Below are 115,343 nucleotides of genomic sequence, written 5' to 3' on the forward strand. Positions count from 1 at the left end.
TTTTAAAAACCCCCCCCCCCCCCCCCCCCCCCCCCCCCCGGGGGCCCAGGGTTTCTCTGCCGATTTGCTTGCCGCCCCGGGCCTCGGCTTTCGCCGGGGAACGGGATAGGGTGAACCAACGGGCTTTCATGCGGCAGTCTTCCCCGCGCAATGCTGCGCCACGAATGCGGCGTGATCCTGCATCTGCCCCACCTCGCGCGCATTGAGCAGCTCGATCAGCTCGAGATACTCCGCGATCTCCTCGCGCGAGGGCGCATCGGCGAGCGGGTGATATCCGGTCGCCGCGATCCCCTGCCCCGCCAGCACCTGCAGCCAGGCGACTTCGCTGAACAGGTCCGCCTCTCCGCGCACGATCTGGCCCGAGGCACGCCACAGTTCAATCTTGTGCTGCAGGCTGTCGGGCAAGGCCGCGGCGCGGCGTTCGGCCCAGAAGGGCTCGTCACGGTTGTTCGCCCAATAGTGCAGCACCAGGAAGTCGCGGATGCGGTCATACTCGACATGCGTCTGGCGATCATATTCGTCGCGCTGAACCTGGCTGACATAGCGGCCAGGCAGCAGCTTGAGCACCCGCTCGATCGCCGACTGGATCATGTGGATGCTGGTCGATTCCAGCGGTTCGAGGAAGCCGCTGGCGAGGCCGAGCGCGATGACATTGTGCTTCCAGAAGCTGGTCCGCTTGCCGGCGGTGAAGCGCAGCGGCCGGGGATCATCGAGCGGCTTCTCATCCAGCCCGGCGAGCAGCCGCGCCGCCGCCTCGTCGTCGGAGAGATGCGCGCTCGAATAGACGATGCCGTTGCCGGTGCGGTGCTGGAGCGGGATGCGCCACTGCCAGCCGGCGCCGTGCGCGGTGGCACGGGTATAGGGGGTGAAGTCGCGGGCGCGCTCGGACGGGACCGCCATGGCGCGATCGCAGGGCAGCAGTTCGCTCCACGCCTCGAATCCCGCGCCCAGCGTCTCGCCGAGCAGCAGCGCGCGGAACCCGGTGCAGTCGAGGAACAGGTCGCCAGGGATCTCGCGCTCGCCGTCGAGCTTCAAAGCTGTGACGTCACCGCTCTCGGCGTCGCGCTCGACCGAGACGATCCTGCCTTCGACGCGCTCGACGCCTCCGCTCTCGGCGAGGCCGCGCAGGAAGCGCGCGTACAGGCCGGCGTCGAAATGGAAGGCATAGGGCATTTCGGGCAGCAGCTTCGCTGTCCGCGCGGGCCCGCGCTGGAACTTGTTGGCGAGTGCCGCGGCGTTGTTGAGTGCATAAGGCGCCAGCGGCCTGGCGACGCCCTCGGCCAGCCCGCGCAGCCAGCTGTGCTGGAAGGCGAGCAGGCCATTCTCGCGGCCGACATCGCCGAATGCGTGCATGTATCGACCGCCCTTCGTCCAGCCGACGAACTCGATCGCGAGCTTGAAGCTGGCCTGGGTGGCGGCGATGAACTGGTTCTCGTCGATCCCCAGGCTGGCGTTGAACAGCCGGATCTGGGGGATCGTCGCCTCGCCCACGCCGACAGTGCCGATCGCCTCGGACTCGACCAGGGTGACGCGGAAACGCTTGTCGAGGAACCGGGCGAAGGCCGCCGCGGCCATCCAGCCCGCGGTGCCGCCACCGGCGATCACGATGCGGATCGGCTGCTCAGTCTGCACGTCAGCGCCTCGACAAAAACAGGTGGCCCGGCGGGGAAGCCGGGCCACAGCTCGGGGGGATCAGAACTTGTAGGTCAGGCCGAGATAATAGTCGCGGCCATAGCGCTGATACTCGCGGACCAGGCGCTTGTCGGTCGCCTCGGTGGTGACGAAGGGCTGGTCGGTGATGTTCTTCGCCTGGGCGAGGATCGAGAGGCCCGCAAGCGGTCCGCTCTTGAACTCATAGCCGATCTGCGCGTCGAGCACGCCTTCCGCACGGCCCAGGCGATATTCCGGGTTCGCCGAGAGGCCGGCCAGTTCGGCCAGGAAGCTGTCGCGCCAGCGATAGGTGGCACGGGCCTGGAAGCCGCCCTTCTCGTAATAGGCGGTGGCGGTGGCGACCCACTTGGACTGGCCGGGCAGCGTGATCGGCGTCGCGCTGTTGCCGTAGCGGATCTTGCTGTCGACATAGGTGCCGCTGGCGAACACGCCGAAGCCGTCAAGCGCCGAGCTGAACACGGTGAATGGCAGCGATGCGGTCGCTTCCACGCCCAGGATGTCGCCATTGCCGGTGTTGGCGGGCGAGCTGACCAGACCGAACTGCGCGTTCTGGCCGCGGACGATCGCCTGCTGCGCCGGGGTCAGCGCCGCGAGCAGCGGGGTGAAGTCGTACAGCACCGAATTGTTCGGATCGACGAAGTCGGTCAGGTGCTTGAAGAAGCCGGTCAGCGCCAGATAGCCGCCGCTGTTGCCGAGATACTTCTCGAACGAGATGTCGATGTTGGTCGACTGGTACGGACGCAGGTTCGCATTGCCGCCGTTCGAGCTGAACGGGCTGTTCTGCGGCAGGCTGCCCATGCCGATCTTCGAGATGTCGATCGACACCGCCTGGGTCACGCGCTCCTGGTCGAGGCGCGGGCGCACCATGGTCTGGGCCGCGCCCAGCTTGATGTAGAAGTTCGGCTCGAGCTCGAGGCTGAACGAGGCCGAGGGCAGGAAGTTGGTGTAGCTGGTCGAGGCGCTCACCGGCGAGATCGTCACCACGCCGTTCAGCAGGCTGGCGATCTGGCCGTCACCGCCCTGCTTGGTGTGCACCACTTGCAGGCCGAGCGAGCCCTTGAGCGCCTTGCCGCCCACTTCGCCGTCGACGGTCAGCTTGGCATAGCCGGTGATCACGTCCTCGGTCACGGTGTTGTCGCGCACCAGCGAGTCCGGGCGGTTGTCGAACACCGAGTTGAGCAGCCCGTAGATCTTCATCGGATCGACGGTCAGCATCTTGGGCACGCCCAGATAGTCGAGGCTCACGCTCTCGCTGAGCACGGCATCGGCCGGCACCGCGACGCTGGTCGGCGTGCCGCTGGCGACGGTGCAGTTGGTGCCGCCGCCCTTGGGGCAGAGGAAGTAGCTGGTGTACTTGCTCTGCTTCTCGCGGCGGCTGTAGTTGCCGCCCACTTCCCAGCCGCTCAGCACGCTGCCGGCGATCTCGCCCTTGAAGCTGGCGCGCAGCGACTTGAGGTCGTCGGTGAAGTCCGGGCGATTGAGGAAGCCGGCCTGCACCACGGCGGTGGTGCCGTTATAACCCCAGCCGCGCGGATCGGTCAGGCGGATCACGCTGGTGTTCGAATAGTCGAGCGTCGGCACGATGTCATAGGTGCCGTCGCTGTTCTGGGTGATGTGGACCGTGTCCTTCGCGCCCGTCGAATTGTAGCCGGTGCCCGAATAGGTCTCGAGCAGGAAGTCGGTGCGGGTCGCGCGGCTCCAGCTGGCGTCGACGTTGAAGTGGATCGTGTCGCTCAGCTTGAAGTCGTTGTTCCAGCCGATCGAGATGTTCTCGGCCTTGCGCTCGTTCAGGTCGTTGCGCTGGACATTGACCAGGTTGCTGATGGTCGCATCGGTGACCAGGCCGTTCTCGACCTTGTAGCCCGGCGCGATCACGCCGTTCGAGCCCCAGGTCGGCGCGGTGCCGAACTCGATGCCGCGCAGGTGCTGGGTTTCCTTGAAGTTCGAATAGAGCACGTCGAGGGTCGAGTGGAAATTGTCGCTGGGCGCCCATTCCACCGTGGCGACGCCGCCATAGCGCTTCAGCAGGTTCGACTGGACGTACGGCTTGGCGCCGCCGAGGAACAGGTTGCCGCCGGCGGCCGGCTCGCTCGGGAAGCCCCAGGCGGCGTAGCGCTCGATCTGGGTCGGCGTGCTCTGCGCCGAGACGCCCAGCGCGATGCCCAGCGTGTCGTTGGCGAACTTGCCGACATAGGTGGCCGACGCCTTGTAGCCGTAGCGGGTGCCGTCCGGATTGAGCTTGTCCTTCTCGTTCATCTGGCCGCGGGCCGAGACGACGAACGTGTCCTTCTTCTGGTCGAGCGGGCGCAGCATGCGCAGGTCGACGGTGCCGGCGATGCCAGCCGCGATCAGCGAGGCGTCGGCCGACTTGTAGACGTTGACGTTCTTGAAGAATTCCGAGGGATACTGGTCATATTCGACGCCGCGATTGTCGCCGACGGTGACCTGCTCGCGGCCGTTGAGCAGCGTGGTCGAGAAGTCGGGGCCGAGGCCGCGGATCGACAGGCGCTGGTCGCGGCCCTCGAGGCGCTGCGCGGTGACGCCCGGGATGCGGGCCAGCGAGTCGGCGATCGAGACGTCCGGCAGCTTGCCGATGTCTTCCGAGGAGACCGAGTCGACGATCGTGACGTTGTTGCGTTTGATGTTCGCCGACGAGGTCAGCGAGGCGCGGATGCCGGTAACGACCAGCGCGGCTTCGTCGCCGGTCGACTGGTCGGCGGGTGCCGGTGCGGGATTGGTGTCCTGCGCAAAGGCCGGGGTCGCGCCCAGCAGCAACAGGGCAGCACCGAGCGTGCGGGTGCTGGCGCTCAGCGAAAGCGTGCGCAGAATCGCGGCGTGATTGGACAAAGCCATCTTCATTCCTCCCCAAGATCATCGCCGCCTTCACTGGCGACGGTTTTTCTAACGTCTTCCCCAATCGTCCGAGCGGGCCGCCAAGTGAAGGCAAACGCATACGTATTCAGCGCTGCTTCCGATTCCGGCCCGAGCGCGCTACTTGGATAGGGCGCGCGACAACTTCGCGCTTCGGGAGCAGGAAACGGCATGGCCTCGCCGGACAAGCCGACATCATTCGACATCGCGGCGCTGGCGGGTGTCTCGCAGCCGACGGTGAGCCGTGCCCTGCGCGGCGATCCCACCGTCAATGAAGGCACGCGCAAGCGGATCGAGGCGATCGCCACCCAGATCGGCTACAAGGTCGACAAGAACGCCTCGTCGCTCCGTCGCGGCCAGAGCAGCACGCTCGCCCTGCTCTTCTTCGAGGATCCGCTGCCGGACGGCACCGCGATCAACCCCTTCTTCCTGGCGATGCTCGGCTCGATCCTGCGCACCTGCGCCAAGCGCGGCTATGACCTGCTGACCTCGTTCCAGCAGCTCTCCTCCGACTGGCACAAGGATTTCGAGGATACGCGCAAGGCCGACGGGCTGATCCTGCTCGGCTATGGCGACTACGAGCTCTACCGCGCCCGCCTGCAGGACCTGGTGCGCCAGCGCACCCATTTCGTCCGCTGGGGATCGGTCGAGCTCGACGGGCTTGGCACCACGATCGGCTGCGACAACATGCTGGGCGGCCGACTCGCCGCCGAGCATTTGCTGTCCCGGGGCCGGCGGCGCCTGGCGTTCATCGGCGAGGCGAGCAGCCATTATCCCGAGTTCCGCGATCGCTATCACGGCTTTTGCGACACCCAGCTCGAAGCCGGGATCGAGCCCGATCCGCGCCTGCAGATCGGCGCGCTGTCGATCGAGGAATCAGGGTTCGAGGCGGCACGCCAGCTGCTCGCCAACAAGGTGCCGTTCGACGCGATCTTCGCCGCGTCGGACCTGATCGCGATCGGCGCGCTGCGGGCGCTGCAGGAAGCCGGCAAGTCGGTGCCCGGCGACGTCTCGGTGGTCGGCTTCGACGACATCCCGGCCGCCAGCCTCACCCACCCGCCGCTCACCACCATCGCCCAGGACTATAACGCCGCCGGCGAGGCACTGGTCGACACGCTGATCGGCGAGATCGGCAACCACAGCGCCGAGATCCGCCTGCTCCCGCCCCGGCTGATCGTCCGCAAGACGAGCTGACGGTTCGGCGATCACTTCCCGGTTCCCCGGCGAACGCCGGGGAACCGATGAGCCTTGGCACCTTCCCCGCCCTAGTCCTGCTCGTCGGCCCGGCGCAGATACTCGTCCGCCATCGCGAAGCGGATGCGGCGGACGGTGGGATCGTCGCTGTCGGCGGCGCGGGCGCGCTCCTCGCGGGCGCGGCGCTCGAGATAGGCGCGCTCGGTCTCCGGTTCGTCTGGCAGATGGCGGGCCCTGCTCGAAGGCGCGACGCCCTTGGGCTTCGCCTCCGTCGCCAGCGCTTCATACATGGCGGCCAGGGTCAGATGCTGCTGGCGCGCGGCGCCGTTCAGCTGCTCCGCAATCTCGCGCTGGCCCGCTGCGCGGGCCTGATAATAGTCGTGCTGCTTGTTCATCGACCCAGATCCCGCCTCTGCAGGTTATTCTAGGTAACGTTGAGCAATTGCGAAGGTTTCGCGAAAGCAACAGTCGCACGGCCGCGCCGTTCCGTCGCATATCTGCAACGGTTCGAGGGGCCAGATGGCCCCTCCCCCCGGTTTTACCAGCTCAGCACGACCTTGCCGGACTGGCCCGATCGCATCGCGTCGAAGCCCTGCTGGAACTCCTCGGCGGCGAAGCGGTGGGTGATCAACGGCTCAAGGTCCAGACCGTTGCGGATCAGGCCGAACATCTTGCGCCAGGTGCCGAACATCTCGCGGCCATAGACGCCGCGAATGTTGAGCGCCTTGAGGATGATGTCACCCCAGGCGACGTCCATCGACTGGCCCGGGATGCCGAGCATCGCCAGGTTGCCACCCATCATCAGCACGTCCATCGCCTGGCGAATCGCCGGGATCGCGCCCGACACTTCCAGCGCGGTGGCGAAGCCGCTGGTGATGCCTTCCTGCGCCATCACGTCGCGCAAGTCCTCGCGGCTGACGTCCACCGGGCGAACATCGGCGATGCGCGCGGCGAGATCGAGCCGGTAGCGGTTGACGTCGGTGATTACGACCGAGCGGGCACCGGCACGGCGCGCGACGGCGGCGGCCATGATACCGATCGGGCCGGCACCAGTGACCAGCACGTCCTCGCCCATCAGGTCGAACTGCTGGGCGGTGTGCACCGCGTTGCCGAACGGATCGAGCAGCGAGCCGACTTCGTCGCTGACATCCTCGGGCAGCGGCACGACGTTGAACGCCGGGATCGCGAGGTACTCGGCGAAGGCGCCCTGGCGGTTGACGCCGACGCCCACCGTGTTGGGATCGAGATGGAAGCGCCCGGCGCGCGCGGCATCGCTGTTGAAGTCGATGACATGGCCCTCGCCCGACACGCGCTGGCCGATATGCAGGTCGCGCGTCACGGCCTTGCCGATCTCGACGATCTCGCCGGCGAATTCATGGCCGACGATCATCGGCACCGGAATCGTCTTCGCGGCCCATTCGTCCCAGTTGTAGATATGGATGTCGGTGCCGCAGATCGCGGTCTTGCGCACGCGGATCAGCACTTCGTCCGGGCCGATCTCCGGGATCGGCGCGGTGGTGCTCCAGATGCCTTCGCGCGGCTCGAGCTTGGCGAGTGCCTGCATCGTGCCGGTGGCGGCCTCGGCGCGGGTCTCGATCTTCACGTCCAGCATCAGATAATCCTCAGTTCACGGCCGATTTCGGCAAAGATGTCGGCAACCCGCTCGACCTGGGCGGTGCTGAGCGCAGCCGACATCTGGGTGCGGATGCGCGCCTTGCCCTGCGGCACGACGGGGAAGGAGAAGCCGGTGGCGAGCACGCCCGCCTCGAGCAGCCGCGCCGAGAAGCGCTGGGCGAGCGCCGCCTCGTAGAGCATCACCGGGATGATCGCGTGCTCGCCAGGGACCAGGTCGAAGCCTGCGGCGGCCATGCGGGTGCGGAACACGCCGGCATTGGCCTGGATCTGCGCGCGGCGGGCATCGCCGTCGGCCGAGCGGGCGATCTCGATAGCCGCCAGGCTGGCGCCGCACACCGCCGGGGTAAGGGCGTTGGAGAACAGATAGGGCCGCGCGCGCTGGCGCAGCAGGTCGACCACGGCCTGGCGCGCGGCGATGAACCCGCCCATCGCGCCGCCCAGTGCCTTGCCGAACGTGCCGGTGACGATGTCGATCTTGCCCTCGACGCCACGCAGCGCCGGGGTGCCACGGCCCTGCTCGCCGATGAAGCCGGTCGCATGGCAGTCATCGACCATGGTCAGCGCTTCGTACTTCTCGGCCAGCTGCGCGATCACGTCGAGCTGGGCGATCGTGCCATCCATCGAGAAGACGCCGTCGGTGACGACCAGGATCGTGCGCGCGCCGTCGGCGCGGGCCTGCTGCAGCACCCGCTCCAGATCGTCCATGTCGTTGGTGGCGTAGCGGTAGCGCTTGGCCTTGGAGAGGCGGACGCCGTCGATGATCGAGGCGTGGTTGAGCGTGTCGGAGACGATCGCGTCCTCCTCGCCGAGCAGCGGCTCGAACACGCCGCCATTGGCGTCGAAGGCAGCAGCGAACAGGATCGAATCCTCGAAGCCGAGATAGTCGGCGATCGAGCGTTCGAGTTCCTTGTGGATCTCCTGGGTGCCGCAGATGAACCGCACCGACGCAAGGCCGGCGCCCCAGCGGCGCGTGGCTTCGATCGCACCCTCGACGACGCGCGGATCGCTGGCGAGGCCGAGATAGTTGTTGGCGCACAGGTTGATGACCGGCTTGCCGCCGATCGTCACTTCGCCGCCCTGGGCCGAGCCCAGCACGCGCTCGGGCTTCATCAGGCCATCGCGCTCGAGCCCGGTGAGCGTCTCGGCGACGCGGGAATAGAATTGCGAGTCCATCGGTCCTCCTCGTGAGGCCGATGGGCTACATCATAGTGGAATTCTCGTCCAGTATCCCGGAAACAAGAAAATCAGCTGGTCATGACGAGCAGTGCCCGCGCCGCGCCGTCGCGTGCGCGCAGGCTGTGCGGCACGTCGGCGGGATAGCGTGCGGTGGCGCCTGCGGGGACCATCACCCGGTCGTCGCCGGCAACGACTTCCACCGCGCCCTCGAGCACGGTCAGATGTTCGCGCGTGCCCTTGGGATGGGGATCGGAGACCAGCGCCCCGCCCCGCTGGAACAGCAGTTCATACCATTCATATTGCTCGGCATGGTCGGGTGGGCTGAGGATTCGGAGCGTGCAGGATCCGTCCTCGGTCTTGATCTCGGGCGTGAACGAGGCCGACGAGATCTCGATCCGGACCTCATGCTCGGTCACCTTGCCGGCGATCAATTCCGATATATCGACGCCGAGCGCGTTGGCGAGCGACCAGACGGTGGCGAGCGACGGGTTGGCCTGGCCCCGCTCGATCTGCGACAGCATCGATCGCGACACGCCGGAGAGCCGGGCGAGGTCATCGAGCGTGAGCGAACGCGCCTTGCGATAGGTCTGGATATAGGGGCCGATCTGCGGCGCGCCGGCTTCGGACACGGGGTTCCTTCCATCAATAGATGGCCCGGCATATCAACACTGACCGCAGTTTAGCAAAGGGCATGGGGAACCGGCGCCCCCGCCGGCTCCCCGCCCCCTGAACTCAGAAAGCCGCGCTGACCGAGAACACCACCCGCCCGTCGGCGATGGACGAGCCGTCCTTCACTCGCGAGAAGTTCGGCTGGATGTAGGTCGTCTCCGACTTCTTGATGTTGGTGTCGACATAGGCGACGCCGAACACCAGCGGTCCCACCGCCGCATCGGCGCCGAGCATCCAGTCGAGATAGGAGCCGGTCGGGGTCACGCTGGTGCCGTTCGGGCCCAGGCCGGGATTGCCCTTCGAGCCGCCGAGATGCGCCTTGAGCGTGATCGGGGTGTTCGGGATGCCGCCGCTGACATCGGCCCAGAGATACAGATTGTCCTCCTTGTCGCCGGCCGCGCTCTCGGGCGTGTTGCTCCAGTTGCCGAGCGCTTCCTGCGCCGGGGCATAAGCGACGCCGGCGAGCACCGACACCGGGCCGAGCGAGCTGCTGAGCTTGACATAGGGCTCGGCGAAGTCGGTCTTGTCGGCGCCCGAGGGGTACATGTACCAGGTCACGCCGACGTCGAGCGCCAGGCCGTCGCCCAGGTCCTTCTTGTAGCCCGCGATCAGGTCGAGCTCCATGTTCGAGCCGCCGAAGGTGCCCCAGCCGGCCAGGTTCGAGCCCCAGGTGCCGACATAGAGGCCGCTTTCGTGGGAAACGGTGATGCCGCCCTGGATCGCCGCGCCCTTGTCGCTCTGCGAGACGCCGCGGAAGCGATAGTCTGAGACGAGCGCGACATTGCCGGAAACGGTGATCGGCTTGGGCGGCGCTTCTTCCTGCGCGTAAGCCGGAAAGGCCGTGCAGCTCAGCACGGCCGCGATCAGATACTTCTTCATGCGGGCATTCCCCAATAGCCTGAGAATGTTCCCGCCTGCGCCGAAAAGCGCGGCCCTCTCATCCCGGAAGGGTGTGGGACGGGGGCCGCTGCTATCCGATCTTCAAAATGCCGGGGAAATCATGTCCGCGGGTTTCCTGATTGTAATAAACTGTTGCTCTCGCCGGGTGTGGCCATTCGCACACACTGCGCCGGAACGCCGAAAGGGCAGGCAAGCGCCCCTCTCGGTCCGCTCCCCTGCCCCTCCCGTGGCGTGTCGAGGTCGCTACGGCCTCAGGCCGGCTGCACCTTGCGGAGCTGGTCCGGGTGACCGCTCAGGTCCACCCGCAGGCCCCGCGCCCGGCGGCGCTGCACCCAGTCGCGCAGCGTCTCCGCGCTGGTGTGGTCGATCGCCGGCACCTTGCCGAAGTCGAGGTGCACCGGCTGGTCGGCCGGCACCGCGTCGAGCGCATTGTTCAGCTTGGGCAGCATCACGAAGGTCGCGGCGCCGTCCAGGTTGATGCGATGCGCATCCTCGCCATGTTCCGCGTCCACCTTCAGGCGCAGGCGCCGGAAGTGCGGCAGCAGCTCCAGCACCGACAGTCCCAGACCGATCAGCACGCCGGTCAGCAGGTCGGTTGCAACGACCAGCACGAAGGTGACTGCCCAGATCGCGGCCGGGAGCAGGCCGTAGTGCTGGAACAGGTGACGGACATGGCTGACGCTCACCAGCTTCCAGCCGGTGACGACGAGGACGCCGCCCAGCGCCGCCATCGGGATCTCGCGCAGCAGCCAGGGCAGCAGCGCGGCGAAGCCGAGCAGCCAGGCGCCGTGCAGCACCGCCGACATGCGGGTGATCGCACCCGCCTGGACGTTGGCCGAGCTGCGGACGATCACGCCGGTCATCGGCAGCGCGCCCGCGAGACCGCAGAGCAGGTTGCCCACGCCCTGCGCGCGCAGTTCCTTGTTGTAGTCGGTGCGCACGCCGTCATGCATGCGATCGACCGCGGCGGCTGAAAGCAGCGTCTCGGCACTGGCGATGAACGCGACCGCAATCGCGGCGATGATGATCGTCGGGCTGAGGAACGAGTTCAGGAAGCCCTCGCCCGGCAGCGTCACCGCCGAGACCAGCGAATCCGGCACCGCGACGCGAACCACCTCAAGACCGAAGCCGAAAGCGACCAGGGTCGCGCCGACCACGCCGACCAGCGCGCCCGGGATCAGGCGCAGCGCCTTGGGCTTGAGCTTGTCCCAGCCGAGCATCAGCACGATCGTCAGCACGCCGAGCGCCAGCGCCAGTTCGGTGCCGGTGACGTTGGTGGGATCGATGCCGAGCAGCCGCCCGGGGAGCGCCGCGAGGTTCTCGACGCCGCTCGACAGCGGCTTGGCGTCGAACAACGTGTGGAACTGGCCGACCACGATCAGCGCGCCGATGCCGGCGAGCATGCCGTGCACCACCGCGGGCGAGATCGCGCGGAACCAGCCGCCGACCTTGGCGACGCCGGCCAGCACCTGGAGGACACCCGCCAGCACGAGGATCGCGCCGAGCGCGGCCAGGCCATGCTCGCGCAGCAGCTCGAACACGATGACCGCGAGGCCGGCCGCCGGGCCGCTCACCTGGAGCGGCGAACCGGCGATCAGGCCGACGACGAGACCGCCGATGATGCCGGTCAGCAGGCCCTTTTCGGGCGGCATGCCCGATGCGACCGCGATGCCCATGCAGAGGGGCATCGCGACGAGGAAGACCACGATCGAAGCCGTGAAATCACGGACGACCCAGCCCTTGGGAAGTGCGGAGGTCATTCGGCGGCTTCCACCAGGTCGAAGTCGGCGGCGCGGCGGCGGCCCGGCTTCACGGCGACGGGCAGCGGCGTGTCGTCACGCACGACGATGAAGCGGTCGGTCTCGCCGTCCAGCGCCAGGATCTGGCCGGCATGGATGTCGACGAACCAGCCGTGCAGCGCGATCTCGCCGCGCGCGATCCCCGATGCGACCGAGGGGTGGGTGCGGAGATGCGCGATCTGCGCCACGACATTCTCCAGGCTGATGGCGCGGACGCGGGCAGCGTCGTCGAGGCCCGGATAGGCATCGGCGACCACCTTCTGCGCGGCGTCCGAATGGTTCAGCCACACCGCGACGTTCGGCATCGCCGCAACCATCTCCGGATGGGCGACCGCCTTCATCGCGCCGCAGTCCGAATGGCCGCAGACGATGATGTCGCGCACGCCGAGCGCCATCACGGCATATTCGACGGTGGCGGAAACGCCGCCGATCTTCTGGGCGAACGGCGGCACGATGTTGCCGGCGTTGCGGCAGACGAACAGGTCACCGGGCTGCGCCTGCATGATGTGCTCGGGCACCACGCGCGAATCGGCGCAGGAGATCATCAGCGCCTTGGGGCTCTGGCCCTGGGTAGCGAGCTTGCCGTAGAGGTCGCTCTGGTTCGGGAAGACGGTCTTCTCGAAGCTGAAGACCCGGCCAATCAACTCGTTCACGTTGAACACTCCTATTAACTCGGAGTGCAACCTAAGCAGTCAAAATTGCCGCGGCGCAGCGGGACTGTGAAGAAGTGTTGCCGTCAGCCGGGAAGACGGATTTCAGCGATGAGTCCCGTCTTCGGGGGGCTTGCATTGCTGAGCATCAGCCGCCCCTTCTCCAGCGCCACCGCCTGCTGGACGATGGCAAGGCCAAGCCCCATGCCCTTGGTATTGCGGCCCCGTTCGACATCGAGGCGGACGAAGGGCTGCAGCGCTTCCTCGATCTTGTCGGGCGGGATACCGGGCCCGTCATCGGCCACGCACAGCACCAGCTCGCCTTCTTCCTCGCGCACCGAGACCTGCACCGATTTGCCGTAGTGCAGCGCGTTTTCGATCAGGTTGCTCAGCGCCCGGCGCAGCATCGAGGGGCGCACCATCCAGTCGAGATGCTGCGGCCCGGCATAGGTCGCGTCGCGCCCGCGATCGGTGGCGTCCTCCACCAAGGTCGCCGCCATCACCGCGATGTCCACCGCCACCGCCGGCTCGGGATCGTCCTCGCCCTTGAGGAAGGTGAGCAGCGAGGCGATCATGTCGTCCATCTCGCCGATATCGTCCTGCATCGCGCGGCGGCTATCCTCGTCGCCCACCCCTTCCAGCCGCAGCTGGAGCCGGGCGAGCGGCGTGCGCAGGTCATGCCCCACCGCGGCCAGCGCCTGGGTGCGATTCTCGATCAGCTCATGGATGCGGCGCTGCATGCCGTTGAAGGCGTGGATCAGCCCGCGGATCTCGGCGGTGCCCTCCTCTTCCACCGTCACCCGCTTGCCCGATCCGACATGGCCGATCGCGTGGATCAGCTTGCGCAGCGGTCGCAGCGTGCCGCGGATCAGCAGCGCGCCCAGCGTCAGCAGCAGCAGTGCCGGCACCAGCGCGACCAGGGTCCGCTCGATCGCGAACTGCCAGACCTGCACCGCCTCGCGCGTCTTGAACACGATCCAGCTGCCGTCGGGCATGCGCATCTCGCCGGCCACGACCTGGCCATGCGAACTCGGCGCCAGGCGGAGCTGGAGATGCGATTCCGCCAGGCCCTTTTCCCAATTGGTCACCTGCGCTTCCATCCGCTTCTGGCGCGGCGGGAAGGCGGGGCGCTGCGGGATCGTCGGCGACCAGCGGACGATATAGCGATCGGTGGTAAGCTCCTGGGCGGCCGTCGGCCGCTCGGCCACCGGCCGTTCGGACAGCAGCTTCTCGGCGATCACCAGATGCTCGGCGAGCCGGTGCGCGTCGCTTTCCTCGATCGAGTAGCGCGACGACCGCTCATAGAGGAAGGTGCTCGCCCCGAACTCGACCGCGACGGTGAGCAGCAGGATCAGCAGGATCCTGCCGAGCAGCCCCAGCGGGTGGCGCGGGAGCAGGCTCAGGACCGGGTGACCTCTGCGCGGAAGATATAGCCGATGCCGCGCACCGTGCCGATCGGCGGCTCATGGCCGGCGGCCGAGATCTTGCGGCGCAGCCGGCTGACCAGCACGTCGACGCTGCGATCCGAGCTGTCGCCCAGCCGGACGCGCGAAAGCTCCACCAGCCGCTCGCGCGCGATCACGCGCTGGGGCTGGCTGAGGAACGCGGCGAGCAGGTCGAACTCGGCACCGGTCAGCTCGACCACGGCGCCGCTCGGCGACTTCACTTCGCGGCGCGGGAAATTGACCGTCCAGCCGTCGAAATGCGCCTGGGTCTCGCGGTCGCCGCCCGCCATGCGCTCCAGCCCGCCGCGGCGAAGCACCGCGCGGATGCGGGCGATCAGCTCGCGGGTGCTGAACGGCTTGGCGAGATAGTCGTCGGCGCCCAGCTCGAGCCCGAGCACGCGATCATGCTCATTGCCCTTGGCGCTGATGAAGATGATCGGCACGTCGCTCTTGCGCCGCACTTCGCGGCACAGGTCGATGCCGCTGGTGCCCGGCAGCATGATGTCGAGCAGGACCAGGTCGACGGGACCGTTGTCGAACGCCAGCCACATCTCCGGCGCGGTCGCCGCCTGGCGCACCGAATAGCCGTTTTCCTGGAGCGCCCGTGCGGTGAGGGTTCGCAGCGCGGGATCGTCTTCAACCAGAACGATGACGGGCGCGCTCATGCCATGGTCTCGAGAAAATTCATGGACGCGATCTAGGCCTGATGCCCCTTCTCCTCAAGATGGGGGCTTTACGGCAATGCTTTGTCACGGACGGGCAGCGCTTCGTAACGTACGGGAAAACCTTCCTTACAGGCGCGCAAAACACGGTATCGGCGCCGACGCTATCTCTGCGAATATCTGAAGGAGATAGCATGAAACTCGCCCTTGCCACCGTTGCGGCTTCCGTCCTCGCCTTCGCGCCGGCCGCCCAGGCCCAGTCGCTGCACGAGACCCACCAGCTGGTCTGGGCGCCCTCGGGCAAGTCCACGGCCACCCATTGGCGGATGCGCGACAAGCCGGCCTGCCCCCAGGCCCAGACCCATCACCAGGCGGGCAAGTCCGCCCTGCCGGTGCGCACCAGGTGCGCGGTGCAGGTCGCGCAAAAGGCACGTTGAGCCGCACCGGCCAACAGCCGTCGAACAAAAAGCCCGCGCGGTGATGCCGTGCGGGTTTTTCTTGCCTTGAATACAGCATCCTGCAGTCGATCCAGTCATTACGGACCGATGAGTCAATGGACAGCCCAAATGATCGATGCGACCATTTGAAAATATCGACCTGTCGATTTTTCCAGCCAATCGTCTGATGGGAGCAACGACCATGGTTCTTGCTGATCCGAAGCTCGAAGTTTCGCAGTTCATCGATTTCGCAAAGAAGACAATGGGCAAGATCGGCGACGAAGGAAGCCTGGCCGACGCCTTCGCAAGCCAGGCCGGCCAGTTCTCGCTGGAGGCGGAATATCCCAATTTCTGGCAGGTCGGCTGCGTGTTCGACACGGTGCTCGATTATTTCCTCGCGCTGAAGGAAGCGGGCGAGCTGGATCCGGACAGCGCGAAGCTGATGGAAGCCCTGGTCGCCAAGGCGGTCCATGGCTATCAATATGGCATCGTCGGCCTGATGGCGGCCTGGTATGACGACTGGTCCTGGTGGGGGATCGCCGCGTCCAAGGCGTTCGATCCGGACTATACCGAGGTCTTCGGCGACAAGCTGGAGTTCTTTCAGACAGCGGCGATCGACCTGTGGGGCCTGGTCGATGACGGCGATTTCGCAACGATCGCGAACCGCATTCCGGACGCGATCTGGGCGAACAGCGCGCTCCAGAGCAACTGGGTCAAGTTCACCAGGGAAATCCTCAGCGCGCGCGGGCAGCTCCATATCGGCACGCGCAACAGCTGGGCGCTGATCGAACGTGGCGCCGATGGCCAGGGCACGCCGCGCCAGAATGCGGACTACAAGATCTTCACCAACCAGATGGTGGATGTCTGGGCGGTGCCGCGCTTCCCGGGCGGCTGCTGGCAATATGATTTCTCCACCCTGCCCTTCCCCGTCGATGACGGCCCGGACGCCGGCGATCCCAATCCGGCAAACAACACGCTCGGCGTGTTCCAGGTCACGCTGATGTCGGGGCTCTACCTCTCCTTCTGCTGCAGCCTGATCGCCGCCGCCAGCCGCAAGGCGACGGAGAAGCTGAGCGGCGGGGCATGGGACCGGCTGCAATCGGTCGAGACCTATCGCCAGAAGGCGGACGAGGTGGCGGCCTTCCTGGCAAGCTGGCTGAACCTGACCGGCAGCGATTCGCTGGCGACCGAGTTCGCGCACGGCAAGCTGGTACATGAGCGCACGCCCACCTACGCGCCGTTCGACACCGGCGGCTGCCCGCCGGTCGAGGGCTATTTCCCCAATGCCTATTGGGGCGGGGATCAGGGGCTCATCATGGGGGCGCTCGCCCAGTACGCCCAGCTTCCCGGCGCCAATCTGCCCGACGCCGGCAGCATTCCCGCCGACCTGCTGCAGGGCGTCTTCTACAACATGCCGGCATCCAACTGGAGCCAGCCCAACATGGTCGGGCCCTATCTGGATCCCACCAATTCCTCGCCGATCAGCGGCGACTCGAACGACTATGGCTCGGGTTCGGGCGTTTTCTGGCGCTATGTGATGCGCACCTGCCGCGCCGATCCCGCCTTCGGCAATCCGGCCCGGCAGGATCCCCATATCGTGAACATGGCCACCAATTCGGGCACGCTCGACAATGATTGGGGGAACAACCTGTTTCAGCCGTTCAACACGGTCGCCGCCGCGATCGGCGCCTGGTACCTGCTGAAATAGGGCTGCCCGCCACAGGGTGTGATCTCCCTGCGCCCTGTGGCGGCCTCGCCGCCTGGTCCGCTTGCCCCAAGGCGGCACCGCCGCCTGGTCTGCTTGCAATGTAGGGTTTCGTCTGTTTGGCTCTCGCGACCGGGCCTGGTGCCCGGCCGCTCTTTGAGTCCTTGAAACGCCTCAGCGCGCCAGCTTCACCGTCACCGTGGTCGACAGGCCCGGCCGCAGCCGCGCCAGCGCCGGCTGGCCCGGGTCGAGCGCGATGCGCACCGGCACGCGCTGGACGATCTTGGTGAAGTTGCCCGATCCCGGCTCGAACGGCAGCAGGGTGAATTCGGAGCCGGAGCCCGGCGCGAAGCTCTCGACGCGGCCGGTCAGCGCGTCGCCGCCCAGCGCGTCGACATGCACCTTGGCCGGCTGGCCGGTGAGCATGCGCGCGGTCTGGGTCTCCTTGAAATTGGCGACGACATAGAGCTGGCGGCTCGGCACCAGCGTCAGCAGCCTGGTGCCCGGCTGGACCAGGTCGCCGGCCTGGGCGCGGCGGTTGCCGATCACGCCGCCGATGGGCGCGCGGATCAGGGTATAGCCCTCGTCCTGCTCGGCCAGCCTGAGCGCGGCGCGGGCGCGCTCGGCGCCGGCACGGGCCTTTTCCAGCTCGGCGAGCAGGCTGTCCTTGCGCGCGATGGTCACGCCGGCGCTGTCCTGCGAAGCGGCCAGGCTCGCGCCGCTTTGCCGCGCCTTGGCCCGCGCATCGATCAGGACGGCCCGGATCCGCTCGGCGTCCCTCCGCGTTGCGAATCCCTCCGCTAGCAAGGCCTGATACCGAAAATCATCCGCCTCGGCCCGCTGCAACTCGGCATTGGCCGAAGCAATACCGGTCCGCACCACCGCAACATTCGCCCCAGCCAGCTGCGTCTCGACCCCATGCGACTTGATCGCCGCCAGGGCGGCGGCAACATCGGCATCCGCGTCCCGCACTGCGGCCCGCGCGGAATCGAGCCTGGCGGCGAACTCGTGATCCTCGATGCGGACGAGCGGCTCGCCGGCCTTCACTTCCTGGTTGTCGCGGACCAGCACCTGCGCGATCTGCCCGCTGATCCGGGCCGACACGATCGTGCTGTCGGCCCGGAGATAGGCATTGTCGGTCGTCTCGCTGGATGCCGGGCTGGCGATCCACAGCGCACCCGCAGCGGCGACCAGCACGGCTGCGCCTCCCGCCACCGCAACCTTGGGCAGCTTGCGCTGCGGCTTGGTTTCTACCTGCTCGCTCACTGGCTGATCACCAGCAGCGTGGAAGTTGCCGAGGCAAGCAACCGCCCCTCGGCATCGGCCAGCTTCGCCTCGGCGAAGGCGACGCGGCGACCGATCGAGATCACCGTGCCGATCGCGCGGACGAGGCCGGTCTGCTCGGTCATCGCGCGGTGATAGGCGACCTTGAGCTCCAGCGTGGTGTAGCTCTGCCCCTCCTGCAGGGCGCTATGCGTGGCGATGCCGCAGGCGGAATCGAGCAGGGTCGCGGCATACCCGCCATGGATGGTGCCGAGGGGATTATAGGCCCGCCGATCGGGCACACCCTCGAACACCGCATGGCCCTTGGCCACTTCCACCAACGAGAAGGCCAGCGTCTCGCCGATCGGCGGCTGCTTGCCGGCGGCCAGCAGCGCCTGCACCTGTTCGAGCCCGTTCATGCCCGTGCCTCCAGTAGATAGCGCGCCCGGATCGCTGCGGCGGAATCGGCGAGGATTGTGTCGGATTCGGCCGGATCGGTGGCGGTGCGCGAGAGCAGCAGGGCGCCGACCAGTTCGGCCAGCATCGAACGGCCCGCCGCCGGGGCATTGGCGGTGCCGTGCCTCGCCAGCACCTCGCCCAGCCGCTGCGCGAGGGCGGTGCTGCCCTGGCCGAAACGCTCGCGGGCTGCGGGTTCGAGCCGTGCCATGTCGCCCGACAGCGCAGCTACCGGGCACCCCCTTCCCCGCGCATCGCGGTGGAGCGGCGAGAGGTAGAAGCCGACATATTTGTCGAGCGCCGCGCGCGGATCGGCCTCGGCCAACGCCCAGTCGAAGCGATTGCGCGCCTCCTCGAACATCACCCCGATCGCCTCGGCGACCAGCGCGTCCTTGGAGGGGAAATGGGCATAGAAGCCGCCATGGGTGAGGCCGGCCTGCTTCATCAGCGCGGACACCCCGACGCCCTCCGGCCCCTTGGCCCGGATCGCGGCGGCGGCCTCCTTCAGAATCTTCAGACGCGTAAGTTGGCGATGTTGAGGCGCATAGCGCATTTCCCGGGCCGTCCTTGCTTTATATGACGTACATCATATAATCATCCTCGCACCCGTTCAAGAGGCCCCGGATGGCGCAGACGATCGACCCGCAGGCGCTGCCCGACAGCCGCAAGTTCCTGATCTTCGGGGTGATGGCGTTTGGCCAGTTCATGGCGCTGATCGACATCCAGATCGTCGCCGCCTCACTCAACGAAGTGCGGGCCGGGCTCTCGGCCAGCTCGGACGAGATCAGCTGGGTGCAGACCGCCTATCTGATGGCCGAGCTGGTGATGATCCCCTTCGCCGCGTTCCTTGCACAAGCAGTCTCCACGCGCTGGTTGTTTGCACTCTCCGCCGGACTGTTCACCCTGGCGAGCGCGCTGTGCGGCCTCGCCTGGAGCATCGAATCGATGATCGCCTTCCGCGCGCTCCAGGGTTTCGTGGGTGGCGCGATGGTCCCCACGGTGTTCGCGACCGGTTTCGCGATGTTCACCGGCAAGCAGCGCGCGATGATCCCGGCGATCCTCGGCATGGTTTCCGTGCTGGCGCCAACTTTGGGGCCTACTCTGGGTGGATGGATAACCGACGCCATGGGCTGGCGCTGGATCTTCTACGTCAACATACTCCCCGGCGCGGTGGTGGCGACGCTCTCGCTGCTGTTCATCCGGGTCGATCAGTCCAAGCTTTCGATGCTCAAACGGATTGATTGGGTACACTTGATCGCGATGGCGATCTTCCTCGGCGGGCTGGAATATGTGCTCGAGGAAGGCCCGCGCAACGACTGGTTCCAGGACCATGAAATCGCCACCGGCGCATGGCTGAGCTTCGTCGCGCTGCTGCTGTTCCTCGAGCGCTCCTTCCGCTCCGAGAATCCGATCGTGAACCTCTCCCCCTTCCGCAAGCCGACCTTCGTCTTCGCCTGCGTGTTCAACCTGGTGATCGGCTTCGGCATCTATTCGGCGACCTATCTGGTCCCGGTCTTCCTCGGCACGGTGCGCGGCTACAACGCGTCGGAGATCGGCACGACCGTGTTCATCGCCGGCATCGTCCAGATGCTCGGCGTGCCGATCGCGGCCGGCCTCTCCCAACGCCTTGATCCGCGGATCATGATAACCTTTGGCCTGAGCCTGTTCGCCGCCGGACTATGGCTGTTCAGCTTCATGACGCCCGAATGGGGCTTCCACGCCCTGCTCTGGCCGCAGGCGGTGCGCAGCTTCGCGATCATGCTGTGCATCGTGCCGAGCGTGAACCTGGCGCTGGCCGGGTTCGAAGGACCCGAGCTGCGCTATGCCTCCGGCCTGTTCAACCTGATGCGCAACCTGGGCGGAGCGATTGGCATCGCGCTGGTCAACACCTGGCTGCAGGACAATGCCCGTATCCACATGCTGCGGCTGGGCGAGGCGCTGGGCGTGGCCGGACGCGCCGGCAGCGAGCTGATCGAGAATCTCGCCGCCTATGCCGGCAGCTACACGCCCGACCGCGCCGAAGCGCTGCTGATGGCGCAGGGCGTCGCCGGGCATATCGTGCAGCGCCAGGCGATGACGCTGGCGTTCAACGATGTGTTCCGGTTGATGGCGCATCTGTTCCTGGCGGCGCTGGTGCTGGTGCCGTTCTGCCGGCGGCCGAAGCTGGGGTAGCGTGCCCTTCTTCCTCCCCTCCCTGCAAGGGAGGGGTCGGGGGTGGGTTGCGGGCCCGGTCTTCCGGGCGCGCCCAGCGAGACGGCACCCGAAAAAGAAAAGGCCGGGCATCGAGCCCGGCCTTTTCTAACCCACCCCTAACCCCTCCCTTGCAGGGAGGGGAATCTTGAATACCCTAAGCCACCGCCCGAGCGTCAAAGGCCTGGCGGGCTTCCTCGACCACGCCAAGATTTTCGAAGGTCCAGCGGTACAGCGCCTTGAACGGCGGCTGGAGCGAACGGCCGAGCGGAGTGATCTCATATTCCACCGCCACCGGCGACAGCGGCAGCACGCGGCGCACGACGATGCCGTTGCGCTCGAGCCGGCGCAGGCACTGGGTAAGCGCCTTCTGGGTCACCCCCTCCAAATGCCGCTTGATCGCGTTGAACCGCAGCGGCCCGCCATCGAGAACGGCCAATACCATCATCGACCATTTGTCGGCGATCTGGTCGATCAGCTCGCGGCTGGGGCAGCCGGCCGAGAAATGCCGGGGGTCGCAATGGTCCAAGGTTTCCTCCGATATACCTGGTCGACAGCAGGTGCGTTCTTGCACCCAAGTTTACATGATATACCTAGTCGCGTCCAACCAACACGGATTTCATTCCCTATGCCCGACAGCGATATCCTCTTCCGACCCTTCGAGCGCGGCAACCTCAGCCTCAAGAACCGCATCGTCATGGCTCCCATGACCCGCAGCTTCGCGCCCGAGGGCATTCCGGGCGAGCCGAACGCGGCCTATTATCGCCGCCGGGCCGAAGGCGGCGTCGGCCTGATCCTGTCGGAAGGCACGGTGATCAACCGGCCGGCATCGCGCAACGAAGGCGGCATCCCCTTCTTCCATGGCGAGCAGGCGCTGGCCGGCTGGAAGAGCGTGATCGACGCGGTGCACGGCGCCGGCGGCAAGATGGGCCCGCAGATCTGGCACACCGGATCGACCAAGAGCCAGGGCGGCTGGGAGCCGGAGAGCCCGGTCGAGAGTCCGTCGGGCCTGCTCGGGCCCGGCACCCCGCGCGGCGAGGTGATGACCGAGGAAGCGATCGCCGACACCGTCGCTGCCTTTGCCAGCGCATCGGCCGATGCCAAGCGGCTGGGCTTCGACCTGGTCGAACTGCACGGCGCGCATGGCTATCTGATCGACCAGTTCTTCTGGGGCGGCACCAATGAGCGCGAGGACCGCTATGGCGGCGCCTCGATCAGGGAGCGCGCCCGCTTCGCCGGCGAAGTGATCGCAGCCGTCCGCGCCGCAGTGGGCCCCGACTATCCGCTCGCGCTGCGCGTCAGCCAGTGGAAGCAGCAGGACTTCGCCGCCCGGCTGGCCGAGACGCCGCAGCTGATGGAAGACTGGCTGCAGCCGCTGGTCGATGCCGGCGTGGACATCCTCCACTGCTCGCAGCGCCGCTTCTGGGAGCCCGAATTCCCCGAGATCGACGGCGAGGAAGGGCTGAACTTCGCGGGCTGGGCCAAGAAGCTCACCGGCGCCACCACGATCAGCGTCGGCTCGGTCGGCCTGTCGGGCGAGTTCATCGCGGCGTTCGGCGGCGAGGCTTCGACCAGCACGGGCATCGAGAAGCTGGTCAAGCGGATGGAGCGTGACGAGTTCGACCTGATCGCGGTTGGCCGCGCGTTGATCAGCGACCCGCACTGGGCCGAGAAGATCCGCACCGGCGATACCGGCAGCCTGAAGGGTTTCGATCGCTCGGCATTGGGCGAGCTCGTCTGAGCGACTGAACGCGGGAGCCCTTGCGCATAGCTGTTCCCCGGCGAAGGCCGGGGCCCAGTTGCAATGTCGTTCGTGAGGCTCCCGCGCCATCGATAGTTGGCCGAACCTGGGCCCCGGCCTTCGCCGGGGAACTTGATAGACTAAGTACCCAGCGGGCAACCGGGAACCGGTCGCCCGCACCCGGTACAATTGAAACAAAACTGCCCGGTGCGGCTCCCGCCGGAATTGGGTATCGTGGCCATGTGAAGGACGGCGAACCTCAGGCGGGCGTGGCGGCGCGGATCATCGTTTGCGATGACGATCCCGACGTGCTCGACATGGTAAGCGAGTTCCTGGCCGGCTGCGGATACCAGGTGGAATCCGCCGCGAACGGCGCCGCGCTGCGCAAGCTGGTGCCGAGCTTCCGCCCCGACCTGGTCGTCTGCGACATCACCATGCCCGGCGAGGACGGGCTGTCGCTCACGCGCTGGCTGCGCGCCGAGAGCAGCGCCGCGGTGCTGATGCTCACCGCGATGGGATCGACCACCGACCGGATCGTCGGGCTGGAGATGGGCGCCGACGATTATCTCGCCAAGCCGTTCGATCCCGCCGAGCTGCGCTCGCGGGTGAAGGCGGTGCTGCGGCGGACGATGGCGCCGGTCAACCGCCACGGCCGGCCGCCGGCGCGGATGCGGATCGGCAAATGCGTGCTCGATGTCGAAACGCGGCAGATGTTCGACGATGCCGGCGAGCAGGTGCCGCTCACCGCCATGGAGTTCGACCTGCTCTATGTGTTCATCACCCATGCCCGCCGTGCGCTGAACCGCGACCAGCTGCTCGAACTGGCGCATCACCGCCGCTGGGACCCGTTCGACCGGTCGATCGACATCCGCGTTGCCCGGCTGCGCAAGAAGATCGAAGTCGACCCCGCCTTCCCCCGCATCCTGCGCACCGTGCGCGGCGAAGGCTATATGCTGGTGCCCGAAGGCGAATGAGCGAAGCTGCCCCTCGCGGCAGGCGCACCACCCAGGCGCTGGTCGCCGCGGTGGTGTCGATCGGGCTGCTGCTCGTCGCGGTGGCGACCTGGGTGGTTAAATCCGAATATGACCGCCAGCTGCGCGTCGCCGCCACCGGCGCGCGGGCGACCGAGAACCAGATCGCCGCACTGGTCACCGCCGCCAACCAGCGCGTGCTGACGCTGCGCTCCAGCGCCCAATATGCCTATCAGGCGATCGAGCGCGGCGGCGCGGTGCCGACACAGGGCGTGCGCGGCAACACGCTGGGCTATCGCGGCTCGGTCAGCGGCACGCCGGCCGATATCGTCACCGATCGCGCGGTGGTGGAGGAATTGTGGCTCACCCTGGCCGGCGTCCATGCCGCCGCGCCCGACATCGCGCTCAGCTATGTGATGTCGGCGCGGACCGGCTTCGCCGCCAACTATCCCAGGCTGCCCGATGCCGAGCATCTCGCCATGGCCCGGGCGATGGCACGGAAGGTCTTCGATCCCGCGACCCACCAGTTCATCCAGTCGGTCGCGCACCGGCCGGAAACGGCCCCGCCGCTATGGACCGCCGTCTACCGCGACAATTACACCGGCCGCACCCGCGCCGGCCGGGTGATCCGGGGCGACGGACGCCTGGTATCGCTGCTCGCCCCGGTCTGGGTCGATGGCCAGTACCGGATGATGGTGGGGATCGACGTATGGGCCAATGACCTGCGCGAGATCCTGCGCAACCAGCCGGTGCCGGGTGTCGAGCTGACCCTGGTCGACGGCAACGAGCATGTGATCGCCACGTCTCGCGCCGCCGATATCCCGCTCGCGGCCGGACCGTTCAGCAAGGCGAAGACCGCCGGGACCGAGGTCCGCGATTTCCTGGGCTTCGATCCGGATGGCGAGCCGCCGCGCGGGGTGCTCACCGGCAAGCGCGTGGTACGTGCCCAGGCGATCGGCGATACGCCGTTGCGGGTGATCGCCATCGCCGACATGGGCAATGTCACCCGCCAGGTGCTCTTCCGGCTCGGCGCGCTGCTCGCGGTGATGCTGGGGCTGTACGCGCTGCTCTGCCTCGTCGCCTGGTATGTGCTGCGCCGGGTGCTCGCCCCCGCCTTCCGCCTGGCCGGGCATATCGAGCGCTCGGGCACCGGCACTCCGCCCGAAGTCTCGCGGCTGTGGCGCCCTACCCTTGCGGCGATCGACGCCGCCTTCGCCGCCCAGCGCGGCGCGGTGGCCCGGCTGCAGGAGGCGCATGCCACCACCTCGGCGGTGCTCGACGCGGCGTTCGACGCGGTGGTGCTCGCGGACGCCGATCTGCGGGTGGTCAGCGCAAACATGGCCTTTACCCGGATGTTCGCGCCCACGGGCGTCGCCAGCATAGGCCGCCCCCTGCCCGAGCTGATCGCGCCGGCCGAGGAAGCCGAGCCGATCGGCGACGCGCTGCGCTTCGACGGCGAGAGCATGGCAGATGCGTGGCCCTTCGAGGCGCGCGGCGTGCGCGGCCGGCGCTTCCCCGCCGAGCTCCAGGCACGCCGGCTGCAGCAGGGCGGCCGCGCGCTGATCGTGGTGTTCATCCGCGACATCACCGAGCGTCGCCGGATCGAGGCGGAAGTCTCCAGCCAGCGCGAGGCGCTGCACCAGAGCGAGAAGATGACCGCGCTGGGTTCGCTGCTTGCGGGGGTGAGCCACGAACTCAACAATCCGCTGGCGGTGGTGCTCGGCCGCTCGACGGTGCTGGCCGAGCAGCTTGCCGGCACGCCGCATGAAAGCGCGCTGCAGAAGCTGCGCTCGGCGGCGGACCGGTGCGGGCGGATCGTGCGGACCTTCCTCGCCATGGCCCGGCGCAGCGCGCCCGAGCGCAGCGCGGTCGACATCAACGCGCTGGTCAACGACGCGCTGGAGATCACCGGCTATGGCCTGCGCACCGCCGGCATCGAGCTGGTGCTCGACCTGGATATCGGCCTGCCGCGTACGAGCGCCGATGGCGACCAGCTCGTCCAGGTGGTGATCAACCTGCTGATCAATGCCCAGCATGCGCTGACGGCGCTGCCGGACGGCGCCCCGCGCCAGGTACGGATCGAGACGGCGCGAGACGCCGCCGGCCGCATCCTGCTGACGGTGCGCGACACCGGCCCCGGCGTGCCCGATGCCGTCCGCCGCCGGATCTTCGAGCCCTTCTTCACCACCAAGCCGGTTGGCGAAGGCACGGGCATGGGCCTGTCGGTGTCGCGCGGCATCGTCGAGGCGCATGAGGGCGCGCTCGAGCTGGTATCCGGGGCAGGCGGCGGCGCGGCGTTCCGTATCACCCTGCCGGTGGAGCCGGTGGCGCCGGTGCGTACCCGCCAGGCGCCGCGTCCGGCGACGGGCGGCAGCCGGGGCCGCATCCTGATCGTCGACGACGAGGCCGATGTCGCCGAACTGATCGAGGAATGCCTGCGCCCGCTTGGCGCCGCGATCCGCGTGGTGCACGGCGGCGAGGCGGCGCTGGCCGAGATCGCCGCCGGCTGGTTCGATGTGGTGGTCTGCGACGTCCGCATGGCGGGGATGGACGGGTTCGAGACCTGGCGCCGCGCCACGGCGGCACGCGCCGGCCAGGGGGAACGCTTCCTGTTCCTAACCGGCGACATCCTCGCCGGCGACACCAGCCGCCGCGCCGCCGAGATCGGCCGGCCGGTGATCGAGAAGCCCTTCGACCCGGCCGAGATCCGCGCCGCGGTCGAGGCGGTGCTCGCCGAAGCATCCGCCAGCGAAACAATTGAAACCCGATAGGGCCGGAAGCGAGGTCAGGGCGAAACAGCGGTCTCCTAGTCCATGCTCATCCCAAACAGATGAGTGAAGACCATGCTGTTCCACATTTCGATCTCCTCAGACGCGCCGGCGGCCACCGCCTTTGCGCTCGCAGAAATCATGGGCGGCGTTGCCATGCCCTTCCCGCCGATCGGCAACGATAGCTGGATCGCCTTTGCCGGCGACGAGAACGGCACCGCGATCGAAGTCTATGCCCGGGGCTGGCAGCTCGAGCCGAGCTTCAGCGGCAACGGCGTGCGCGAGCGCTTCGCGATCCACTCCAACCGGTTCAGCCCGTTCCACGCCGCCGTCGCCACCCCGCTCGACGAAGCGGCGGTGCACGCCGTCGCCCGGCGCGAATCCTGGCATGTCGAGACGGTCAGCCGCGGCGGCGTGTTCGACGTGATCGAGGTCTGGGTCGACAACGCGCTGATGCTCGAGATCCTCACCGCCGAGATGCAGGACGCCTATCGCGCCTCGATGACGGTGAAGGGCTGGGCGTCGATGCTCGCCGCCGCCCGCATGGCGCATCTCGCCGCCTGATTTCCGAGAGACCCGCCATGTCCAAGCCCCTGTTCTCCGCCGGCATTGCCCTTGCCGGCATCGCCCTCGCCGCGCCCGCCGCCGCCCAGGACTATGCGCCGAGCGCGACCGACCTGAACACGATGCGCCTGATCGACAACACCATCTGGCGCTCCAACCAGGGCTTCCAGGGCCAGGCGCACCGCTCCGCGGGCAACACGCTGTCGCTCCAGACCTTTGCGCCCGATGGCAGCGCGATCACCCAGGATATTGGCGGCCCGCTCGACCGCGCCGGGCACGTGGCCGGCAGCTTCCAGGCCTATGCGGGCTCCAGCCTGATGGAAAATGGCGCGGCCGAGTTCAGCTTCGACGACGGCCGGATCAGCGGGACGATCACGCGCCCCGGCTTGGCGCCGGCGCCCTATTTCGCCTGCCGCGTCACCGGCAAGACATCGATGTCGCGCCATTCGGGCGGCTGGCTGTGGAGCAGCCGCGTGTCGCTGGCCCGTGACGGCGAAGGCGCCGTGGCGGTGATCGAGTTCCAGAACGTCTCCGACCAGGCGCAATTGCTCGACTTCTCGGCGATGACCGGCACGCTGCGCGGCGCCAACGGCCAGAAGGCGATGGCATCCCGAGCGCGCAGCACCGGCGGCGAGACCATGCTCGGCCGCCGCGCGATCAATGTCTGCGAGACCCAGACCTATTCCATTCCGTTCGGATCGGTGCCGTTCGCGGCCAGCGTGCTCGAGCTCGCTACCGGCGACAGCGTGATCGCTTCCTGGATGTCGCCGCTTTCCGCCCCCGAACCCAAGCCCCAACCCACGCCACAGCCAACGCCGGAGCCATCCCCCCCGACACCAGCTCCGGCGCCACCGCCGGCACCCGCGCCGTCGCCCGCCCCCACCCCGGTTCCCGCTCCGGGCCCGGGTGGCGCGAGCGTTCCCGCGGGTGCCGGCAACTGGCAGCTCTATGGCAGCCTCTGGTCCTTCAAGGTCGACGAGGTCCGGCAGGGACCGGACGGCAGCTGGCAGGCGATCATCTCTGTCCGCGCCGAAGCCAATCGCATCGGCATGGCCTCCGCCCAGATCGAGATGTCGCTGATCAACAATGACGGCGAAGTGATCCGCCAGGCAGGCCGCCTCTATCGCCCCTCGGTGACTGGCCCCGCCAAGTCGCTCGAGCCGATCATCGGGACGCAATGGATGCAGAAGGGCGACACGATCCGCGTCCGCCTGCTCTTCGAAGAATCAAAGGATCTCCACCCCACCAGGCTGCGCATCGCCGACACCGGCTATCGCCCGGTCTCGCGCGACTTCGCGATGCGCTGAGCCCGCAGACGAAAGGTCATTCGATGAAATATGTGATCGCCGCGGTCCTGCTGCTGACCGCAGCCGAGCCCGCGCACGCCCAGTCCTTCCTCAAGAAGCTGGCGAAGAGCACCGCTGCCACGATGGTGGGCGGCGACAGCCGCGACGGCACTGTCGAGCGCGTTGCCGAAACGCTGATCGACCTCGCCTCCAGCGCCAAGGGCCCGGACAGTTCCGGCCCCGCCGGACCGGGCGTGCCCGCCGGTGCCGGCAGCTGGCAGCGCTACGGCATCTGGTCGTTCAAGGTGGACGAGCTTGCCCAGGGGCCGGACGGCCATTGGCAGGCGATCGTCTCCGTCCGCGCCGAGACGGACCATATCGGCATGCGCGCCTCGGAAATCGACGCGTTCCTGATCGACGCCGACGGCCAGTCGATCCGCGACGACGGCAATCTCTACGATGACAAGGTCACCGGCACCGCCGCCGGCCTGGAGCGCGATCCGGGTACCAACGGCATGCAGCGCCGCGACACCGCCCGCTTCCGCCTGCTCTTCCCGGACTCGAAGGACCTTAACCCGGTGACGCTGCGCATCCGCAACAGCGGCGCCGACCAGGTCTCGAACGACTATCCGATGCGCTGACCCGCATCCCCGGCTTACCGGAACTCCGTTTCTGCGACCCGACGGAGTATCCACAACCTGCCGGCCGGCGCTCCCGGCGCCGGCCGGTCTTTCTCACCGGACCCGCTTGATCTCGGCCAGGTCGATGCCGAGCCGGGCGATCTTGTCGTAAAGCGTCTTGCGCGGCACCCCGAGCTCGATCAGCGCCTGCGAAACGCGGCCACCATTGCGGACCAGCGCGTCACGGATCAGGCTTTCCTCGAACTTTGCCAGGCGGGTGGGCAGATCGGCGCGATCCCCCTGCTCCGCAGCGGTGAAGCTCCGCCCCGCCGCGACTTCGAAGGCGAAGTTGCGCAGCTCGCGGACATTGCCCGGCCATTGATGGCGGGCGAGCTGGGCGTGCACCGCCGGGCCCAGCACCGCGTCGCTCGCGCCAAGCTGCTGCTTGGCTTCCTCGAAGAAGGCCGCGAACAGCAGGAACACGTCCCCGCCCCGCTCGCGCAGCGCCGGCACGCGGATGCGCATCGCCGCCAGCCGGTAATAGAGATCCGCCCGGAAACGACCCTCGGCGACCGCGGCGGCAACGTCCTCCTTGGCAGTGGCGATCACCCGCAGATCGACCGGATCAGGCCGCTCGGCACCGATCGGCTGGACCTCGCGCTCCTCGAGCACGCGCAGCAGCCGGGCCTGCATCTGGAGCGGCATCGAATCGATCTCGTCGAGCAACAGCATGCCGCCGCTCGACGACGCAATGCGGCCGACCCGCGAGAGCCGCGTGTGGGAGACGCTGTCCGCCGCATGGCCGAACAGCTCGATCTCCGCGATCCCCTCGGGCAGGGCGGCACAGTTGACGGCGATGAAAGGCTTGCCGCGCCGCCGCCCGCTCCGATGCAGCATGCGCGCGACCAGTTCCTTGCCGGTGCCGGTCTCGCCTTCGATCAGGATATCGACATCGGTCTCGCCGAGCTGGCCGATCATCGCGCGCAGCCGGGCCATGGCCGGGCTGTCCCCGATCAGCGGGCTCTCTTCCTGCGCCGCAACGCTGGCCGCAGCGCGCAGGCGGCGATTGTCCATCACCAGCGCCCGCCGATCGAGCGCACGGCGCACCGCCGCGAGCAGCCTTTCCTTGGCGAAGGGCTTGGGGATGAAATCGAACGCGCCGTCCTGCAGCGCCGACACCGCCATCGGCACGTCGCCATGCCCGGTGACCAGCACCACCGGAATATCGCTGTCGATCGCCCGCACCCTGGCGAGCAGTTCCAGCCCGTCCATCCCCGGCATGCGGATGTCGGAGACGACCACGCCGGGAAAGTCCGGCGTCAGCTGGGCGAGCGCAGACGCGGCACGATCGAAGGGCAGCACCTCGAGGCCAGCCAGTTCCAGCGTCTGCACCGTGGCAAGGCGCAGCGGCTCGTCATCCTCGACGAACATCATCATGGCATTGTCGGGCGCGAGCATCAGAGGACCTTGAGCAGGAGATGGAAGATCGCGCCGCCATCCGGGCCGGGCGCATAGGCGATATCGCCACCGAACTCGCGAGCGATGTCGCGGGCAATTGCGAGGCCGAGCCCAAGCCCGCCCTCCTTCGCCGAAGTGAAGGGCGAGAACAGGGTTTCGGCGATTTCCGGCGCGACCCCGGGGCCGTTGTCGATCACCGAAAGCCGCGCGACCTCACCGTCACGCGAGCCCTCGACCAGAATCCTGGCTTCCCGGCTCCCCTGCACGGCATCAAGCGCGTTCTGGAGCAGGTTGATCAGGATCTGCTCGAGCCGGATGCGGTCGCCGCGTACGGCGAGATGGCGCTGGGCCTTGGAGACCTTGACCGAAACCACGCCGCGGGCGCGCTCTCCAAGCAGCAGCAGCGTACCATCGAGCACCGATCCCAGCTCGGCACTGCCCTCGACCGGGGTCTTGCGGCGGGCAAAGGCGCGCAGTTCCGAGGTGATCGTGCCGATCCGCTCGGTGAGCGAGACGATCTGCTTGAGATTGGCGCGGGCCTTGTCCGCGGCCGAACGGTCGAGGAAGGTCTCGGCATTCTCGGCGAAGCTGCGGATCGCGGCCACCGGCTGGTTGATCTCATGCGCGACGCCGGCGGTGATCTGGCCGAGCGAGCCGAGCCGGCTGGCCTGGGCGAGCTCCTCCCGCGCGGCGCGATAGCGGCGATCGGCCTCGACGCGCTCCTCGGACTCGACGATCAGCTGCGCATTGGCCTCCCGTAGTTCGACGGTACGGCGCTCGACCTCGGCTTCGAGCCGGGCCTGGTGGTGGCGCTGGAGGCGGCGCTTCTCGGCCGAGCGCAATGCGAAGCCGGCGAGCATGCCGGCGGCAAACAGGATCGCCAGCGCGATCAGCAACGCCTGGGTGCGCGCGGCGGCGAGCGGCGGCTCCAGCGGTGCAAGATGAACGAGATGTGCGCCGGCGAGCTGGGCGGGCTCGGCGGCGGCGCGGTAGCGTTGTGCCTTGCCGCTGGCCTCGACGCGCGCATTGGCACCGTCGATCGTCAGCGGCGCGCGCCTGGGTGGTCCGGCACCGAACTGGAGCGTGCGGCGCGCATCCGCCAAGGTCGCGGCATCGAGCGCCTGGGTCGCCTTGAAGCGCCAGTCGCGGATCGAGGTGACCAAGATCACGCCATGTGCGTCGGTGACGACGGTGATACCGGGCGCGCGCGCCCAGGCCGCCTCGACATCGTCGAACTCGACCTTGACCACCACCACGCCGAGCGCCTGTCCGTTCCGGTCCACCCGGCGGGCGAGATAGAGGCCCGGGCGGCCGCTGATCGTGCCGAGTGCGAACAGCTCCGAGGCGCCGCGCTCCATCGCGTCCCGGAAATAGGGTCGGAAGCCATATTGCTGGCCGACAAAGCTGGTGGGCAGCCGCCAGTTGCTCGCCGCGACCGTGCGCCCCTTGCGATCGATCGCGTAGATCGCGGCGGCATCGGTGCGCGCGGCAAGCAGCTCGAGCGTCTCGTTCAGCCTGCGCTCGGCATCGGGATCGCCGCCGCGCAGCGCCGGGGCGATCTCGGGATTCTCGCTGAGCACCAGCGGCAGCAGGCGGAACTTCTGCAGCTCCGAATTGAGCAGCCCGACATGCGCGCGCGCCGTCTGCTGCGCGACTGCGTCGGCCGAGCCGCGCGCCTGCCCGTTCGCCCAGCGGCTGCCCGCCCAGGCGAGCAGCAGGATCGCCGTTAGCGCGATGCCGGCAAGCACCAGGTTGCGGCGGCGGAGAAGGGCTGCGGGACTCATTTGTGCGGATTATCGCACATTTCAGCGGAACTCCGCGCGGAATTCCGCACGATTTCGTGCAGGGCGACAGTGCCGCCAGCCAGCTGAATCCAGATAAACCAAATACTTATCCCGCAAATTCCGAAGTGCTGGAGGGCCACAACGGGAAGGATAAGGTGCACGACCAAGGCCCCGACACAAGAGGCTGCGCGCCATCCGGGCGCGGACAGAGGAGAGTATGATCATCCAGTCGATCCCCGACGGGCAGCCTGTGGCTGCTCGCAAGCCATTCTATCACCACCTCTATTTCCAGGTGCTGGTGGCGATCGCGCTGGGCGTGACGCTTGGCCATTTCTGGCCCTCGGTGGGCGAATCGTTCAAGCCGCTCGGCGACGGCTTCATCAAGCTGGTGAAGATGGTGATCGCCCCGGTGATCTTCCTCACCGTGGTGAGCGGCATCGCCGGCATGCGCGAGCTCGGCTCGGTCGGTCGGGTCGCGGCCAAGGCCTTTGGCTATTTCCTGTTCTTCTCGACGCTGGCGCTGATCATCGGCCTGGTTGTCGCCAATGTCGTCCAGCCCGGCGCGGGGATGAACATCGATCCGCGCACGCTCGATGGCAGCGCGGTCGCGGGCTATGCGCACCAGGCGCACGAGACGACGGTGGTCGGCTTCCTGATGTCGGTCATCCCGACCACCATCCCCTCGGCGCTGACCGAGGGCTCGATCCTGCAGACCCTGTTCGTCGCGGTGCTGTTCGGCATCGCCATGGTGCTGGTCGGCAAGCCCGCCGAGCCGGTGCTCGACCTGGTCGAGCGGATCGCGCTCATCGTCTTCCGCATCGTCGGTATGCTGATGCGCCTGGCCCCGTTCGGTGCGTTCGGCGCGATGGCCTTCACCATCGGCAAGTACGGGGTGGAGTCGCTGGGCAATCTTGCCTGGCTGGTCGGCACTTTCTACGCGACGTCGCTGTTCTTCGTGCTGGGCGTACTGGGCGTGGTCGCCCGGCTGAACGGCTTCTCGATCTTCAAGCTGCTGCGCTACCTCAAGGCCGAGCTGCTGCTGGTGCTCGGCACCTCCTCGTCGGAAGCCGCCCTGCCCAGCCTGATCGCCAAGCTGGAAGGCGCGGGCTGCGAGAAGGGCGTGGTCGGGCTGGTCGTGCCGACCGGCTATTCGTTCAACCTGGACGGCACCAACATCTACATGACGCTCGCCGCGCTGTTCATCGCGCAGGCCTGCGGGGTGCACCTGAGCTGGGGCGAGCAGATCCTGCTCGTCCTCGTCTCGATGCTCAGCTCGAAGGGCGCGGCGGGCGTGACCGGCGCCGGCTTCATCACGCTGGCGGCGACGCTGTCGATCGTGCCGAGCGTGCCGGTGGCGGGCATGACGCTGATCCTGGGCGTGGACCGCTTCATGAGCGAGTGCCGCAGCCTCACCAATTTCGTCGGCAACGCGGTGGCGGCGATCGTCGTCGCGCGCTGGGAAAACAAGCTCGATCGGGAGGCGCTCGACGCCGCCCTCTCGGGTCGCAGCATTTCAAAATCAGAAGACCTAGAACAAATGGAACAGGGAGAGAGGGCATGAAGAAGGGATATGGGCGCATCGCCTTGACCGCGGGCAGCGCGCTGGGCGTGCTTATGCTCGCGCAGGCGGCGCACGCGCAGGACGCGGCGGCACCGGCCAGCCAGGAGACGCCGGCCGCGCAGGAAGGCAATGAGAAGACCGACGAGATCGTTGTGGTCGGCACCCAGATCCGGGGCGCCAGCACCACTGCGGCGCTGCCCGTCTCGGTGCTCGACGCCAACCAGATCGACGCTACCGGCGCGCTTTCGGGGGACGAGCTGTTCCGCTCGATCCCGCAGGCCGGCGATGTGAGCTTCAACGAATCGAATAATCCGCAGACCAGCAACGCGGCGCGCGGCGACGTCAATTCGATCAACCTGCGCAACCTGGGCGTGGGCAACACGCTGGTGCTGCTCAACGGCCGCCGTCTGGTGAGCCACCCGACCAGCCAGGCCGGCGACGGCAATGTGCCGGTGCTCGGCTACAACGCCAATTCCCTGCCGGTCGCCGGCATCCAGCGGCTCGAGATCCTGCGCGACGGCGCCGCCGCCATCTATGGCTCGGACGCGGTGGCGGGCGTGGTCAACACGGTCACCAAGAACAACATCGACGGCGGCTCGCTCGACATCCGCTATGGCGGGGCCGAGGGCACGCATCGCCGCGAATTCCAGGTAACCGGCACCGTCGGCAGCAACTTCGCCGAAGGCCGGGGCAACATCTCGCTCTATGTCGACTATACCCACCGCACGGCGCAGCTGGCCGAGGACCAGCCCTATACGGCGACGGACAACCTCATGTCCTATTTCGCCAATGATCCCGCCTATGCCGGTAACCTGACCGCCGACGGCCGCGCCACCCAGTCGCCCTGGGCCAATCTCGCGGTGGTCAACGGGCCCGGCACGATCCGCCGCAACCCCGGCAACCAGGCGCTGACGTCGTCGGCCGGCGCCTTCCACACCCAGTCGACCGCCAACCCCGGCTGCCTGGTGACGATCAGCGCCGACACCTGCTTCGGCACCGGCACCCGCGCGACCGCGACCACGTTGCGCAGCGAGCGATTCGATACGCGGCCGGGAACCACGGTTTCGCCGACGATCGAGCGCTATAACAGCTTCGCCAGCGCGCATTACGACATCTCGGACAGCGTCACCGTCTATGGCGAGGCGGGTTTCTATTACGCGGAGACGCACCGCATCCAGCCGCCGACGATCAACCTCAACGCGATCGTGATCCCGGCTTCCAACTATTGGAACCCGTTCGGCCCGACCACCTTCAACGGTGTCGCCAACCCGAACCGTATCGCCGGCCTGACCAACGTGCCCGCCGCCGGCCTGGCGGTCCGCCTGTCCACCTATCGCTTCGTCGATGCCGGCCAGCAGGAAGTCGACGTCACCAACTGGCAGTCGCGCTTCCTCGGCGGCGTGAAGGGCCAGATCGGCAGCTTCGACTTCGACAGCGCGATCCTCTATTCGGAGGCCGAGGCGACCGACGTCTCGAACGCGATCAACATGACCGCGCTCCAGCGCAACCTCGCCCTCTCCACGCCCGAGGCGTACAACCCGTTCAGTGGCGGCTGCGCGGCGACGCCGAGCGTCGGCGACTGCTCGCCCGCCTCGGGTACCACGATCGACTCCTTCCAGTTCGACCTGAAGCGCCGCTCCAAGACCACGCTCGCACTGGCCGATTTCAAGGTCTCGAACGGGCGCCTGCTCGCCCTGCCGGGCGGAAACCTGGGCGTGGCCTTCGGCATCGAGGGCCGCCGTGAGACGCAGCGCGACGACCGCGACCCCAACCTCAACGGCTCGATCGGCTTCGTCGACATGGTGACCGGCGAGACCAACCTCTCCAACGTCGCCGCCGTCAGCCCGACGCCGAGCACCAGGGGCGCCCGCACCGTCTTCTCGGCCTTCGCCGAGCTCGCCGTGCCGGTGGTCTCGCCCGAAATGCACGTGCCGCTGATCCATCGTCTCGATGTACAGCTCGCCGGACGCTACGAGCATTACAGCGACTTCGGATCGGTGGCGAAGCCCAAGATCGCCGCGGCATGGGACCTGGTCGACGGCCTGCGCATCCGCGGCTCCTGGTCGCAGGGCTTCCGCGCACCGAACCTCGAGCAGACCAACACCGTCGCCTATTCACGCCTCAATTCGAATACCGACTATTATCGCTGCGAGGCCGACCTGCGCGCCGGCCGCATCGCCAGCTACGGCGCCTGCTCGCGCGGCATCAGCTACTCGATCTTCGTCAGCGGCAATCCGAACCTGAAGCCGGAGAGCAGCACCAGCTGGACCATCGGCACCGTGCTCCAGCCCAAGTTCATTCCGGAGAGCGCCGGGCGGCTGACGCTGACCGCCGATTTCTGGTCGATCAAGCAGACCGGCATCGTCGGCCAGTTCGGTGCGCAGAACGCGCTGGTGCTCGACTATCTCCTGCGCCTGCAGGGATCGAGCAACCCGAACGTGATCCGCGCCGCAGCGACCGCGGACGACACCCCGGTCTTCGCCGGCACCGGCCTGGCCCCGGCGGGCGCGGTTACCCGGATCAACGACCAGTTCGTCAACCTGCTGCCCCAGACGGTGCAGGGCATCGACGTCGCGCTGCTCTACAATGTTCGCACCGGCATCGGTAAGTTCGACCTGGCACTGAACGGCGCGCGGCTGACCAAGTTCTCGCGCGATACCCCGCCGGCGGTGCAGGCGCTGTTCGACGCGCGCGAAGCCGGGCAGATCAACGCCGCCACCCCACTCACCGATGCGAGCGACCTGATCCAGGATCGCGGCAAGCCCAAGTGGCGGGTCACCGGCTCGCTCACCTGGTCGAAGAGCGGCTGGCAGGTCGGCGCCTTCGCCAACTATATCGGCACGGTCTACGACACCAACTTCCTCGATGCGAACGGCAACCCCTACAGGCTCGAGGGCCAGGTGACGTTCAACCTCTACACCCAATATCGCTTCAAGGGCGGGCTGGGCGACGATACGCGGCTTCGCGTCGGCGTGCGCAACCTGTTCGACAAGCAGCCCCCGATCACCGCCGACGGCTATCTGGGCTCGCTCTACAGCCCCTATGGCCGCTATTGGTACGTGACGCTCGGTACGAGGTTCTGATGCGCTTTCTCCTCTCCCTCCTGGCTGCGATGTTCATCGCGGCCAGCCCTGCCTTCGCCCAGGACAAGCTGGGCAAGCCCGAAGTCTATGCCGTGTGGCCGGGCAACCCGCCTGGCCACGGCAAGCCGACGGGCCCGGAAAAGGTGGGCAACGAGGGAGGGCAGACCGGCTCCTGGTCGAACATCTCGGAGCCGCGCTACGAAGTCTACCGCCCCGCCCATCCCAATGGCGCCGCAGCACTGCTGCTGGGTGGCGGCGGTTACTTCCGCATCCAGATCGGCTCGGCCAAGGACGTGGCGGCGAAGCTCGCCGCCGCCGGCATCACGCCGATCATCCTCTATTACCGCCTGCCGGGCGACGGCTGGAATGCCGACGCCCCCTTCCAGGACGCGCAGCGTACGCTTCGCCTGCTCAAGGCCGGCGCCAAGCGCTGGGGTCTCGATCCGGCGCGGATCGGCGTGGTCGGCATGTCGGCCGGCGGGCACCTGGCCGGCATGATGGCGACACGCAGCGATCATGATTTCTATGCCCCGATCGACGATGCCGACAAGCAGAGCGCCGCGCCGGCCTTTGCCGGCATGATCTACCCGGTCGTCTCGATGCGCCCGCCGATCGACACCACCCAGACCCGGAAGAAGCTGTCGGTGCTGCCCGACTATCGCGACTTCTACTCCGTGGAGGCACAGGTGGGGCCGACGACTCCGCCAGTGTTCCTGGCGCACGCCGCCGACGATCCGATCGCCAATGTCGAGCATACGCTGCGGATGTTCGGCGCGATGAAGGCTGCCGCGCGACCGGTGGAGATGCATGTATTCGAGAAGGGCGGCCATAGCTGGGGCGCCGGCAAGCCGGGCACGCTGGTGGCGCAGTGGCCGGACCTGTTTCTTGCCTGGCTTCGTGAGCACCAGCTCATCCCCGGCCGGTGATAGCGTTACCACTTGGCAAGGAACCCGGGACAGTCCAGACATTGTGCAATGATCGATTCTTGCACCGTTCCCGATCCTTCTTGTCGGGTTTGCGCCGCTCGCTCGTCTAGCTAGCGGAAGCGACGTTGCGGGACCTTGCGAACATGCTCGCCAAGGCAAAGCGCGCGGTAGTGCGGCGCGGCGTCGCCGAACAGGATGCGGATGAGCTGGTGCAGGAGGCTTTCCTGAGGATCGAGCGCTACGAGCGCGACCGGACCGCCCGCTCGCGCGAGGCGCTGCTGGTGACGGCAGCGGTCAATCTCTCGATCGATCGCAAGCGTCGCGATGCGCGCGCGCCGTTCGCCGAAACGCCCGACCTGCACAATATCGCGGACTCGACACCCGATCCCGCGCAGATCATGGAACAGCAACGGCGGCTTGAACATGCCAAGGCGGGGCTAGAAACACTGCCGGAACGAACCCGCCGTATCCTGCTGCGGCGAAGGCTGGAAAATGCCAGCTATGCCGAAATTGCGGCCGATGAGGGGATGAGCGTGGCGGCGGTGGAGAAGCAGGTGGCGCGGGCGACGCTCCAGCTGATGCAGTGGATGGAGGGGTGGTGAGCCAGCCCTATTCCCGCGCATCGGCCGAAGCCGCCGCATGGCTTGCCCGTCTCCAGGGCGATGCCCGCACGCCCGCACGCGAGGCTGCCTTCCAGGACTGGCTGCGCGCCGATCCCGCCCATCAAAGTGCCTTTGAGCGCGCCACCGATATATGGGCCGACCTGCCCGGCGCCGCGCTGCTGCTCGACGAGCCGCCGGTCCGCGCGCCCAGGCCGACGCCCCTCCCCGTCGCCGGACCGCGGCGGCGCCTGCCGCTCCATCAGCTGGCGCTCGCGGCATCGCTGCTGATCGCGATCGGCATCGGCAGCTTCCTCTGGCTGAGCCGGCCTTCGGCCTATTCCACCGCGATCGGCGAGCAGAAGGTGGCGACGCTGGAGGATGGCAGCCGCATCGCGCTCAACACCGACAGCAGCGTCGAGGTGCGCTACGACCCGGCCCAACGGCTGGTGGAACTGGAGCATGGCGAGGCGATGTTCGAAGTCGCGCACAACACCGCCCGCCCCTTCATCGTCCGCGCCGGCGACAAGCAGGTCCGCGCGGTCGGCACCAGCTTCGTCGTGCGGCGCGAGGGCAAGGAAGTGACCGTCACCCTCCTCCAGGGCAAGGTGGTGGTGACCGACATCCGCCCCGCGGTGAGGCGGATCGCACCCACCTATCTCAATCCGGGCGAGCGGTTGCGTGCGCAGCCCGAAGGCGCCGTGCGGGTCGATGCGCAGCCGGCCGAGATCGCCACCGCCTGGCGGCGCGGCCAGGCGATGTTCTCCGATACGCCGCTCGCCGACGCGGTCACCGAGTTGAACCGCTATGGCGGACCGCGCCTCGTCGTCGATGATCCCCGGCTCGCCGCCCTGCGCGTGTCTGGCGTATTCGCCACCAACGACACCGGCGAGTTCGCCCGCGCCGTCGCCGCACTGCACGGGCTGCGTATCGAGCAGACCGGCCAGACTATGCACATCGTGCGCTGATTTCCGACCGGGTGACATTTTTGTTTCTTTGCCATGTCGGTTTCGCAACGCAGCATCGTCTAGACCTGTGAGGGAGTGAGAAAAGGTCGCACTCCCCCGGGGGAAAATCATGCCGTCCAAGCTCACGCTGTCCACGCTCGCCGCCAGTTGCTGCCTCTTCGTCATCCCGGTTGCCCAGGCGCAGACGCGCTACAGCTTCGACATGGCGGCGCAGCCGCTCGAAGCCGCGCTCCGCTCGGTGGCGACGCGCACTTCGACGAACATCATCTTCGACAGCGCGGTGATCCGGGGGCGGACCGCGCCGGCGCTGCATGGCGAGTTCACCGCGCAGGCGGCGTTCCAGGCGCTGCTCCAGGGATCGGGCCTGTCGCTCAACGCGACCCAGGGCGGCTCGTACATCGTTTCCGCGCCCGCCGGGCAGAACCGCACCAGCGGCGAGAAGGGTGCGATCACCGGGCACCTGACCCGCGAGCAGGGAGGCCGCGCGCTTGCCGGTGCGCTGGTCCGCATCGCCGAGACCGGCGACAGCACCACCGCCGACAAGAATGGCGACTTCAGCTTTCCCGACGTCGCGCCCGGCCAGTACACGCTGGAGATCTCGTTTCTCGGCTTCGGCACCCGCACCCAGCCGATCGTGGTGGGATCGGGAAACGCCTCGACCATCGACCTGGCGATGAACGAAGGGGTTGAGGAAGGCGTACCGATCGTCGTCTACGGCACCCGCAGCGCCCGCGCCAACGCGCTCAACCTGCAGCGCGCGGCCGAGAACAACACCGAAGTCGTCTCGGCCGACGACCTGGGCAATTTCACCGGCACCACCTTTTCCGACGCGCTGCGCCGCACCGCCGGCGTATCGTTTCAGCGCGACAGCGTGACCGGCGACGGCACCAACGTCATCGTCCGCGGCCTCGATCCGGACATGAACAACGTCAAGCTGAACGGCCTGCAGCTGCCCGTCGGCAACGGCACCGGCCGCTCGGCGGACCTGAGCAACCTGCTTGCGGACTCGGTCGGCAAGATCACGATCAGCAAGAGCCTGCTCCCCAGCCAGGACAGCGCCGGCACCGGCGGCCTGATCGAGATCGAGACGCTGTCGCCGCTCAACCGGCCCCACCGCTATGCCAATCTCCAGGTGGAAGGCGGCCTGAGCGGCAAGGATTTCAGCAAGGATTTCCTGGTCTCCGGCACCGTTGCCGGCCGCTTCGGCGCGCAGGACAATTTCGGCCTGAGCGCGTCGGTCCAGTATCGCCGCAACTCGGTACGCAACGTGTCGTACAACACAGTGACCAAGTTCGGCGCGTTCCTGCCTAATGCCGCCAACGGCACGCCGACGCTGACCGCGGGGGACGCGGTGAACCCGAACACGATGTTTCCCTTCGTGCCCGGGGATGACGGCGCCTACATCACCCAGCTCGAGACCAGCTTCAACCATGTGAAGCAATCGACCCTGGCGGCGACGGTCTCGGCCGAATGGAACATCGGCAACCACAGCAACTGGAAGTTCGATTTCCAGCATGCGGAGGTCAACCGCACCTATTACGCGATGACCGACATCTTCACCGCGACCAGCAAATATTCGGACGTGCCCGGCGGCCAGGCGATCTCGGCGCTGCACCTCGACCTGACGCCCGGCAATGCCGCGCTGGGGCGGGAGCAGGCGTACAGCTATGATCCCGATGCCAAGACGATCACCGATACGTACAGCTTTTCCGGCAAGAGCACCGCGGGCAAGCTGACCTTCACCTATCTCGCCGGCTATGCCCATGGCAGCGAGAAGCATGACCGCAACAGCACGCTGGACATGCGGGTGAGCGGCATCGATGCGACCGCGGCATACTTCCAGCCCGGCGCGACCGACTCCACGCTCGGCTACATCATCACCCCGTTCGCCCGGCGCAGCGGCGATGCGATCCCGATCCCGCTGCTCAGCACCGCCGGCTGGGCGCTTATCAACGATTCCTCGCGCTATACGATCACCAACGGCACCGGCGGCATCGACAAGACCACCGGCAGCAACAACCGCTATACCGGCGAGGCGAGCCTGCGCTGGGACATGGACTGGGGCTTCCTGAAATACGTCCAGGTCGGCGGGCGCTTCGAGCGGGCCGAGTTCAAGCATGACCTGACCCGCACCCAGTTCGCCGGCAACGCCTCGATCGCGTCGCTCGGCCTGCCCTTCTCGCCGACCGACCTGACCCGGGTGGGCGTGACCGGCGCCAACTTCACCGCGATGAGCGAGGGGACGGTGATCCGCTTCCTCGACAATCTCGGCAATTATCCGCAGGTGGTGCTCTCGCCGATCGCGCCGGCCATCGGCCAGGACAAGCAGAAGACACGCGAGGACAATTACGCGGCCTATGTCCAGAGCCGGCTCCAGTTCGGCAAGCTCGAGATCATCGGCGGCGTGCGCTACAACCGCACCGAGCTGTCGGCCTCGAACCTGGTGTTCCCGACCTATATCGGCCCGATCCTGCCGGCGAACGGCGGGGGATTCGGCAGCGACATCCTCTTCCAGAACCAGTTCAGCAAGCTGGTGACCGAGACCGCCGAGTCCGAGGATTTCCTGCCGCGCGTGCTGTTCAACTTCCGGCAGAGCGACAATCTGATCTTCCGCGGCGGCTATTTCCTGTCGGTCGCGCGGCCGCAGATCAACGACCTGTCGCAGCAGACCCGGATCAGCTTCATCAACATCCCGATCCCGGGCCCGGACGGCGTGAAGCCTATCCTGCAGATCAATTCGGGCAACCCGAACCTGAAGCAGGCGACCACGCATAACTTCGACCTGAGCGCCGAATATTACCACAAGATCGGCATCATCAAGCTGAGCGGCTTCTACAAGCGGATCAACAACCTGCTCCAGGCCAACCAGACCAACGGCCCGGCAAACCTGGCAAACATCACGCTACCCAACAGCCCCTATTTCCAGGGCGCGCCCTATTTCGATCCGGCGCATCCGGAGAATTATTTCATCAACGGCGGCTCGCCGATCAACAGCCAGCATCCCGCCACCATCTGGGGCGTGGAAGGCCGGTTCGAGCGGCAGTTCGACTTCCTGCCGGGCGCTCTCGCCGGGCTGGGCGTGATCGCCAACTACACCTACACCAAGAGCAGCCGCTACCAGCAGTATAGCTGGGCCTATGCCCCGGCCGGGCAGAGCAATATCTATCAATTCTCGGGTCTGCCGTTCAACCAGCAGCCCAAGCACAGCGGCACGCTCGCGCTAACCTACCAGAAATACGGCTTCGACGGCACGCTGGCCTATAGCTTCCAGTCGAAGACGCTCGACAATTTCTACCCGCGCGGCCTGTCCGTCTACAACCAGGACGTCCAGACGCTCGACCTGCGCGGCGAATACTACATCGATCGCGGCCGGAAATACCGGATCTATGTCGAGGGCTCGGACCTGCTCAAGGGCACCGAGACACCCGACGTCCAGCAGCTGATCGCCGGCTACTACACCCGCGCGACCTACCTCGGTGGGCGCAAGTTCAAGATCGGCGCCGCCGCGATCTTCTGAGGCACTGCACGCACCTGCCGGCTCCCCTGTGCGCAGGGAGCCGGCTCTTTTTTGCTTGAGGATATTCCCATGAAGGCCACCAGGTTGCTCCTAGCCGCGGCGAGCTTCGCCATCGCCGCCGCACTGCCCGCCAGTGCGCAGGAGCTTGTTCCGTACCAGCAGTTCACGCTTCCCAACGGCCTGCGCGTCGTGGTGCACGAGGACCACAAGACCCCCAAGGTGGCGGTCGCGGTCTGGTATCACGTCGGATCGATGAACGAGCCCGACGGCAAGTCCGGCTTCGCACACCTGTTCGAGCACCTGATGTTCAACGGCTCCGAACATCACGACAAGGAGTACATGCCGCCACTCCAGGAGATCGGCGTGTCGGGGGTCAACGGCGCCACCTCGCTCGACCAGACCTACTATTACGAGATCGTCCCGACCGGCGGGCTCGAGCGCGTGCTCTGGCTGGAATCGGATCGCATGGGCTATCTCGCCGGCGCGATCAGCCAGGCCAAGCTCGATGAGCAGCGCAAGGTCGTCCAGAACGAGAAGCGCACCCGCGAGAACACCCCCTATGCGCTGATGGACCAGCGCGAGGCGGCGGCGCTGTTCCCGGTCGGCCATCCCTATCACCACCCGACCATCGGCTCGATGGAGGACCTGAGCGCCGCCTCGCTCGACGATGTGAAGGGCTGGTTCGCCCAATATTATGGCGCGACCAACGCCGTGGTCACGCTGTCGGGCGACGTCACGCTCGAACAGGCCAAGGCGCTGGTCACGAAGTATTTCGGCAGCGTCCCCGCCGGCCAGCCGGTCAGCCGCACCACTGCCTGGGTGCCGACGCTCGAACGCGACAAGGGCGAAGTGATGCAGGACGCAGTGCCGCAGACCGCGATCGCCTGGAACTGGGCGGTGCCCGGCCGCGGCACGCCAGAGGCCTCGGCGCTCCAGCTCGCCGCCCAGGCGCTCGGCCGCGGCAAGACCTCGCGCCTCTACCAGGTGCTGGTCCAGGAAAAGCAGCTCGCCACCTATGCCTCGGCCCAATATGCGGGCTATGCCATCGCCGGCATCTTCTCGGTCGATCTGCGGCTGAAGCCGGGCGTCGATCGCGCGGTGGCCGAAGCGGCGGTGAAGCAGGTGCTCGACGAGTTCCTCGCCAAGGGCCCGACCCCGGCCGAACTCGCCCGGGTCAAGGCCAGCGCCTATGCCGACAATGCCCGTGCGATGGAGTCGATCTACGTCAAGGCGATGGCGCTTTCCGACGGCACGATCTTCGCGGGCAACCCCGGCAACTACGCCGTGGAAGACAAACGCTTCCAGGCGCTGACTGCGGCGCAGGTCCGCGGCGCCGCCGCCAGCTGGCTCGGCAAGCCCAACTACAAGCTCACTGTCTTGCCCTTCGGGAACCCCAAGGTCATCGCCGATGGCGCAGATCGCACCAAGCTGCCGCCGCTCGGCCCCTCCCCCGCGCTCAAGCTTCCGGAGCTGCGCGAGGCGAAGCTCAGCAACGGCATCCGCGTGGTGCTGGCCGAACGCCCGGGCACGCCGACCGTCGACATGACCATGGTGTTCGATGCCGGTCAGGCTGCCGAGCAGAAGCTCAAGCACGGTATCGGCGGCTTCACCCTGGGCATGATGGACGAAGGCACCACCACGCTCAGCGGCACCCAGTTCGCCGAGCGTCAGGCGCTGCTCGGCGCCCGCCTCTATGCCACGTCGAGTGTCGACACGACTGACTTCATGGTCTCGTCGATGACGCGCTCGCTACCCGAAACGGTAGCGCTCTGGGCCGACTATATCCGCAACCCGGGCTTCCGGGTCGCCGATCTGGAACGCGACCGCCAGCTCCACCTCTCGGGCCTGGCTCAGTCGCTCGCCTCGCCGGACGAGATCGCCCAGCGGACCTTCACCAACCTGATCTACGGCGCCAACCACGCATATGGCGTACCGCTCGCTGGCCGCGCGGACACGCTCAAGTCGATCACCCGGGAGGACCTGATCGCTTTCCATGACGCCTGGTTGCGGCCCGACAATGCAGTGATCTATGCCGCCGGCGGCACCGATCTCGCCACGCTGACCGCCGCGCTCGAAAAGGCGTTCGGCGACTGGAAGGCTCCAGCCACTTCCAAGGGCGAGAAGACCATCGCGCCCGTCGCGGATATCACCGCCCCGCGGATCGTGCTCGTCGACAAGCCGGGTGCGATCCAGTCGGTGATCCGGGTCGGCCAGATCATGCCGAAGGGCGACGATCCGCGCGGGTTCGAGATCGGCGCGATGAACGACGTGCTCGGCGGCAACTTCACCGCGCGGCTCAACATGAACCTGCGCGAGGACAAGGGCTGGACCTATGGCGCCAGCTCCTATGTCGCCGAGGCGCGCGGACCGCAGGTGTTCGGCGTGGCGACCAGCGTGCAGACCGACAAGACTTCGGAAGCGCTGGGCGAGATCGACAAGGAACTCCGCGCGATCCGCAAGGACAAGCCCGCCACCCAGGCCGAACTCGACCTGCTTACCAAGGGCGAAGTGCTTGGCCTGCCCGGCCGGTTCGAGACCAACAATGCGATGGTCGGCTATCTCCAATATGTGAACCGCTTCGGCCGGTCCTATGACTGGATCACGACCCTGCCCGCGCAATATGCGGCGCTACGCACCGACACGATCACCAATACCGCGCAGCTGCTCCATCCGGATGCGATGACCTGGGTCATCGTCGGCGATCTTTCGAAGATCGAGGAGAAGGTCCGCGCGCTCAAGCTCGGCACGGTCGAGGTGTGGGACGCGGAAGGGCACAAGCTGCGCTAAGCGCCGTTTCAGGCAATCCTCGGCGGCCGGCCCGGTTTATCCGGCCGGCCGTTTGCCGTTTACCGCCCCGGCGCAGGATCGGCACGGCTCGACCGACCCTACGCGTTTGTACGGAATGCGGTCCGCTTCACGATTGAATATTTCCGAAATGGATGAATGACGGAGCGGAAATGACCGACAGCGCCTATTTCGCACAGCGTGCCGACGAGGAACGCGACGCTGCGCTGCGTGCCAAGGGCATGGCGAGCTTCCGTGCGCATATGGGCATGGCGCAGGAATATGAGCGCCGCGCCCGCGGCTTCGAACCGCGCCACGCCGACAAGGTTGTGCTCGACTAGATCGGGCCCGGCCTGCGGCAGATCGACCGCCAGCCCTCCCCATACCAAAGTCTGAATGCGCACCCTTTCGCGCCTCTTGAGTTCATTTTATTAGATAGCTATCTATCTAAAATGACTCGAGCCAATCTTCGACGCGATGTTGCGCGCACCATGCCGCAGGTGAGTCGTGGCTGGCGCCAGCTCGCCGATGCCGCGCTCGCCGAACTCCGCGTTTCCAATTCGATGGGCTGGTGCCTGATCCATCTCCACCGGCTCGGACCGGAGGCGCGGCAGACCGACCTGGCGCAGGAGATCGGGATCACTGGCCCCTCCACCGTCTCGGTGCTCAACCAACTCGAACAGGCGGCGCTGGTCGAGCGCGTGCCCAATCCCGACGACAAGCGGTCGAACCGGTTGGTGCTGACCGAGGCGGGAGCCGCGCTGGTCGACAAGATCGAGGCCCGCTTCGCCCAGCTGCGTCGCGAGCTGTTCGACGGCGTGCCCGAGGAGGAGATCGCGACGATGCTGCATCTCCTCGAGCTGCTCAACGCCCGGATCGCGGAGCGGCGAGGCTGAACCATGGGGCAGAAGTTCGGGCTTCCGACCGCGCTGTTCGCGGTCAAATGCTACGTCGCGGCGATGCTCGCGCTGTACATATCGCTGAGCATCGGACTTGAGCGTCCTTACTGGGCCTTCCTGACATCGTTCATCGTCGCCCAGCCGCTCGCCGGCGCGGTTATCTCCAAGGCGCTGTTCCGGCTAATCGGCACCTTTGTCGGCGGCGTCGCGGCCGTCGCGATGGTCCCGCCCCTGGTCAACGCGCCGGAACTGCTCACGCTTGCGATCGCGAGCTGGCTGGCGATTTGCGTGTTCGTGTCGCTGCTCGACCGCACGCCGCGCGCCTATATGTTCGTGCTCGCCGGCTACAGCGCCTGCATCATCGCACTGCCGAGCGTGGACGCGCCCGGAGACATCTTCACCGTCGCGATCCTGCGCGTGCAGGAGATCGGCATCGGCATCCTGTGCAGCAGTCTGGTCCACGGCGTCGTGATGCCCGGATCGATCACCCGGCTGCTGCTGTCGCGCGTCGATGCGATCCTGGGCGATGCCGAGCGCTGGTCGCGCGATGCGATCGCCACCGAGCCGGTTCCCGAACTCGAAGCCGAGCGCCGCCGCCTAGCGCTCGACGTAACCGAGCTGCACCAGCTCTCGATCCATTTGCCCTTCGATCCCTCGCGCCTCGCCCCGCGCGTCCGCACCGTGCGCGCGCTGCAGGACCAGCTCTCGATGCTGCTCCCGCTCGGCGCCGCCGTGCAGGACCGGCTCGAGACGTTCCAGAGCGCGGGCGGCACCGTCTCGCCGGAAGTCACCACGCTGATCGACGATTGCCGCGTCTGGCTCGCCGCGCCTGAGGCCGATCCTGCCGAACGCCGTGCCAGCGCCGAGGCGCTGATCGCGCGCTGCTCGGCGTTGGAGCCGGCGGCAGGCCCCGAAACGAACTGGACCGAGATGCTGCGGCTGAGCCTGCTCGCCCGGCTCGGCGCGCTGGTCGCGGTGCATCGCGACTGCCGCGACCTGCGCGACCAGCTCATCACCCATCGCCGCCAGCCGGTGACGCCGCGTGTCGCCGAACTGCTCGGCGGACGTCGCAATCGCGAGCTGCACCGCGACTATGCCGGCGCAGCGCGCGGCGCGTTCGGGGCGTTCATCACGATCGTCCTGGGCTGCGCGCTGTGGATCGGCAGCGGCTGGGCGGACGGATCGACCGCGGTGATGCTCGCGGGCGTGTTCCTCGCGCTGTTCTCCGCCTTCGACAATGCGCTGGCGCCGCTCAAGGGCTTCATGATCGGCACGCTGATCGCGACCGTGCTTGGCGCGATCTACGGCTTCGCGATCCTGCCGATGCTCGACGGTTTCTGGATGCTCGCCCTGGCCCTCGCACCGGTGCTGCTGGTCGGCGGCGCACTGATGTCATCCCCGCGCTATGGCGGCATCGCGCTGCCGGCGATGATGGGCATGGGCAGCCCGGCGCTGCTCGCCGCGACCTACAGCAGCGACTTCGCCAGCTATGCCAATGGCTCGATCGCCCAGCTGGTCGGCACCTGGTTCGCAATCGTGATGACCGCGCTGATGCAGGCCGCCGGCGCGCATCACGCGATCCGACGGACGATCCGCGCCGGCTGGGCCGACATCGCCCAGCGTGCCAACCTGATGCGCGCGCCGGACGTGCGCGGCTGGATCAACCGGATGCTCGACCGGATCGGCCTGCTCGCCCCGCGCCTGGCCGCGATCGGCGAGGACAGCGGCCGCCCGCTCTACGACGCGTTGCGCGACCTGCGCACCGGCGTTGCAATCGGCGAGCTGCGCCAGCTGCGGCTGGACCTGCCGCCCGGGCAGGGCGATGCGCTGACCGAGGTGCTGTCGGGCGTGGCCGATTATTATCGCAGCCTCGATCCCGACATGCCGCTCCCATCCGATCCCGCGCTGCTCGACCGCATCGACGGCGCGATCGCGGCGACCGCGGATTATCCTCAGCCCGAATTCCGCCGCGAAGGCACGCTCGGACTGGTGAGCCTGCGCCGCAACCTTTTCCCTGAAGCAGCCAGTTATCGGAGGGCCGCATGATCGGCGAAGTCTCGCTGGACGGCGTCTATCTGCCGACGTTGTTCGTTCTCGCGCTCGGCGCATTGGCGCTGAGCTTCGTGCTCACCCGGCTGATCGGCGCCTTCGGCCTCTACCGCTTCGTCGCCTATCGCGCGGCGGTCGACCTCAGCCTGTTCGTGCTGAGCCTCGGCCTGCTCGCCTTCCTCGTCCCGTTCTTTGGATTGCGTCTATGAAACGTCTCGCCCTCCCGCTGGCGCGCAGCGCCGCCACCCTCGTCATCGTCCTTGCCGCGATCGCCGTGGCGGTGTGGATGTGGAACCATTATGAGCGCAGCCCCTGGACGCGCGACGGGCGGGTGCGCGCCGATGTGGTGCGGGTGACGCCCGATATCGGCGGCCTCGTCACCTCGGTGGCGGTGCACGACAACCAGCCGGTCAAGGCCGGCGACCTGCTCTTCGTGATCGACACGCCGCGCTATGCCCTGGCCCTGCAACAGGCCAATGCCCGGGTGGCGAGCGCTCGGGCGACTCTCGGCCAGGCACGCCGCACCGCGCAGCGCGACCTGGCACTGGGCGACCTGGTCGCGGCCGAAGCGCATGAGCAGAACCTCGCCGCCGTCGCCACCGCCGAGGCCGCGCTGGCCCAGGCGATCGGCGCGCGCGATGCCGCCGCGCTCGACCTCAAGCGTACCCGCGTCCACGCCTCGGTCAATGGCGTCGTCACCAATCTCGACCTGCATCCGGGCGACTATCTGGGCGCGGGCAAGCAGGCGATGGCGCTGATCGACCGCGACAGCTTGCGGATCGAGGGCTATTTTGAGGAGACCAAGCTGCCGCTCGTGTGCATCGGTGCGCCGGTCCATGTCCGGCTGATGGGCGAGAGCAGCGACCTGACCGGCCATGTCGACAGCATCGCCTATGGCATCAATGATTCCACCCGCAGCGACAGCGGCAACCTGCTGCCGACCGTCCAGCCGACCTTCTCCTGGGTCCGCCTCGCCCAGCGCATCCCGGTGCGCGTGCGGCTCGACAAGGTACCGGCCGACATGCGGCTGATCGCCGGGCGTACCGCCACAGTTACCGTCCAGCCGGCCGACCCCAACGCCAAGCAGCCGGTGGCCTGCCACCATGCGTAAGCCCTTCGCCATATCGCTGGTCGCGCTGGCACTGGCCGGCTGCGCCACCGCCGGGCCGGACTATCATCCGCCCGAGACTTCGGCCGCAACCGCGCCGGGTGCCACCGGTCCATTTCTCTCGGCCACCGGCCCGGGGATCGACGGCAGCACGTCGCTGCCCGATCACTGGTGGCGGCTCTACCAGGACCCGCGGCTCGATGGGCTGATCGAGCAGGCGCTGTCCGCCAATACCGACCTGCGCGTTGCCCAGGCCAATCTGGTGCGCGCCGAGGCGGTGCTGCGCGAAGCCGATGCCGGGCGCGACGTCACCACCGGGATCAGCGGCGGCACCACGCTCGCCCGCCCGTCGGGGACCGGCACCGACCTGCCGGGCAACGTCGCCTATAATTTCGGGATCAGCGCCTCCTACCCGATCGACCTCAACGGCCGGCTGCGCCGCGCGATCGAGGCGAGCCAGGCCGATGTCGAGGCGGTGACCGCCGCGCGTGACTATGTCCGCGTCAGCGTCGCCGCCGCCACCGCCCGCGCCTATGGCAAGGTCTGCGCCGCCAATTACCTGCTCGGGGTCAACCGCAAGGTTGTCGCCCTCCAGCGCGACACGCTGACCGCGACGAAGCGCCTGTTCCGCGGCGGGCGCGGTACCGCATTCGACGTCAGCCGCGCCCAGGTTGCGGTCGAGACCAGCGAAGCGGCGCTGCCCGCCTTCGAAGGCCAGCGCCAGTCCGCGCTCTATCTGCTCGCCACGCTGCTCGGGAAGCCGCCTGCGGACTATCCGCGCGAAGTCGCCGATTGCTCGGTGTTGCCGAGCCTGCGCAGCCCGCTGCCGACCGGCGACGGCGCCGCGCTGATCCGCCGCCGGCCCGATATCCGCCAGGCCGAGCGGAAGATCGCCGGCGACACCGCGCGGCTGGGCGTCGCCACCGCAGCGCTTTATCCGCAGATCAGCATCGGCGGGTCGCTCGGCCTGTCCGGTCCGCTCAAGGATATCGGCGGTGGCACGTCCTTCGGGTTCAGCCTGGGACCGCTGCTCAGCTGGTCCTTCCCCAACCGGCCGGTGGTAAAGGCACGGATCGCCCAAGCCGATGCGCAGGTGCGGGCCGATCTCGCCGGGTTCGACGGCAGCGTGCTCGAGGCGCTGCGCCAGACTGAGACCGCGCTAGAGACCTATCGCCGCGACGCGCAACGGGCCGATGCCCTTGCCCGGGCGAGCGGCAGCGCGGCGCAATCGGCGGCGCAGGCGGGCAAGCTGTTCCGCTTCGGCCGGGGCGACTTCCTGTCGCTGCTCGACGCGCAGCGCAGCTATGCCGGCGCCGAGGTGACCAGCGCAGCGGCCCGGGCGCAGCTGCTCGACGACCAGCTGGCGATCTTCCTCAGCCTCGGCGGGGGCTGGGAATAGCCTGCCTCACTTGCCGGCGACGCGCTCCCATTGCCAGGCGGCGACGGTTTCGCCGCGCGGCAGGTAGCGGATCGACAGCGTCTCGGCGCCGCGCTTCACTTCGAGCGTGAGCATCCGGGTCTGGTCGCCCTGCAGGCCGTCCTGCGAGAAGGTGTTGAGGATCTCGTCGCCATTGCGCAGGCCGGCCTTCTCGGCTTCCGAGCCCGCGATCAGACCCTTCACCAGCTTGGGGCGAACGGTCAGCGAGGCGGGATCAAAGCCGAGATCGAACCGGCGCAGCGGGCGCGAGACGCGGCGGAAGCCGGGGCCAAAGGCATCGGACGGCGGGGTGACCGTGCCGCCGGCGAGCATCGCGTCGAGATCGGCGACGCCCCTGGCGCCAAGCTGCTGCCTGAGCAGCGAACGCCACAGCGCCTCGTTCATCGGCTTGCCGGCCTGGCGCGCCGCCAGCATCGTCCGCACCATGTCATCGAGGCTGCGCTTGCCGGCCGAAGCCTTGCGCACCGCGGCGTCAAGCGCGGCGAAATAGAGCGAGCCGCGGTCATAGGGCAGCACGCGGATGCGGGTGTCCTTCCAGAAACCGCCCGGGATCTCAGAGTTCGGCACGTTGATCTTGATGTTGGTGTAATAGCGCGCGGCGGTCTCGTTGAGGTCGGCCAGGAATTCGTCGGCGGTTATCATCCCGGCGCGATAGGGCAGCATGCGCTGGTAATGCACGGCCAGCCCTTCGCCGAACCAGGACCGGTCGAGCCCACCCGCTGAGTCCATCGATTCATCTAGCGAGCGCACCCAGCTGTGCAGCATCTCGTGCGCGAGCAGCGACTTGAGGTCGTCGGGCTTCGACGTGTGGTTGAAGGTGAAGGCGAAGCTGTCGGTCAGGCCGATGCCGCTGCCCGGGTTGCGGACATTGGTGCGCCCGAACACGCCGAAGCTGGGCGGCATGTACCCGAAGAACTTGCCGTAGAAGCGATGAAGGTCGCCCGCCCAGTGCATCAGCGGGTCCATCGCGAAGGGCGGCGTGCCCTGCCAGGCGGCGAAGAAGCCGTCGCCACCGGCCTGGAACACGCCGGGCTTGCCCGCCATGTAATAGACCGAGGACAGGCGCGATGCGGGCAGCGGCTCGCTGCTGGTAACGTCGCCGACGCCGAAGCTGGATACACCGATGCCGCCCGGGCCATAAGCGGCGAAGTCCCAGTGGATCTTCGCGCGGCGGGCGGTCTCGTCGGCGGGGAGGATCACGAACGCATTGGCGGCGGCGGAGAAGCCGTCCAGCTCGGTGCGCATCTCATATTGCGGCAGCGCGAGCGGCGGCGCGGCGGCATCGATCGGCACGCGGTAGCGGATAGTCACGGCACCATCGATCGCGCGGGGCGCCTGCCAGATACGGGTGCGGTTCGAGCCGTCCTCCTCGACATCCTTGACCGTGGCGGCGATCGTGCCGGCGGCGTCGGTGATCGCCAGGCCCTGCACGTCCTTGCCGCTGGTGACCACGGTGTTGGCTACCAGCGCAAGCTTGAACAGGTCTTCCCCGGCCTTGCGGTGCACGCCCTGTGTAACCACCGTCACATCGACATAGGGGATGTTGTGCGCGGCGTCGGGCGCGGAGGGCGCGATGGTGATCGCCAGTTCGGGCACGGGCTCGGCGCCCCCCCCGCTGCTCGCCGAAACCGGCACCAGTGCAATGGCCATTGCCAGGACAGTGTTTCGGGCAATCTTGGTCATGAATTCTCCTCCGCTGCCCCGATCCTATCGGCTGGAGCCGCGAAAATTTCTGCGATCTCCCGCCGCAGAGCCGCCCCCGCACATGATTTATGCGTGGTCGGGGCCCTGCCCGACCGATTGCCGCGCGAACCGGACCGGCAGCGCCGTGCTGCTCTTGAGGTTTTCCAGCACGATGCTGGAGCGCGCCGTCGCCACTTCGGGAGCGACCAGCAGCTCGCTGACCAGGAAGCTGTTGAAGCTCGCCAGGTCTCGCGTGGCCACCTTGAGAATGATGTCCGCCTCCCCGGTCAGCGCCTGGCATTCGAGCACTTCATCCATGGCGGTAATGCGCTGGTGGAAGGTCTCCAGCCACCCGGGCTCGTGCGAACGCAGGCTCAGCAGCACATAGGCGCTCACGCCGATCCCCAGCTTTTCCGCATCCAGCACGCCCGCCACCCGCGCCAGATAACCGGCTTCGCGCAGCTGATGCATCCGGCGCGAGCATTGCGAGGCGGAGAGGTGCACACGCTCGCTCATCTCTACCGGACCAATATCGCCCTGTACCTGCCATTGCTCGAGGATACGGAGATCGAAGCTGTCGAGTTCGCGCGCCATTCCGCGATCCTGCATCAAATTTGCGCGAACTGCCACATTCATACATCGATGATGCAATATCCACGAAAAGGCCGGCCATTTCGCACGCACTTTGGCGTGCCGCCCCCGTATTTTGCAGCGCAATAAACAAAGGGGTCTCACCATGTCGTTCGATACGCTTGCGCTCCAGCCCGCCGATCCGCTGCTGAAGATCATCGGCGCCTTTCGCCGCGATACCCGCACCGAAAAGATCGACCTGGGCGTCGGGGTATTCCGCGATGAGGACGGCAACACGCCGGTGATGCGCGCGGTGAAGCTGGCCGAGGAGAAGCTGCTGCGCGAGCAGCAGAGCAAGTCCTATCTGGGCCCCGAAGGCGATATCGGCTTCGTCGAGCGGCTGGCGGACAAGGTGCTGGGCAATGCCGTGCCCGTCGAGCGGCGCCATGGGCTGCAGACGCCGGGGGGCACGGGCGCGCTGCGCCTCGCCGCCGAACTGCTCGCCAAGGCCGGGGTGCGCCGCATCTGGGTCGCCGCGCCGAGCTGGGCGAACCACGCCCCGGTATTCCTCGCAGCCGGGATCGAGCCGCGCTTCATCGAGTGCTTCAGCATCGCCGCGCAGCATCTCGACCTCGCCTATTTCCTTGAGGAGCTGGATGGCGCGACACCCGGCGACGCGGTGCTGCTGCACGGCTGCTGCCACAACCCGATGGGGATCGATCCCGGCCCGCTCGGCTGGCAGGCAATCACAGAGGTGGTGGTGCGCCGCGGCCTGTTGCCGCTGGTTGACCTCGCCTATCAGGGATTGGGCGAGGGTTTCTGCGAAGACTCGCTCGGCACCCGCATATTGCTGGCAGCAGCACCGTTCGGCCTGCTCGCTTATTCCTGCGACAAGAATTTCGGCCTCTATCGCGAGCGCGTCGGCGCGCTGTGGGTGACCGCACCCGATGCAGAGCAGGGCGCGATCGCCCATTCCAACCTCCTCGCGCTCGCCCGCGCCAACTGGTCGATGCCGCCCGATCACGGCGCTGCCGTCGTCCGCGTGATCCTGGAGGATGCCGAACTCACCCGCATCTGGCGCGAGGAGCTGGATATGGTGCGCGAGCGGCTTGCCGGGCTGCGCCGGGCGCTGGCATCCGAAGGACGGATCGGCAAGGTCGACCTGACCCAAATCGCCCGTGGCAAGGGCATGTTCGCCACGCTGCCGCTCAGCCGCACCCAGATCGACTGGCTGCGCGACGAGCATGCGATCTACCTGGCGGGTTCCGGCCGGATCAACATCGCCGGCTTCACCCTGCCCACCATCGCCCGCTTTTGCGACGCGCTTCGCGCATTGGACCGCGCGGGCGTGTCATGACCGGAGCGAACCTGACCACGCGCGCCGGGAGGCGATCGTCCAACGCACGCTGGTCGCTGTGGAACAGCCCCTATCTCCTGCTCACGCTGGCGGCATCGCTCTGGGCAAGCAACTTCGTGCTCGGCCGGGCGATACCGCACGGCATGGCACCGGTGAGCATCTCCTTCTGGCGCTGGACACTGGCGGTGCCCTTCACCCTGCCCTTCGCCTTCCCCTATCTGGCGCGCGACTGGCCGCTGATCCGCCGGGGCTGGCGGGCGCTACTGCTTCTCGCCGGGCTCGGCCTCGCCGGCAGCAACACCCTCGCCTATTACGCGGTGCGGGTGACCGGGGCGACACCGGCGCTGCTGGTGCAATCGGCGATCCCGATCGCGATCATCGGCCTGGGCTTTCTGTTCTTCGGCGAGCGCCCTGCGGCACGCCAGCTGGGTGCCATGGCCTTCGCGCTGGCCGGAGTGCTCTGCGTCATCCTCGGCAAGCCGGGCACCTCGGGCAGCCTCAACATGGGTACCCTGCTCGCCTGCGCGGCGATGCTCTTCCAGTCGCTCTACGCCACGCTGCTGCGCAAGCGCCCGCGCGTGCATCCGGCGAGCTTCCTGTGCCTGACCTTTGCGGGCGCCGCGCTGCTGATGCTGCCCTTCCAGCTTGCGATGGGGACGCCGCTACCGCTCAAGGACGCGAGCGGGTTCGCCGCGCTGCTCTACCTCGCACTCGGGCCGTCGATCCTCGCCTTCTTCCTGTTCAACCGCGGGGTGGCGCTGGTCGGATCGGCGCGGGCAGGGCTGTTCTTCTATCTGATGCCGGTGTTCGGCACGATCTTCGCCGGTATCTTCCTGCACGAGAGCATCGGCGCGGTTGAACTCGCCGGCTTCCTGCTGGTCGGTGCCGGCTTCGCCCTGTCAGCGCGACGGCAGCGGTAGACGGTGGCTGCACTTCATCTCGGATAACGTCGCCACCGATCGGATATCCTCGACGCCGGGCAGGCGCAACAGCGTGCGGAAGGTGAAATTCTGGTACCAGGCCATGTTCGGCGCCAGCACCTTCAGCATCACGTCCATCTCACCGAACAGCGTATAGGCCTCGGTGATCTCGGGGATTTCCTCCACCGCGCGCATGAAGCGCTCGCGGCCCTCGTCGCTCAGCCGGCCCATCTTGAGCTGGGCGAAGATGTACATGCTCTCGCCGAACTTCTCGCGATCGAGGATCGCGACCTGCGCCTTGATATAGCCTTCCTCGCGCAGCCGCTGGATCCGGCGCCAGCAGGGCGATTGCGACAGCCCCACCCGCTCGGCGATCTCGCTGGAGGACTCGGAGGCGTCGATCTGCAGCCGCTCCAGGATCTTGATGTCCATCCGGTCGAGATTGTCCGCCATATTTATGCGCCTCCCCGGCGAAAATTGGATCATATTTTCGCGAACGCTAAATTACAGTGCGATGACAGGCAAGCGTTTGCGGGGTCGCCGACTTATCCTGCCTGCAAGGTTCGACGGGAGGACGAGGCATGAAGCGCGAGCAGCTGGCGATTTTCGACGGCCAGTATGTGCGCGATCACCTGAGCTATCCCGACTGCATCCGCGTCGTCCGCGACGCGATGGAGGCGCTGTCCGCGGGCACCACCCGCCAGCTCCTCCGCACGATGATCCCCCTGGGCTCGGGTCGCACCTTTGCCCAAATGCCCGGAGCGCTCGGCGAGCGCGAGATGTTCGGCGCAAAGATGATAAGCGTCTTCGCCGATCCCAGTTCGCCGGGCCTCCGCCGGCATCGCGGTGTCGTGCTGCTGTTCGAGCCGGACGAAGGCGAGCCGGTCGCGATCGCCGATGCCGAGGAGATCACCCATATCCGCACCGCGGCGGCCACCGCGGTCGCCACCGATGCACTCGCTCGCGCCGATGCCCGCACGCTGCTGATCGTCGGCACTGGCGGCCAGGCGCGCACCCATCTGCGCGCGCTGCCGCTGGTCCGCGCCTTCGACCGCGTGCATATTTGGGGTCGCTCGTTCGACAAGGCGGTGAGCCTCGCCGCCGAGTTCGCCGCGATCGGCGCCGAAGCGGTCTCCGACCTCGAAGCCGCCACCAGCCGGGCCGACGTGATCTGCACGCTCACCACCTCGGCCGAGCCGGTGATCCTCGGCGCCTGGCTGCGCCCCGGCACGCACGTCAACCTGGTCGGATCGAGCGGCCCGGGTCCGGTCGAGGCCGACAATGCGCTGGTCGCCATGAGCCGCTATATCGCTGACAGCCGCGCCTCCGCGCTGGACGCCGCCGCCGAGTTCCTGGTGGCGAAGCAGGCCGGCGTGGTGACGGACGACCATATCGTCGCGGAGATAGGCGAAGTCCTGCTCGGCCGCGTCCCCGGCCGCCGAAGCGCCGATGAGATCACCCTCTACAAGTCGTTGGGCCATGCCGTGCAGGACCTGGCCGTTGCCGCCCATCTCTACCGGAGCTCGCTCAGCTGATGTCGCCCACCCTTTTGCGTGCCGCTCTTCTCGCCTCCACCCTCTTCACCGTCACACCCGCGCTTGCCCAGCATGAGCGGCTGAGCGTGATCGCCAATGGCGAGAAGGTCGGCTTCGTCGATGCGGACCAGCAGGGCAGCAACGTCACGATCAAATATGACGTGAAGAACAATGGCCGCGGCCCGACCATGTCGGAGACGATCGCGCTGGGTACCGACGGCCTGCCGGTGCGCTGGGCACTGGACGGCAAATCGACCTTTGGCGGCGATGTCCATGAGAGCTTCACCCGCGAGGGCGGCACCGCGCGCTGGACTGACTCGATGGGCGAGCGCACCGCCCCCGTCACTGGCGCCGGCCTGTATATCGGGCAGAATGCCAGCCCCTGGGCGCTCGGCCTTTATGCCCGTGCCCTGCTCAAGCGCGCGGACGGCACGCTGCCGGCAATGCCCGGAGGGCAGCTGCGCATCGAGAAGCTGGGGCCGGCGAAGATCGGCACCGCGACCTATCAGGCCTATGCGATCAGCGGCATCGACCTCTCGCCCGAGATGATCCTGCTCGACGGCCAGCAACGGCTGTTCGCGGTGCTCGACACCGGCGGCTCGGTGGTGAGCGAAGGCCATGAAGCCGAAGTGCCGGCGCTCGCCAGGCTGGCGACCGAGCTGACCGCGAAGCGCTATGCCGCGCTCCAGCAGCGCTTCGCCCACAGGATCGACGCGCCGGTGCGCATCCGCAACGTCCGCGTCTTCGATCCCGTCTCGGGCAAGCTCGGCGATCCGGTCTCGGTGCTGTTCGCCGAGGGACGGATCACCGGCATCCAGCCGTTCGACGCCCCCGCCTCGCCCGGCGAGGCGACGATCGAGGGCAATGGCGGCACGTTGCTGCCCGGCCTGCACGACATGCATGCGCATATCGGGCTGGAATCGGCGATGCTCTATATCGCCGCCGGCGTCACCTCGGTGCGCGACATGGGCAATGACAATGTCTTCCTGCCCCAGCTGATCCGCCAGATCGATGCGGGCGAAGTCGCCGGGCCGCGGATCGTGCCCAATGGCTTCCTGGAGGGCCGCAGCCCCTATTCGGCGCGGCTGGGCGTGGTTGCCGACAGCGAGAGCGCGGCGATCGACGCCGTCCGCTGGTATGCCGCGCGCGGCTATTGGCAGGTAAAGATCTACAACAGCATGAACCCGGCCTGGGTGCCCGCCATCGCCAAAGAGGCGCACCGGCTCGGCATGGGCGTGACCGGGCACATCCCGGCCTTCACCAATGCCGATGCGATGATCGCTGCGGGCTATAACGAAGTCACCCATATCAACCAGCTGATGCTCGGCTGGGTGCTCGATCCCAAGGAGGATACCCGCACCCCGCTGCGCCTGACCGCGATGCGGCGCACGGCCGGGCTCGATCTCGCTTCGGCAAAGGTGAGCAAGACGGTGGACGCGATGGTCGCCGATCATGTCGCGCATGATCCGACCGCGGTGACGCTCGAGCTGCTGATGCTCAGCCGCAATGGCGCGCCCAGCCCCTCGGTCGCCAGCTATATCGATCACCTGCCGATCGGCCTGCAGCGCCGCCGCCGCCAGGCGATCGCGCCGATCGCCGGGCCGGAGGATGCCGCCGCCTATGACGGCGCGATGGTCAAGGTGAAGCAGCTGCTCAAGCTGCTCCACGATCGCGGCATCACGCTCCTGCCCGGAACCGACGACCAGACCGGGCTGTCGGTGCACCGCGAGCTGGAAATCTATGGCGAGGCGGGCATCCCGATCCCCGAGGTGCTGCGCCTCGGCACGCTGACGCCCGAAGTCTATATGGGCCGCGACCAGGAGCTGGGCTCGATCGCGCGTGGCAAGCGCGCCGACTTACTGCTGCTGCCCGGTGATCCTACGAAGGATCTGCGCGAGCTGCACCGCATCGCGATGGTGGTGAAGGGCGGGACGATCTATTTCCCCTCGGAAATCTATCCGGCCTTCGGGGTGAAGCCGTTCGTGGACGCGCCAAAGATCACCCGTCCGGCGGCGGCGCCCAAGGCAGCGGGCAGCGGCCCGTCGCATGACGTGGCGGACGAGTTCCTGTTCTGATCGAGCTGGCTTGACGCCCCGGGCGCGGGATGATCGAACCACCGGCGTGAGTACCGATTCCCCCGAACCCGAAGCGCCCGTGGATCAGAAGAGTGAGGAACGCGCGGCCGAGGCCGCCGCGATCCGTCGCCGCTGGATAACCTTGGGCGAAGTGCTGGCGGTGGTTGCCGTCATCATCTCCGCGCTGACCCTCTGGAACAACTGGAGCGAGCGCAGCGACAGCAAGGCTGCGGAGAGTGCGAGTGCCGAGCGTGCCTCCGCCCGCGCCGGCACGCTGGTGCTGGTCGCGGCCGATTCCGGCGAGCGGGTGCTGGTGCTCAAGCCGTCTTCGGCCGACCAGACCGTCCAGAGCCAGAAGATCGCCTTCCCCTCGCCGCTGGGCATCGCCGCGGTGGAGACCACCGGCGAGCCGCGGATCGACGTGAAATGGTTCGACGAGGCGCTGAAAAAGGCGCGCAATGCGGCCAAGCTGCCCGACAACAGTCGCGGCGACGAGCGCCTGCCGGTGCTGGTCACCACCCAGTTCCTGGTGAATGGCGAGCCGCATTCGGACAGCGCGCTCTACGATGTCGGCTACACGATCTCGGGCAAGCTGCTCGGCGGCCACAGCGTCACGCTGCGCGGCATCTCCTTCATCGCCACCGCGAAGGGCAAGAGCGCGGCGGCGAAACTGGACGAACGCTGGAAGGCGAACTTCCCCGCCCGGTGACTACGGCTTGGCGGCAACGACCTGCGCGACAAAGGCGTGCAGGTCCGCACTGAGCGCCGCCAGCCCTTCCTCGTCCTCGAACACCGAATGCCCGGCGGCATAGTGATGCGCCGCGACGCGGTCCATCGACACACCCGCCTGCTCGAGCGCGAACTGCCCAGCATAGACCGGCGTAGTGATGTCGTAATAGCCACCGCCGGTGAAACCGCGCAGGCTCGGCTTGGCGTCCATCGCCGCCTTCAGATATTGCGCGAAGGACATGGCGCGGTAGCTGCCGCCATATTCCTTGTCCCAGTTCCACTTGAAGTTGATGCCCAGATTGAGGCTGCGATAGGGGCTGGGCAGCGCATAGGCGAGCTCAGTCTTGAGATAGGTCTCGATCAGCTGCGCCGAGCTGGCGCCGAGCGTCATCGAGGGATCGTCGAAGGGGGGGCGGAGCTTGGATTCGGCGATCGCCCGGGTTGCTCGGCCGTCTAGCTGGCCGGTGCGGAGGCCCTTGGCGGCCAGCAGGTTCAGCATGAAGTCGTAATTGTCGAGCCGCAGGTTCTTCTCTTCGAGGAGCGAAACCGGCAGGCCGGTGAGGGCTGCCATTCGCTCGGAAACTTGCCGGCGGGCCTCAGGGGAGAGATTCGAACCCTTGAGGAGGGCCAGTGCATAATCGCCCTGCGCGAAGGCCAGAGCCTCCGCATAAAACTGCTCGACGCTGCGCCCGCCGCGATCGATCGCCTGGTGATACCAGGCCACCGCAGCCAGGGTCGGCAGCTTGACCACGTCCGAGATCACCGGCCCGTCGCTGTCGCCGATCGCCAGCGAGAGCAACGCGACACCATCAGGCAGCGCCTTCTTCGCCTTGCTGGTCTCGTTCAACACCGCAAGCGCCCGCGAGGTTCCATAGCTTTCACCGACCAGCACCACCGGCGAACCCGTGCGCCCGTTCGCCGCCAGCCAGCGCTCGATCATCAACGCCACCCCACGCGCATCGCCGCCGACGCCCCAATAGCCCGAAGCATCCTTGTCCTTGAGCGGCATGCTCGCGCCCGTCCCCACCGGATCGATGAACACCAGGTCGGCGGCGTCGAGCAGGCTGAAGCGATTGTCCTCGAGATGCGCCGCATCGCCCTTGCCCACGATCCGGCGCGGGCCGAGCGCCTGCATGTGCAGCGGCAAGGACGAGGCGCCCGGGCCGCCGTTGAACACGAACAGCACCGGCCGCTTCGTCGCATCGCCCTTCACCTCGGCGAGATAGCCATAGCTGACCGCCACCGCGACCGGCGTGCCGTCCGCCCCCGGCATCGGCAGCTCGGTGACGACGGCGCGATAGGCGAGCTTCTTGCCGCCGATCATCGCGACATGCTGCGTCGTCACCACCCGATCGCTGGCGGCATCGCGCGGGACCATCGGCTCCATCGCGCGCATGAAGGCCGGCGGCATCGGCGCATTGCCGTCCTGCGCATGAACGGCAACGGGGCTGACGGCAGCGAGCAGCAGGGCGACAGACAAAGCACGGCGCATCAGGGGGCCTTTCAGGAAATGCGGGGAAGCGCGGCGAGCAGCCGCTCGATATCGTCCAGGTCGTTGAAGACGGACGGGCAGACGCGGAAACGGTTGCGCGACAGAGTGATCTGCACCTTCGCCGCCTTCAGCGGATCGGAGAGCTTGGCGTAGGCGCCCTCGAGTGCGCAGGTGAGCAGCGGCGTGCGGCTGCCGGTCGGGGTGACGATCGTGTAGCCGCGATCGGCCAGCCCCTTGCGCAGCCGCGCCATCAGCGGCTGGCGATGCGCGGCGATGCGATCGACGCCGAGCTTGAGGATATAGTCGAGCGACCAGTCGAGCTGCGCGACCACGGTGTGCGAATGGGTGCCGCCGGCGAACAGCCCCTCCATGTCCGGACGGGGCGCGACATCGGCGATCGTCTCGCCCGGCGGATCGAAGGGATAGACGTGCGGCGCGAACTTCGCGAGCTGGTAATAGCCATAGCGGGTGCGCTTGAGCCGGTCGTGCAGGTCGGCGCGGGCATAGAGGAAGCCCAGCCCGAAATCGCCCATCAGCCATTTGTAGCTGGCGGTCGCGGCGAAATCGACATTGGTGGCGCGCACGTCGATTGGGATCGTGCCGGCGGCATGGATGATATCGGCATAGACCAGCGCGCCGCGGGCATGGGCGATCTCGCACACACGCTTCAGGTCATGCTCGAAGCCATTGTACGTCGACACCAGCGACAGTGCGACCAGCCGCGTGCCCGGGGTGATCGCCTTTTCCATTGCCTCGACCGAGATGCGATTGTCGATGGGCTTCACCCAGGCGACATCGACGCCCTGCTTCGCCAACTCCTGATAGAGGTAGAAGGAACCGAAGAAGTGCAGCGTGTCGGTGACGATCCGCCCGCCGGCGCGCGGGAAATCAAGCGCATCGATGACGAGCTGCTCGCCCGCCGTGGTGCTCTGGACGAAGGCGATCTCCTCGGGCGCGGCGTTGATCAGTTTGGCGAAGCTCGCCTTGACCCGGGTTTCGACCGCATCGGTGGGATAATGGCCATCGGTGGTGGCGCGCTGATCGAGATAGGCGCGCACCGCGTCGCGGGCGCCGAGCGGGATCGGGTGCATCGTCCCCGAATCCAGATAGGGCCCGGGCATCGGCGCAAAGCTCGCCTTGTCGGGCAGCGGCGTGGAGGCCCCTGCAGCGGACGCAGCCTGCACGACCAGCGGCGCGGCGCCCGCCCCTGCCAGGATTTCGCGCCGTGTGACGCCCGATCGCATGCCCCGCCTTCCCCTGTTCGAATTGCCGATCAGCTTAGCGCCGGTTGCGCGAATAGTTTTTGCCGATTTTCACGGGCTATCACAGCGAAGCCGATCCCGTGCCTCCCCGCAAACTCGCCATGTTGCGCATAAAAATTCCCCACGAGCCCGGATAGGATGGATCGAACCTCTCTTCGTCATCCTCGCGAAGGCGGGGATCCATTCTGGCTGGCTGCGATGTGCCTCACTGCGTTCAGCGACTATGGATCCCCGCCTTCGCGGGGATGACGGAGGAAGAGAGGGATGCCGTGGGTTCGGCAAAGGGAGTAAAGCCGATGAAGGTTCGAGCACTGACTTGCGCGATGCTGCTGGCCGGTGGATCGCTGTTGCCGATCGCGGCGAGCGCCAGGACCTGCACCGGCGACGCGGTGGAGACGCAGCACAGCGCCCGGATCGGCGGCAAGACGCTGCGCTACATCGCCTGTGCCGGCACGCTGCCGGTGCGCAACCTGCGCGGCGAAGTGCGCGGGCGGATCTTCTACACCGCCTATCTGGTGCCCGGCGGCAAGCCGCGCCCGCTCGCCTTTGTGTGGAATGGCGGCCCCGGCGCGGATTCGCGCACGCTCCAGTTCCACGCGGTCGGCCCGCGCATCCTCAAGCAGGGCAAGCTGGTGGACAATGAAGCGAGCCCGCTCGGGGTGAGCGATCTCGTGTTCGTCGACCCGGTGGGCACCGGGTTCAGCAACGCCGACGATCCCGCCCATGCCGCCGACTTCTACGGCACCAATGCCGATATCGCCTCGGTCGCCGGCTTCGTCACCGATTTCCGTACCGCATATCGCCGCACCGGTTCGGCGCTCTACCTCGCCGGCGAGAGCTTCGGGACGTGGCGCGCCGCCGGGGTGGCCGAGCGGCTGATCGACGCCAAGGTGCCGGTGGCCGGCATCGCGCTGATCTCCGGCGGCATCCCGCTGGGCGACCTGCCCGACCGCAACCGGCTGCGCGCGCTGTCGCTGGTCAACCGCACCGCCACCGCGCATGCGCTGGGCAAGCTGGCGCCCGAGCTACAGGCCGACCAGCCGCGCGCGCTGGCCGAAGCGCGAAGCTGGGCCGAGAAGGTCTATGCCCCTGCCCTGGCGGCGCCCGATGCACTCTCCGCCGAGGACCGCGCCCGGGTGATCGCCGCGCTTGCCCGCTTCCAGGGGCTCGATCCCGCGACGATCGACGCCAAGACTCTGTGGGTCTCGCCGCGCGCCTTCCGCACCGGGCTGATCGCGGGCGACACGCTGGGCCTGTTCGACATGCGCAAGACCGGAGCGCCCGAGGACGAGAGCGCCGATGGCCGGACCGTGCTCGACTATTATCGCACCGCGCTGAACTATCGCACCGGCAGCTATGCCGGGATCGATGCGCCGGAAAGCGATGCCGGCAGCCAGTGGCAATATGACCAGGCGCCGATCACTCCGGACTCGCTCGCCCGCGCCCGTGCCGGCGAAGGGCCGCCCAGTCCTTCGCAGCCCTGGACGCTGCGCGCGATGGAGAAGGCCCCGCGCCTGCGCGCCTGGGTGGCGACCGGCCTGTATGACTCGCTGAACAGCTGCGCCGGCAACGAAGCGGTGGCGGCGGGACTGCCCCGGGCCGTCTCCGCCCGCTTCACCCTGCGCTGCTATGCCGGCGGGCACATGATGTATGAGGATCCGCGCGAGACGCTGCGTTTCGGCAAGGATCTCGCAGCCTTCCTGCGACCCTGAGCATAAATCTTGCGCTCACCCGCCCAGACATTGCGAATTTGTTTCATATTTTTCGCTCCCGGGCGTGGCTTCGGCAAAAAATTCCGCGCCGCCCGCCTATTCTGATGCGGATCCGGGAAAGAGCCGCACAGGCCACCGGAACGCATTTCAGGGAGCAAGGGGTAGCATGACAAACACACATACCCGCATCGCGCGCCGGCTGATGGCATCGACGGCGCTGTTCACCGCCATGGCCGCGATGCCGGCACTGGCACAGCAGGCCGCGCCGCAGGACACTGGCGCAAGCGAAGCCGGCGAGCCGATCATCGTCACCGGTTCGCGCATCCGCCGCCCGGAATCGGACAATGCCGCGCCGGTCTCCGTGATCGGCCAGCAGGCAGTGATCGATCGCGGCTATACCAGCGCCGCCGACGCACTGAACGACCTGCCCTCCAACGTTCCGGTGCTCAACCAGGCGGACGGATCGGGCGAGGCCAGCGGATCGGGCATCCAAGCGCCGAACCTGTTCGGCCTGGGTGCCGGGCGCACGCTGACCCTGGTCAATGGCCGCCGCATGGTCACCAGCAGCTCGGGCATCGGCGATCCCGGCGGCGTGGGTGACGCACAGGTCGATTCCAACATCATCCCGCTCGGCCTGCTCGAGCGCGTCGAAGTCTATCAGGGCGGCGGCGCCGCCGTGTACGGCTCGGACGCGATCGCGGGCGTGGTCAACTATATCCTCAAGAGCGACTTCACCGGGCTGGTGCTCGACGGGCAGACCGGCATCTCGGGCCGCGGCGATTACGCCACCTACAGCCTGCGCGGCACCGCCGGAACCAACTTCGCCGGCGGCCGCGGCAATGTCGCGATCGATGTGGGCTGGTCCAAGTCGCCGATCCTGCGCTTCTCGGATCGCCCGCTGTCCAATCTCGGCCGCCTGACCGTGAGCAACTCGGCCGATACCGGCCCGAGCGACGGCATCCCTTCGGTGAAGGAGATCTTCAACGCCGCCTTCTGGCCGTTCAACGGCAATGGCGTGATCTTCACCCGCCCGGCGCCGCCGCCCAACTTCCTGGCGCGCAACGCCAGCGGCAGCGCGCTGCAGTTCGATTCCGCGGGCAATGTCGTCGCCTACAACACCGGCACGATCCAGGGCATTCCCTTCGCCTCGGGCGGCGACGGCTTCGCCTATCAGGAACTGGCCGGCCTGCGCACCGGCGTGGAGCGCTACACCGCCAACCTGATCGGCCATTACGACCTGACCGATCGCATGAAGATCTCGACCGAGCTGCTGTTCGCACGCACCACCGGCAGCGAGATCCCGCAGGGCAACAGCCGCACCACGCTGAACGCCGGCACCTATGCCGGGCCGATCGCCTTCACCATCAACAACGGCTTCCTGACCGCCCAGGCCAAGGCGGCGCTGAGCGCGATCTCGCCGACCTTCGCCGCCGGCGCGCCGCTGTACCTGTCCAAGTATTTCTACGACCTGGTGCCGGACGCCACCCGCACCACCACCACCGACACCTATCGCGCGCTCGTCACGCTCGACGGCGACTTCGATATCGGGGCGCGCAACTTCTACTGGTCGGTCTCGGGCAGCTATGGCCGGGTCGAGGGCAAGCAGCGCACCTGGGAAGTGATCAACAGCCGCTACAACAACGCGATCAACGCGGTGCTGAGCGGCGGCAAGGTGGTCTGCGCGATCAATGCCGATGCCATCACGACCAACGACGATGCGAGCTGCGCCCCGATCAATCCGTTCGGCCGCGGCAATGTGAGCCAGGCGGCGCGCGACTATGTGAGCACCCGTGCGGGCATGGACTGGACCAACGAGCAGGTCGACCTGCTCGCGACGCTGGGCGGCTCGCTGTTCAGCCTGCCGATGGGCGATGTCGCGTTCAGCACCGCCTATGAGCATCGCGACGAGAAGGCGCGCTTCTCGCCGCTCGCCGCCAATTTGCAGGGAACCTTCGGCGACGGATCGACCCAGGTCGCCCAGTCCGGCGGCTACAATACCGACGAGCTTTCGGCCGAGCTTTCGATCCCGCTGATCGGCAAGGGCTTCACCCTGCCGCTGGTCAAGGCGCTCGAGCTGAAGGGCGCGTTCCGCTATGTCGACAACTCGCTCGCCGGCAGCGAGAATGTGTGGGACGTCGGGCTGCGCTGGGAAGTGACCGGCGGGCTGACCCTGCGCGGCTCGCGCAGCCGAAACTTCCGCGCGCCGACGCTGACCCAGCTGCTCGCGCCGACCTCGAGCGGGCTCGGCTCGGTGGGCTTCGATCCCTGCGATGCCGACCGGATCAACAGCGGGCCCAATCCGGCGGCGCGCCGGGCCAACTGCCTGGCGCTGTTCGCCGCCAACCCCGGCTATGGCGTCGATCCCGACGGCACCGGCGCGGGGCTGAGCGCCGCCCAGCGGCTCGCCCGCTTCCAGGATCCGGCCGAGAATTTCAGCATCGCGACGATCACCAGCGGCGGCAATACCGGCCTGCGCAACGAGATCTCGGACACGCTGACCTATGGCTTCGTGTTCCAGCCGCGCTTCGTGCCCGGGCTGACGATCAGCGCGGACCGCGTCCAGATCGACCTGAAGGACGGCCTGTCGCCCTTCACGACCGAGGATTTCATGGCGGCCTGCTATGACGAAGCGAGCCCGGACGCGGCGGTGTGCAGCGCCTTCTCGCGCATCGCCAATCCGAGCGCGACGGCGATCGGCGGCTCGGTGCTGACCGGCACCACCACCACCTTCAACGCCGGCGTGATCAAGTATCGCGGCGAGACCTACATGATCGACTATCGCTTCGCGCTGGCCGATGTGTTCGGCGGCGGCGATATCGGCAAGCTCGGGCTGCGCGCGGTGGCGACGCACAATGCGCTGCTGACGCGGTCGGTGACCGGCACGACCTTCACGCGGACCGACGACACCTATCTCAGCCCGAAATGGGTGGGGCAGTTCAACGCGGTCTATGAGAATGGGCCGTTCCGGCTGACCTATCAGCTCGACTATCGCGGGCGCACCCGCTCGGCGGCGAACGCGACGATCGAGACGACGCCGACGCCGATGCTGGATGCGAACGTGGTGCACAGCATCTCGACGCAGTATGATCTCGGCAATTTCGCGCTGCGGGCAGGCGTCGACAACTTCACCGACAAGGCACCGTCCTACCCGCAGATCGCCTATGGCGACATTCTCGGGCGGCGCTTCTTCGTCGGCGCTACCATCAAGCTCAAGTGATCCCTCGGCCGCCCGGCACAATGCCGGGCGGCACCCCACAGGCTTGACCCCAGGCACGGACGGAAAACGAACCAGAACATGAACCGGCCGGAATTTACCGACCTTTCCCCCGCGGCCCTGGGCGAAGCGGATATCCCTGGCGCCGGGGCGCCGGTTGGGGAATCCTATTCGCATTGGGTGCGCCGGGTGATCCGCGCCGTCCGTTCGGAGCGCAATTTGCTGGTGAGCCTGTTCGACAGTTCCGTGCCGGAACCCTTCGACCTGCTGCGCCAGATCATCCTCGAAGGATTCTCGGAACCGATCACCTCGCGCTACACCAGCGCCTTCGCCAGCGGGAATCCCTATGTGGTGGAGCAACTCGCCCACCGCTACCAGGTGCCGGCGGAGCAGGTGCTGTGCACGACCGGCGCGACCGGCGCGCTGTCGCTGATCTACCGCGCGATGCTGGCGCCGGGCGACCGGGTGCTGGTGGAAAACCCCGGCTTCGACCTGTTCCACAAGATCGCCGAGACCCACGGCTTCGGCGTCGACCGCTTCGAGCGGCGCGGGGACCGGTTCACGATCGACCCCGACGAGCTCGCCGCGCGGATCGGCCCGCGGACCAGGCTGATCGTGCTGTCCGACCTGCACAACCCCTCCGGCATGGCGCTGGACCGCGAGACCCTCATCGCGATCGGCAATATCGCCGAGGCGCGGGGGATCAGCGTGATCGTCGACGAGGTCTATGGCGACTATGTCGACGCGGCGCTGCGCCCGCTGCCCGCCGCCAGCCTGTCGCCCGCACTCATCAGCGTGAGCAGCCTCACCAAGTCGCACGGCCTCAGTACCCTGCGCTGCGGCTGGATCGTCGGCGAGCCCGGCCGGATGGCGCGGATCCGCGCGCTGGCCGAGGAGATCGACTTCGGCGTCTCCAACCTCGCCCACGCCTTCGCCGCCCTGGTGCTCGAGCAGCCCAAGATGTTCGATGGCTATCGCAGCCGGATCATGTCGCGCGCGCGGCCGATCATCGAATCCTATCACCGCCACTGGCTCGAAGAGGGGCTGTTCGAAGGCGCTCTGCCCGATTTCGGCTGCATCGCCTTCCCCCGGCTGGTCGGCATCGAGGACAGCATCGCCTTTTCCGAATGGCTGGCGGACCGCTGCGGCGTGATCGTAGCACCCGGCGAGTATTTCGGCGCGCCTGGGCATATCCGCATCGGCTTCGCCCGGGCACCGGCGGAAGTGGACTATGGCCTGCAGGCCCTGACCGAAGGCCTGATCCGCTATCGGGAACAACAGGGAGGATGAGCATGCGGGGGAATATCAGGCGGCTGCTGGCCGGAACCGCGCTTGCCGCCGCCCTGCTGAGCGGCAACGCCGCGCTGGCACAGGTCCAGGCCCGCAGCGAGCAGGCGGTGAAGGTCGCCGGGAAGACCGTGAAGGTCGAGGCCGAGGTCGGGCTGGTGCCCGTCGCCAGCAAGCCGGGCAAGCAGGACGCGACCGCCGGATACATCTCCTATACCGGCCCGGCGCGCGCCGATCGGCCGGTGATCTTCATCTTCAACGGCGGCCCGGGCGCCGCCTCGGCCTATCTCAACATGGGCGCGCTCGGCCCGATGCGCGCGCAGGTGCCGCAGGACCCGGCCGCGCCGCTGCCCGCCGACGCCAGTGTCTCGGCCAATCCTGCGACCCTGCTCGACCTTGCCGATCTCGTCTTCCTCGATCCGCCCGGCACCGGCTTCTCGAGCTTCGCCGAGGATGCCGATCGCGGCACCTACCAGTCGGTGAAGGGCGATGCCGATGCGGTGGCGCAGCTCGCTTTGGCCTGGCTGGCCGCGCACGGCCGCACCGGCGCGCCGCTCTACATATTGGGCGAGAGCTATGGAACGATCCGCGCCGCCGCGATGGTCGAGGCGCTGCGCCTGCGCGACCCCGCGCTGCAGGTGCGCGGCGTGCTGCTGCTCGGCCAGGCGCTCAACATGATCGAGACGTCGCAGCGCCCGGATAACGTCATCACCTATCCGATCTCGCTGCCGACGCTCGCCGCCATCGCCTGCTACCACCACAAGCGCCCCGCCGCCTGCGATCCCGCTGCGAGCGCCGCCGAGGCGACCGCGTTCGGACCTGTCTATCTCAACGCGCTGTTCCGCGGCGCGGCGCTCGACACCGCCACCCGCGTCGAGATCGCGACCAAGCTCGAAGACCTGACCGGCATCCCGCGCGCCTATTATCTGGCGCACGACCTGCGCATCTCGAAGGAGCAGTTCCGCACCGAGCTGCTGCGCGCCGAGGGCAAGGTGCTCGGCCGCTACGACGCGCGCTACACCGCGCCGCGCCCCGCCAATGCCGGCGAGATCGTCGGCCCCGATGCTTTCTCGGCAGTCTCCGACCTGTACGGCAAGGCGGTGCTGGGCGAGCTCAAGCGGATCGGCGTCGCCGACCCCTCGGCCTACAAGGTGATCGCGCGCTTCCCCGGTGACTGGGCCTATGGCGCCGGCGATTCCCCGTTCAACGACTGGCCGTTCATGGCGCAGCTCGAGAAGAACATGGCCGATAACCCCAGGATGCGCCTGTTCGTCGGTACCGGGCTGTTCGACCTGACCACCACCGTGGGCGCCGCCGATTATCTGTTCGCCCAGTCCGCGCTTCCCGCCGAGCACTACCGGAACGCGCGCTATCCCGCCGGCCATGTCGCCTATTCGGACGATGCGAGCTGGCAGAAGCTGGTCGCCGATATCCGCGCTTTCCTGATCGCAGGCGCCGCGCAGTGAGCGAGGGCGCGGGCGACGAGAAGCTGGCCAAGGGCATCGACCTTGGCGGCGTGATCGCGATGGGGCTGGGGACGGCGGTAGGCGTCTCGATCTTCTCGGCTATCGCCCCGGCCGCCGCGATCGCGGGACCGGCAATGCTGCTCTCGGCATTGATCGCCGCGCTGCCGATGTACCTGATCGCAGTCAGCTACGCCTTTCTCGGCTCGGCGCTGCCGGTGTCGGGCGCGTCCTTCGCCTGGCCTGCCCGCTTCCTGAGCCCGAACTGGGGCTTCTTCATCGCCTGGGCCCGGATCATCGCGAACATGGGGGCGATGGTGGTGCTGTCGCTGGTGCTGGTCCGCTACGCTTCGATGCTGGTGCCGCTGCCGGTGAAGCCGACCATGTTCCTGGCGCTGCTGCTGGCGCTGCTGCTCAACCTGTTCGGCGTCCATATCGCCACCCGCGCGCAGAAGATCCTGCTGACCGGCATGCTGATCCTGTTCGCGATCTTCGTGGCCTGGGGCGGCGCGACGGCGGTGAATTTCGACCATTTCGAGCCGATGTTCCCTGAGGGCTGGCAGGGGATGATCGCGGCAACCCCGCTGCTGATGGGGTTGTTCTTCGGCATCGAGGCAGCGACCGAAGCGGGCGCCGAAGTCGCCAACAGCCGGCGGACCATTCCGCTGGGCATCGCGCTGTCGATCGGATCGGCCACCCTGCTCTACCTCGCGGTCGGCTTCGTCGCGCTGGGCGTGCTCGGCGCACCGGCGCTGGGCGCGAGCCAGGCGCCGATCCTCGACGCCGCAAAGCAGTTCATGGGCCCGGTGGCGACGCCGCTGATCGTGCTCGCCGCGGTGCTTTCGATCGGCAAGTCGCTCAACGCGATGTTCGCGATGTTCAGCCGCAGCCTCTACGCGATGGGCACCGCCGGCATGCTCCCGGCCGCCTTTGCCCGGGTCCATCCGCGCTGGAAGACGCCCTATGTCGCGCTGATCGCCGTGTTCGCGATCGGCTGTGTCGGGCTGTTCCTGCCGATGGAGCTGACCTTCCTGTTCCTGGCGGTCAACATCCCCAACCTGCTCAAATATGCCAGCATCTGCCTGTCCGCCGCGCGCGTGACCGAGCGCCATCCCGAGCTGTACGCGGCCGCCGCGTTCAAGCTGGCCCCGGGCCCGATGCGGCTGGTTTCCTATGCGGGCACGCTCTGTGCGCTGGCGCTGATCCTGGTCGGCTTCGAAGCGGACTGGCGGCCCTATGCGCTGCTGAGCGGCTGGCTGGTGGTTGGGGTGGTGTTCCGCCTGGTCATGACGCGCGGGCGGCGCCCTGCCGCCCACCAGGACGTGGGCCCGTAAAGCGGACCGGTCGCTCACGCCCGGATATCGAGCGCTTGTGACGCCTTTCGTTCGCTGGCAGGATCGATTGGCGGGCTTGGGACCAGGGGGCAGGCAAGATGAAATTGGGGACGATGAGTGCGGTCTCGGCATCGTTTGTGGCCCTGCTTTCTGCGTCGCAGGCGCGCGCCGATGACTTCGTGGTGCTGAACTCGCCGGGGTATCGCACGGTGGTGGTTGCCGATCTCAACACGCTGAAACGCAGCGGCGATGAGCTCCGCGTCGGCATTTTCGTCTTCCCGCGGACCGGTTCCGGCGCGGACATGCTGCAGGCCGCTGCCGTGATGCGGTGCGGCAAGAACATCATGAATTCCGATCGCACCGCCTATTACGACGTGACGATCGCACAAGGGCGCCTCGACGGCCTCCGGTTGATCCGCGAAGAGGTTAGCAATTTCGACGGCAACACCGGCACGCAATATGGGCTAGACAACAGCGTCTACGCGGCGCTCCTGCCGCTTTGCAGCGGCACGCCGACAAGCGCCCGGCGCGAGAAGGGCGACGAGAACGGCATCGTCGGGAAGCTGGCACCCGAATTCGTGCCTTAACCCGGTGCGCCAGCGGCGAGATTGCCGTCATTGTGCCGTTCGGGCCGGGAGTGGACCGTTAGCTGCCAATCCGCTTTTGGACTCCACCACGCCATAGCTGCCGTCGGTGCGAGACTTCTTCGAACGGCAGCTCACGCCCCAAAGTCGATCGTTCGAGCTGGAGCTGAACAGGGTCAAAAGCAGTCGCTTATGACGTTCAGGTCTTACATCGCACGGAAGTCTTGGTGTGGCCCCCTTTTCTAGGGGGACGCGTGTGAACAACACTCCATGCCCCATCCGCTCGCACAAAGTCAGCGACACAAGCCAAGGTATCCGGAGCCGTCTCATTCATTACCCTGACCGCACCGCCGTCACGATACAGGACAAACGAGCACCGCTGACCAGAGCGACTCTTCGCGCATGCCAGCGCCTGGATGTGGAGGTTCGGAGCGGTGTCACTTCCCGCCTGATACCAAAGCGAGGCCAGGCGAGCGCCGTTACCGATCATCGCATTCCTCTGCAGATCCATCCAAATAGCCGATTGGAGTTGGCCCTTCAGCGGCTCCGGTGGCGCTTCGAAGGTCTGCAATGCAGCGATGAGAACGACAGCGAGTATTTCCAAAGGTAACATGCGATCTGTCCGCTATCCAAGTCGTGCCTATGGAGCGGACAGGCAGCTCCCACCCAGCCTCTGCCATGGAAAGATCGTCATCGCCTGCCTCCCGCCGTCGGCCCGGCCTTGTGCCGGGGTCCACGGTGCCGCACGCGCTGAACCGGAACTCTCGAATTCTGCCCTCGCCGCTGGTGGACCCCGGCACAAGGCCGGGGTGACGAGGTTTTGGACCTTCGGCCCACCCTGGAACCGCGAGAAGATCTCCTCGCCCCGCGTGCACCAGCGCACACACAAAAATGCCGCCCTTAGCAGAGCTAGGGGCGGCTAGTGTGGGATGCCAGACTTGGAGACACCGGCATCGCAAAGGGACTTGGGAAGGGTGGGCGCGGCGAGAACGCCGCCGCGCCCGGGGCACACTTACATGCGGAACGAAGCGCTCAGCGAGTAGACGCGACCGTTCTTGTAGACCGAAGTCGGGAACTTCGGATCCGAGCTGTACTGGTAATAGGTCTCGTCGAGCAGGTTCGACGCCGAGGCGCTGACCTGGAGCTTGTCGGTGAGGTTGTACGAGATCGACGCGTCGAGCTGGCTGTAGCCGTCGGTGTAGTCCTGCGACTGCTGGCGGCCGAAGCGATAGAAATACTTCGAGCGACGGTTGAAGCTGACACGCGCCTGGAACGGGCCCTTTTCGAAATAGGGCACGAGCGTGAAGGTGTCGCGCGAGAGGAACGGCAGGCCGGTGGGCGAGCCGGTATCGGCGTCGGTGAAGGTGTAGTTGGACTGGATGCCGAAGCCCCAGAACAAATTGGCGTTGGCCGTCAGCGAGAAGCCGGTGACCTTCGCCTTGCCGCCGTTCACCGGGCGCGAGATCGAGTATTCCAGCGTGCGGCCGGTCACCGTGTTGGTGAGGCTGACGCCGTCCTGCACCGCGTTGCCGATATAGTTCGACACGTCGCGGTAGAAGACTTCACCCGAGATGTAGCTCGCCGGGGCGAAATACCATTCGGCGGAGAGGCCGAAATTGGTAGCCGCATAGGGCTTCAGATCGGGATTGCCGCCGCTGCCCGAGCGGGTGGTGTCGTCGAGCGAGAGTGACCCTGCGAGATCCGAGTAGCGCGCACGCGCCATCACCTTCGCCGCCGAGGCACGCAGCACCACATTCTCGCCCGCCTGGAAGATCAGGTTCGCGGCCGGCAGGAAGCGGTTGTCGTCGGTGTTCACCTGGGTCGGTGCGAATACGCCGCCGCTCTGCACGTAGAATTGCGACTGGTCGCGGGTGAAGACATAGCGACCGCCGATGTTACCGCGGAAACGGCCGGCCTCGAAATTGGCCTGCAGATAGCCCGAGACGATCGTTTCCTTGACGTGGAAATACTGGTCCTTCGAGAGGCCGCGGCTCACACTGATATTGCCGTACTTCTCCAGCGTCGCGCGGATCGCATCGGCATCGAGCGTGGCATAGGGCGTGCCGTTGCCGCTGACACCCAGGCCATCATACAGATTGCTGTCGAGGACATAGGGGTTGAGATCGGCGAGCGTGAAGTTCTGGTTGGTGAACGTCGCGCCGCCAACGGTGGTGTTGCTGTTGGTGTGGCTGGCGAAGCGCGCACCGAACAGGATCTCGGTGATCGGGCCGAGATTGACCTTGCGGCTGACGTCCGCCTGGCCGAACAGCTCGTTGTCGCGGGTCTTTTCGGCGTAGGTGATGCCACCGATCTGGCGCCCGAAGAACGGGTTGCCGCCATTGGCCGCGCGCACCGCCGCCTCGCTCTGGTTCTCGCCGCCGAGCGCCGTGTAGTTGCTCAGCCAGCGCGAAGCGTCGCTCGCCGGATACTGCCAGTTGACATAGGTGTCCTGGCCGTTGGTGCCCGAGGTGAAGCCCTGCTTGGTGCGGAAATCGAGGAGATATTCCGGATCCTTGCCGCCCGAGGCGCGGGTGCCGCCGAAGTTGCCGGTGACGACCCAGTCGCCCGGCTTCCAGTCGAACATCAAGGTGAGCGAGTCGTTCTTGACGCGGGTGCGACGGAAGTTGGTGTCGAGCTGGCCGGTGGCGCCATTGCCGCTGGTGATGCCAGCGAAGGTCGCCGAGGTGACCATGCCGTCGGCATAGGTCGCGCTCTGGAGGAGCGAGCCCTCATAGCCATAGGTATATTCGGAGTTCGACAGGTTGTCGTAATTGCCGCGGATGACCAACGCGGTGCCGGTGAGCGTGAGGTTGTCGGCCGGCCGAACCTGGATCGCACCGGAGAAGCCGATGCGCTCGCGCTCCTGCTTGAAGAATTCGCGAGCGAGGAACGAGGCGACGCGCGCCTTGCTGAACTCGGCGATCATCGCGGCGTTGGGCAGCTGGCCGTTCAGCGTCGGACCGCTGGTGACGCGGCCGTCCGCGCCGTAGATGATGTTGCCGTTGGCGTCCTTCGGATAGCGATCGAGCAGCGCATCACCGGTACGATACCAATAGACCGCCGAGCCGGCGCGGCTGAGCTGCTCCTTGTCGTAGTTGACCGCGCCGAGGAAGCCGATCGTCTCGTCTTCATTGTGCCAGCTGTACAGCGCCGAGCCGCGGAAGCTGCCGCGCTTGGCACGGCTGTTATACTCGCCGCCGCCGGTCAGCGCGACGGTGTTGGGCTTCAGGTCGAGCGGCTTGCGGGTGACGATGTCGACGCTCGCGCCGATCGCGCCTTCCTGGAGGCGTGCCTCGGGGGTCTTGTAGACCACTGCCTGGCTGATGATCGTGGGCGAGAGCAGCGAGTAGTTGAACGAACGGCTCGAGCGATCCGAAGGGTTGCCGCCCCAGTCGGCCGAGGCGACCGAGTGGCCGTCGATGGTCAGGCGGTTCAGCGCGGGCTCGACACCGGCGATCGAGAGCTGCTCGCCCTCGCCGAACTGGTGGTCGACCGTGACGCCCGGCAGGCGCGACAGCGATTCCGCGACGTTGCTGTCAGCGAGCTTGCCGACATCCTCGGCGCTGATCACGTCGACGATCGAATTGGCGCGCTTCTTGGTCTCGATCGCGTCCTGAAGGCTCTTGCGGATGCCGGTGACGACGATCTCGCCGTCGTCGCGCGAAGGAACGGAATCCTGCGCATAGGCCGGAACCGCGGCGCAGGTAAGCGCCGTACCGACCAGGAACTTAAGCCGTAGATTCATTCGTTTAACCCCCCTCGCTTGCATCGCAGGACTGGCACCGCCAGCCCGGCATTTCCTGCGGATACAGAATTGTTCTGCAGCGCCTCTCCCGACCGGTTCTGCGAATCCGAGCTTCGGGGCGCCTAGGGACCAGTGTGTAACCACGAACGAACCAATCACGCAACGGTTTTTTGGAAACTAATTTTGCATATGAAAATGAAACGTGGCATTTGTCAGATTGATCTTGATGTTACGCCTGAAAACCAGAGCCGGATGAGGGGGCAGAATGGACGATCGAGGCTTGGGCGCGGCGCGACCGTGCGGGCAGCGGAGAGGCCATGCCGAGGATGCAATTGGTCTCGTCGACACGCGAGTCGCGGCATGAGCGCGAGCATTCCGCTGCTCGGCCCGCAACCGCGCGCGGTGCTTGCCCCGGCGGCGGCGTACGCCGGGTCCTCGCTGGGCATGCTGGTGCTGCGGGATCGCAAGCCGCTCTACGCCCAGTTCGCCCGGCTGCTGCGCACGGCGATCGCCGAGGGGCGGCTCAAACCCGGTGCGACGCTGCCGCCGGAACGCGACCTTGCCGCCGAATATGGCCTTTCACGGATCACCATCCGCAAGGCGATCGCGGAGCTGGCCGAGGACGGGCTGCTCACCCGGCGGCAGGGCGCCGGTACCACGGTCACCCGGCGGATCGAGCAGGATTTCTCGCGGATCAGCTCCTTTTCCGAGGAAGTGGCGGCGCGGCGGCAGCTGGCGCGCAGCAGCTGGATCCTGCGCGCGGAGGGGACGGTCACGCCGGCCGAGGCGATGCACCTCAACCTGTCGCCCGGCGAGCCGGTGCTGCGCTTCCACCGCATCCGCATCGCCGACGACGCCCCGATGGCGCTCGAATTCTCGACGGTGCCCCGCTTCTGCCTGGGCGGGATCCATGAGGTCTCGGGATCGCTCTACGCGGCACTGGCCCGCACCGATCACCGGCCGGTCCGCGCGCTGCAGCGCCTGCGCGCGGTGCCCTTCACCGAGTCCCAGGCCCGGCTGCTCGATGTCGATGCGGGCACGCCGGGGCTGCTGATCGAGCGGTGCGGCTTCCTCGGCGACGGGCGGCCGGTAGAATATACCCAGTCCTATTATCGCGGTGACGCCTATGACTTCGTCGCGGAACTGACGGATCTCCAGTCAGTGCCGGCATGACAAGCCGGTTTTGCTGCGCTAGCGTCGCCTGATGCCCCCAAAGCCCGCATCGCAGAACAAGCCGGCCAAGAAGCAGGCGAAGCCGGACGACAAGTCCGCCGCGCCCAACTACAGCGCGCCCGCCCTGGAGAAGGGCATCGACGTGATCGAGCTGCTCGGCAACGAGCCGTTCGGCTTGACCATCACCGAGATCGCGCAGCGGCTGGGCCGCTCGGTGAGCGAGCTCTTCCGCGTGGTGGTCGCGCTGGATCGCCGGGGATGGCTGCACAAGGATGCGACGAACGACCGCTACCGGGTGACCTACAAGCTGCTCGAGCTCGCGCACCGCGCGACGCCGGCGCAGGAGCTCACCTATGTCGCGGCGGCGCGCATGCACGCCCTGGCCGCGGAAACGATGCAATCCTGCCACCTCGCCGTCGTCAATGGCGACCGCGGCCTGATCGTCGCGCGCCAGGAGAGTTCCGGCCCCACCGGCTTCGCCGTTCGGCTGGGTACCGAGATCGTGCTGGAGACCAGCTGCTCGGGGCATGTGCTGCTGGCGTTCATGGACGAGGCCCGCCGGCTGGAAGTGCTGGGCGCGCCCCCTTCCCGCCAGCTCGCCGAGCGCCTGGCCGAGGTGCGCGCCCAGGGTTATGAATCGATCGAGAGCTCGCGGCTGGCGGGTGTGTCCGACCTGTCCTGCCCGATCTTCGGGTTCAGCGGCCAGGTGGTGGCGGCGCTCACCATCCCGTATCTGGCGGTGATCGACGACGCACCGCACCTGTCGCTCGAAGAAACGCTCGCGCTGCTGAAGGTCGCCGCCTTCGATATTTCGACCATCCTCGGCTGGTACGACCGCGAGGAAGCACCCGTGGTCCCCACCCTTTCCGTGCCCCAGCCGAAACGTCCACGCCGAAGCCGCAAGGCCAGCTAGCGGCGCCGCCGGCGACAAGCACCTCCCCGCACCGGCCCAACCCGATCGAGCGCGCTTGATCGGAACCGAAGACATGCGCGAAATGTGTCCATCGAACCGGATCAGATTTCATCTGGAAACAATATTTCCATATACAAAATACTGTCGGCGCAATATGGAAGGCCTCGTTTAGTGCCCGACACTTGCTTCCCCTGTCACAGAGAAAAAACCGCCAATGACCGTGATCACCGGCCTGCGCGTGCTGGATATCAGATTTCCCACCAGCCTCTCGCTGGACGGCTCGGATGCGATGAATCCGGATCCGGACTATTCGGCCGCCTATGTGATCCTGGAGACCGATACGCCGGGTCTCAGCGGGCATGGCCTTACCTTCACGATCGGGCGCGGCAACGAGGTCTGCGTCGCGGCGATCGAGGCGCTCCGCCCGCTGGTCGTCGGCCAGTCGCTCGACTCGATCCGCGCCGAGCCGGCTGCCTTCTGGCGCCACATCACCGGCGACAGCCAGTTGCGCTGGATCGGCCCCGACAAGGGCGCCATCCATCTCGCCACCGGCGCGATCGTGAATGCGGTGTGGGACCTCTGGGCAAAGGCCGATGGCAAGCCCGTGTGGCGCCTGGTCGCCGAGATGTCGGCGGCCGAACTCGTCCGCGCGATCGACTTCCGCTACATCACCGATTGCATCACGCCGGAAGAGGCGCTCGCCCTGCTCGAAGCACGCGCCGCCGGCAAGGAAGAGCGGATCGCCCTGCTCCGCGCCGAAGGCTATCCCTGCTACACGACCTCGGCCGGCTGGCTCGGCTATGACGACGACAAGCTGCGCCGCCTGGCCCAGGAAGCCGTCGATGCCGGCTTCCGCCACATCAAGCTCAAGGTCGGCATCGACCTGGAGGACGACAAGCGCCGCGTCGCCATCGCGCGCGAAGTGCTGGGCCCCGATCGCACGCTGATGATCGACGCCAACCAGGTGTGGGAAGTCGGCCAGGCGATCGACTGGGTCAACGCCCTCGCCTTCGCCAAACCCTTCTTCATCGAGGAGCCGACCAGCCCCGACGACGTGCTGGGCCATGCCAGCATCCGCGCCGGCATCGCGCCGGTGAAGGTCGCGACCGGCGAGATGTGCCAGAACCGCATCCTGTTCAAGCAGTTCATCATGGGCTCGGCAATCGACGTCGTGCAGATCGACGCCTGCCGCCTGGGCGGCGTCAACGAAGTGCTGGCGGTGCTGCTGATGGCCGCGAAATACGATCTGCCCGTCTGGCCGCATGCCGGCGGCGTCGGCCTGTGCGAATATGTCCAGCATCTCGCGATGATCGACTATCTCTGCTTCGCCGGCACGCGCGAGGGCCGGGTGATCGAATATGTCGACCATCTGCACGAGCATTTCCTCGATCCCTGCGTGATCCGCTCGGCGGCCTATATGCCGCCCGAACGGCCAGGCTTCTCGATCGAGATGAAGCCGGAAACGCTGACCCGCTATCAGCACCGTCCCGGCCGCGAGCAGGCAGCCTGAATGCGCGGCGGGGCCTCTGCTCCGCCCGACAGGGACATTGCGCGTGCGATCCTGCCCAGCAGGGCCGGCGGGCGGCGCGATTGGAAACGGCCCATCCGGGCGCAGCCCGGGCCCAATGGGACATTGCCGGGCTTGCGGACCGGACCCGTTGCGCTGCAACGTCTCTTCGCCCTGCCTCACTTCGACAGGATCGGGCCGACGCCGCAATCGCTTCGCGCGAGGACAGGAAATTTCAGGGAGAGGCCGCAATCACCGGGTCGACCTATTGTTTTTTCCTATGAACTTGTATTTTAAATACGCAATTATAAAAAAGTACATCCCGCACCGCCGGGGGGAGGAAATCCGAGAATGGCCAGTCGCGCCTCCGTTGCCGCACCGCCGATCGTCGAGCGCCGCTATGTGGTCGCCTTCGCGCTCGTAACGTCGCTCTTCTTCTCCTGGGCATTGGCGGCAGCGCTCAATGACGTGCTGATCCGGCAGTTCCAGAAGGCGCTGGACCTCACCCGCACCGAAGCGAGCCTGATCCAGTTCGCCTTCTATGTCGGCTATTTCTGCGCCGCGATCCCGGCCGGCCTGCTGATCCGGCGACTGGGATACAAGAACACGATCCTGATCGGCCTGGCCTGCTATGCCGGTGGCGCCTTCCTCTTCTATCCGGCAGCAGCGGCGGAACGCTACAGCCTGTTCCTGGTCGCGCTCTACGTGATCGCGATCGGCCTCGCCTTTCTGGAGACCGCATCGAACCCCTATGTGACGATCCTCGGCGCGCCCGAGACGGCCTCCTCCCGGCTGAACCTGGCGCAGTCCTTCTACGGCGTCGGCGCGATCCTGGGCCCGATCGTCGGCGGGCTGTTCATCTTCTCCTCGAACGAGCGGACCCAGGCGCAGATCCTGGCGATGACCCCGGCCGAGCGCGCCGCCTGGCGGTCCGCCGCGGCGACCGCGGTGCAGGGCCCCTATATCGCGATCGGCCTGGTGGTCTGCCTGATCGGCCTGCTCATCGCCTTCACCCGCTTCCCGGTCATCGCGCATGCCAAGGCGAGCGAGGGCCCGCGCCGCCCGATGTTCGCGGTGCTGCGCCACCGCTGGCTGCGCGCGGCCGTCATCGCGCAATTCCTCTATGTGGGGGCACAGGTCGGCGTGTGGAGCTTCTTCATCGACTTCACCAAGTCGCAGGCCCCGCAGCTTACCGAGCGCACGACGGCGTTCCTGCTTTCGGCCAGCCTGGCGATGCTGATGATCGGCCGGTTCAGCGGTGCCTTCCTGCAGCGGCGGATCGCCCCGGCGAAGCTGCTTGCCATCTATGCCGCGGCCGGCGCGCTGCTCTGCGGCTTCGCGGCGCTGGCATCGGGCATGCCGGCGGTGGGCGCGCTCTGGCTGACCAGCTTCTTCATGTCGATCATGTTCCCGACGATCTTCGCGCTTGGCGTCGAGGGGCTGGACGAGGAGACCGAGAGCGGTTCGGCCTTCCTGATCATGGCGATCATCGGCGGCGCGGTGTTCCCCCCGCTGATGGGGATCGTTTCCGAGCGGATCGGCGGCGTACACCACATGATGCTCGTGCCGATGCTTGCCTTTGCCGGCGTGCTGGCCTTTGCCGTGCTGCGGCTTCGCGAAGGACCTGCCAAGTGACACGTGCCCTGTTCGCCCTCGACCTGAAAGACGATCCCGACCTGATCGCCGCCTATGAGGCGCGCCACGCGCCCGGCGCGGTATGGCCCCAGGTGCTGCGCGACATCCGGCAGCGCGGCTTTAGCGAAATGGAGATTTGGCGCGTCGCCGATCGGCTGGTCATGCTGGCCGAGGTTCCGGCGGAGGGGCTCGCTCCGTCCGACCCCGCGCTCGAGACCGTCATCGCCGAGTGGGAATCCGCGATGGACGCCTATCAGCGCCCGATCGCGGCCGACGGCCCGAAATGGCTGCCGATGACGCGGATCTTCGCGCTCGACGAGCATCCCGACGCATGATCGCACGCCGCAAGATTCACCGTTCAGGCATCGAAGTCAGTGAAATCGGATTTGGCGCGGCGCCCCTCGGGAACCTGTACCAGCCGGTCAGCGATCTGGAGGCAAGGGCCACGCTGGAGCACGCGCTCGCAGCGGGCATGAACTATGTCGATACCGCTCCGCATTACGGCCACGGGCTGAGCGAGCGGCGCACCGGTGATGTGCTGCGCGGTCGGGAAGGCGTTGTGCTCTCGACCAAGGTGGGCAGGTTGCTCCGCGCGGACCCCACGCTCCGCGGCGATGCCGAGCGGCAGGGCTTTCGCTCGCCGCTGCCCTTCGAGCGGCATTTCGACTATAGCTATGACGGCGTCCTGCGTTCCCATGAGGACAGCCTGCAGCGGCTGGGCCTGGCCAGGATCGACCTTCTCTATGTCCATGACATCGGCGTGCGCACCCACGGCGCGGACAATGGGCGGTATTTCGATCAGCTGACCCAGGGCGGCGGCCTCAGGGCGCTGGAGCGATTGCGCGGCGAAGGCGCCATTGCCGGTTTCGGCGTAGGCGCGAACGAATGGCAGGTGGGCGTTGAGGTGCTGCGGCACGCGGACTGCGACGTCATGCTCCTCGCCGGCCGCTATACGCTGCTCGAGCAGGGTGCGCTGGAGCAGTTCCTGCCGCTCTGCCTCTCGCGGCAGGTCTCGGTCATCATCGGCGGCGCCTATAATTCGGGCATCCTCGCCACCGGCACCGCGCCGGGCCATGCGCCGCGCTACGACTATGGCGAGGCACCGGCCGATATCGTGGCGCGCGTCGCCCGGCTGGAAGCGCATTGCCGGGAATATCAGGTGCCGCTGGCTGCCGCCGCGCTCCAGTTCCCGCTTGCCCATCCCGCGGTGGCCAGCGTGCTGCTCGGCCTGGGCTCGCCCGAACAGGTCGAGGATACGATCCGGCTGCACGCCTTCGAGATCCCGGCGGAATTCTGGCACGGGCTCCGCGATGCGGGTCTGATCGCCCCGGACGCTCCCCTTCCGACGGATCGGTAGATGCGCATGACCTTTCTCGGTGCCGATGCGGCACGCGACCAACAGCCCTGACGGAGACATGAGATGACGAAAGCTGGCCGGCTGGCGGGCAAGACCGCGCTGGTGACCGCGGCGGCGCAGGGGATCGGGCGGGCGACCGCCGAGCTCTTCGCCGCGGAGGGCGCCACCGTATGGGCGACCGACATCAACCTGGACGGCCTGTCGGGCCTGGCCGGGTGCCAGGTGGCAAGGCTGGACGTGCGCGACGATGCCTCGATCGCCGAGGCGCTGGCGCTTTCCGGACCGCTGGACGTGCTGTTCAACTGCGCCGGCGCGGTGCCGGGCGGGACGATCCTCGATTGCTCGCCCGAGGACTGGTCGCTCGCCTATGACCTCAATCTCACCAGCATGTACCGGATCATCCGGGCGGCGCTGCCGGACATGATCGCGCGCGGCGGCGGGAGCATCGTCAACATGTCCTCGGTCGCCAGCTCGATCAAGGGCGTGCCCAATCGCTTCGCCTATGGGGTGACCAAGGCGGGCGTCATCGGCCTGACCAAGGCGGTGGCGGCGGATTTCGTCGGCCAGGGCATACGCTGCAACGCGATCTGCCCGGGCACGATCGAGACGCCGTCGCTGCACGAGCGCCTGCGCGCGACCGGCGACTATGAAGGCGCGCTCGCCGCCTTTGTCGCGCGCCAGCCGATGGGGCGGCTGGGCCAGGCATCGGAAGTCGCAGCCCTCGCCCTCTATCTCGCGTCCGACGACGCTGCATTCACGACCGGCCAAATCCATGTGATCGATGGCGGCTGGACCAACTGATCCCGCGATTGAAGGAGTTCCGTACATGAAATTGCTGCGCTTTGGCCCGAGCGGCGACGAGAAGCCCGGCCTGCTCGATCCCGACGGCAGGATCCGCGACCTGAGCGGGGTCGTCGCCGATATCGACGGCGGCACGATCACGCCGGAAAGCCTGGAGCGGCTTCGCGCGATCGACCCGGCAAGCCTGCCGCTGGTCGAGGGCGATCCGCGGCTCGGCGCCTGCGTCGCGCGACCGGGCAAGTTCATCTGCATCGGCCTCAACTATGCCGATCACGCCGCCGAGACCGGCGCCGCGATTCCGGACGAGCCGATCCTGTTCATGAAGGCGACGAGCGCGCTTTCCGGGCCCAATGATCCGATCGTGAAGCCGCGCGGATCGACCAAGCTCGATTGGGAAGTCGAGCTGGCCTTCGTCGTCGGCACCGAATGCCGCTATGTCGACGAGGCGCAGGCCGAAGCGGCGATCGCCGGCTATTTCGTCTGCAACGACGTCTCCGAGCGCGCCTTCCAGCTCGAGCGCGGCGGCACCTGGGACAAGGGCAAGGGCTGCGACAGCTTCGGCCCGATCGGCCCCTGGCTGGTGACCGCGGACGAGGTGGGCGACACGGGCGACCTGCACATGTGGCTCGAGGTCAACGGCAAGCGCTACCAGGACGGGTCGACTTCGACGATGATCTTCCGGCCGGCGTTCATCCTGTCCTATCTCAGCCGCTTCATGAGCCTCCAGCCGGGCGACATCGTCACCACCGGCACGCCGCCGGGCGTCGGGCTCGGGCAGAGCCCCAATGTGTGGCTCCACAAGGGCGACCGGATCGCGCTCGGGATCGCCGGCCTGGGCGAGCAGCACCAGGTGGTCATCGAAGCCTGATCGCAACAAGGCGGGGGCCGGCCGAACCGGCCCCCTGCCCGCTATTTCAGCAGCAGCCGCACTTCGCCGAGCGTCTGGGTGTAGCGCGCCTGCCCCGCCGGGTCGGCACTGACCAGCGAGCCGCGATCGAGGCCGATGTCGAAACCCTCGGAATAGGCACCGACGGCGGTCAGGAACTTGCCGATCGGCCCCGAGGCGACCTGCCTGCCGTTGAGGTAGAGCGTGGCCGTGCCCGGCACCGACGGGTTGAACAAGGTGCCCTTGGCAGTGGCCAGATCGGGCACATATTCATAGGCGACGGTAAGCGGCCCCGCAGGCAATGCCTCGCCCGCGACCACCGTCTGGTGGGACTGGCCATAGGCGTTGTTCTCGAACACCAGCCTGCCCTGCTTCACATAGAGCGCGAAGCCGCCAAGCCGGCCGCCTTCGGCGAGCAGCACGCCACTGCCGGTGGCGGCGTCCCCCTTGATATCCACCTCGAAACGATGCGCGCGACCCGAGAGGTCGGGAAGCGCGTTGCGCGGCAGCTGGCCTATGCCCGCCTGCCAAGCGAAGCGGGTAGCCGCCTTGTCGTAGAGGCCCGGCGCGCCGACCGGGGCCGGCAGCAGCGGGAAGACGCCGTTACGCAGCCCTTCCTTCTCGAACTCGGCCTTGAGCTCGGCAAGCTTCGCGGGTTCCTTGCCCGCCAGGTCGTTCGCTTCGCTGAAATCCTGATCGACATGGTACAGTTCCCAGCGATCCGTGGCGGGGTCGCTGGTGTAGACGCTGAGGCCGGACTCGATCAGCTTCCAGGGCAGATAGGGCCGGCGCGCCGCCGCCACCCAGCCGTCGCGATAGAGCGCACGGTTGCCGAATATCTCGAAATACTGCTCGCGATGCGCCTCGGGCGCCTTGGGATCCTTGAAGGTCGGGACGAGGCTGTGCCCCTCGAACGGAATCTGCTTCACGCCGTCCACGCTCTCCGGGAAGGCGATGCCGGCAGCGTCGAGGATGGTCGGCGCGATGTCGTTCACATGGCCGAACTGACCACGCACCGAGCCGGGCACATCGGTATGCCCCGGCCAGGACACGATCAGCGGGTTGCGGGTACCGCCGAAATGCGAGGCAACCTGCTTCATCCACTGGAACGGCGTGGTCGTCGCCCAGGCCCAGCCCGCGGCATAGTGATTGGCGACATCGGGGCCGCCGAACTTGTCGAGTTGCGCCAGCTGGGTCGCCGCGCTCGCCTGCCCCCCGGTGCCCGAGGCAGCCTCGTTGGCGATCGAACCGTCGAGCCCGCCTTCGGCGCTGCCGCCATTGTCGCCAACGATGTAGAAGATCAGCGTGTTCTGGCCGCCGGGGCGGCTGCGGATCTCATTGATCAGCCGGCCAACCTCGGCATCGGTATGCTCGACGAAGGCCGAATAGACTTCCATCTGGCGGGCGTAGAGCTTCTTCTGGTCCGGGCTCAGGCTATCCCAGGCGGGCAGTCCCTCGGGGCGCGGGGTGAGCTGCGCATTGGCAGGGATGACGCCGAGCCGCTTCTGCCGCGCGAAGGCCTCCTCGCGATACTTGTCCCAGCCGCCATCGAACCGCCCCTTGTTGCGGGCGATCCAGTCGGCCGGGGCATTGTGCGGCTGGTGCGCCGCGCCAGTGGCGAAATAGAGGAAATAGGGCTTGGCGGCGGCCAGCGCGTCATGCTCATCCACCCAGCGCAGCGCATGATCGACCAGGTCGCTGGTCAGGTGATAGCCGAGCCCAGCCTTTTGCGGCGATTCCACCGGTGTGGTGTTGTCATAGAGATGCGGCTCCCACTGATCGTCCTCGCCCGACATGAAGCCGTAGAAATGATCGAAGCCGAGCCCGGTCGGCCAGCGATCGAACGGCCCCGCGGACGAGATCTCCCACTGCGGCGTGTTGTGCCACTTGCCGACCGCGGCCGTGCTGTAGCCATTGTCATGCAGGATCCGCGCGATCGACGCGGTCTCCTTCTTCCAGATCGAGTTGTAGGCGGGGAAGCCGGCCGCGATGTCCTGCAGATTGCCGAAGCCGACCTGGTGCTGGTTGCGCCCGGTGAGCAACGCCGCCCGGGTGGGCGAGCAGATCGCCGTCGTGTTGAAGCGATTGTAGCGCACCCCGTCCCTGGCCAGCGCGTCGAGATTGGGCGTGCGGGCCAGGCCGCCAAAGGTCGAAGTCGCGCCGAAACCGACATCGTCGAGCAGGATCACCACGACATTGGGCGCGCCTTTCGGTGCCTCGGGACGCCGGGGAAAGGCCGGCACCGAGTCCGCCCGCTTAACCGCGATCCTGCCGGTGAATCCCTCGCTCCCGCCGGGCGCGGTCTGCGCCTCGGCCGCCAGCGGCGCGGCCAGGGAAACACTCGAAGCGGACAACAGCAACAGCGTGCGGCGGAATATGGTCATGAGCCCCTCCAGTCGGAATCGATGATACTCTACTTAATAAGTAGAGATACAGGAGATGAGCTTTAGGCCGCAAAAGCCGAACTTGCTTTTCAATTCATACTATATCGATAGGAGTTATCGCCGTGCCGATGAAGCCGGCAGCCGCTCTCGTCCGGTTTCATCGCTTCCCCGAGCGAGGTTCATTCCCCCCAAGCTCAGGTCTTGGCCGCGCCCCATCCCGCAGGGCGCGGCCACTTTTTTTCGTTCAGACCTCGGGACGGACGCTCGGCCGCGTGTTCGGGTAGATCTGCTCCACCTTCGGCTCACCGGGCCCGGACGCATGCATGCCGTATGCATTCACCGGCTGGGACCGGTTCACCCACAGCGCGTAGTGGAGATGGTCCGCGCGGGGATCCTCGGTGTTCGGATGCAGCAGGATCGTCAGGCCGAGGCTGTTGAGCTGCAACCAGGGGACGATCACCGGCAGCTGGTCGTTGGTGAAGCCGAAATAGAAGGACGGCGTGACATGCGGCCCGCGCGGCTCGAGGTTCCAGTTGCCGAGCTCGACGGAGAATCGCTCGGCCGCCCATTTGCGGATCAGCGCCGCCTTTTCGTAGCTGTCCTCGTCGAAATAGATGTGCGCGTGGTAGCTCTTGATGTCGGTATAGGCGCGCGGGCTAGATGGCAGCACGGCTTCGCCGGGGCGCACCGATTTCGGGCGGGGTGTCGCCTCCTTGTAGGTCTCATAGCCCCAGGGGCTACGCCCGGTGGCCTGCGGTGCGACGGGTATGGCCGGCGCGGGCGTGGTTTGCGCCTCCGCGCCTCGCGCAAGGCCGATTGCGGCCAGTGCCGCCGCGCCCCCTCCCAATAGCGCGCGACGCCCGGGCGACAGCAAATCGGCCCACATCTGGTCGTCGCGCTCGTTGAAGAAATCGGGATCGAGCGACATGGAAGCTTCTCCGGTCAATGGGCGCGGACGCCGGCCAGGGTGAATTCCGGCGCCGCTTCTTCCGGAAGGAAATCGGGCACCGAGAGATAGCGCTCGCCCGTGTCATAGGCGAAGCCGAGGATGTTCGCGCCGGGCAGCTCGGGCAGCTTGCGGGCAATCGCCGCAAGGGTCGCGCCGGAGCTAGGGCCGACGAGCAGCCCCTCCTCGCATGCCGCGCGGCGAGCAAAGCCGCGCGCTTCGTCGGCGCTGACCTGGATCACGCCATCGAGCATGTCGGCATGGAGATTGGCCGGGATGAACCCCGCACCGATGCCCTGGATCGGGTGCGGACCCGGCGCGCCGCCGGAAAGCACCGGCGAAAGTTCGGGCTCAACCGCGAAGACCTGAAGCGTCGGCCATTCCATCTTGAGCGTCTCCGCCAGCGCAGTGATGTGGCCGCCGGTGCCGACGCCGGTGATGATCGCGTCGATCGGATCGCTGCGGAAGTCCGCCAGTATCTCCTGGGCGGTAGTGCGGACATGCGCATCGATATTGGCCGGATTGTCGAATTGCTGCGGCATCCACGCGCCCGGCGTCGCGCGCACCAGCGCATGCGCCCGGTCGATCGCGCCAGCCATGCCCTGCGCGCGCGGGGTGAGATCGAAGCTGGCGCCATAGGCCAGCATCAGCCGGCGGCGCTCCACGCTCATGCTTTCGGGCATCACCAGGATCAGCCGGTAGCCCTTCACCGCCGCGACCAGCGCGAGCCCGATGCCCGTATTGCCGCTGGTCGGCTCGATGATCGTGCCGCCCGGACGAAGCAACCCCTTGCGCTCGGCTGTCTCGATCATCGCCAGCGCGATGCGGTCCTTGATCGACCCACCGGGATTCGATCGCTCGGCCTTGATCCAGACCTTCGCATCCGGGAACAGCCGCGACGCACGGATATGCGGCGTGTTGCCGATCGTCTCGAGAATGCTGCTCGCCCTCACGCGCGCCTCCCTCTTCTCAGGGCCGGATTTATATCCTACTAGATTGATGGATAATAAGCCAGCTCAGCGCGACGCGGTCCTGATAGTTTTAGCTCACCGCGGTGAAGCCGAACTCCGGTTGCCCCATTTAATCTCTACTAGAATGATAGAGATAAGGGAGGCACGAACATGCACAACAGGAAGATCCGGGTTCTCGCACTGGCCGCCACCGCTCTCACCCTGGTCGCTTCCGCGCCGGCCTGGGCTGCCGATGACGACAAACCAAAGCCCGTCGCGGCGACCGCCGACGATCCCGTCGCCGACGAGGAAGCGCAGCACGCCACCGGCCAGGAGATCCTGGTCACGGCGCGGCGGCGTGAGGAGAAGCTGCAGGACGTGCCCGTCGCGATCAGCGCGGTCTCGGGCAGCGAGCTGGCCGACCAGCATATCTACCGCGTCGGCGATTTCGCGGCGAAGCTGCCCAATTTCGCCGCTGTTCAGCAGAACACCCGCGTATCCGGCCTCTATGTCCGCGGGCTTGGCGGCAATGCCAGCAATGACGGCGCGGAATCGGGCGTCGGCCTGATCGTCGACAATGTGTTCTTCACCCATGTCGGCTTCAGCTGGCTCGATTTCGTCGACCTCGACCATGTCGAGCTGGTGCGCGGGCCGCAGGGCACGCTGCTCGGCAAGAACACCACGATCGGCGCGCTGATCGTCACGACCAAGCGGCCGAGCTTCACCCCCGAGCTCAATCTCGAGGCGGGCTATGGCAACCAGAACCACTTCCAGATCCGCGCCAACGCGACCGGCCCGCTGATCGGCGACACCCTGGCCTATCGCGCGACCTTCTATGTCGATCGCTCGGATGGCTGGGCGAAGAATGCCCAGGACGGCCAGAAATATCTCGATGTGAACCGCTGGGCGGCACGCGGGCAGCTGCTGTTCCAGAGCGGCCCGGTGACCAGCCGCCTGATCGGCGAGCATTACGAGACCAGCGAGTACAATAATTACTATCCCGGCTTCGCGGACGCGACGACCTTCGCCAATGGCGCGGTCCGCTCGGGCGCCTGGGAGAACAAGCTCAAATCGATCTTCGGCTACACGCCCAGCTACAGGATCGGCCAGAACGCCAATCTCAACACCCAGGAGCGGATCGACTCCCGGGTCAACGGCCTGTCGAACGAGCTGACGATCGACCTGGGCGGCCCCACCCTGACCGCAGTGAGCGCCTGGCGGCAGCTGCGCTTCCGCCCGCATAACGACAGCGACCTCTCGCCCTTCTCGATCCTGCGCGCCGGCTATGACGTAGATGTCGATCAATATTCGCAGGAGATCCGGATCGCCTCGGCCGCCGGCAATCCGATCGAATATCAGTTCGGCGGCTATTTCCTGCGCGAGGACCTGGTCAGCAACAACCGGTCGATCTTCCAGGCGGACTCGACGAAGTATTTCCTCACCGGGGCGCTGCCCGCCGCTGCTCTGCTCCCGGCCATCCTCGATGGCGTCGAGTATGACCAATATGGCAAGCTCCAGGTCACCAGCGGCGCGGCGTTCGGCCAGCTTACCTGGCATGCGAGCGACCGGCTGGCGTTGACCGGCGGCCTGCGCTTCACCCGCGAGAACAAGAAGGCGTCGAACACCGCGACCGTCTTTGGCGGTTCGGCGCTGCCGGCCACGCTCACCCCGGCGCGCACGGCGATCGTCAACGCGTTCGGCGGGATCTTCGCGGTTGCCGACGAGAAGACCACCAGCAGCTGGTCGTGGCTGGTCAATCCGTCGTTCAAGCTTTCCGACGACGTGCTGCTCTATGCCTCGGTCAGCTATGGCGAGAAGTCGGGCGCGGCCAATCTGGGCGCGACGCCGGGCAAGCCGGTGATCATCGATCCGGAGAAGTCGACCGCTTACGAAGCCGGCATCAAGACGACGCTGGCCGGCGGCAAGGCGACCTTCAACGTCAATTTCTACTGGAACGACATCAAGGACTTCCAGGCCACGCAATATGACCCGAACCGGGTCGCGCTCGGCTATTTCCTCGGCAATGCGGCGCGTGCCCGGCTGCGCGGCGTCGAGCTGGAAGCGTCGGCCAAGCTCGGCGGCGGGTTCAGCGCCTCGGCGAGCGGATCGTTCAACGACGCGACCTTCCGCTCCTACACCAACGCGCCGCCGCCGGTGGAGCTGAGCAATGTCGCGCCTTCGGTCAACCTGTCGGGCACGCGCATTCCGGGCTCGTCCAAGTGGAGCGGCCAGCTCAGCCTGAACTATGACAACAACGTCTCCGGGACGCTCGGCCTGTTCGGGTACCTCAACCAGACCTATCGCAGCGAGACCAACCTGCTGAGCGCCGTCTCCGTGTACGGCAGGCAGGAAGGCTATGGCCTCACCAATGCCGGCATCGGGATCCGTAGCGCCGACGGCCGCTATTCGCTGCAATTCTGGAGCCGCAACCTGTTCGACAAGCGCTATGCCGTCGGCATCGGCCAGGCGACCGCGATCACGCCGTTCATCAAGGTGCTCGGCGAGACGCGCACCTTCGGCACCACCGCGCGGGCGCGGTTCTGACCGTGGCGCGCGATCGGCAGATGCGGCTCGGCGCCTTCCTGATGGGGGTCGGCCATCACGCCGCGGCCTGGCTGCACCCGTCGGCCGATCCGCGCGCGCTCACCCGGCTCGGCCACTATGTGCATCAGGCACAGGTGGCCGAGGCAGCGAAGTTCGACGCGATCTTCTTCGCCGACAATGTCGCGATGCTGGGGCCGCCTTCCGAACTGGGGGCGCTGGCGGCCCTGCCCTATTATTTCGAGCCGCTGTCGCTGCTCGCCGCGCTCGCGCCGCAGACCGAGCGGATCGGCCTCGTCGCCACCGTCTCGGCGACGTATCTCCCGCCCTATCACCTCGCCCGGAAGTTCGCCTCGCTCGATCATCTGAGCGGCGGGCGAGCCGGGTGGAACTGCGTGACTTCGGGCTCGGACGCCGAGGCGCATAATTTCGGGCTCGATCACCAATATGAGCACGCCCATCGCTACGCCCGTGCCGGCGAATATGTCGATGTGGTCAAGGCGCTGTGGAACAGCTGGGACGAAGGCGCGCTGATCGCGGACCAGCAGGCGCGGCGCTTCTACGACCCCGCCCGCATCCACCGGATCGACCATGGGGGCCAGTTCTTCAAGGTCGCCGGGCCGCTCCAGCTCGACCGCACGCCGCAGGGCCATCCGGTGATCGTGCAGGCGGGCTCGTCCGACGACGGGATTGCACTCGCCGCCGCCACTGCCGAGCTGGTCTTCACCGCCCAGCAATCGCGGGAGGACGCCATCGCCTTCCGCACCCGGCTGCGCGCCGCTGCTTCGGCGAACGGCCGCGACCCGGACGAGCTGCTGGTGCTGCCGGGGATCATGCCCTTCGTCGCCGAGACACGGGAAAAAGCCCAGCAGCTGCACGACGAACTGCTCGCGCTGGTCGATCCGCGGCTCGGCATCGGCTTCGTCTCCGGGCTGATGGGCACCGACCTGTCGCAATATCCGCTCGACGGCCCGCTGCCCGAGCCTGCCTCCACCCAGGGCTGGCAGAGCCGCCAGAAGCTGCTGGTCGATACCGCGCGGGCCGAGGGTCTGAGCATCCGCCAGCTCATCGCCCGGATCATCACCGCGCGCGGGCACAAGACAGTGGTCGGCACACCCGGCGAGACCGCCGACCTGCTCGAGGACTGGTTCACCGCGGGCGCGGCGGACGGCTTCAACATCATGCCGCCGATCCTGCCACAGGGGCTGGAGGCGTTCGCGGAACTGGTCGTGCCCGAGCTGCAGCGCCGCGGACTGTTCCGCACCGAATATGCGGGCCGGACGCTGCGCGACCATCTGGGCCTGCCCCTTCCCCAAACCCCGGCGCTGGCCGCCGCTGCCGAGTAACCCAACGAAGGAGAGCTGCCATGACCGTCTCTACCCGCAGTGCCTATCTGAACACGCCCGACCCCCAGATCCCGCTCGACGTAGTGCCTGTCGGCGGGCGCATCGGCGCTGAAGTGCGCGGGGTCGCGCTCTCCGCCGATCTCCCGCCCGAAACACTGGCGGCGATCCGCGCCGCGCTGGTGCGCCATAAGGTGCTGTTCTTCCGCGGCCAGCATCATCTCGACGATGCCGGGCAGGAAGCGTTCGGCCAGACATTCGGCACGCCGTTCGAGCACCCGACCGTGCCGTCGTGCGGCAATTTCCTGTTCGAGCTGGACTCGCACCACGGCGCCCGCGCCAATCACTGGCACACCGACATCACTTTCGTGCCGGCCTATCCCTTCGCCTCGATCCTGCGCGGCGTGACGATCCCGCCGGCGGGCGGCGACACGGTCTGGGCCAATACCGTCGCCGCCTATCAGGACCTGCCCGAGCCACTGCGCGAGCTGGCTGACGGGCTGCGCGCGATCCACACCAATGCCTATGACTATGCCGCCGAGCGCCCCGACGCGACCGAGGAGCAGCGTAAGCGCTTCGCCGCCGTGTTCGCGCGGGTGGTGTACGAGACTGAGCATCCCGTGGTGCGCGTCCATCCCGAGAGCGGCGAGCGGACGCTCCTGCTCGGCGGTTTCGTCAAACAGTTCGTCGGACTGCCGCAGGCGGACTCCAAGGCGCTCTACGATCGGCTGCAAAGCTATGTGACCCGGCTCGAGAACAGCGTGCGCTGGCGCTGGCGCGAAGGCGATGTGGCGATCTGGGACAATCGCGCCACCCAGCATTATGCGATCGACGATTATGGCGACCAGCACCGCGTCGTCCGCCGTGTGACGCTGGCGGGCGATGTGCCGGTCGGCGTCGATGGCCAGTCGAGCCGCGCGATCCTGCCCGCGCCCGAGGCGCTGCTGGAGGCAGCGGAATGATCTCGCGCCGCCAGTCGCTCGTCCTGCTCGGCGGCACTGCCGCCGGGCTGGCCCTTGCCGGCTGCGGCCGCAAGGCCGGCCCCGAGCGCAAGGACGTGATCTTCGCCACCCAGAAGAACGGCGTGCCCTTCCTCGCAGAGACGCGGGGCGAGTTCGCCAAGCGGCTGGATAAGCGCGGGATAGCGCCGGTGAAGTGGGTCGAGTTCGCCTCGGGCCCGCCGCTGATCGAGGCGATCCGCGCCGGTGCCGTCGATATCGGCCTGGTCGGTGACACTCCGGTCGCCTACGCCCAGGCGGCGGGAACCGACCTCAACTTCGTTGCCGCGCAGAGCTTCCCCGGCCTGGTCGGCAGCGGGTTGCTGGTGCCGGCCAAGTCGAGCGTAACGAACCTCGCCCAGCTCAAGGGCAGGCGCGTGGCCTATACCAAGGGCTCCGCCGCCGAGTTCGCGCTGGCAGCGGGGCTCAAGCAGGTCGGGCTGGGCCTCAAGGACATCCAGACGGCCAGCCTCGCCCCCGGCGACGCGCAGACCGCGCTCGCCAATGGGTCGGTCGATGGCTGGGTGGTGTGGGATCCGTATTTCACGCTCGCCCAGATCCGCGGCGGCGCCCGTGAAGTGCCGTTGCCGGCCTCCGGGCTCAACACCACCGCCTTCTATATCGCCTCGGGCGATTTCACCCGGAACCGCACCGATGTGCTGCGCGCCACGCTCGACGAGCTGCGCGCGGAGGCCGCCTGGGGCAATGCCAACCGCAACTTCTATCGCGACCAGGTCGCCAAGGCGACGCGGCTGCCACCGCAGGTGCTCGACGGCATGCTGACACGCTACAAGGACTTCCTGTTCCGCGTCGATCCGGTGACCCCGGAGGTGATCGAGAACCAGCAAAAGGTCTCGGACTATCTGTTCGACGCCGGGGTGCTGCCCAAGCGGGTCGATGCCTCCAAGGCGGCCTGGACCGGCTGGAAGCCGGCATGACCCGGGGCGCCGGCTGGAAGGAAAGCCCGCTCGTCCCGGCGATCGTGCCGGTGGGACTACTCGTCGTCTGGCAGCTCGCCTCGACCACGGGACTGCTGCCCTCGCAGATCCTGCCGGCGCCGACGGCCGTGGTGAAGGCAGCGGCCGAGCTGACCGCCGACGGTGAGCTGATCCACCATCTTGCCGTGAGCACCGCCCGGGCATTGACCGGATTGGTGGTGGGCGGATCGATCAGCTTCGTGCTCGGGCTGGTCTGCGGGCTGTCGCCCTTCGCGCGGAGGCTGCTCGACCCGACCTTGCAGATGGTGCGGACGATCCCGCACCTCGCGCTGCTGCCGCTGGTCATCCTGTGGTTCGGCATCGGCGAGCAGGCCAAGATCCTGCTCGTCGCCTGGGGCATCTTCTTCCCCATCTACCTGAACACCTATCACGGCGTGGTCTCGGTCGATCCCCAGCTGATCGAGATGGGCCGGGTCTATGGGATGAAGCGCTGGGAGCTGTTCCGCCGGATCATCTTCCCGGGCGCCCTTCCCTCGATCCTGGTGGGCCTGCGCTTCGGCCTGGGCATCATGTGGCTGACCCTGATCGTCGCCGAGACGATCGCCGCCAATTCGGGCATCGGCTACATGGCGACGCAGGCCCGCGAGTTCAGCCAGACCGACATCATCGTGCTGGCGATCTTCGTCTATGCCGGCCTCGGCAAGCTCGCCGACAGCCTGACCCGCGCGCTGGAGCAGCGCCTGCTCCGCTGGAACCCCGCCTACGCAAGGGCCTGAGCCATGAACCTTCCCGCACTTCGTCTCGTCGAACAGGCTGACCGCCCGGTCAGCGGCGCGCCGGTGGCCGTCCGCGAGCTCTCCGTCGCCTTTGGGCAGAACCAGGTGCTCGACCGGCTGAGCCTGCATATCGAACCCGGCGAATTCGTCGCGATCGTCGGCCGATCGGGCTGCGGCAAGAGCACCCTGCTGCGCGCGGTCATGGGGCTGATCCAGCCGGGCGGCGGCGGTATCGAGGTCGATCTCGCCGCGGCACGGCTGGTTTTCCAGGAGCCACGGCTACTGCCCTGGGCGAGCGTGCGCGAGAATGTCGCGATAGGCGCGCCGACCGGGCTCGATGCCGCCGAGCGCGACCGGCTGGTCGATGCCCGGCTTGCCGAAGTCGGACTGGCCGACAAGGCCGAGCAATGGCCCGCCGCGCTCTCCGGCGGCCAGCGTCAGCGGGTTGCGCTTGCCCGCGCGCTGATCAGCCAGCCGCGCCTGCTCGCGCTCGACGAGCCGCTCGGCGCGCTCGACGCGCTTACCCGCATCGAGATGCAGGCACTGGTCGAGACCGTGTGGGCGAGCGAAGGCTTTTCGGCGCTGCTCGTCACCCATGACGTGGCCGAGGCGGTAGCGCTGGCCGACCGGGTCGTGGTGATGGAAGCGGGCAGGATCGCGCTCGACCTGCCGATCGCCGTGCCCCGCCCACGCCGCCACGGCGATGCTGAGCTGGCGGCGCTGGAAGGGCTGATCCTCGACCGGCTGCTCGGGCGCTGATTACCTACACCGTTCCGGCGGCGATCCGCGAAAGTACACGAAGTACAGGCCAAGGACGGTTTTGCGCCCCGAGCCGAGTTCTCAGTGCAGCTTGAGCCTGGGGCGAACGAACCTGTTGATATAGCTTACTAAAATCAGGATCGTACCGCGGATCCTGCCATGCACCGCCAGCAGGTGCATGCGGTAGAGCGACATATAGACGAACCTCGCCAGCCGTCCTTCAACTGCCATGCGTCCGCCGACCAGCCGGCCCATCAGCGATCCCACGGTGGAGAAGCGGCTGAGCGATACCAGCGAACCGTGATCGCGGTAGACAAAGGTCTTGAGCGGCATGCCGGCCATCAGGCGGGAAAGATTGGCGAAGGCGGTGTCCGCCATCTGGTGTGCCGCCTGCGCGCGCGGCGGGATCGGGCGATCGCTGCCGGCGGGCGTATAGGAGGCGCAGTCGCCGATCGCGAAGATGCGCTCGTCGTCCAGGCTCTGCAGCGTCGGCCGCACGATGACCTGGTCGCCGCGCGACAGCCGCAGCCCGTCCAGCCCCTCGCGGATCGGCGCCGCCTTCACCCCGGCGGCCCAGAGCTGGAGATCGGCGGGCACGAAAATGCCCCCACGAGTCTCCATGCCGAGCGGCGTCGAGGCGGTTACGGCGACGCCAGTCATCACCTTGACGCCGAGCACCTCCAGCTCCTCGCGCGCGGCATCGGCCAGACGCTCGGGCAATGCCGGCAGGATGCGTGGCCCAGCCTCGAGCAGGGTCACATCCAGCCGCTTCCGGTCGAACACCTCGAGCCCGTAATAGCTGAGGCCGTCGGCTGCGTTGTAGAGTTCGGCCGCCAGCTCGACGCCGGTGGCGCCGCCGCCGACAATCGCGATGCGCACGCGCGCATCCGATGCCGGATCCTCGGACATGGCGCGCGACACGCGCAGGCAATGATCGAGCAGCTGGTCGCGGAAGCTGTCCGCCTGGGCCTGGCTGTCGAGGAACAGGCAGTTCTCGGCGACGCCCGGCGTGCCGAAGTCATTGGTGACAGAGCCATAGGCCAGCACCAGATAGTCATAGCGCACCGTATGCGCACCGATCACTTCGCGCCCCTTGGGATCGAGCACGGGCGCGAGATGGACGCGGCGCGCGGTGCGATCGATCCGCTCCAGCGTGCCATAGTGATAGCGATAGCCCCAGCGATGGCAGTGGCTGCGATAGCCCACCTCGTCGAGGCTGGCATCGAGCGAGCCCGCCGCCACCTCGTGCAGCAGCGGCTTCCAGATATGGGTGCGGTTTCGATCGATCAGGATGATGTCGTGCCGCTTGCGGCCGTAGCGGCTGCCGAGCTTGCGCGCGAGTTCAAGGCCGGCGGCACCGCCGCCGACGATCACGATCTGGATCTTCCTGTCGCTTGTCATGCTCGCTCCGCGGTCTGGGTCGTTCGAGTCACATCCGGCGCGTTGCACGTTGCAATGCCTCGCCGCGGATCGCAAAACAGGATGTGGCCGACGACAATTTCACTGAACGCAATCGCCAGGAGATCATCGCGATCGCCACGCGGCATTTCGCCGACAAGGGCTTTGCCGGCGCGCGGGTCGACGAGATCGCCGCGGCCACGGCCACCTCGAAGCGGATGATCTACTATCATTTCGGCAGCAAGGACGGACTGTACCGCGCGGTGCTGACCGAAGCCTATCGCGGCTTCCGCTCGGCCGAGCTCGACACCGGGCTCGACGCGCTGCCGGCGATCGAGGCGCTGGCCCGACTGACCGGGCACAGCTTCGATTTCCACTTCCTCCATCCCGAGCTGGTGCGGCTGGTGATGGACGAGAACATGCGGCGCGGGCCGCATGTCGGCGGGATCTCGGAAGGGCGCAACGAAGTGGTGCTGCCGCGTACCCGGGCGCTGCTCGATCGCGGCGTGGCCGAGGGGAGCTTCCGTGCCGGCATCGACGCCGCCGACCTGCACATGACGATCAGCGCGCTCGCCTTCTACTTCGTTGCCAATCGCTACACTTTCGGCACGATCTTCGGCGCGGACATGGAGAGCAAGGCGGCCGTCGCGCAGCGGCGCGAACAGGTGATCGACACTGTCCTGCGCTATTGCCGCGCGGATCGCTGACGCCTGCATCAGAACTGGACCTTGACCTGGCTGCCGAACGCCAGCGCGTTGCGGGTGCGGCGGAAGGCGAAGGTGCCCGGATCGAGGATATACTGGACGTCCGGCCGGATGCTGAGCCAGCGGCGCAGCTGGATGCCGTAGCTCAGCTCGATCGCGGTCTCGCCGGCCGGCAGCGAGACGAAGCCGTCGGGCACGGCCTGGGACGCCTCGTGCAGGTCGCGCAGCCGCGGATTGACCCGCGCCTGGATGATGCCGAGCGCGATCGTATCGGCATCGCGGCTGGCGAAGGTGCCGGTCTTGACCAGGCCGGCAGCGAACCACCGGGTGATCGGCGCCGATGCCCGGGGATTGGCGGCGAACTGCCCGAAGACGGAGAGCCCCCTGCCCCCGCTGCCGCGCACCACCATCTGGTCGGCCAGGATATAGGCGCCGTAGCGGCCGGTAACGCTGCCCGGGCGGCCCTGCCGCGCCACCGTCGAGCTGTCATAGTAGAAGCCGAGCTTGTAGTGGCCCGGCAGCACGCGACTGTCCTTGCCGATGCCCGGATCATATTCGACTTCGATCGGCACCAGCACGCCCGTCGAGCCGCCGGCGAAGGGACGGAAGGCATTATGCTGGTCGTTGAGGCGAGGATTGACCTGGAAGAGGCCGGTGCGCAGCGTCACATCCGGGCGCAGCCGATAGCGCAGCGCGGCGCCCCAGCGGGCATTGGGGTAATTGTACCAGCCGGTGTCGCCCGAAAAGGCCAGCGGGTGCGCGCAGAAGGCGGCGTTCACCAGGTTGCAGCCGATCGCCATGCCGCCCAGGTCGTTGCCCATCGCGAAATAGCCGACGCGCAGGTTCAGCCGGCCGCTATCGAAATTCTGCTCGATGCTGAATTCGGTGAGCTTGGTGAAGTTGCCGCCCGCCGCTTCCTGGATCGGCAGCCGGTTGCCGACGATGTCCGACGAGACGCCGACGCCGCGCCGGTCGTTGAGCGTGAGATGGAAGAGCGCGCCCGACCAGCCGATCGTCCTGTCGAGATCGACATCGACGCCGGCGCGCAGCTGCTGGGTATAGCCGGTGCCGCGCTTCAGGCCGCCATCGACGGCGGCGAAGGTCTCGGAGACATAATCGGCGCGGACGCTGATCCCCGCCTCGCGCAGGTCGCTGCGCGCACCGCCCCAATCGCCGGTGAGCGTCTCCCGATCCGGGGACAACAGGCCCGGCTCGGCCGGCGCAGACGCTTCCGCTTGGGCATGCGCGCCTGAAAGGGGGGCGGCGGACAGCAAAGCCGCTGCGAATATCGGTGTGTACCGGGCCAAAGCGCCCTCCTTCCCGTGTCGTCGGACACGGGATCATCCAGTGTTGAACAAGGGCGGGAGCGCAGCGGCGGGCCGCGCTCCCGATCATCGGGTCAGGGCAGCGCGTAGGCGATCACATAGTCGCCCCGATCAGGGGACTGGCGCGCGCCGCCTGCGGTGATCACGACATATTGCTTGCCGGTGCGCGGCGAGCGGTAGCTCATCGGCCCGCCCTGGCTGCCGACCGGCAATCGCGCCTTCCATACCTCTGCGCCGTTCGCCGAGTTGAAGGCCCGCAGGTAATAATCCTGGGTGCCGGCGATGAAGACGAGGCCGCCCTGCGTGGCCAGCGTGCCACCCAGAGTCGGCAGGCCGATCGGGATCGGCAGGCCCATGCGGATGCCGAGCGGGCCGGTGTCGCGCACCGTGCCGACCGGCACCTGCCACTTGATGCTGCGCGTCTTGAGGTCGATCGCGGTCAGCGTGCCATAGGGCGGCGCCTGGCATGGCACGCCGAGCGCGGAGAGGAAGCGATCCTTCACCACCGAATAGGGCGTGCCCTTCAGCGGAACGCTGCCCATGCCAGTGTTGACCGCCTCGCCGGCCGCGCCGCTCTTGCCCGCCTGTGTGGCGGTCTGCGGCACCATCCGCACCCACAGGCCCAGCCGCATGTCGTTGACGAAGACGGTGCCGGTGGTCGGATCGGTCGAGACGCCGCCCCAGTTCATGCCGCCGAGCGAGCCGGGGAAGCTGAGCGACTTGTCAGTGCCGGGTGCGGTGTACAGCCCCTCATAGCGCATGCCCTTGAACGCGATGCGGCAGAGCAGCTGGTCGAACGGGGTGGCACCCCACATGTCCTTCTCGGCGAGCGGACCCACCCCGATCTGCGGCATGCCGACCGAGCGCGGCTGGGTGCGCGCATAGGGTTCGCCGGGGATGTCCGCCGCCTTGACCGGCGTCTCGACGACCTTGGTCAACGGCTTGCCGGTGGCGCGGTCGAGCACATAGACCTGCCCGGCCTTGGTGCCGACGATCAGCGCCGGGACGGCCGGCCGACCGGGCATGGGGAAGTCGATGAAGCTCGGCTGCATCGGCACGTCAAAGTCCCAGAGATCGTTGTGGACGGTCTGGAAATGCCACTTCTCGCGGCCGGTAGTGGCGTCGAGCGCGAGGATCGAGGCGCCGTATTTGTGGTCGAGAGCCGTGCGCGGCACGCCGTACAGGTCGACCGACGAACTGCCGACCGGCATGAACACGGTGTTCGAGGCCGCGTCATAGGACATGGAAGACCAGACGTTCGGGGTCGAACGCGTATAAGTCTGTCCCGCCGGGGGCGTGCCGGTGATCGCGGGATTGCCGGGATCGAACGCCCAGCGCAGCTTGCCGCTGATCACGTCGAAGCCGCGGACCACGCCGCCGGGCATGTCGGTTTGGACATTGTCGGCGATGCGGCCGCCGACCACGACCGTGGTGCCGGCCAGCGTCGGCGCGGCGGTGAGCTGATATTGCGGGTCGGGCGCGTTGCCGAGGCCAGCCTTGAGATCGACCCGGCCGCCCTGGCCGAAGTCCGTGCAGAACTTGCCGGTATCGGCGTCGAGCGCGATCAGCTCGGCGTTGATCGTGTTCATCAGGATGCGGCGCTGGCAGGCGGCACCCTCCGGCACGGTGGCTGCGGCGACCGGCGTCGCGCCGGGCAGGCTCGGCTGTTGCAGCGGCGCGCGCGCATCGAAATAGGCGAGGCCGCGGCAGCGCATCCACACCGAGGCATGCGCGTTGATCAGCGCCTTCCACTTCTCGCGGCCGGTATCGGCATCGAGCGCGATGACGTTGTTGTGCGGAGTGCAGATATAGACGGTGTCGCCGATCTGCAGCGGCGTATCCTGATCCTCTGCGCCATTGCCGTCGCTCACCGCGACATCGCCGGTGCGATAGGTCCAGGCGACCTTGAGGTTCTGCACATTGTCGCGGGTGATCTGGTCCAGCGCGACGAAGCGGCTGCCGCCCGGCGTGTTGCCATAGGCGGCCCAGTCCTTCTGCGCCTGTGCCGGATCGACGGGAAGCAGCGCGCCCGGCGTGCCGGCAAAGGCCACGGTCGGGTGCGGCACGAACATCGCGCCGAAGCCGGTCGCCGAGGCGATGCCGAGCACGGCGCCCGTCGCAAGCGCCGGGCGCCACATCGGGGCCAGCCCCTGTGCGCGGCGCAGCAAGGGATAGGACAGCGCAACCACTGTCGCCCCCACACCCATCGCGAGCAGGCGGGAGATCAGCGGCCAGAAGCTCAGGCCCACTTCCCATAGCGCCCAGAGGATCGTCAGCGCGAAGGTGGCGCCGAAGACCAGCGCGCCGGCCGAGCGACGGCGCGCGATCAGCACGCCGGATACCACCAGCGCGATACCCGCGAGCAGGAAGTAGAAACTGCCGCCAAGGCTCACCAGCCTGGCGCCGCCGATGGCAAAGAACAGGCCCGCCGCGAGCAGTACCAGGCCTAAAAGCACCAGCCAGCTGCGTGTAAGCAGGCTGGCCCATTGTCTAGTGCCCGACATGCGGCACCTCCTTCTTGCGTAACGATCGTCGGGGAGGCCGGAATGCGGTTGGGCGATGGGACGCGTCGAATCGCGGAACCGTCGCGGCGGCGACGTCAACTGTGTACCAGTTAGTACATTCAGAGACGAAGTTCAAGCCGGACGGCCCGGCGGAGTGGTCGCCGGCAAATCCGGCACAGCGTCTTCCACCCGACCTGGCACCCTTGCGGCAAGCCCAACGGGGAACGCGCGCGATGCTTCGCGGATCGTGACCGGGAGAAGGGATTGCGATAGACCCGCGGCGTGCCCGTGAACCGATCAACGCTTCCCCTTGGTATTTCCGTCGATGCGATCGTCGACCAGGCGCTGGATCTTATTGCGTCCGGGGGACTCGCCGAACTGACGCTGCGACCACTCGCGACCAGCCTTGGCGTAAGCGTGCCTGTCATCTCGGCGCGCATGGGCAGCAAGGAGCAGCTAGTTGAGGGCGTAACGCAGGCAGCGCATGCGCGCGACCTGGTGTTCTTCGGAAAATGGGGAGCGCTTGCGAGCGATGTGGGCGCCAGGGACAGCGCCTCGCGCGCCGCCATCGCCGAACTGGCATTGCGCGAATGGGTGACCCGGGAGCGACGCCAGGCGATCCTCCTGATCGAGCTGGTGCATGATCGTGCGTTGCGGCCCGATCGGCTGCCTGTGCTCGAGGATTGGCTCGACGATGCCGGGCGGTTCTGGGCCGAACTGATCTTCGGGGACGCGGCGCTGGCCGAGCTGGCGCTCGGCTATGTGCTGGACGAGGCCGGATTCTCGCTCGGCGCCGGCGACGATCCGAAATATGCGCTGCTCCGTTCGCTGTGCCTCCAGCGCTTTGCGAGTGGCATCTTTCCCGGCGCGGATGCCGACAAGGGCGCCGTGATCGCATCGCTGATCAGCCGGCTCGATGCCGCCGTGACGCCGGCAGCCGAGGAAGAAGATGCGAAGCGCCAACGGATCACGAGCAGCGCCGCCGACCTGATCGTCTCGCAAGGCATCGAAAGCGTCACGCACCGCTCGGTCGCGCTTGCCGCCGGCGTGCCGGCCTCCACGGTCGTCTATCATTTCGGGGCCCGCGCCACCCTGGTGGTGGCCGGCCTCCATGCGGTCATTGCCCGCTTCCATAGCCGGCGGAGTGATATCCGCATCGACCATAATGGCACGCCCCCCAACGACACCAGTATCCAGGACCTGGTCAAGGCAACCTCGATGATCGCGCTCGCCAGCGCCCGCGAACCCAGCCTGCTGCCCTATGCGATCGACATGCGGCGCAGGCGCGGTGAGAACTGGCGCGCGAGCGACATGGCGCCAATGGGGATCGGTATCGGCGCGGGCTTCGACCGCGCGGCCGGACAGGTCCTGTCGATTGCCGCCTTCGGCATGGGCATGATCGGCATGGCGCGCAAGACTGCCGATCGCGCGCACTTTGCCCATGCCCTAGCCGCGCTGGAGACCTGGCGGACCCGGTCGACCGGCTGAGCGCGCGGAGTCATCGAAACGGCACAACCCGCTGATAGGCGCCGGGCCGGAGTGCGGCGGGATGGCGGATCGGGAAATATTGTCGGGCACGCGCCTCATCGTGCTGTCGCTGCCGTCGCTGGCCTTTGCAGGCTATGACCTCGCCCGGCGGGTGTTCCTGGCACCGTATCTTTCCGGCGAACTCTCGCTGCAGGTCGGTGTTGTCGGCTGGCTGGTGCTGCTCGCCAATTTCGCGTCGATTCCGGCCGAGTTGCTCGCGGGATCGATGGGCGATCACGGATCGGATCGGCTCGGGCGGCGGCGACTATGGATGATCCTGGGTACCGCGCTGGCGCTGATCGGCACCGCCGGACTGCTGCGACAGGGCACCGCGCCATCGATCACCTCGGTGGCAGTCGCACTGGTCGCGCTGGTGGTCGGCTGGGCCTTGTGCAACGTCACGCACGGCGCCTGGGCACTCGAGGCCGCGCACGATAACCGGTCCCGGGGACGGATATTCGGCACGCGGACGCTGTTCGGGATCGCTGGCGGTATCTGCTTTTCGGCGATCGGCGCACTGCAGGTCGCCAGCTGGCCCTCCCCTTTCACCGTCATCATGATCACCGTCGCCTTTGGTGCGCTGGTACTGCACGCCACACTCGTCACCCTGTTGCCTGACCAGGCGCCCGCGCCGGGCAGGTGGCGGCTCGCCTCGCTGCTCGATCCGTTGTGGCTGCTGTTCGCCAGTCGCGGCAATCGCCGGCTGGCAGCGCTGTTCGCGCTCAACGGTGCACATGCGGCGATCACCACCACCGGCTATTTCTACATGGTCGACAATGGCCTGGGGCTGCACGGCTGGGCGCCAACCGGGATCCTCGTTCAGACCATCTGCGCCGCCATCGGCATCCTGGCGGCGATCCGGATCGGCGCCAGTCTCAGCGCGCACGCGCTGCTGCGGCTGACGCTCTGGGCGAATCTGGGCCTGGCGCTTGCCCTGCCGCTGCTGCCCGCCGGCTCGCCAGTCGCGCTGATTCTGTGGACGGTGCCGTTCGGGCTGACCTCCGCGATCGACTTCATGGCCCTGCGGATGCTGCTCGGCGCGCGGCTCGATGCCGGAAGCTCGCCGTCGGGGAAGCGTGCAGCCGCGCATTATGCCGGGTTCCACCTGCCCTTCAATCTATGTGGCGCCGTCGCTTCGGGGCTGTTGTTCGCGGGCTATCGCACCCTGGGCTTCGACCCGCGCGCGGCCCTTGGGCCTGAACAGACGTTCGCGCCGGTGCTGCTCGTCCCGGGCGCGGCAGCCGCGCTGATCACGTTGGTTTCACTCAGAATTCTGGCGGATTCCTCGCTGGACGAGCCCGCCGGAATATCTTCAGCAATGCGCACAACTCCCGAGGCACTTACTGAACAAGTGTAATTATGCCGTCATGGATACACCATAGGAGGTGCCCCGTATCCCGCCGAATCGGTGGGACTTCGAGGGGTATTTCGGATGAGAACCGACCTGTTTCGTGCGCTGATGGCCAGCGCAGCAACGCTCGGCTGCGGCTTTGGCGTTACTGAACAAGCGTTTGCACAGAACGCCAACACCGCTCCCGTACAGACGAGCGAGGCTTCCGGGGATACCGGCCTCGCCGACATCGTCGTCACTGCGCAGCGCCGCCAGGAAAAGGCACAATCGGTGCCGATCTCGATCACCTCGGTCAGCGGCCAGGCACTGGAGGACAGCGGCTTCACCTCGCTCACCGACCTGCAATATGTCGTGCCCGGCGTTCAATATGACCCCACCCAGGGCGCCGCCTTCCAGATCCGCGGCGTCGGCAGCACTTCGTTCGATTTCTCCAATGCCAAATCGGTCAATGTCGTCGTCGACGACGTCGTGATGGATGCCCAGCGCGACAACGGCCTGATCGGCCTTACCGATATCCAGCGCGTCGACGTGCTGATGGGCCCGCAGGGCACGCTGTTCGGCAAGAACTCGACCTCGGGTGTGATCGCGATCACCACCAACAAGCCGGTGATCGGCCAGTTCTCCGGCACCGCCTATGCCAGCTATGGCGAGCGCAACGACCGCAACACCAATGCGACCGTGAACGTGCCGCTCAGCGATCAGGCCGCGCTGCGCGTCTCCGCTTTCGCACTGGGGCAGGACGGCAAGGGCCGCTATGTGGTGCTCGACCGCAATCTCGGCCTGGTCAGCGAATGGGGCGTGCGCGGCAAGCTGCTGTTCCAGCCGGCGCCGTCGCTCGAACTGGTGCTCGCCGGCGAATATACCCACCATATCGACACTGCCATCCGCGTGCCCGTTGGCGGCCCGGCCGGATCGACCTTTGCGCCCGCCGCCGCGCTAACCGCGGCGCAGATCGCGCTTGGCGTCGTCCCGGGGCCGGAGAACGCCGACAGCGCCGACGGATCGCTGGGCCATAACACCACGACCAACAAGGGCGGTTCGCTCCATGTGAACTATGAGATGGGCCAGCACACGCTGACCTCGATCACCGCCTATCGCGAGACGAGTTTCGACAACGACACGCCCGCCGATCTGCTGCCCCGCAACGTCTATGCCTATATCCCGTTCAATTCAGGCCGGCTGAAGACGAACAAGTTCAGCGAGGAGATCCACTTCGCCTCGCCCACCGGCGGCACGATCGAGTATCTGTTCGGCGCCTTCTACAACAAGCTGAATGCCAAGCAGACCCAGCTGCAATGGGGCACGCTCGGCACGCCGCTGCTGTCGCCTGCCGGTGTCCCGTCGCCGACGCTCTATGCGGTGACCGGCGCCTTCGATCCGATCACCAAGGCGATGCTGGGCAACGCCGTGCTGTTCGACGCCACCAACGAGGCGGCGGCCGCGTTCGGCCAGGTCAAGATCACGCCGGCGCGCCGGTTCAGCGTGACCTTTGGCGGGCGCTACAATTACGACTGGAACAGCCAGACGATCAGCTACGTCAATATCGATCCCAGGCCGATCACCGGCTATTCGCCGATCTTCGTCGCCACCGGCGCCGGGCCGACCGAGGCGTTCCGCACGGGATCGAAGAAGGGCGGCCGCTTCACCTATCGCATCGCGCCGCAATTCACGATCAGCCGCGACCTGATGGTCTATGCAAGCTATGCCACGGGCTACAAGCCGGGCGGCGTCGCCTTTGTCGGCAACCGCTACGATCCATACAATCCGGAATCGGTGAAGAGCTGGGAAATCGGCTTGAAGAGCGAGCTGTTCGATCGCCGCGCCCGGTTCAACCTCGCAGCCTTCTCGTCAAAGTTCACCGATTTCCAGGCGACGATCCTGACGCCGGTGAGCACCGGCATCGGCGGGTTCATCCTGGCGTCGGCGATCGGCAACGCGCCGGGCCTGCGTTCGCGCGGCATCGAGGCGTCGCTCATGGTCAAGCCGGCGCGGCAGATCACGCTGGGCGGCTCGGTTACCTATACCGACGCCACCTTCACCGATTATGTCGCCAGCCCGACCGCCAACTATACCGGCACGCGCCTTACCAATGCGCCCGAATGGCAGGCTAGCGTGACGATGGACTATGCCGACGAGATCGGCGCCGGGCTGAACTTCAAGGCGCATCTCGACTATGGCTATCGCAGCGACACCCAGACGGTGACCGGCGCGATGCTCGGCGACATCCTCGCCCCGGCCGTCAGCAACGCGGATGGCACCAAGACGCCCAATTCCACCTATTCGCGGATCCCGGGCTATGGCTTGCTCAACGGGCGTGTCAGCCTGGCCAAGCTGGACGGCGTGGTGGAGTTCGGCGTCTATGCCCGCAACCTGCTGAACACCTATTATTCCACCGGCTGGCAGATCTACGGCCCGCTTGGCCTGCTGCACTATACCTCGCCGAACGCCTACCGGACGCTCGGTGCCTTCGCCAAGATCAACTTCTGACGCGCCTTCGCCGCCGCTCCCGGGCCAATCGGCAGGGGGCGGCGCGCGATCCGTCGCACCAAGGACCCACGACATGAAGAAGCTCGCCATCGGCCTCGGCCTGATCGCCACCTGCACCGCCGCCGCGATCGCCATTGCCCAGGAAGCGCCCCGCACCGAGGAGGTGCGGCTCAACGAGATCCAGGTGATCGGCACCCACAACAGCTATTCGCAGGGCATCGACCCGCAGCTGCTGGCGATGGCCGATGCCACGCTCGGCCCGAAGCTGGCCGCCTTCACCAAGGCGATGCCCGAGAAGATGAAGGCTGACTGGCAGGAATATCACCCCAATTTCACCAGCATGAGCGAAGGCTTGAGCTATCGCTACACCAGCCTGTCCGACCAGCTGGACGCCGGGATGCGCAGCCTCGAGATCGACATCAACAACGATCCCCAGGGCGGGCGCTACGCCCATCCGGCAGGTCTAGCCGCGTTGCGTGCCAAGGGCGTCAGCGACAGCCAGATGCTGCCCTATGACGCCACCGACATGGAGAAGCCCGGCCTCAAGGTGTTCCACGTCGCCGATCTCGACGTGCGATCGAGCTGCAACCTGTTCACGCGCTGCCTGAAGCAGCTTCGCGCCTGGTCCGATGCGCATCCGGATCACGCTCCCATCTTCATCCTGGTCGAAGCGAAGAGCGATGCGCTGCCGGTGTTCCCGAACTCGTCCCCGCCCCTCGCCTTTGATCGTGCCGCGTTCGACGAGATGGACCAGTCGATCTTCCGCGAGATTGGCCGCGACAAGCTGGTGACGCCGGACCAGGTCCGCGGCACCTATCCCACGCTCGAGGCCGGCGTGCTCGCGCACAACTGGCCGACGCTTGCGAAGTCGCGCGGCAAGTTCGTCTTCCTGCTGCTGACCGCGATGGATCCCCAGGCGCTGGCCGCCTATCATGCCGGGCACGAGAATCTGGAGGGCCGCGCGGCCTTCCTGCGCGCCACGCCGGGGCAGAGCTATGCCGCTTTCCTCCTGCTCGACAATGCCAATGTCCGCGCCAGGGAGATTCCCGAACGCGTGAAGCAGGGCTATCTGGTCCGCGCCCGTGCCGACATCGAAACCTATGAGGCGAAGGTGAACGACCCGACCCGCGCCAACCAGGCCTTTGCAAGCGGCGCGCAGATCGTCTCGACCGACTTCTACAAGCCGGGCAACGCGTATGGCACCAGCTATGTCGTGCGACTGCCCGGTGGGGGCGAAGCGCGCTGCAACCCGGTCAACGCCCCTAAGGCCTGCCGGCTCGGGCGCTGACGAGTTACACCACGGGAGAGAGTGATCCCGCGGCGGCCAGTGTTTCCTACCCGGTGCGTTGGAAACACTGGCATCCACAATCCCGAGTGTGGCCGATGTCTCCGCCTTCGCCTGGTCGAAGCGTTCGTGCCCTGGAGCCATCGCGCTTCAGGGCACGAACGCGTCCCCGCCCGCAACCATCACCTCGCCGCGCAGCCGGATGTCGTCGGAACCGCCACCAACCTGGAGAGCATAGGCACCCGGGCGCACCCGCCAGCGGTGCTCGGCTTCGTCCCATGTCGCGAAGGCGCGCGGATCTATCGTCAGCGAGACCCTGCGGCTCTCGCCCGGCGCGAGCGCGACTTTCGCGAAGGCACGCAATTGCCGCACCGGCTCGCCCTCGCCCCGCTCGGCGGGCGCAACATAGAGCTGGACGACTTCCTTGCCTCCGGGGCCGGCCTGATTGCGTAGCGTGAGCTGGACCTTGAGCGGCGCACCGCCCCTCAGCCGACGCGGTGCCTTGAGCGCCGAATAGCCGAAGCGCGAATAGGAAAGTCCGTGCCCGAACGCGAACAGCGGCGCGGTGCCCGCCGTGTCGAATTTGCGGTATCCGACGAGCAGGTCTTCGGAATAGTCGCTGCTGATCTTGGAGAGATCGGCGCGGTCATCGGCATCCGAAGCGGGAAAGCTCACCGGGAGCTTGCCCGAGGGATTGACCCGGCCGGCAAGGATAGCGGCCAGCGCCTGCGCGCCTTCCTGGCCGGGGAACCAGAGCTGGAGGATCGCGGGCACCTGGTCGCGCCACGGCATCGTCACGGCGGCGCCGCTGTTGACCACCACTACCGTGCGCGGGTTCGCCGCGGCGACGGCGGCGACCAGCTTGTCCTGCTCGCCCGGGAGCGCAAGCGTCGGGCGGTCATAGCCTTCGCCCTCGGTCGTCGAGGAGGAACCGACTAGCACGATCGCGGCGTCGGCGGCGCGCGCTGCGGCCACGGCTTCGTCGAGCGAAGGCGAAGGCTCGCGGAGCCCGAAGGCGAGCGCCTCATAGGGCGTCTGGCCGGTCGCATAGTCGAGGCGGATGCGATAGCCGCGCCCGGCCTCCAGATCGAGCGCAACGGTGCGGCGGAGCACCGGGAAGCCGATCACGTCGCGCGCGTCCGGCACGCCCTTCACGCTCTTGTCGAGGATAGTCTTGCCGTCGAGAATTAGCGTCGCGGAGCCCGTGCCGCGGATGCTGAGCTCGTGGCGTCCGCTGCGGCGCGGCCACAGCCAGCCCTCCCAGCGGAGCGCGGCGTAGCCGATGACGCTGGCGCTCGCGACATTGCCGCTGATCCGCTTGATGAAGCGGGTCTCGCGGGCGCTGCGCACCGGCTCTCCCGCGAAGTCGGCTGCAGCGAAATAGCTGGCCTGCAGCCCGGAATCGGCATGGCCGGCATCGGGGCTGAACAGCGCAGCATCGGCCGCGGGAGGCGTTTCCTCATTGTCGACGCCCTGAGCATAAGTAATCCGTACGCCCGGATAGGCCGCGCGCAGCGCCGCGAGCGGCGACGCGATGGCGTCGAACGGCACGACTTCGGAGCTCCCGCCACCCTGCATCCGCGCGGAAGCGGCATTGGGACCGATCACCGCAAGCGTGCGGATGTCGGAGCCGAGCGGCAACACGGCCTGGTTCTTGAGCAGGACGATCGCTTCCTCCGCAGCAGCGCGCGCGACATCGGCATGATTGCGGGCCGGAGCCGGCGCCGAGGGTGCGCGATCCAGCACGCCGCTGCGCAGGATCATCCGCAGCACGCGCCGGGCGTTGTCGTCGATCTGCGCAAGCTTCACTTCGCCCGCATCGACCGCCTTGCGCAGCTTCGCGCCGAACTGCGCGGGCGGGCCCGGCATTTCGAGATCGAGCCCGGCATTGGCGGCCGGCGCCGTCGAGTGCGTTGCGCCCCAATCGGAGACGACCGCGCCGGGGAAGCCCCAGTCCTTCTTGAGTACGTCAGTGAGCAGCAGGCGGTTCTGCGACACATAGGTGCCGTTGACCTTGTTGTATGACGCCATCACCGACCAGGGATCGGCCTGCTTCACCACCGCTTCGAAGGCCGGGAAATAGAGCTCGCGCAACGCGCGCTCCGAAACCCGGGCATCGACGAAGAAGCGATTGGTTTCCTGGTTGTTCGCGACGAAATGCTTGAGCGACACCCCGATACCTTCGCGCTGGACGCCACCGACATAGCCGAGCGCGATCTGTGCCGTGAGATAGGGGTCCTCGGAATAGGTCTCGAAATTGCGGCCCCAGCGCGGCGTGCGCACGATGTTGACCGTCGGGGCGAGCAGCACCGAAGCACCGTCGGCACGGGCCTCCTCGGCGATCGCGCCGCCGACGTGCGCGGCAAGCGCCGGATTCCAGGTCGCGGCGATCGCGGCACCGACCGGGAACACGGTCGCGGGCTTGCCCTCGGGCGACCGCACGCCGGTCGGCCCGTCGGTCATCTTGATCCCGGGCACACCGAGGCGCGGCACGCCGTTCGTCGTCATCGAGGAAGCGCCGGCCAGCAGCGCGATCTTCTCGTCGAGCGTCATCCGCGCGATCAGATCGTCGACGCGCGCGTCCAGCGGCGCGGATAGGCGGCGATACACCGGCGCTTCCGCGTCCTGCGCCGACGCGGGCGCGAGCCCGGCGGCGGAAGGAACCGACAGCGTCATCACAAACGCGATACTCAGGCCGCGCATCAGGGGATCTTCGCGAGATCGGCGGCGGTCTTTGCGAGCAGCTCGTCGGTGAGCTTGCCGCCCGAATATGGCTGGAGCTGCGTGAGGCTAAGGCCCTTGATCATCTCATATTGCGGAATCTCGAGCAGCCCGGGCAGATCGGCATTGAGAACGGCCTTCGCCGCTTCGTTGGCGGCGAGCGTCTCGATCGGCGTGTCGAGGGAATATTTCGGCGCGGCGGCCGGCACCGGGCTCGCAGCAGGCGCGGCCTGGGGCGCAGTCTGCGGCAGCGCGGCCGCGGCGAGAGCCAGCAACATAATCATCATCGTATCTCCTGGGATTCGCCGGAAGCCGGCGGCGACGTTTTCAAGACCCAGTTCGGCGACCATCGCCTCGCGGATCAGAAACTTCTGGATCTTGCCCGTGACCGTCGTCGGAAAGGCATCGACGAAGCGGATGTGGCGCGGAATCTTGTAGTGCGCGATGCGTCCCTGGCAGAAGGCGCGGACCGCCGCCTCGTCGCCCGCTGCCCCGAGGCGCAACCGGATCCAGGCGCAGAGCTCCTCGCCCATCCGCGCATCCGGCACACCGACCACCGCGACGTCCTCGATCGCGGGGTGGCTGAGCAGGAAATCCTCTATCTCGCGCGGATAGATGTTCTCGCCACCGCGGATCACGACATCCTTGATGCGGCCGACGATCCGGCCATAGCCCTCGGCGTCGATGGTCGCGAGATCGCCGCTGTGCATCCAGCCGTCTGCGTCGATCGCATCGGCGGTGCGCTCGCGATCGTTCCAGTAGCCGAGCATCACCGAATAACCGCGTGTGCACAATTCGCCGGGCCGACCCGCGGGAAGCGTCGCGCCCTCGCCATCGATCACCTTGCATTCGAGATGCGGCAGCACGCGCCCGATCGAATCCACGCGCCGATCGAGGCTGTCACCCAGCCCGGTCTGGAAGCTCACCGGGCTCGTCTCAGTCATCCCATAGCCGATCGTCACGTCGCGCATGTGCAGCCGCGCGATCACGTCGCGCATCAGCGGCTCGGGGCACACCGCGCCCGCCATGCATCCAGTCCGCAGCGAAGTGAGGTCGAAGCGGGCGAATTCGGGATGCGCCAGCACCGCGATGAACATCGTCGGCACGCCGTACAGCGCAGTGCAGCGTTCGGCTTCGACGGCTGCGAGCACCGCGCCCGGATCGAACGCCGCCGCGGGATAGATCATCGCCGCGCCGTGCGTGATGCTGGCCAGATTGCCCATAACCATGCCGAAGCAATGGTAGAGCGGCACGGGGATGCAGATGCGGTCTTCGGGGCCCAGCGCCATGCCGCGGCCGACGAAATAGCCGTTGTTCAGGATGTTGCGATGCGAGAGCGTCGCGCCCTTGGGCAGGCCGGTGGTCCCGCTGGTGAACTGGATGTTGATCGGATCGACCGGATCGAGCCTGGCGGCCAGCCGATCGAGCTCGGTCCGCGCACCGGGGCGCATCGCCGCGATCTCGTCGAACGCCAGCCAGCCGGGGCGCGGACCGCCGCCGATCCGGATCGCCGCCCGCAGCGTCGGCAGCCGCGCCGCGACCAGCCGGCCCGGCTCGCTCTCCGCGAGCTCCGGTGCCAGCGCCTCGATCATCTCGAGATAGGCGCTGGTCTTGAAGCGCTCGGCCGCCACCAGCGCCTTGAGGCCGACGAGGTTGATCGTGAATTCGGCTTCGGAAAGCTGATAGGCCGGGTTGATCGTCACGAGGATAAGCCCCGCACGCGCCGCGGCGAACTGCGTGAGCGCCCATTCGGCGCAATTGGGCGACCAGATGCCGATCCGGTCCCCCGGCTCGAGCCCCAGCGCGAGCAGCCCCGCCGCGAGCGAATCCGCGCGCGCAAGCAGCTCGGCGAAGCTCCAGCGAACGCCCTGCGCGACCGACACTAGCGCATCGCGACCGCCCCAGCGCTCCGCGGCGTGCACCAGCGCCTCGCCGATGGTGATGTCGAGCAGCGGAGGCGCATCCGCCCCCGTGACGTGGCTGAGCGCGTGCGCGGTCATGGCTTGCCCGGCGCCGTGCAGGTGAAGTTGGCCGCGTCGTCGGTGGATCCCGTGCCGCTCCAGCGCGCGACCTTGGGATAGGCGCATAGCGGGCGGGTGCGAACCGGCTTCGCCGGGAAGCCGAGATAGCCGAACAGGTCGTTGTCGAACTTGGTCGCCATGATCCGCTCGGGGGCTGCGCCGCCCTGGTGCCAGGCATCGATCGTTCCGAGCGCGTCGAACACATTGGGGCCTGGCCCGGCGAGGCAGTGCGACACGCCCGGCATCATGAAGAGCCGCGCGGAATCGCGGGCCGCCCGGTTTGTCCGCTGCACCCGCGTGAAATAGTCGATAGTGTTCTCAGGCGCGATCGCCGCGTCCTGCCAGCCGTGATACATCAGCAGCTTGCCGCCCCGGCCGAAGAAACTCCGAAGATCGGGATTATCGGCGTCGAGGTTCGCGCCCTGAAGCCGCTTCGCCAGCGCATAATCGCGCGCCAGATCGAAGCGCGCCAGGTCCCAGGACGGATCCGAATGGACCATGTAGCGCATGAAGTCGGTCGAGAAACGACCGTGCTGCGCGTTCGGCCCGGTAAGCCACAGATCCCAGGTGCCCGGCACCGCCTCGGCACCGGGCATATACCCCGGATAGAAGGGCTTGCCGTCCGCCGTCCGCACGCCGCGATAGAGCGCGCGCGCCGTCTGAACCTGCGGCGCGGTGAGGCAGCTAGGCGCGTCGCCGGCCTTGCACAGGAGCACACCCGGATCGAAGCGGCACGTGCGCGGATCGTCGATTACCCCGTCGGCCACGCCGTCCTTCGCGTCGCACTGCGCGAGCGCCGCGTCCTGGAGCAGCTTGAGCTTGGCATTGGGGATCACCGCTTCGGGCCGCGCGAAGGAGATGCGAGCGTCGGCGGCGAACGCGCTGGTCATCCGCGTCCAGGGTATCGCCGGCGCACCCGCGACGATCGCGTCATAATCCGTCGGAAAGCGCTGCGCTTCCATCAGCGCTTCCCGGCCGCCATCGGAGCAACCGTGGAAATAGCTCGCCGCCAGCGGCCGGGGATAATAGGCCGCGACCACGCGCTTCGCCGCCTCGGCGCCCAGATGGTTCGCGCGCCAGCCGAAATCGCGGATCTTCTCGGGAGCATTCAGGGCCCATTTTCCGTCGACGTCGCCGCTGCCGACATGCCCCATGTCGGTGCCGACCGCGGCATAGCCGCGTGCGACGCCGCCGCGCATCGTGAGCGAAGGGATCATCAGGCTGCCGCCAAAGCCGCCATTGCCCGCACCGAGCAGCTTGCCGTTCCACGCCGCGAGCTCGGGCAGCCACACCTCCACCTTGATCGACGAACCGGGAACCGGCGTGAGCACCGCCTGCACGCGGCAGAAGGGCGCCGCGGCGGGAAGCCCGGGCTTCCCGGGCTCGGTATCGATCGTCGTCCCCTTGCCGACGGGAGTCGCGGAAACGACACTGCCGTTGCCCAGCGCCAGCCCGGCGAGCGCCGCGCAGCCCCCGCCCGAGCGAGCGGGTGCCGGAGACAGTCTCCTGCCTTCGGCTGCACCGGTGACGACCAGCGCCAGCACGCCGGCGGAGAGCAGGTGGATCGACTTCATTTGCGCAGCATCCCCAGCGATTCGAGCCAGTCGCGCATCCGCGCGGTCCATTGATCGACAGACTTGCCCTTGTGCTCCATGCCGAAGCCATGGCCGCCATCGGGATAGGTCACGAGCTCCGACCTGGCCCCCGCCGCGCGCCAGGCGGCATCCAGCCTGGCACTGTCGTTCCGCGAGAGCTTGTCATCGTCGGCGACGAGCACGAAGAGCGGCGGCGCATGCGCCGGCACCGCGATCGGATCGGGGAGCAGTCCGGGGTAGATCGCCGCGGCAAAATCGGGACGGCTGTCGCGGTGGCCGGCAGCGAGCGTCCATACCGTCACCGCCCCGCCGGCGGAGAAGCCCATCAGCCCGATCCGATCCGGCTTGATACCATATTGCCCGGCATGCGCGCGGACGAAGCGCACTGCCTGCTCGCCATCCGCCGTCGCAAGCGGCCGCAGCGGTGCGACGGCGTCGGCAAGCTCGGGCAGATGCGTCAATCGCCGAATGAACTGCCCGGTGAAATCGTCGCCGGTCTGCAACAACCGGTAGCGCAGCACGAAGGCGGTCACGCCCATGCCATTGAGCCACTTCGCCACGGCGGTGCCTTCGTTCTCGATCGAAAGCAGGTGGAAGCCGCCGCCCGGAGCGACGATCACGGCAGTGCCGTTCGCGATTGCCGGATCGGGGCGATAGACGGTGAGCGTCGCATCGCTGACATTGCGAACGATCGTGCCGAACGGAAAAC

86 protein-coding genes (1 of these 86 running past the window's edge) are annotated in these 115,343 nt (G+C 67.4%); 53 read left to right on the top strand and 33 right to left on the bottom strand.

The features are described 5' to 3' along the window. Window positions 1-126: 126 nt before the first annotated feature. Both AAHM44_RS03485 and AAHM44_RS03490 read right to left on the bottom strand, forming a co-directional pair. Window positions 127-1,632 (bottom strand): tryptophan halogenase family protein, encoded by a 1,506-nt coding sequence (locus AAHM44_RS03485; protein ID WP_342249037.1) that lies wholly within the window; start codon window positions 1,630-1,632, stop codon window positions 127-129. Between the two features lie 60 nt (window positions 1,633-1,692). After that, entirely contained in the window at window positions 1,693-4,524 is a 2,832-nt protein-coding gene (locus AAHM44_RS03490; protein WP_342249038.1) for a TonB-dependent receptor, read from the bottom strand. A 189-nt stretch (window positions 4,525-4,713) separates the two neighbouring features. On the opposite strand from AAHM44_RS03490, the gene AAHM44_RS03495 reads away from it, so the two are divergent. Further along, window positions 4,714-5,736 carry a LacI family DNA-binding transcriptional regulator gene (locus AAHM44_RS03495; RefSeq protein WP_342249039.1) on the top strand — a complete coding sequence of 341 codons (1,023 nt, stop codon included), beginning with the start codon at window positions 4,714-4,716 and terminating at the stop codon, window positions 5,734-5,736. A 71-nt stretch (window positions 5,737-5,807) separates the two neighbouring features. Here AAHM44_RS03495 and AAHM44_RS03500 read toward each other — a convergent pair whose 3' ends face one another. The 9 genes from AAHM44_RS03500 to AAHM44_RS03540 all read right to left on the bottom strand — a co-directional run bounded on the left by AAHM44_RS03500 (window position 5,808) and on the right by AAHM44_RS03540 (window position 14,675). Beyond that, window positions 5,808-6,131, bottom strand: coding sequence for a hypothetical protein (locus tag AAHM44_RS03500; protein WP_269576260.1), 324 nt, complete (start codon window positions 6,129-6,131; stop codon window positions 5,808-5,810). Between the two features lie 143 nt (window positions 6,132-6,274). Further along, window positions 6,275-7,348 carry an L-threonine 3-dehydrogenase gene (tdh, locus tag AAHM44_RS03505; protein ID WP_342249040.1) on the bottom strand — a complete coding sequence of 358 codons (1,074 nt, stop codon included), beginning with the start codon at window positions 7,346-7,348 and terminating at the stop codon, window positions 6,275-6,277. Beyond that, window positions 7,348-8,544 (bottom strand): glycine C-acetyltransferase, encoded by a 1,197-nt coding sequence (locus tag AAHM44_RS03510; RefSeq protein ID WP_269576262.1) that lies wholly within the window; start codon window positions 8,542-8,544, stop codon window positions 7,348-7,350. The genes tdh and AAHM44_RS03510 overlap by 1 nt, the downstream gene beginning before the upstream one ends. Before the next feature lie 71 nt (window positions 8,545-8,615). Further along, the gene (locus tag AAHM44_RS03515; RefSeq protein WP_269576263.1) at window positions 8,616-9,176 is read right to left on the bottom strand and encodes a helix-turn-helix domain-containing protein; all 561 of its coding nucleotides are present in this window, start codon (window positions 9,174-9,176) and stop codon (window positions 8,616-8,618) included. Window positions 9,177-9,279: 103 nt separating this feature from the next. Then, complete coding sequence (locus tag AAHM44_RS03520) at window positions 9,280-10,095, bottom strand: TorF family putative porin (protein WP_342249041.1); 816 nt, start codon at window positions 10,093-10,095, stop codon at window positions 9,280-9,282. A gap of 272 nt (window positions 10,096-10,367) precedes the next feature. Next, window positions 10,368-11,876 (bottom strand): SulP family inorganic anion transporter, encoded by a 1,509-nt coding sequence (locus AAHM44_RS03525; protein ID WP_269576265.1) that lies wholly within the window; start codon window positions 11,874-11,876, stop codon window positions 10,368-10,370. Next, window positions 11,873-12,568: a carbonic anhydrase gene (locus tag AAHM44_RS03530; protein ID WP_269576266.1), complete on the bottom strand. Its 696-nt coding sequence runs from the start codon at window positions 12,566-12,568 to the stop codon at window positions 11,873-11,875. Before AAHM44_RS03530 ends, AAHM44_RS03525 begins: the two co-directional genes overlap by 4 nt. Window positions 12,569-12,651: 83 nt before the next feature. Next, window positions 12,652-13,806 (bottom strand): ATP-binding protein, encoded by a 1,155-nt coding sequence (locus tag AAHM44_RS03535; RefSeq protein WP_446745946.1) that lies wholly within the window; start codon window positions 13,804-13,806, stop codon window positions 12,652-12,654. A gap of 158 nt (window positions 13,807-13,964) precedes the next feature. Next, window positions 13,965-14,675 carry a response regulator transcription factor gene (locus AAHM44_RS03540; protein ID WP_184168763.1) on the bottom strand — a complete coding sequence of 237 codons (711 nt, stop codon included), beginning with the start codon at window positions 14,673-14,675 and terminating at the stop codon, window positions 13,965-13,967. 191 nt (window positions 14,676-14,866) lie between these two features. On the opposite strand from AAHM44_RS03540, the gene AAHM44_RS03545 reads away from it, so the two are divergent. Beyond that, on the top strand, window positions 14,867-15,109 hold the full coding sequence (locus AAHM44_RS03545) for a hypothetical protein (RefSeq protein WP_342249042.1): 243 nt from the start codon (window positions 14,867-14,869) through the stop codon (window positions 15,107-15,109). A gap of 202 nt (window positions 15,110-15,311) precedes the next feature. Next, a complete protein-coding gene (locus AAHM44_RS03550) occupies window positions 15,312-16,817 on the top strand; it encodes a hypothetical protein (protein WP_342249043.1) in 1,506 nt (501 codons plus the stop codon). Window positions 16,818-16,988: 171 nt separating this feature from the next. Here AAHM44_RS03550 and AAHM44_RS03555 read toward each other — a convergent pair whose 3' ends face one another. Genes AAHM44_RS03555 through AAHM44_RS03565 form a run of 3 tightly spaced genes read right to left on the bottom strand, consistent with a single transcriptional unit; the run spans window position 16,989 to window position 19,086 of the window. Beyond that, on the bottom strand, window positions 16,989-18,080 hold the full coding sequence (locus AAHM44_RS03555; RefSeq protein WP_342249044.1) for an HlyD family secretion protein: 1,092 nt from the start codon (window positions 18,078-18,080) through the stop codon (window positions 16,989-16,991). After that, on the bottom strand, window positions 18,077-18,496 hold the full coding sequence (locus AAHM44_RS03560; protein WP_342249045.1) for a PaaI family thioesterase: 420 nt from the start codon (window positions 18,494-18,496) through the stop codon (window positions 18,077-18,079). Before AAHM44_RS03560 ends, AAHM44_RS03555 begins: the two co-directional genes overlap by 4 nt. Then, the gene (locus AAHM44_RS03565; RefSeq protein ID WP_342249046.1) at window positions 18,493-19,086 is read right to left on the bottom strand and encodes a TetR/AcrR family transcriptional regulator; all 594 of its coding nucleotides are present in this window, start codon (window positions 19,084-19,086) and stop codon (window positions 18,493-18,495) included. The genes AAHM44_RS03560 and AAHM44_RS03565 overlap by 4 nt, the downstream gene beginning before the upstream one ends. A 71-nt stretch (window positions 19,087-19,157) precedes the next feature. On the opposite strand from AAHM44_RS03565, the gene AAHM44_RS03570 reads away from it, so the two are divergent. Further along, window positions 19,158-20,705 carry a DHA2 family efflux MFS transporter permease subunit gene (locus AAHM44_RS03570; RefSeq protein ID WP_342249047.1) on the top strand — a complete coding sequence of 516 codons (1,548 nt, stop codon included), beginning with the start codon at window positions 19,158-19,160 and terminating at the stop codon, window positions 20,703-20,705. Between the two features lie 175 nt (window positions 20,706-20,880). Here AAHM44_RS03570 and AAHM44_RS03575 read toward each other — a convergent pair whose 3' ends face one another. Continuing rightward, window positions 20,881-21,252 carry a winged helix-turn-helix transcriptional regulator gene (locus tag AAHM44_RS03575; RefSeq protein ID WP_342249048.1) on the bottom strand — a complete coding sequence of 124 codons (372 nt, stop codon included), beginning with the start codon at window positions 21,250-21,252 and terminating at the stop codon, window positions 20,881-20,883. A gap of 99 nt (window positions 21,253-21,351) precedes the next feature. On the opposite strand from AAHM44_RS03575, the gene AAHM44_RS03580 reads away from it, so the two are divergent. The 6 genes from AAHM44_RS03580 (at window position 21,352) to AAHM44_RS03605 (ending at window position 28,694) form a co-directional block, all read left to right on the top strand. Further along, window positions 21,352-22,464, top strand: coding sequence for an NADH:flavin oxidoreductase (locus AAHM44_RS03580; protein WP_342249049.1), 1,113 nt, complete (start codon window positions 21,352-21,354; stop codon window positions 22,462-22,464). Window positions 22,465-22,706: 242 nt separating this feature from the next. After that, a complete protein-coding gene (locus AAHM44_RS03585) occupies window positions 22,707-23,438 on the top strand; it encodes a response regulator (RefSeq protein WP_269576275.1) in 732 nt (243 codons plus the stop codon). Then, window positions 23,435-26,206, top strand: coding sequence for a hybrid sensor histidine kinase/response regulator (locus AAHM44_RS03590; protein ID WP_342249050.1), 2,772 nt, complete (start codon window positions 23,435-23,437; stop codon window positions 26,204-26,206). The genes AAHM44_RS03585 and AAHM44_RS03590 overlap by 4 nt, the downstream gene beginning before the upstream one ends. 72 nt (window positions 26,207-26,278) lie before the next feature. After that, complete coding sequence (locus AAHM44_RS03595) at window positions 26,279-26,767, top strand: hypothetical protein (protein WP_184168772.1); 489 nt, start codon at window positions 26,279-26,281, stop codon at window positions 26,765-26,767. Between the two features lie 17 nt (window positions 26,768-26,784). Then, window positions 26,785-28,074 (top strand): hypothetical protein, encoded by a 1,290-nt coding sequence (locus AAHM44_RS03600; protein WP_342249051.1) that lies wholly within the window; start codon window positions 26,785-26,787, stop codon window positions 28,072-28,074. Window positions 28,075-28,097: 23 nt separating this feature from the next. Then, the gene (locus AAHM44_RS03605; protein WP_342249052.1) at window positions 28,098-28,694 is read left to right on the top strand and encodes a hypothetical protein; all 597 of its coding nucleotides are present in this window, start codon (window positions 28,098-28,100) and stop codon (window positions 28,692-28,694) included. 93 nt (window positions 28,695-28,787) lie between these two features. Here the strand turns inward: AAHM44_RS03605 and AAHM44_RS03610 are convergent, their stop codons facing one another. Continuing rightward, window positions 28,788-30,131: a sigma-54-dependent transcriptional regulator gene (locus AAHM44_RS03610; protein ID WP_342249053.1), complete on the bottom strand. Its 1,344-nt coding sequence runs from the start codon at window positions 30,129-30,131 to the stop codon at window positions 28,788-28,790. After that, window positions 30,131-31,915: a sensor histidine kinase gene (locus tag AAHM44_RS03615; RefSeq protein WP_269576280.1), complete on the bottom strand. Its 1,785-nt coding sequence runs from the start codon at window positions 31,913-31,915 to the stop codon at window positions 30,131-30,133. Before AAHM44_RS03615 ends, AAHM44_RS03610 begins: the two co-directional genes overlap by 1 nt. A gap of 217 nt (window positions 31,916-32,132) precedes the next feature. Between AAHM44_RS03615 and AAHM44_RS03620 the strand changes: the two genes are divergently transcribed. The 13 genes from AAHM44_RS03620 (at window position 32,133) to AAHM44_RS03680 (ending at window position 50,808) form a co-directional block, all read left to right on the top strand. Further along, window positions 32,133-33,476, top strand: a complete 1,344-nt coding sequence (locus AAHM44_RS03620) for a dicarboxylate/amino acid:cation symporter (protein WP_269576281.1) — start codon at window positions 32,133-32,135, stop codon at window positions 33,474-33,476. After that, window positions 33,473-36,559: a TonB-dependent receptor domain-containing protein gene (locus tag AAHM44_RS03625; RefSeq protein ID WP_342249054.1), complete on the top strand. Its 3,087-nt coding sequence runs from the start codon at window positions 33,473-33,475 to the stop codon at window positions 36,557-36,559. The genes AAHM44_RS03620 and AAHM44_RS03625 overlap by 4 nt, the downstream gene beginning before the upstream one ends. Further along, a complete protein-coding gene (locus tag AAHM44_RS03630) occupies window positions 36,559-37,485 on the top strand; it encodes an alpha/beta hydrolase (protein ID WP_342249055.1) in 927 nt (308 codons plus the stop codon). The genes AAHM44_RS03625 and AAHM44_RS03630 overlap by 1 nt, the downstream gene beginning before the upstream one ends. A gap of 143 nt (window positions 37,486-37,628) precedes the next feature. Beyond that, window positions 37,629-38,087, top strand: a complete 459-nt coding sequence (locus tag AAHM44_RS03635; protein ID WP_184168779.1) for an RNA polymerase sigma factor — start codon at window positions 37,629-37,631, stop codon at window positions 38,085-38,087. After that, on the top strand, window positions 38,084-39,052 hold the full coding sequence (locus tag AAHM44_RS03640) for a FecR family protein (protein ID WP_342249056.1): 969 nt from the start codon (window positions 38,084-38,086) through the stop codon (window positions 39,050-39,052). The genes AAHM44_RS03635 and AAHM44_RS03640 overlap by 4 nt, the downstream gene beginning before the upstream one ends. A gap of 109 nt (window positions 39,053-39,161) precedes the next feature. Beyond that, window positions 39,162-42,569 (top strand): TonB-dependent receptor, encoded by a 3,408-nt coding sequence (locus AAHM44_RS03645; protein ID WP_342249057.1) that lies wholly within the window; start codon window positions 39,162-39,164, stop codon window positions 42,567-42,569. A 69-nt stretch (window positions 42,570-42,638) separates the two neighbouring features. Beyond that, a complete protein-coding gene (locus tag AAHM44_RS03650; RefSeq protein WP_342249058.1) occupies window positions 42,639-45,356 on the top strand; it encodes a M16 family metallopeptidase in 2,718 nt (905 codons plus the stop codon). Between the two features lie 170 nt (window positions 45,357-45,526). Continuing rightward, the gene (locus tag AAHM44_RS03655) at window positions 45,527-45,694 is read left to right on the top strand and encodes a hypothetical protein (protein ID WP_184168783.1); all 168 of its coding nucleotides are present in this window, start codon (window positions 45,527-45,529) and stop codon (window positions 45,692-45,694) included. Window positions 45,695-45,805: 111 nt separating this feature from the next. Continuing rightward, window positions 45,806-46,249: a MarR family winged helix-turn-helix transcriptional regulator gene (locus AAHM44_RS03660; RefSeq protein ID WP_269576287.1), complete on the top strand. Its 444-nt coding sequence runs from the start codon at window positions 45,806-45,808 to the stop codon at window positions 46,247-46,249. A 3-nt stretch (window positions 46,250-46,252) separates the two neighbouring features. Beyond that, the gene (locus AAHM44_RS03665; RefSeq protein WP_342249059.1) at window positions 46,253-48,298 is read left to right on the top strand and encodes an FUSC family protein; all 2,046 of its coding nucleotides are present in this window, start codon (window positions 46,253-46,255) and stop codon (window positions 48,296-48,298) included. Further along, window positions 48,295-48,510: a DUF1656 domain-containing protein gene (locus AAHM44_RS03670; protein WP_184168786.1), complete on the top strand. Its 216-nt coding sequence runs from the start codon at window positions 48,295-48,297 to the stop codon at window positions 48,508-48,510. Before AAHM44_RS03665 ends, AAHM44_RS03670 begins: the two co-directional genes overlap by 4 nt. Next, window positions 48,507-49,412: an efflux RND transporter periplasmic adaptor subunit gene (locus AAHM44_RS03675; RefSeq protein ID WP_342249060.1), complete on the top strand. Its 906-nt coding sequence runs from the start codon at window positions 48,507-48,509 to the stop codon at window positions 49,410-49,412. The genes AAHM44_RS03670 and AAHM44_RS03675 overlap by 4 nt, the downstream gene beginning before the upstream one ends. Then, complete coding sequence (locus AAHM44_RS03680; protein ID WP_269576290.1) at window positions 49,405-50,808, top strand: efflux transporter outer membrane subunit; 1,404 nt, start codon at window positions 49,405-49,407, stop codon at window positions 50,806-50,808. Before AAHM44_RS03675 ends, AAHM44_RS03680 begins: the two co-directional genes overlap by 8 nt. A gap of 6 nt (window positions 50,809-50,814) precedes the next feature. On the opposite strand, the gene AAHM44_RS03685 is transcribed toward AAHM44_RS03680, so the two are convergent. After that, complete coding sequence (locus AAHM44_RS03685) at window positions 50,815-52,530, bottom strand: M61 family metallopeptidase (RefSeq protein WP_269576291.1); 1,716 nt, start codon at window positions 52,528-52,530, stop codon at window positions 50,815-50,817. A gap of 87 nt (window positions 52,531-52,617) precedes the next feature. Then, complete coding sequence (locus tag AAHM44_RS03690; RefSeq protein WP_183998666.1) at window positions 52,618-53,124, bottom strand: Lrp/AsnC family transcriptional regulator; 507 nt, start codon at window positions 53,122-53,124, stop codon at window positions 52,618-52,620. Between the two features lie 142 nt (window positions 53,125-53,266). Between AAHM44_RS03690 and AAHM44_RS03695 the strand changes: the two genes are divergently transcribed. Then, window positions 53,267-54,457, top strand: coding sequence for an aromatic amino acid transaminase (locus AAHM44_RS03695; protein WP_342249061.1), 1,191 nt, complete (start codon window positions 53,267-53,269; stop codon window positions 54,455-54,457). Further along, complete coding sequence (locus tag AAHM44_RS03700) at window positions 54,454-55,377, top strand: DMT family transporter (protein ID WP_342249062.1); 924 nt, start codon at window positions 54,454-54,456, stop codon at window positions 55,375-55,377. The genes AAHM44_RS03695 and AAHM44_RS03700 overlap by 4 nt, the downstream gene beginning before the upstream one ends. Here AAHM44_RS03700 and AAHM44_RS03705 read toward each other — a convergent pair. Beyond that, window positions 55,357-55,830, bottom strand: coding sequence for an Lrp/AsnC family transcriptional regulator (locus AAHM44_RS03705; protein WP_342249063.1), 474 nt, complete (start codon window positions 55,828-55,830; stop codon window positions 55,357-55,359). The genes AAHM44_RS03700 and AAHM44_RS03705 overlap by 21 nt on opposite strands. Before the next feature lie 128 nt (window positions 55,831-55,958). Between AAHM44_RS03705 and AAHM44_RS03710 the strand changes: the two genes are divergently transcribed. From AAHM44_RS03710 to AAHM44_RS03720, 3 genes are read left to right on the top strand one after another with little or no spacing between them, the layout of a single operon-like run. After that, window positions 55,959-56,912, top strand: coding sequence for an ornithine cyclodeaminase family protein (locus AAHM44_RS03710; protein ID WP_269576294.1), 954 nt, complete (start codon window positions 55,959-55,961; stop codon window positions 56,910-56,912). Then, complete coding sequence (locus AAHM44_RS03715; RefSeq protein ID WP_342249064.1) at window positions 56,912-58,987, top strand: amidohydrolase family protein; 2,076 nt, start codon at window positions 56,912-56,914, stop codon at window positions 58,985-58,987. The genes AAHM44_RS03710 and AAHM44_RS03715 overlap by 1 nt, the downstream gene beginning before the upstream one ends. Before the next feature lie 46 nt (window positions 58,988-59,033). Then, window positions 59,034-59,696 (top strand): hypothetical protein, encoded by a 663-nt coding sequence (locus AAHM44_RS03720; RefSeq protein WP_342249065.1) that lies wholly within the window; start codon window positions 59,034-59,036, stop codon window positions 59,694-59,696. Here the strand turns inward: AAHM44_RS03720 and AAHM44_RS03725 are convergent, their stop codons facing one another. Together AAHM44_RS03725 and AAHM44_RS03730 are read right to left on the bottom strand one after the other, a co-directional pair. Further along, on the bottom strand, window positions 59,697-61,208 hold the full coding sequence (locus AAHM44_RS03725) for a S10 family serine carboxypeptidase-like protein (protein WP_342249066.1): 1,512 nt from the start codon (window positions 61,206-61,208) through the stop codon (window positions 59,697-59,699). 11 nt (window positions 61,209-61,219) lie between these two features. After that, on the bottom strand, window positions 61,220-62,452 hold the full coding sequence (locus AAHM44_RS03730) for an aminotransferase class V-fold PLP-dependent enzyme (RefSeq protein ID WP_342249067.1): 1,233 nt from the start codon (window positions 62,450-62,452) through the stop codon (window positions 61,220-61,222). Window positions 62,453-62,766: 314 nt separating this feature from the next. Here AAHM44_RS03730 and AAHM44_RS03735 point away from each other — a divergent pair, with 314 nt between their 5' ends. From AAHM44_RS03735 to AAHM44_RS03760, 6 genes are all read left to right on the top strand, one after another. Next, window positions 62,767-64,182 carry a S10 family serine carboxypeptidase-like protein gene (locus tag AAHM44_RS03735; RefSeq protein ID WP_342249068.1) on the top strand — a complete coding sequence of 472 codons (1,416 nt, stop codon included), beginning with the start codon at window positions 62,767-62,769 and terminating at the stop codon, window positions 64,180-64,182. A 166-nt stretch (window positions 64,183-64,348) separates the two neighbouring features. After that, window positions 64,349-67,399, top strand: a complete 3,051-nt coding sequence (locus AAHM44_RS03740) for a TonB-dependent receptor domain-containing protein (RefSeq protein ID WP_342249069.1) — start codon at window positions 64,349-64,351, stop codon at window positions 67,397-67,399. A gap of 78 nt (window positions 67,400-67,477) precedes the next feature. Continuing rightward, window positions 67,478-68,686 carry a pyridoxal phosphate-dependent aminotransferase gene (locus AAHM44_RS03745; RefSeq protein WP_184168799.1) on the top strand — a complete coding sequence of 403 codons (1,209 nt, stop codon included), beginning with the start codon at window positions 67,478-67,480 and terminating at the stop codon, window positions 68,684-68,686. A 2-nt stretch (window positions 68,687-68,688) separates the two neighbouring features. Beyond that, on the top strand, window positions 68,689-70,149 hold the full coding sequence (locus tag AAHM44_RS03750; RefSeq protein WP_342249070.1) for a S10 family serine carboxypeptidase-like protein: 1,461 nt from the start codon (window positions 68,689-68,691) through the stop codon (window positions 70,147-70,149). Beyond that, a complete protein-coding gene (locus AAHM44_RS03755; protein ID WP_342249071.1) occupies window positions 70,146-71,480 on the top strand; it encodes an APC family permease in 1,335 nt (444 codons plus the stop codon). Before AAHM44_RS03750 ends, AAHM44_RS03755 begins: the two co-directional genes overlap by 4 nt. A gap of 98 nt (window positions 71,481-71,578) precedes the next feature. Then, window positions 71,579-72,067 carry a hypothetical protein gene (locus tag AAHM44_RS03760; protein WP_342249072.1) on the top strand — a complete coding sequence of 163 codons (489 nt, stop codon included), beginning with the start codon at window positions 71,579-71,581 and terminating at the stop codon, window positions 72,065-72,067. A gap of 1,009 nt (window positions 72,068-73,076) precedes the next feature. Here AAHM44_RS03760 and AAHM44_RS03765 read toward each other — a convergent pair. Next, window positions 73,077-75,809, bottom strand: coding sequence for a TonB-dependent receptor (locus tag AAHM44_RS03765; protein WP_269576305.1), 2,733 nt, complete (start codon window positions 75,807-75,809; stop codon window positions 73,077-73,079). A 444-nt stretch (window positions 75,810-76,253) separates the two neighbouring features. Here AAHM44_RS03765 and AAHM44_RS03770 point away from each other — a divergent pair, with 444 nt between their 5' ends. The 8 genes from AAHM44_RS03770 (at window position 76,254) to AAHM44_RS03805 (ending at window position 84,063) form a co-directional block, all read left to right on the top strand. Further along, the gene (locus AAHM44_RS03770) at window positions 76,254-76,982 is read left to right on the top strand and encodes a GntR family transcriptional regulator (RefSeq protein WP_342249101.1); all 729 of its coding nucleotides are present in this window, start codon (window positions 76,254-76,256) and stop codon (window positions 76,980-76,982) included. Between the two features lie 31 nt (window positions 76,983-77,013). Continuing rightward, the gene (locus tag AAHM44_RS03775) at window positions 77,014-77,895 is read left to right on the top strand and encodes an IclR family transcriptional regulator (RefSeq protein ID WP_269576306.1); all 882 of its coding nucleotides are present in this window, start codon (window positions 77,014-77,016) and stop codon (window positions 77,893-77,895) included. Between the two features lie 214 nt (window positions 77,896-78,109). Beyond that, the gene (locus tag AAHM44_RS03780; RefSeq protein ID WP_342249073.1) at window positions 78,110-79,405 is read left to right on the top strand and encodes an L-fuconate dehydratase; all 1,296 of its coding nucleotides are present in this window, start codon (window positions 78,110-78,112) and stop codon (window positions 79,403-79,405) included. Between the two features lie 348 nt (window positions 79,406-79,753). Next, complete coding sequence (gene fucP, locus AAHM44_RS03785; RefSeq protein WP_342249074.1) at window positions 79,754-81,037, top strand: L-fucose:H+ symporter permease; 1,284 nt, start codon at window positions 79,754-79,756, stop codon at window positions 81,035-81,037. Continuing rightward, entirely contained in the window at window positions 81,034-81,372 is a 339-nt protein-coding gene (locus AAHM44_RS03790; protein ID WP_269576309.1) for an L-rhamnose mutarotase, read from the top strand. Before fucP ends, AAHM44_RS03790 begins: the two co-directional genes overlap by 4 nt. Further along, window positions 81,369-82,394 carry an aldo/keto reductase gene (locus AAHM44_RS03795; protein WP_269576310.1) on the top strand — a complete coding sequence of 342 codons (1,026 nt, stop codon included), beginning with the start codon at window positions 81,369-81,371 and terminating at the stop codon, window positions 82,392-82,394. The genes AAHM44_RS03790 and AAHM44_RS03795 overlap by 4 nt, the downstream gene beginning before the upstream one ends. A 63-nt stretch (window positions 82,395-82,457) precedes the next feature. Further along, window positions 82,458-83,195, top strand: coding sequence for an SDR family oxidoreductase (locus tag AAHM44_RS03800; RefSeq protein WP_342249075.1), 738 nt, complete (start codon window positions 82,458-82,460; stop codon window positions 83,193-83,195). Window positions 83,196-83,220: 25 nt separating this feature from the next. Continuing rightward, window positions 83,221-84,063, top strand: coding sequence for a fumarylacetoacetate hydrolase family protein (locus AAHM44_RS03805; protein ID WP_342249076.1), 843 nt, complete (start codon window positions 83,221-83,223; stop codon window positions 84,061-84,063). Between the two features lie 41 nt (window positions 84,064-84,104). On the opposite strand, the gene AAHM44_RS03810 is transcribed toward AAHM44_RS03805, so the two are convergent. The 3 genes from AAHM44_RS03810 to cysK form a co-directional block, all read right to left on the bottom strand. Next, window positions 84,105-86,465, bottom strand: a complete 2,361-nt coding sequence (locus AAHM44_RS03810) for an arylsulfatase (RefSeq protein ID WP_342249077.1) — start codon at window positions 86,463-86,465, stop codon at window positions 84,105-84,107. 244 nt (window positions 86,466-86,709) lie between these two features. Beyond that, entirely contained in the window at window positions 86,710-87,393 is a 684-nt protein-coding gene (locus AAHM44_RS03815) for a DOPA 4,5-dioxygenase family protein (RefSeq protein WP_269576314.1), read from the bottom strand. A gap of 14 nt (window positions 87,394-87,407) precedes the next feature. After that, entirely contained in the window at window positions 87,408-88,364 is a 957-nt protein-coding gene (cysK, locus tag AAHM44_RS03820; protein ID WP_269576315.1) for a cysteine synthase A, read from the bottom strand. A gap of 168 nt (window positions 88,365-88,532) precedes the next feature. Between cysK and AAHM44_RS03825 the strand changes: the two genes are divergently transcribed. The 6 genes from AAHM44_RS03825 to AAHM44_RS03850 are packed head-to-tail and all read left to right on the top strand — an operon-like array spanning window position 88,533 to window position 95,716. Next, window positions 88,533-90,905, top strand: a complete 2,373-nt coding sequence (locus AAHM44_RS03825) for a TonB-dependent receptor (RefSeq protein ID WP_342249078.1) — start codon at window positions 88,533-88,535, stop codon at window positions 90,903-90,905. Window positions 90,906-90,907: 2 nt separating this feature from the next. Next, entirely contained in the window at window positions 90,908-92,248 is a 1,341-nt protein-coding gene (locus AAHM44_RS03830; RefSeq protein ID WP_342249079.1) for an LLM class flavin-dependent oxidoreductase, read from the top strand. A gap of 20 nt (window positions 92,249-92,268) precedes the next feature. After that, window positions 92,269-93,207, top strand: coding sequence for a TauD/TfdA dioxygenase family protein (locus AAHM44_RS03835; protein WP_342249080.1), 939 nt, complete (start codon window positions 92,269-92,271; stop codon window positions 93,205-93,207). Beyond that, window positions 93,204-94,181, top strand: a complete 978-nt coding sequence (locus AAHM44_RS03840) for an aliphatic sulfonate ABC transporter substrate-binding protein (protein WP_342249081.1) — start codon at window positions 93,204-93,206, stop codon at window positions 94,179-94,181. Before AAHM44_RS03835 ends, AAHM44_RS03840 begins: the two co-directional genes overlap by 4 nt. After that, the gene (locus AAHM44_RS03845) at window positions 94,178-94,957 is read left to right on the top strand and encodes an ABC transporter permease subunit (protein WP_269576320.1); all 780 of its coding nucleotides are present in this window, start codon (window positions 94,178-94,180) and stop codon (window positions 94,955-94,957) included. Before AAHM44_RS03840 ends, AAHM44_RS03845 begins: the two co-directional genes overlap by 4 nt. A gap of 3 nt (window positions 94,958-94,960) precedes the next feature. Then, window positions 94,961-95,716 (top strand): ABC transporter ATP-binding protein, encoded by a 756-nt coding sequence (locus AAHM44_RS03850; protein WP_342249082.1) that lies wholly within the window; start codon window positions 94,961-94,963, stop codon window positions 95,714-95,716. Window positions 95,717-95,797: 81 nt separating this feature from the next. Here AAHM44_RS03850 and AAHM44_RS03855 read toward each other — a convergent pair whose 3' ends face one another. Then, on the bottom strand, window positions 95,798-97,117 hold the full coding sequence (locus AAHM44_RS03855; protein ID WP_342249083.1) for an NAD(P)/FAD-dependent oxidoreductase: 1,320 nt from the start codon (window positions 97,115-97,117) through the stop codon (window positions 95,798-95,800). A gap of 83 nt (window positions 97,118-97,200) precedes the next feature. Here AAHM44_RS03855 and AAHM44_RS03860 point away from each other — a divergent pair, with 83 nt between their 5' ends. After that, a complete protein-coding gene (locus AAHM44_RS03860) occupies window positions 97,201-97,821 on the top strand; it encodes a TetR/AcrR family transcriptional regulator (protein ID WP_269576323.1) in 621 nt (206 codons plus the stop codon). A gap of 8 nt (window positions 97,822-97,829) precedes the next feature. Here AAHM44_RS03860 and AAHM44_RS03865 read toward each other — a convergent pair whose 3' ends face one another. Further along, window positions 97,830-99,020, bottom strand: a complete 1,191-nt coding sequence (locus tag AAHM44_RS03865) for a carbohydrate porin (protein ID WP_342249084.1) — start codon at window positions 99,018-99,020, stop codon at window positions 97,830-97,832. A 197-nt stretch (window positions 99,021-99,217) separates the two neighbouring features. Next, on the bottom strand, window positions 99,218-101,647 hold the full coding sequence (locus tag AAHM44_RS03870) for a glucose/quinate/shikimate family membrane-bound PQQ-dependent dehydrogenase (RefSeq protein ID WP_342249085.1): 2,430 nt from the start codon (window positions 101,645-101,647) through the stop codon (window positions 99,218-99,220). Window positions 101,648-101,935: 288 nt separating this feature from the next. Between AAHM44_RS03870 and AAHM44_RS03875 the strand changes: the two genes are divergently transcribed. From AAHM44_RS03875 to AAHM44_RS03890, 4 genes are all read left to right on the top strand, one after another. Further along, window positions 101,936-103,135 carry a TetR family transcriptional regulator gene (locus AAHM44_RS03875; protein ID WP_342249086.1) on the top strand — a complete coding sequence of 400 codons (1,200 nt, stop codon included), beginning with the start codon at window positions 101,936-101,938 and terminating at the stop codon, window positions 103,133-103,135. Between the two features lie 61 nt (window positions 103,136-103,196). After that, on the top strand, window positions 103,197-104,531 hold the full coding sequence (locus tag AAHM44_RS03880) for an MFS transporter (protein WP_342249087.1): 1,335 nt from the start codon (window positions 103,197-103,199) through the stop codon (window positions 104,529-104,531). 75 nt (window positions 104,532-104,606) lie between these two features. After that, window positions 104,607-107,012, top strand: coding sequence for a TonB-dependent receptor (locus AAHM44_RS03885; RefSeq protein WP_342249088.1), 2,406 nt, complete (start codon window positions 104,607-104,609; stop codon window positions 107,010-107,012). A gap of 73 nt (window positions 107,013-107,085) precedes the next feature. Further along, entirely contained in the window at window positions 107,086-108,300 is a 1,215-nt protein-coding gene (locus tag AAHM44_RS03890) for a Ca2+-dependent phosphoinositide-specific phospholipase C (RefSeq protein WP_342249089.1), read from the top strand. 147 nt (window positions 108,301-108,447) lie between these two features. On the opposite strand, the gene AAHM44_RS03895 is transcribed toward AAHM44_RS03890, so the two are convergent. The 4 genes in view from AAHM44_RS03895 to AAHM44_RS03910 are tightly spaced (each overlapping or abutting the next) and all read right to left on the bottom strand, a layout consistent with a single transcriptional unit that may run on beyond the window. Then, window positions 108,448-111,000, bottom strand: a complete 2,553-nt coding sequence (locus AAHM44_RS03895) for a glycoside hydrolase family 3 C-terminal domain-containing protein (RefSeq protein ID WP_342249090.1) — start codon at window positions 110,998-111,000, stop codon at window positions 108,448-108,450. Then, a complete protein-coding gene (locus AAHM44_RS03900; RefSeq protein ID WP_446745947.1) occupies window positions 111,000-113,018 on the bottom strand; it encodes an AMP-binding protein in 2,019 nt (672 codons plus the stop codon). The genes AAHM44_RS03895 and AAHM44_RS03900 overlap by 1 nt, the downstream gene beginning before the upstream one ends. Next, complete coding sequence (locus AAHM44_RS03905) at window positions 113,015-114,613, bottom strand: tannase/feruloyl esterase family alpha/beta hydrolase (RefSeq protein WP_342249091.1); 1,599 nt, start codon at window positions 114,611-114,613, stop codon at window positions 113,015-113,017. The genes AAHM44_RS03900 and AAHM44_RS03905 overlap by 4 nt, the downstream gene beginning before the upstream one ends. Further along, window positions 114,610-115,343: the 3' portion of an alpha/beta hydrolase gene (locus tag AAHM44_RS03910; protein ID WP_342249092.1), read on the bottom strand. The gene runs 154 nt beyond the window's last position; 734 of the gene's 888 nt are visible here — the last part of the coding sequence; its start codon lies off the right edge, out of view; it ends in the stop codon at window positions 114,610-114,612. Before AAHM44_RS03910 ends, AAHM44_RS03905 begins: the two co-directional genes overlap by 4 nt.

Origin of the sequence: Sphingomonas sp. OTU376, from assembly GCF_038440415.1 — a bacterium.
Lineage (GTDB): Bacteria > Pseudomonadota > Alphaproteobacteria > Sphingomonadales > Sphingomonadaceae > Sphingomonas > Sphingomonas kyeonggiensis_A.

Coding starts and splice junctions, on each gene's coding strand:
- AAHM44_RS03900 (WP_446745947.1), bottom strand. CDS start 113,018: ATGACCGCGCACGCGCTCAGCCACGTCACGGGGGCGGATGCGCCTCCG.
- AAHM44_RS03675 (WP_342249060.1), top strand. CDS start 48,507: ATGAAACGTCTCGCCCTCCCGCTGGCGCGCAGCGCCGCCACCCTCGTC.
- AAHM44_RS03780 (WP_342249073.1), top strand. CDS start 78,110: ATGACCGTGATCACCGGCCTGCGCGTGCTGGATATCAGATTTCCCACC.
- AAHM44_RS03890 (WP_342249089.1), top strand. CDS start 107,086: ATGAAGAAGCTCGCCATCGGCCTCGGCCTGATCGCCACCTGCACCGCC.
- AAHM44_RS03680 (WP_269576290.1), top strand. CDS start 49,405: ATGCGTAAGCCCTTCGCCATATCGCTGGTCGCGCTGGCACTGGCCGGC.
- AAHM44_RS03850 (WP_342249082.1), top strand. CDS start 94,961: ATGAACCTTCCCGCACTTCGTCTCGTCGAACAGGCTGACCGCCCGGTC.
- AAHM44_RS03525 (WP_269576265.1), bottom strand. CDS start 11,876: ATGACCTCCGCACTTCCCAAGGGCTGGGTCGTCCGTGATTTCACGGCT.
- AAHM44_RS03895 (WP_342249090.1), bottom strand. CDS start 111,000: ATGCGCGGCCTGAGTATCGCGTTTGTGATGACGCTGTCGGTTCCTTCC.
- AAHM44_RS03710 (WP_269576294.1), top strand. CDS start 55,959: ATGAAGCGCGAGCAGCTGGCGATTTTCGACGGCCAGTATGTGCGCGAT.
- AAHM44_RS03635 (WP_184168779.1), top strand. CDS start 37,629: ATGCTCGCCAAGGCAAAGCGCGCGGTAGTGCGGCGCGGCGTCGCCGAA.
- AAHM44_RS03560 (WP_342249045.1), bottom strand. CDS start 18,496: ATGAACGGGCTCGAACAGGTGCAGGCGCTGCTGGCCGCCGGCAAGCAG.
- AAHM44_RS03540 (WP_184168763.1), bottom strand. CDS start 14,675: ATGAGCGCGCCCGTCATCGTTCTGGTTGAAGACGATCCCGCGCTGCGA.
- AAHM44_RS03750 (WP_342249070.1), top strand. CDS start 68,689: ATGCGGGGGAATATCAGGCGGCTGCTGGCCGGAACCGCGCTTGCCGCC.
- AAHM44_RS03800 (WP_342249075.1), top strand. CDS start 82,458: ATGACGAAAGCTGGCCGGCTGGCGGGCAAGACCGCGCTGGTGACCGCG.
- AAHM44_RS03880 (WP_342249087.1), top strand. CDS start 103,197: ATGGCGGATCGGGAAATATTGTCGGGCACGCGCCTCATCGTGCTGTCG.
- AAHM44_RS03760 (WP_342249072.1), top strand. CDS start 71,579: ATGAAATTGGGGACGATGAGTGCGGTCTCGGCATCGTTTGTGGCCCTG.
- AAHM44_RS03510 (WP_269576262.1), bottom strand. CDS start 8,544: ATGGACTCGCAATTCTATTCCCGCGTCGCCGAGACGCTCACCGGGCTC.
- AAHM44_RS03735 (WP_342249068.1), top strand. CDS start 62,767: ATGAAGGTTCGAGCACTGACTTGCGCGATGCTGCTGGCCGGTGGATCG.
- AAHM44_RS03565 (WP_342249046.1), bottom strand. CDS start 19,086: ATGCGCTATGCGCCTCAACATCGCCAACTTACGCGTCTGAAGATTCTG.
- AAHM44_RS03490 (WP_342249038.1), bottom strand. CDS start 4,524: ATGGCTTTGTCCAATCACGCCGCGATTCTGCGCACGCTTTCGCTGAGC.
- AAHM44_RS03520 (WP_342249041.1), bottom strand. CDS start 10,095: ATGAAGAAGTATCTGATCGCGGCCGTGCTGAGCTGCACGGCCTTTCCG.
- AAHM44_RS03740 (WP_342249069.1), top strand. CDS start 64,349: ATGACAAACACACATACCCGCATCGCGCGCCGGCTGATGGCATCGACG.
- AAHM44_RS03610 (WP_342249053.1), bottom strand. CDS start 30,131: ATGCTCGCGCCCGACAATGCCATGATGATGTTCGTCGAGGATGACGAG.
- AAHM44_RS03845 (WP_269576320.1), top strand. CDS start 94,178: ATGACCCGGGGCGCCGGCTGGAAGGAAAGCCCGCTCGTCCCGGCGATC.
- AAHM44_RS03815 (WP_269576314.1), bottom strand. CDS start 87,393: ATGTCGCTCGATCCCGATTTCTTCAACGAGCGCGACGACCAGATGTGG.
- fucP (WP_342249074.1), top strand. CDS start 79,754: ATGGCCAGTCGCGCCTCCGTTGCCGCACCGCCGATCGTCGAGCGCCGC.
- AAHM44_RS03570 (WP_342249047.1), top strand. CDS start 19,158: ATGGCGCAGACGATCGACCCGCAGGCGCTGCCCGACAGCCGCAAGTTC.
- AAHM44_RS03745 (WP_184168799.1), top strand. CDS start 67,478: ATGAACCGGCCGGAATTTACCGACCTTTCCCCCGCGGCCCTGGGCGAA.
- AAHM44_RS03805 (WP_342249076.1), top strand. CDS start 83,221: ATGAAATTGCTGCGCTTTGGCCCGAGCGGCGACGAGAAGCCCGGCCTG.
- AAHM44_RS03795 (WP_269576310.1), top strand. CDS start 81,369: ATGATCGCACGCCGCAAGATTCACCGTTCAGGCATCGAAGTCAGTGAA.
- AAHM44_RS03605 (WP_342249052.1), top strand. CDS start 28,098: ATGAAATATGTGATCGCCGCGGTCCTGCTGCTGACCGCAGCCGAGCCC.
- AAHM44_RS03705 (WP_342249063.1), bottom strand. CDS start 55,830: ATGGCGGACAATCTCGACCGGATGGACATCAAGATCCTGGAGCGGCTG.
- AAHM44_RS03825 (WP_342249078.1), top strand. CDS start 88,533: ATGCACAACAGGAAGATCCGGGTTCTCGCACTGGCCGCCACCGCTCTC.
- AAHM44_RS03715 (WP_342249064.1), top strand. CDS start 56,912: ATGTCGCCCACCCTTTTGCGTGCCGCTCTTCTCGCCTCCACCCTCTTC.
- AAHM44_RS03765 (WP_269576305.1), bottom strand. CDS start 75,809: ATGAATCTACGGCTTAAGTTCCTGGTCGGTACGGCGCTTACCTGCGCC.
- AAHM44_RS03695 (WP_342249061.1), top strand. CDS start 53,267: ATGTCGTTCGATACGCTTGCGCTCCAGCCCGCCGATCCGCTGCTGAAG.
- AAHM44_RS03600 (WP_342249051.1), top strand. CDS start 26,785: ATGTCCAAGCCCCTGTTCTCCGCCGGCATTGCCCTTGCCGGCATCGCC.
- AAHM44_RS03730 (WP_342249067.1), bottom strand. CDS start 62,452: ATGCGATCGGGCGTCACACGGCGCGAAATCCTGGCAGGGGCGGGCGCC.
- AAHM44_RS03840 (WP_342249081.1), top strand. CDS start 93,204: ATGATCTCGCGCCGCCAGTCGCTCGTCCTGCTCGGCGGCACTGCCGCC.
- AAHM44_RS03835 (WP_342249080.1), top strand. CDS start 92,269: ATGACCGTCTCTACCCGCAGTGCCTATCTGAACACGCCCGACCCCCAG.
- AAHM44_RS03625 (WP_342249054.1), top strand. CDS start 33,473: ATGAAGAAGGGATATGGGCGCATCGCCTTGACCGCGGGCAGCGCGCTG.
- AAHM44_RS03685 (WP_269576291.1), bottom strand. CDS start 52,530: ATGACCAAGATTGCCCGAAACACTGTCCTGGCAATGGCCATTGCACTG.
- AAHM44_RS03615 (WP_269576280.1), bottom strand. CDS start 31,915: ATGAGTCCCGCAGCCCTTCTCCGCCGCCGCAACCTGGTGCTTGCCGGC.
- AAHM44_RS03580 (WP_342249049.1), top strand. CDS start 21,352: ATGCCCGACAGCGATATCCTCTTCCGACCCTTCGAGCGCGGCAACCTC.
- AAHM44_RS03645 (WP_342249057.1), top strand. CDS start 39,162: ATGCCGTCCAAGCTCACGCTGTCCACGCTCGCCGCCAGTTGCTGCCTC.
- AAHM44_RS03690 (WP_183998666.1), bottom strand. CDS start 53,124: ATGGCGCGCGAACTCGACAGCTTCGATCTCCGTATCCTCGAGCAATGG.
- AAHM44_RS03770 (WP_342249101.1), top strand. CDS start 76,254: ATGCTGGTGCTGCGGGATCGCAAGCCGCTCTACGCCCAGTTCGCCCGG.
- AAHM44_RS03810 (WP_342249077.1), bottom strand. CDS start 86,465: ATGACCATATTCCGCCGCACGCTGTTGCTGTTGTCCGCTTCGAGTGTT.
- AAHM44_RS03905 (WP_342249091.1), bottom strand. CDS start 114,613: ATGAAGTCGATCCACCTGCTCTCCGCCGGCGTGCTGGCGCTGGTCGTC.
- AAHM44_RS03700 (WP_342249062.1), top strand. CDS start 54,454: ATGACCGGAGCGAACCTGACCACGCGCGCCGGGAGGCGATCGTCCAAC.
- AAHM44_RS03620 (WP_269576281.1), top strand. CDS start 32,133: ATGATCATCCAGTCGATCCCCGACGGGCAGCCTGTGGCTGCTCGCAAG.
- AAHM44_RS03870 (WP_342249085.1), bottom strand. CDS start 101,647: ATGTCGGGCACTAGACAATGGGCCAGCCTGCTTACACGCAGCTGGCTG.
- AAHM44_RS03670 (WP_184168786.1), top strand. CDS start 48,295: ATGATCGGCGAAGTCTCGCTGGACGGCGTCTATCTGCCGACGTTGTTC.
- AAHM44_RS03545 (WP_342249042.1), top strand. CDS start 14,867: ATGAAACTCGCCCTTGCCACCGTTGCGGCTTCCGTCCTCGCCTTCGCG.
- AAHM44_RS03855 (WP_342249083.1), bottom strand. CDS start 97,117: ATGACAAGCGACAGGAAGATCCAGATCGTGATCGTCGGCGGCGGTGCC.
- AAHM44_RS03590 (WP_342249050.1), top strand. CDS start 23,435: ATGAGCGAAGCTGCCCCTCGCGGCAGGCGCACCACCCAGGCGCTGGTC.
- AAHM44_RS03550 (WP_342249043.1), top strand. CDS start 15,312: ATGGTTCTTGCTGATCCGAAGCTCGAAGTTTCGCAGTTCATCGATTTC.
- AAHM44_RS03660 (WP_269576287.1), top strand. CDS start 45,806: ATGACTCGAGCCAATCTTCGACGCGATGTTGCGCGCACCATGCCGCAG.
- AAHM44_RS03500 (WP_269576260.1), bottom strand. CDS start 6,131: ATGAACAAGCAGCACGACTATTATCAGGCCCGCGCAGCGGGCCAGCGC.
- AAHM44_RS03595 (WP_184168772.1), top strand. CDS start 26,279: ATGCTGTTCCACATTTCGATCTCCTCAGACGCGCCGGCGGCCACCGCC.
- tdh (WP_342249040.1), bottom strand. CDS start 7,348: ATGCTGGACGTGAAGATCGAGACCCGCGCCGAGGCCGCCACCGGCACG.
- AAHM44_RS03495 (WP_342249039.1), top strand. CDS start 4,714: ATGGCCTCGCCGGACAAGCCGACATCATTCGACATCGCGGCGCTGGCG.
- AAHM44_RS03630 (WP_342249055.1), top strand. CDS start 36,559: ATGCGCTTTCTCCTCTCCCTCCTGGCTGCGATGTTCATCGCGGCCAGC.
- AAHM44_RS03885 (WP_342249088.1), top strand. CDS start 104,607: ATGAGAACCGACCTGTTTCGTGCGCTGATGGCCAGCGCAGCAACGCTC.
- AAHM44_RS03650 (WP_342249058.1), top strand. CDS start 42,639: ATGAAGGCCACCAGGTTGCTCCTAGCCGCGGCGAGCTTCGCCATCGCC.
- AAHM44_RS03665 (WP_342249059.1), top strand. CDS start 46,253: ATGGGGCAGAAGTTCGGGCTTCCGACCGCGCTGTTCGCGGTCAAATGC.
- AAHM44_RS03725 (WP_342249066.1), bottom strand. CDS start 61,208: ATGCGCCGTGCTTTGTCTGTCGCCCTGCTGCTCGCTGCCGTCAGCCCC.
- AAHM44_RS03655 (WP_184168783.1), top strand. CDS start 45,527: ATGACCGACAGCGCCTATTTCGCACAGCGTGCCGACGAGGAACGCGAC.
- AAHM44_RS03775 (WP_269576306.1), top strand. CDS start 77,014: ATGCCCCCAAAGCCCGCATCGCAGAACAAGCCGGCCAAGAAGCAGGCG.